The organism is Pseudochrobactrum sp. XF203, from assembly GCF_020341615.1.
Classification (GTDB): domain Bacteria; phylum Pseudomonadota; class Alphaproteobacteria; order Rhizobiales; family Rhizobiaceae; genus Pseudochrobactrum; species Pseudochrobactrum saccharolyticum.
On record NZ_CP084392.1, the window covers coordinates 2,817,501 to 2,932,843 of the forward strand.

The following is a 115,343-nucleotide window of genomic DNA, read 5'->3' on the forward strand; positions in this document are numbered from 1 at the left end:
ATGGTACTGCGCGGCATGAATCAGCAGATCGTGACCAACTCCAGCGACCCCGGAGATGAGCCGCCGCTCATCACGGACGGGCGTCGCGGACCACCGGATCGGCGTGAAGTTTCTGCGCGGTGGCTGGCCGGTACTTTTCTGACCGGCATTACAGCCTCATTACTCATTGGTGTTGCACTCTTTGCAGCACTCGACGGACGTCAGCAATTAGCGACGCCTCCGGAGCTTGTTACAAAAGAAGAAATGCCGGCGAAATCGGATGCTCAGGACAGCACCAAGGGCAACCGCGTTATTGCAACTGTCACCAAACAAAAAAGCCGCGACCGCCGCCGCATGGAAGTTTCAACCATGCAGAAAGTTGGTGAGCGCGAGGTTATCCGTACCAAACCTTTTGAATATGTCCGTATGGCTTTGGCCGCCGATCATCCGGCAAGCCGCCAATATCCGGCATTTGATGCTATGGCTGTTTTCTCTGACGGCGCCAAACAGCAGGTACAGGCTGCGAATACCGGACAAATTTACGGCGCGAAGGTTGAAAGTGAAATCAGTCTGCGTACGATCGATTTTCCGGTAAATGCCGGAAACTATGATTCAGCATCAGATCTTACCAGTGACGAAGTTGAAAAAGTCGTTCGCAGCACCGGTCAGCTGCTGACCGACGGCGATGTGCAGATCGCGTCTCTTCATTATGTCGATCCGCTGCGCTTTGGTAATAGTGGTGACTCCCCTTATACGCTGACACAACCGCTTGGCGTGCGTATCACGCAGGAGAATGTCAGCGTCAGCAACCGCCTTCTCGATGGCGAAACCAATACCGGCTTCTCCGAAGATATTATTCCTTTCCGTTCGGATTCGAAAATCATCGATGCTCTGAATAAGAGCGGTTATGAGGGGGAAGATGCGGATAATATTGCTGAAGCCCTGAGCAAGTTGATGAATTCGCCGCGCCTGAAGGCTGGCAGCGTATTGCGTGTGGGCGTGACCTCTTCTGAAGAAGAAGATCATATTGTCCGTGTTACACTCTATAACGGAACAACCCATATTGTTACGGTCGCTCTCGACGATCAAAACCAGTATGTTCCGTCTGATGAACCGGAAATGACCCCGCTTCTGCAAACTGCATTTGATGATAATGCACCGCCGCCGACAATCCGCGGTGAGCTGCCATCTGTTTATGATGCCGTTTATAAAGCAGCCCTTGCCTATGGCATGACCAATGATATGGCACGGCAGCTGATAAAAATGCTGGCGAATGATGTCGATCTGCAATCCAAGATCACCCGCTCCGATGCGATTGAAGCATTCTTCTCCCTGCCGGAAGATTCCGAAAGTGCGAATGAAGAATCTCAGCTGCTCTATGTCAGCGCCAATATGGGCGGCACGACCAAAAAATTCTACCGCTACCAGTCGCCGGAAGGCGGCGTGGAATTTTATGATGAGAATGGCCGCAGTGCCCAGCAATTCCTGATCCGTAAACCGGTTCCGAACGGTGTCTTCGGTTCGCCATTCGGCGGACGACGCCATCCTATCCTCGGTTATGTCCGTATGCATACAGGTGTTGACTGGCGTGCACCGCGCGGCTCCCCGATTCTCGCTGCCGGTAATGGTGTTGTTGAAAAAGCCGGTTGGGCCAATGGTTACGGCAATCAGACCATTATCCGTCACGGCAACGGCTATCAGACCAGTTACAACCACCAGAACGCGATTGCTTCCGGCATTACACCCGGCGCACGTGTTCGTCAGGGCCAGCTGATCGGTTATGTCGGTTCAACCGGTCTATCGACCGGCCCGCATTTGCACTATGAAGTGATTGTGAATGGCGCGAAAGTTGATCCGATGCGTATCCGTATGCCGCAAAGTCAGTCTCTGGGCGGAAAACAGCTGGAAGTCTTTACGCGTGAACGTAACCGTATTGATCAGCTGCTGGATGGTAAGGGAGATGCCCCTGCCAAGGTTGCCAATACATCTCAGGCAAAAAGCTGATAATTTTATAGAATAAAAAAGCGGCCGTTCAGGCCGCTTTTTTATTTCTTATTCCGTAAACTCCACGGTCACTCCGGGTTTTACAAGCTTGACCAGTTCTTCCGCATCCCAGTTGGCAAGGCGGATACAACCGTGACTGGCTGTTTTACCAATACGGGACGGATCAGGGGTGCCGTGAATACCATAAGTCGGTTTTGACAGTGCAATCCACACAGTACCCACCGGCCCGTTAGGCCCCGGCGGCACAATCAGCACCTTGTCATTATTACCCTGTTTGAAATTAATCTTCGGATTATACGTGTAATTCGGATTGGTCGCGATACGTTCAACCGTCACAATGCCGGACGGCGAAGGATTATCTGCCGAGCCGATTGTCGACGGGTAAGCCACAACCAGTTTGCCGTTTACATCATAGCCGCGCACTTGTTTGCGCGCCTTATCCGCAATAATTTTGGCAATAGGCGCACGCTTCTGCTTGCCCAGATTAGGTACACGGATCACTTCGCCGGGCTGGCGGAAACTGATCCCCGGATTGATTTCCTGAAGATAATTTTCATCAATGTGGAATTTTTCAGCCAGCATTTCACGCGGCGAGACATAGGCCATTTCCGGCAGCTTTGCCTTATCGCTGTAATCATTGGGGACAGAAGCCAGATAAAAACGCCCGATATCCTCATTGGTAATCGTATATTCTGTGAAAGCAGGGCCGCCTGTGGCTTCGAGCTGGGCATTGACCTGCGTTTCATCTGCCGGATTAATGCTCAGACCTGTTACTTCCAGATAGGACGCGGCCGCCTTGTCAACATTGCTGCCTGCTTTGCCGTCGATCACGCCCGGTGATGTACCGGCACGATCCAGCATGATCTGATAGGCTGCAAATTTAGCTTTCGCACCCTGACCTTTCGGCATCACAACTGACGGTGTCTGCGAACCGGACATGCCGGAAGACGTGTTCGGATATTGTCCGTAAGGATCTTCAATCGCAGGTTTGAAATCATTATCATCCGGTGACGGTGCAGCACCGACATCCGGCAATGCAGAACGGTCAACCGCAGCATTATTTACACCCGTATTGCTACGTGGTGCTGCCGGAAAATAATCCGTACCGGCATCATCCGGCACATTGGCAAAGCCGTCATAAGGCACGCCGCCGCCGACCGGTCCGTTCAATGTCCAGTTATCATTAGAATCCGGCTGCTGCGGAGGCTGTTGCGGATAGCCGCCCGGCTGTTCCTGAATACGCAAAATCTTGCCGCTATTATCCATGGTCACCTGACGCCCTGAAGCATCAATATAGACCCGCACTTTGTTATCCTGATAAATAACTTCACCCGGATCATAAAGCTGTGCCATCAACACGGGACGCTCCTCACCGGAAGCAGAACCACCAATATCAAAAGGAGACGCATAAGCGGTCGCCGCTGTCAGACCCGTCAGCGCTGTCACCGACAGTCCGAGATAAGTCTTCCATAGAATTCCCCGCATTTTATGCATACCACACCCTTTAAAGCGCAAATCTTGTTTCTTCAGCCAGTCGCCTGACCTGAAATGCCTTAGTCACAGATCAGGCCATTTTTATGGTTAATAACTTAACTGCATATGAAGAAGACAATCCGCAACAGATATTTTTTATAAAGCATGACGCAGCTCAATGGACTCATTGAGCGTCCGCGAGCATGCGACAATTAAATAAAGCCAAAGCGCCATGAAAAAGCGGCACCACATTCAGTGATGCCGCTTGCCATCTCTTCACTCAATCAGGGTGTATTGTACCCTGAAGCTCAGTGTTTCGGCTTAGGCTGGAAAACCAGCCGGTCTGATCCGGCCGAAATATCCACAACCGAACCATCGAGGATATCGCCGCCAAGAATTTTCTCGGCGAGCGGGTCCTGTACCTGTTTCTGGATCACCCGTTTCAGCGGGCGGGCACCATAAGCAGGATCATAGCCCTTATCGGCCAGCCAGTTACGGGCGTCATCCTCAACATCCAGCGTGATCTTGCGGTCACTCAGCAGGTTCTGCAACCTTGCCAGCTGAATATCGACAATCGCACCCATTTCGGAGCGACGCAGGCGATGGAACAGAATAATCTCATCCACGCGGTTGAGGAATTCCGGACGGAAAGATGCACGGACAACACCCATAACTTCTTCACGTACGCTATCCACATCCTGATCTTCATTCAGTGCAACAAGATATTCCGCACCAAGATTGGAGGTCATGATAATCAGCGTATTGCGGAAATCCACCGTACGTCCCTGACCATCGGTCAGACGACCATCATCCAGCACCTGCAACAACACGTTGAAGACATCCGGATGTGCCTTTTCAATCTCGTCGAACAGGATCACCTGATACGGACGACGACGCACAGCTTCTGTCAGCACACCGCCTTCTTCATAACCGACATAGCCCGGAGGGGCACCGATCAGACGGGCAACCGAGTGTTTCTCCATGAATTCGGACATATCAATCCGCACCATGGCCGTTTCATCGGAAAACAGGAATGTGGCCAAAGCTTTGGTCAATTCTGTTTTACCAACACCGGTCGGTCCTAAGAAGATGAACGAGCCGATCGGACGGTTCGGATCCTGCAGACCGGCACGGGCACGACGCACCGCACGCGAGACCGCCTGCACCGCTTCACCCTGACCGATCACCCGCTTACCGAGTTCATCTTCCATCCGCAGCAGTTTTTCCCGTTCGCCTTCCAGCATCCGGTCAACCGGAATACCTGTCCAGCGGGAAATGATCTGCGCAATATGATCCGGCGACACAGTTTCTTCCAGCATTGTGCCGGTATTTTCCTGTGCTTCCGCATCGCTCAGCTGTTTTTCCAGCTGCGGGATCGTACCATAGGCCAGTTCACCGGCCTTCTGGAATTCACCATTACGCTGGGCAGTCGCCAAAGCATTACGCGCATCTTCAAGCTGCTTTTTCAGATCTGCCGCATGGCCGAGTTTCTGCTTTTCTGCCTGCCATTTGGCAGTCAGCTCAGCGGATTCCTCTTCCAGATCGGTCAGCTCTTTTTCAAGACGCTGCAACCGGTCTTTCGAAGCCGTATCGGTTTCCAGCTTGAGCGCTTCACGCTCAATTTTCAGCTGCATGACACGGCGGTCCATCTCGTCCAGCTCTTCCGGCTTGGAATCCACCTGCATACGCAAACGTGCAGCCGCTTCATCCACAAGGTCAATTGCCTTATCCGGCAGAAAACGATCCGTGATGTAGCGGTTCGATAAGCTTGCGGCTGATACCAGAGCAGAATCTGAGATACGCACTTTGTGGTGCTGCTCGTATTTTTCCTTCAGACCGCGCAGGATCGAGATCGTATCTTCAATGGTTGGCTCATTGACAAATACCGGCTGAAAACGACGGGCAAGCGCCGCATCTTTTTCAACATATTTGCGGTATTCTTCCAATGTGGTTGCGCCAACACAATGCAGCTCACCACGGGCAAGCGCAGGCTTCAGCAGATTGGACGCATCCATCGCGCCGTCCGATTTACCGGCACCGACCAGAGTGTGCATTTCGTCGATGAACAGGATGATTTCACCGGCCGCCGCTTCAACTTCCGTCAGCACAGCTTTCAGACGTTCTTCAAATTCACCGCGATATTTCGCACCGGCAATCAGTGCGCCCATATCCAGCGCCATCAACCGCTTGTCTTTCAGCGATTCAGGTACGTCTCCATTGACGATACGCAGTGCCAAACCTTCAGCAATCGCGGTTTTACCCACGCCCGGTTCACCGATCAGCACCGGATTATTCTTGGTACGACGCGACAGAACCTGAATGGTACGGCGGATTTCTTCATCACGGCCAATCACCGGATCAAGCTTACCGGAACGCGCATCCTCGGTCAGGTCACGGGCATATTTTTTCAGCGCTTCGAAATTGGCTTCGGCAGAAGCACTATCGGCAGTCCGGCCTTTACGCATCTGATTAATCACCTCATTCAAAGCTTTGGCTGTGACACCGGCATGTGTCAGAATTTCATAGGTTTTTGCGCTTTTTTCCAATGTGAAAGCGGTGAGCAGACGCTCAACCGTGACATAGCTGTCACCGGCTTTGGTGGCCAGTTCTTCCGCAGTGGTCAGGATTTTTGCAAGTGCAGGCGACAGATATAGCTGTCCGCTACCGCCGGTTACTTTCGGCAGTGCAGCCAAGGCACTCTGTAATCCGAGCTTAAGATCAGCAAGGCGACCGCCTGCCCTCTCGATCAGGCCGGAAGCCAGACCTTCTTCATCATCCACCAAAACTTTCAGCAGATGTTCAGGGGCAAATTGCTGGTTATCAGAATTCAATGCAAAGCTTTGCGCTGACTGGAGAAAACCCTGTACGCGCTCGCTGTATTTTTCAATATTCATAGTGTCTCCTTTTCGCCCGCCAGCCCTTCAAGGCACTGGCAGATCATGGGTGACGGCTCCCCCTTAAAGGCAGGAACCATTATTCAGCAGATTTAGATAAACGGGACAAAATATTCTGGCAAAAATCAGAACCAGTTTCACTGGAAATGCATGGAATAAATTGCTCCGGCATCCTGTCACAAGGGATATGGGGCGATAGTCCTCTCCCTGCAAGGGCTGAAAGCATGAAGGTGAAAAATTATTATCACAACAGGGGTTAAGCCCCGCCCGCAGTTATGCAAAGCCGCAGTCATGCCCGCCCGCACATAAAAAAACCGGCAGATTTCCCTGCCGGTTTTTATTCTCTCTTATGCAAACAGATTATTCTGTTTCAGCAAAAGCGGTATCCTGATCCTGATTTTCACCATCAGCTTTCGCTGCACGGCTTGTCGTGCGGCGCGGGCGCAGAACACGGCGGGTGCGCGGTGCCGGTGCTTCATCCGCACCGGTTGCTTCAGCAACAACATCCTTCTTCGCTTCAACTGCCGGTGCATCATCACCGTCCTGCATAACAGGCGCAGCGGCACGCGGACGACGACGGGTAACAGGCGCTTCCGCAACTTCAGTCACAACCGGTTCAGCAAAATTTGACGTGACAACCGGCTGTTCAGCAGACTGGTCAAAAGGCACCTGTGCGGCTGCAACCGGCGCTTCCTGTCCTTGATCTGCACCATATTCCGGACGCTGATGACGGCGCGGACGCTGCATGCGACCCTGACGGTCATTGTTGCGGTCGTTACGATCATTGCGATCATTACGGTCGCCGCGATCCTGACGATTATTCTGCTGACGGTTATTACGGTTGGAAGAACGGGAATTTTCTTCGCCATACATCACTTCAGCAGGCGTACCTTCGATCACAGGCTGCGGGCCGCTGCCATCATAGACTTCCTGATGCGATACGGACTGGCCGGAATGACCCTGCTCCATACCTTCTTCATCATCAAAGTCATCATCAAAAGCTTCATCGCGCTGCACCGGCGCAGGATTTTGTGCCTGTGCCGCCAGAATAATGCGATTGTAATGTTCAGCGTGCTGCAAATAATTTTCTGCAATCACCCGGTCGCCGGTCGCCTGCGCATCACGGGCCAAAGTCATATATTTTTCGGCAATATGCTGCGCATTACCCCTGATTTTTACATCAGGTCCGTTACTTTCGTAATTACGGGAAAGAGGATTAGGGCCCTTACGGTTATTATTCCCCCGTCCACGCATGCGCCTGTTCTGCTGTCCTGGCCTCATACTCATCTCTTTTCAGATTAGGGGCGAAGAAATCATTTCAGCTGAAAGGGCTGAGCGACTTCATAACTACAATAACAGAAAGCGCGCCCCGCACTTTCAGCGTATAATTTTAATTTAAGTTTTGTGCTGCCGTGTCAGCAACTCCGCAAAGGAGGTCGGTTGAAAAACCACCGGACAGCTGCTGATCAAAACGTCTGAATCACTCATAATTTCGCGTCGCATGACACGGTTTTATAAAGATATAAATTCAAACATATAATTTCAGGCTGACAACCCTGTCCGACATACCAATGCATAATTCTTTAAATCGCTGCCGGTTTAAAAATGAGATTACGCATTAGTCCGAATTGTTACCGCATCTTTCATCCATCCTACAGGACATGCGATGCAGTAGCGGTGACAGGAAATTAGACGTGTTTGCCGTAAATTCCAAGTCTTTTTTGGGCATATTAAACATTAAAGTCAACGCTGAAATGACAATGCCCGTTTATGACCGGCCAAATCTTCGGCTACGCTTGTCAGACGGAATGAATATTGTGCAAAAATTGCCTCCGTATCATCCGCCTGTCCTGCCCCGATTTCCACAGCAACTATACCATTATCATGTAGGTAGGCGCCACTGTGCCTTGCAAGAGCACGATAAAAATTTAATCCGTCCTCTCCGCCGTCCAGAGCACGGCGCGGATCGTAATCTTTAACTTCCCTGTCCAGTTCAAGCACTGTTTTTGCCGGAATATAGGGCGGATTCGAGACAATCAGGTCATATTTTCCGCGAACGGCACCAAACCAGTCACTTTTCAGAACAGCCAGACGTGATGAAACACCCGCCAATTTTGCATTGATCCGTGCCGCTTGCAGGGCGCCTTCAGCAATATCAACAGCAACACCACGCGCAGTCTTTATTTCATGCAATAAGGTGACCGCAATTGCCCCCGTACCGGTGCCCATATCCAGAAGATCAACGAAGCCCTTTTCCGAGCTTCTCTGTTCGAGAAACGGCAATACCAGCCCGATCAGCGCCTCTGTATCAGGGCGCGGCTCAAGCGTATCGGCATTTAATTTAAAGCTCAGACCATAAAATTCGCGCTCACCGATGATTCGGTGTACCGGCTCACCGGCCAGCCTGCGCTGCACTGCACCCAGCACTTGCTCCGTCACATCCGGCGCGACTTCTGTATCCGAACGGATCACAAAATCTGTCAGCGATGCACCGGTAAAATGCTGCACCAGCAGGCGTGCATCCAGCTCCGCACCGTCAATTTCTGCCTGTCGCAACTCAAGCCGCACATGGGCTAAGAGCTGACCAAGCGTGTTATTTGTAGTTTCCGGTTTAGTCATAACGGCGATCAATTATCACCCAATTCCGCCAGCAATGCGGTCTGGTGATCCGAAATCAATGCATCCACCAGCTCATCAAGCTCGCCCATCATCACGCGGTCAAGCTTATAGAGTGTGAGATTAATCCGGTGATCCGTCACACGACCCTGCGGGAAATTATAGGTACGGATGCGCTCTGAACGATCGCCGGAGCCCACCTGACTACGCCGCGCTTCCGAGCGTTCGCTCTCTGCACGCTGGCGCTCCATGTCATAAAGACGGGCACGCAAGATCTGCATCGCACGCGCACGGTTCTGATGCTGCGATTTTTCTGCCTGCACCACCATAATCCCGGTCGGAATATGGGTGATACGTACGGCCGAGTCCGTGGTATTTACGTGCTGACCACCGGCACCGGACGCGCGCATCGTATCAATACGAATATCTTCATTGCGGATTTCAATATCAATATCTTCCGCTTCCGGCAGTACAGCCACCGTTGCCGCCGAGGTATGAATACGTCCGCTGGCTTCTGTTTCCGGCACGCGCTGCACGCGATGCACGCCGGATTCAAATTTCATCTTGGAAAACACACCCTTACCGGAAATTGTCGCAATGATTTCCTTAAAACCACCGGCATCACCTTCACTGGCAGAGACAACTTCCACACGCCAGCCTTTATCAGCTGCATAACGCTCATACATGCGGAAGAGATCGCCGCCAAACAAGGCCGCCTCGGAACCGCCGGTACCGGCACGAATTTCCAGAATAGCGTTTTTCTCATCCGCCGCATCTTTCGGCAGCAGCAAAATCTGGACTTCGGCTTCCAGCGCCTCGACTTTTTCTTCCGTATCCGGAATTTCCATTTCAGCCAAAGCGCGCATTTCTGCATCGCCTGACATATCATCACGCATGGAAACCAGATCGCTCAGCTCCTGACGGACAGCCTGCAATTCACGGATTTTCAGCGCCACATCTTGCAACTCGGAATATTCCGACGCCAGTTTGACATAGGTTTCCGGCGAAGGATTATTCGCCATCTGCGCTTCAAGCATGACAAAATGCTTTAACAACTGATCCATTCTGTCTTGCGGAAGCGCGACCATGCGATAATCCTGATAATATAATTATATGTCTGAAATTCAGTTTTCAGCTTGATGAGGGCACCCATAAAGCATTTCGCAATCAAACGGAAATGCCTGATTGCGAAATTTTCTGCACAAATGTCAGCGCTTTTTGTGGTCTGTTACAGAGGAATGCCCTGTTCGGTTGCAAAACGAACCAGATGCTCGCGGATTGATCCGTTGGCATCAGGTCTCTGCACGAGGTCGCTCAGAACCGTATTCAGTTGCGCCGCATCAAGCGACAACAGCATATTTTTCACCGGTCCGATTGCCGCCGCAGACATTGAGATCGAGCGGAAGCCCAGCCCCACCAGCATCATCGCAGTTAATGGCTTACCCGCCATTTCACCGCAGAGTGTCACCGGTTTATTGTGGCGCTTGCCCGCCTCGGCAATCTGCTGCAACACCCGCAAAAATGCCGGAGACAACTGGTCAAAACGATCCGCGATCTGCGCATTGCCACGGTCAACAGCCATAATGAACTGGAACAGATCATTCGATCCTACCGAGGCGAAATCCACTTCGCGCATCAGCTCATCCAGCTGCCACAACAGTGACGGCACCTCGATCATCGCCCCGACTTTCAGACTGCTCGGCGGCTGATAATCAAAACGGGTCAGGTAATTAACTTCCCGCTCGATAATCTCGCGGGTCGCTTTCACCTCTGCCACTTCCGTTACCATCGGCAACATAATGCGTAATTCACGACCGCCCGCAGCTTTCAGCAGCGCGCGCAACTGCGTACGCATCAGACCAGGCCGGTCCAGAGCAAGACGGATCGCCCGCCAGCCCATCGCCGGATTTTCTTCATGGGCGTTGGAGCGGAAATAAGGCAGAACCTTATCGCCGCCGATATCCAATGTACGGAAGGTTACCGGCTTATCACCCGCCGCTTCCAGCACTGCGCGATAGAGCTTTTCCTGCTGGCCGGAGCGCGGAAAAGTAGAAGCCACCATAAATTGCAGTTCTGTGCGGAACAGGCCGACACCATCCGCACCGGATTCCTTCAGCTGCGGCAGATCAACAATCAGACCGCCATTCATCAGCAATGCAACCGGCTGACCATCTTTGGTAATCGTCGGCTTATCGCGCAACTCACGATAAAGCGCCTGTCTTTTAGCGCGGAAACGGACTTTCTCCGCATAGGCCGCTTCAACATCAGACTGCGGCCGCAGATGAACACGACCATCCTCGCCGTCAATAATGATCGCATCATTATTTTCAGCCAGCGCAACCACACCTTTGGCCTGCCCGACTACCGGAATACCCATAGCACGCGCGACGATCACAACATGACTTGTCGTTGCGCCGTCTTCCAGCACCAGACCGCGCACACGCTCGCGCGGATAATCCAGCAATTCCGCAGCCCCCATGGAACGGGCAACGATGATTGAATCCTTCGCCATCATTTCCGCAGCAGTTTTCGGGTCATAGCCCATCAGCTGCCGCATCAGACGATTGGCAAGGTCATCAAAATCACTGAGACGCTCACGCATATAAGGATCGCTCAGATGCATCATCCGTGCGCGCGTATCGCTCTGTACCTTTTCAACCGCTGCTTCTGCGGTCAGACCATTGCGGATAGCTTCCTCAAGACGGCGCATCCAGCCACGGTCATGGGCAAACATCCGGTAAGCTTCAAGCACATCACGATGCTCACCCTCTACCGCCACATCACGGCGCGACAACATATCGTCAATCGAGAGACGCAGAGACCCCATCGCCTCATCAAGACGGGTGATCTCATGCTCAATATCTTCATTAAAAAGATTAGTTACGACAATGCGCGGCTCATGCAGCAGCACATGTCCGAGACCAACGCCGTCATTATAAGCATGGCCATTGAAACTGACAGAACGCCCGTTAGTCAGCTCTACACCGGGACGCGCAAGACGGGTGAGATTACCTGCGGCAACCATTTCCGCCAGCACCATGGCGGTTGTTTCCAAAGCTTCCAGCTCATCTTCGCGATAAGCCCGTTTGGTGCGGTTCTGCACAACCAGAACGCCCATCGTCCGGCCTGCGCGCAATACCGGCACACCGAGGAAGGAGTTATAAATTTCTTCGCCGGTTTCTGGCAGATAAGTGAAAGCCGGATGGCTCTGCGCATCAGTCAGATTGAGCGGGCGCGCGGTTGCAGCAATCGTACCAACAAGACCCTGCCCCAGACGCAGTTGCGCCAGATGCACAGCCTGCGGATTCAGACCTTCGGTTGCATAGAGCTCAAGAATTTCATCAGATCGGAGCACATAGAATGAACAGACCTCCGCCACCATATTTTGCGCGATTTCGCGCACGATACGGTCAAGACGTTCCTGCGGTTCGAGCGCTTCCGCCATTAAAGCGCGAAGACGCTTGAGCAAAATCCGGGGTCCGGCTGTCAGCTCACGCATAGGGTCTCAATGCTCCTCCATATGCCTCATGCCAATCTCAAACCACAATACACAGCGTATGTGGTTACTCGTCGGCTTTTACCGCTTTTCCGATCGGCCGGTCAGGCATTGTTTCATCCTGATACTACAAGACCAGTCCGATCACGAATCACACCGCTGTGTGCATAGCTCAGTTTGGTTTGCTTGTGAGCATTTTTCTCACAATCGTCCAGAGTACAATTATCAAATCTTATTATTCATTGTGCTCTTATTGCAGTTTACGTGTCTAAAATGGGGCATAAACCGATTAAAGCCTCTCCATCAACAAAAATGATTTTATTCGTCCCGCTGCCTGCATCTGACCAGAACCGGATCGCTCTGCTCTTATTCTTACTCTCCAGCTATGCAATGGCTGCATAGCTAAACCCTGTATTTCCGTTTACCCCTGAAAAGATAATAGCATGTCGCGGAAAAGTGAGTACCAGTTTTCCGATAGTGACATGCGTAAAAACAAAGAGATAGAGCGAGCGCCATGAATGCGATTAAACGCGACACGGCCTGGCATAATGTTGCCGCCCAACAGAAACGAATAGAATACAGGCAGAAAAAAAGGCAGTGCCGCGAAGCACTGCCTTTCCGAGACTTTATAACTCACGCAGCTGTTAGTGCTTATCCAGCCCGTAAACAGAATGCAGGGTTCGTACCGCCAGCTCTGTATATGCGCTGTCAATCAGGATCGAGATTTTAATCTCGGAGGTCGTGATTGCGCGAATATTGATGCCTTTTTCAGCCAGCGCCTTAAATGCAGTCGCTGCAACACCTGCATGAGAACGCATACCGGTGCCGATCACCGAAATTTTTGCCAGACCGGTTTCCGACTGGATGGAGTCACAGCCGATTTCAGCCTTTACCTTATCCAGCGCATGCACAGCCTTATCCATATCACCGGAAGGAACGGTGAAGGTCATGTCAGTTTTTGAACCGTCTTCGGAAACATTCTGAACAATCATATCAACATTGATATGTTCTTCAGCCAGCGGGACAAAAATCGCCGCAGATACACCCGGGCGGTCGGCCACGCGGCGCAATGAGATCTGAGCTTCATCTCGGGCGAAAGCAATACCAGTTACAACCTGTTGTTCCACGATTTCATCCTCATCGCAAATCAGTGTTCCGGGAGGGTTGAGCGGATCACCCATGCCCGGCGCATGCGGATCTTCAAAGCTTGAACGTACAAATGTACGCACTTTATGCACCATGGCCAGTTCTACGGAGCGAACCTGCAGCACTTTAGCGCCAAGGGATGCCATTTCCAGCATCTCTTCAAAAGAAATCTTGGCCATACGGCGGGCTTTTGGCTCCACGCGCGGATCGGTCGTATAAACACCATCCACATCCGTATAAATATCACAGCGATCAGCCTTAACCGCTGCCGCAACGGCAACAGCCGAAGTATCGGAGCCGCCACGGCCAAGTGTCGAAATACGGTTGTCCGGGCTGATACCCTGGAAACCGGCAATCACCGCAACCTGACCTTCACCAAAGCGCTTAATCAGAAATGAACCGTCAATATCGGTAATACGTGCCGCACCATGGGTCATGTCGGTCTTGATCGGGATCTGCCAGCCTTGCCATGAGCGCGCATTCACGCCCATAGACTGCAGCACAATCGCCAGAAGACCGGCCGTTACCTGCTCGCCCGATGCAACAATCGCATCATATTCACGGGCATCATGCATCGGTGATGCTTCACGCGTCCAGGCAACCAGCTCATTGGTTTTACCGGCCATAGCCGAAACCACAACTGCTACTTCATTGCCGGAATCGACTTCACGTTTAACGTGACGCGCCACATTCCGGATCCGTTCAAGATCGGCCACAGAAGTACCGCCGAATTTCATCACAATGCGCGCCATTATGTCGACATATCCTAAATGAAAATGAGAACCAACGGAACCTGCCATCGTACTGAGAGGTACTCCTGACAGGTAAGTGATGCTGACATACCGAAATTATGACCACTTCGCAAGCGCAACAGGCGAAAAGATACTTGACTTTCATCAATGAACAGACAAGTCCATTGGTAGGAAATGGAGAAAGCTATGTCCGACACGTCCAGACAGACAGATACTGGCTCACAACAGCCACAGGAAGCCGTATCCGGCCGCACCACGATTGATCCCGCTGAAGTTGCGCATTTCTCGCGCATTGCCAGCGAATGGTGGAACCCGCAGGGCAAATTCCGCCCGCTCCACAAATTCAACCCGACCCGTCTGGAATATCTGAAAGAACAGATCTGCAAGCATTTCAACCGTGATCCGCTGGCAGCCAGACCGCTGGAAGGCCTGCGCATTCTGGATATTGGTTGCGGCGGCGGTCTGCTTTGCGAACCGATGGCACGTCTTGGCGCAACAGTTATCGGTGCCGATGCCTCAACCACCAATATTGAAGTCGCCAAAATCCATGCTGCGGAAATGGGCATTGAAATCGATTATCGTGCCACCACAGCAGAAGATCTGGCTGATGCCGGTGAACAATTTGATATCGTGCTGAATATGGAAGTGGTTGAGCATGTCTCCGACGTTGATCTGTTCATGTCGGCGACTGCGAAAATGGTCAAGCCGCAGGGGCTGATGTTTGTTGCCACCATCAACCGCACACTCAAAGCATGGGGTCTGGCGATTATCGGCGCAGAATATGTGCTGCGCTGGCTGCCGAAAGGCACCCATCAATATGAAAAACTGGTGCGCCCCGAAGAGCTGGAAAAACCATTGCAGGCTGCCGGTTTGACTGTGCTGGAAAAAACCGGCGTGAGCTATAATCCGCTTAATGATACATGGAGCCGCTCACGCGATCTCGACGTGAATTATATGGTTCTGGCGCAGAGACGCTGAATTAGACTGGGAGAGAACTGATCCGTATAATGCGGATCAGTTATAGTCTTCGGCCATTGAACCGGCACGGTTCAATTATAATCCTCAGGAAGTACCGGTAACGGCAGAATTTCCACACCATCCTCAACGAGCGATGTGATTTCTTCCTTCGTTGCCTCACCGTAAATGCCGCGTTCTTCCGTTTCACCATGGTGAATTTTACGCGCTTCCTCGGCAAAACGATCGCCGACATAATCGGCATTCTCTTTCACCTTGCGGCTGATCTCACGCATCTCATCCAGCAATTTGCGCTGGGCTTCACCCATGGTCGCAGCAATTTTCTCTTTGGTGCGACCGGTGGTGACGGACGGCGCCATCAGCGCCTTATTCACATTTGGCGAATGACAAACAGGGCACTGCACCAGACCGCGTGCGGTCTGGCTGTCGAAATCCTCATTATTACGAAACCAGCCCTCAAATTCATGGGACTGGTCACAGTGCAGAGAAAACCGCATCATACCTTGATCGTTTCACCTTCCGCGACAATGGTTTCCAGTTTGAATTCCCGCGCATTTTTCAAATTCGGAATTTTATTACGGGCAACAGCGCTGTCCGCCACATCAATATCCGCATAGATCACCGCCGGATTGTCATGATCGGCTTCCGCCAGAACCTTGCCCCATGGAGAAACAATAATTGTATGACCATAGGTCTGGCGATTGCCGTTATGCAGGCCGCCCTGCGCAGCAGAAATCAGAAAGGCACCATTTTCAATGGCACGCGCCCGCTGCAAGATATGCCAATGCGCCTCACCGGTCTGACGGGTGAAAGCAGCAGGCGCGGAGATCACATTGGCACCGGCATTGGCCTGCGCCTGAAACAGCTGCGGGAAGCGTATATCGTAGCAGATTGCCAGTCCGAGTTTCATAAATGGCAGTTCCGCGACCACTGCGCGATCCCCTGCCGAAATCGTATCGGATTCACGCCAGCTCTCACCATTATCCAGATCCACATCAAACATATGGATCTTGTCATAAGTGGTGATTTTGGAGCCATCCGGCGCAAAAACAAATGCGCGGTTGGCGATCAGCCCGCTCTCAAGTTTAATCGGTGTGGAACCGATATGGAGATGAATGCCGTGCCGCCTTGCCAGAACCGAGGCTTCACGCACCACAGGATCATCCTGCTCCGCATGAAGGCTGGCACGGTAAAGCGCACGGTCATTCTGAATAATGCCGGTATTTTCAGGCGTCTGCACATATTGCGCACCTTGGGCGGCGGCCTCTCCGACCATACGGCTAAGGGCTTCAATATTGGCGGACATATCGCCATCTGAGCGCATCTGCACTGCTGCAACTTTAACCATCGACATTATTCTCCCTTTTATGCCTTATAGATTAGTCTGCTTTACCGGTTTCCAGCAGAGTAACCAGCTTGCCTGCACGATCCAGCGCATGAAGATCGTCACAACCGCCGACATGCACATCACCGATAAAAATCTGCGGAAATGTTGTACCGCCGGAGCGGGTCATCATTTCTTCGCGATATTTCGGATCAACACTCGCATTAAATTCCGTGTAGCCAGGCGCGCGTTCATTCAGCAATTGTTTTGCACGTGCGCAGTAACCACAGCCGTCACGGGTATAAATTTCAACATTCATTTCAAGAGTCTCCAGAGTTTCAACTCTATATAACCATGCCTGCACAATCATCCAATCATTTGCTGCCGGTTTGTTGTCGCGGGTATTATTTCTGTATGTCCGGTAAAACCCTGCCGAACGTCAGCACATCCACCTCTGCCGCTCCTGCTTTCAGCAAAGCACGGCAGGCCGCTTTGACTGTCGCACCGGTCGTATAAACATCATCAATCAGCAACACAGTGCGCCCCTGCACACTGCTTCGCCCTGCCTCCGGCACCTGAAATGCACCTGCCACATTGCGCAATCTCTCAGATTGACTGAGCTCTGCCTGCTGACGTGTATCCTTAATGCGCTGCAAGGCTGCAGCCTCATAATTTTTGCCACTGAGCTTCGCCAAAACCCGCGCCAGTTCTGCTGCCTGATTATAACGGCGTTTCCACAGACGTTTGCGATGCAGCGGCACCGGAATAATCACATCACAATCACGGAGCAATTCATGCCCCGCCCGCTGCATCCAGCGTGCCATCCAGGGGGCGAGATCAAGCCGGTCATAATATTTCAGCGAAATACCGGCATGACGGGCTGAACCATCGTGACAGGCGACAGAACGTAAGCGCCGGAAAGGCGGCGGATCGGCAATTGCCTCGGCTGAGAGAAAATGCTCGCCAAAATCATGGGTAAAAGGCGTACCCATCACCGGACACAATGGCGCTTCCAGAAAGCGCATCTCATTCCAGCAATCCCCGCATAAAGTGCCTGCCTGTGAAACGGGGCTGTCGCAACCCTCGCAAAGTGCCGGAAAAATCCTGTCCGGCAGCGTTTTTAAACAGGCCTGCATATTTTGCAGCAAGCGCTGAAAACCTGTCTCTCTCACAACAGTTTCATGAGAAAGCGGCAATTCCCCCATTGCATTCGCCCCCGATTGAACGCATTTACATCACCATGCCAGATGCACCGGTGTAGTCCAGAGAAATCTCTGCTCAGTAAGAGGTGCCTGATATCGGGATACAAAAAATGCCAGCAACAGAAACCACACCAAACACTATTTTCGACAGCGCATTGCTGCAACAGCGCCTGAAACGGGCGATACAGCGCAATGTAAGTGGTGCGGATTTTCTGCTGGAGCGCACGGTGCAGGATCTGGAAGACAGGCTTTCAACGGTTGAGCGTCAGTTTTCCCGCGCTGTAATCGTCAATCCCTATACACCGTCTGCTGCTTTATCTTTGCAACAGTCCGGCAAGGCAGAAGTGATTGAAAGCATTGACTATCAGTCAAAAGACAGCACGGAATATCTGCCGCTGGAACCACAAAGTGCTGATCTGATTATCTCGCTCTTATCCCTGCAATTTACCAATGACACGCCGGGACTGATGATGCAAATCAAACAGGCGCTGAAGCCTGACGGATTGTTTCTCGGTTGTATGGCGGGTGCCGGCACACTCGGAGAGCTGCGTGAATCACTGTTGCAGGCCGAGTCTGAGCTGACCGGCGGCGTCAGCCCGCGTGTGGCACCTTTTGCCGATGTGCGTGATGGTGGCGCCCTGTTGCAGCGTGCCGGTTTTGCACTACCGGTGACGGATATTGAGAATGTCACTGTGCGCTATGACAATATGTTTGCGTTGATGGCCGATATCCGCGCCATGGGTATGGCCAATATTCTCACCAGCCGTTCGCGCAAACCGGTTGGCCGTCGTCTGTTCATGCGGGCTGCGGAGATTTATGCCGAACGCTTCAGCGATCCCGACGGGCGCATCCGCGCAACATTCTCATTCATCTGGATGTCCGGCTGGGCACCCCATGCTTCGCAGCAGCAGCCGTTGAAACCGGGATCGGCCAAGGCTTCACTGGCTGAAGCCCTGCTTGCTACGGAAAAAGAACCGAAAAAGTAACAAGAAAGATCAGCAGTCGCCCTGCTGTGAGCCGTCACGGGCAATCACGCAAACTGCTTCTGGTGAGGATTGCAGCAGGCTTTTGCGCTCAATATAGGCTTTGTCAGTATTGCCGCGCTGAATAGAACCGGTGGACATCATATCCACACCGGCAGGAAACAGCGATTGCGCGGTTTGCTTATTGGCTTTCTGGCTCAGCACCGGCACGATGACCAGCGTCAATGCGAGAATTGCGGAACCGAACAGCAAAATGCAACGGACAAAGCCGCTTTTGGCAACAGGCATAAAGCCCGATTTTGTCTCTTCATCATCTTTAAAAAAGTCTGTCAGAAATTCTGACTGATACTGACTGCGATTGCTGCTCATCGTCATACTCCGGCGCGATGATCCCACCATGCGGCATGTCAGTGAATCATCCCTTAACAAAATCGTAAAAACCCGTCTTACGACTAAAAATAACCGGCAATTATCAAGGATGCGCTGGAGGATTACAGGAGATCCATCAGGAAAGGGATCAGCGGCTCATCGGCAGGCGGCATCGGATAGGAGCGCAGGTCTTTTGGTTTGACCCATTTCAGCGCCTGCCCTTCCATCGAGCGGGCAATGCCCTCATAGCGCCGGCAGATATAAAGCGGCATCAGCAAATGAAATTTATCGTAAGAATAGCTGGCAAAAGTCAGCGGCGCGAGGCAGGCATGTTTGGTGATGATGCCCAGCTCTTCCTGCAATTCGCGGATCAGCGCATCTTCCGGTGTTTCACCGCTTTCAACTTTACCGCCCGGAAACTCCCAAAGACCGGCCAGATTTTTGCCCTCAGGGCGCTGTGCCAGCAAAATACGGCCATCCGTATCAATCAGCGCACAGGCTGCCACCAGCACAATCTTTTTGCCCTCAGTCATCAAATACTACCTATCTGCAATAATAAATATAATCATAGACAGTGGTGAAGCCTAAACCCTGATACAAAGCACGCGCTGCTGCATTCGCGCTTTCCACCTGCAACCAGAAACAATGATCGCCGCGGGATAAGGCCTGCGCCATCTCATTCAGCACCAGTGCTTTTGCAAAACCACGCCGTCTGAACGCCTCACCAATACACAAATCCAGCAGACCGGTATAGCCGTTCTCACTCACACAAAGCAGTGTTGCAGCAGGTTCAGCACCGGAAAATCCGGCAATGACATATTTCTGCGGCTTGATTGAGCGAAGAACTTCCGCCAGTCCCTCCACCTGCTCCTGAGGACGATCGTGAAACGCACCGGAAATCCGGCTATAGCCGATCTCCTGCCCGTCACGAAACTGCACAAGCCGTAACGGCAGACGCGGCTGCGGCGTTTTCAGTAGCGCAATATCACGCAAATCACAGGCCATCACTGATGATGCGCCTGTGGCCGTATAGCCGCGCTTTACCAGATAATCGGCCAATGCGGGCGGTGCCAGCGGTGTCAGCCGGAAAACCGGCTGTTTGCCCTGCGCTGTAAACAGCGCTTCACAGGCCTCCACCCGCTGCACTAGATCCGCATCATCAGCCGGGTTCAGCAGATTGACCGAATTGCCGCGCTTTGACGGATAGTAAGGTGTCAGTTGAACAGCCCAGTCCCCGAAATGCGTGACCTGCAAAGCGGGCCATGCATGAAAACCAAGCTCTTCAAACTGACGGATTTCAGACATCACGACCGGTAATCACCGTTAATCGCCACATATTCCTTGGTCAGATCACAGGTCCAGACCGTGGCTGTTCCTTCGCCCATACCAAGTTCAACCGTAATGAGAATATCCTCACCCTTCATATAGGCTGAAGCCGCAGCTTCCGAATAATCAGGATCGCGTTCACCATCGACCGCCACGCGGATATTCCCGAAACTGATGGCCAGACGATCACGGTCAGCCGGTTCACCCGCTTTACCAACAGCCATCACCACGCGTCCCCAGTTAGCATCTTCACCGGCGGCAGCGGTCTTCACCAGCGGGGAATTGGCAATTGACAGACCAATGCGCTTGGCAGACACATCAGACACCGCACCTTTCACGGTGATTTCCAGCATTTTGCGTGCGCCTTCGCCATCGCGCACAACCTGTAAAGCCAGATTTTTCAGAAGCTTGCGCAAAGCACGGTCAAATTCTGCCAGACGGTCATCATCGGATGATGTTACAGTAACAGCGCCGCGTTCCGCGGCTGTGCCGGTCGCAAACAGCATCAGCGTGTCAGACGTGGAAGTATCGCTGTCCACAGTCACCGCATTGAAGCTGGAATCCACCGCTTTGGACAACAGACCCTGTAAGACATCAGAGGCAATCGGTGCATCTGTCACCACAAAAGACAACATGGTCGCCATATCCGGCGCAATCATACCGGCACCTTTGGCGATGCCGTTAATCGTCACCGGCACACCGCCAAGCAGCACGGTTTCCGTTGCCACTTTTGGATAAGTATCAGTCGTCATGATCGCTTTGGCAGCTTCCAGCCAGCCATTATTATCGGCACGCGCATTCATATCGCCGAAGAGATGCGCGAATTTACCGGCATCCAGCGGCTCGCCGATCACACCGGTTGAAGCGAGAAAGATTTCATGCGCTTCACAGCCCAGCGCCTCACAGGCAGCTTTGGCTGTGGCTGTCGTTGTTTCACGACCTTTTTTACCGGTAAAAGCATTGGCATTGCCGGAATTTACAATCACAGCTTTAGCAGTACCGTGTTTCAGGCTCTCGCGGCAAAAATCCACCGGCGCAGACGGGCATTTGGAGCGGGTGAAAACACCGGCAACTGAAGTAGGCTTATCAAAAACCATCATCAGCACGTCTGTTCGGTTTTTATATTTAATCCCCGCTTCGGCAGTTGCCATTCGCACACCGGTAATCACCGGCATGGCAGGATAATGTTTTGGTGCAAGCGGAGAAACAGAAGAAGACATGCGTGCCTCGAGAATAAAAGCATTACCTGCAAAACTGAAAATCGTTTTGCGTCAGGGTCATGCGGCTAAATACCAATGAATTTTAACCGAAATAAAACAGCTCGTATCCTGAGTGCCTTTCAGATGCTGTCGGCACATCAAATCACCCGCCATTTCACCTCAGGTTGAGGCCAATAAATGACGGATAGGCATAAAATGCAATCACCTGCCCGAAATAATCAGGGCAGGTGATCATTTTTATCAAAATTCGCCTTAAACTTACCAGATTGGCAATCACATCAAAGCAAAATGTAAGCTTATTGAGCGGCTTTCGCAGCTGCATCCTGTGCGTCAGCAGCTTCTTTCATCGCTTTGGCAACAGCTTCGTCTTCATAAGTGATTTTCGAACCGTCACGCAGCTTCTTGACCATTTCGATATATTTTTCACGAATGACGATCGAGCGAACCTGATCTTTCACTTCATCAAATGCAGGTGGCTGCTGCTGGCGCTTATCTTCCAGCTTGATGATGTGATAGCCGAACTGCGACTTCACAGGCTCTTTGGTATAGCTGCCGACTTCCAGTGCAAAGGCAGCTTTTTCGAATTCAGGCACCATCATGCCTTCGCCGAAATAGCCCAGATCACCGCCCTGTGCGGCAGAACCATCGGTTGAGCTTTCTTTTGCCAGATCTTCAAACTTGGCGCCGCCTTCAAGCTTCTTGATGATTGCTTTGGCTTCGTCTTCAGTTTTTACGAGGATATGACGCGCACGAACTTCGTTCTTCGCAGGCATTGCCGCGATTTCCTTGTCGTAACGGGCACGCACATCTGCATCGGAGATCTTGTCTACGATTGCAGTCTGGAAATATTCATTATGCAGCGCGCGGTCTTTCAGAAACTCGATGCGCTGTTTGAAATCTGCACTGTCGTCGAGTTTTTCAGTTTTCGCGGCAGCGGCCAGAACTTTGATATCAACCAGAGCAGCCAGTGCAGCAAGACGACGCTGATCATCCGGCAAACGGGAGAACTGCGGATCCAGATCGCTCGAAGCCTGATCAACTTCGCCCTGTGTCAGCTTAACGCCGTTTACAGTAGCAAGCACTTTGTTCGGATCGGCTTTTTCAGCCGGTTTTGCTGCAGTTTCAGTCTTTGCAGCGGTGCCTTGCGCATAGGCAGAGCCTGCAGCAGTGGTCAAAAGCAGACCGGCTGCAAGCTGAATCAGGACTTTACGGGTACGGGTCATCAGTGATTTCTCCTTCGGGGACGAAGTACCGTCCCAAGAATAAGGCAGAATTTTGCTGCTTCGCTCTCATTCGGATAAAGCAGAATAGTTTTTAGGCGATATGGCAATTTTCTGCACAATATATATATTTCAGCAGTAATAGTCCCTTTTGTTATGCGCATATAATCGCATTGCTCGGGACTATGACTGTTGTCAAATCATTGACATCGCCGCACTCCCCTCTTATCTGTCCATCGGCTTTGCGTCCAGAGAGCTGCCAGAGAGAAATTGCGCGAAATGTCTTTTCGACAGCGTGTTTTCTTGCCATAAGTCTCGCATAAACAAATAAAGCCGATGACAGAGCGCCGCGCAGGCGGCGACACACTTGGCTGAAGATTTAAGAAAGGACCAGCGATGGTCAGCTTTGGCGGTCTCGCCCGTATGATTTTCGGCTCATCCAATGAGCGTCGCATCAAAGGCCTTCGTCCTCGCGCAGCAGAAATTACCGCGCTTGAGAAACAATATGAAGGCTTAAGCGATGCTGAGCTTCAGGCTAAGACCGATGAATTCCGTGCCCAGCTTAGCAGCGGCAAAACACTGGATGACATTCTGCCTCATGCTTTCGCCACGGTGCGTGAAGCGGCGAAACGCACACTTGGTATGCGCCCGTTTGATGTGCAGCTGATCGGCGGCATGGTGCTGCATGACCGCTCCATCGCGGAAATGCGCACCGGTGAAGGTAAAACCCTGATGGCAACGCTGCCGGTTTACCTTAATGCGCTTGAAGGCAAAGGCGTGCATGTCGTGACAGTCAACGACTATCTCGCCACCCGCGATGCGCAGACCATGGGCGTGCTTTACAACTTCCTCGGTCTGACTGTCGGCGTGATTGCTCACGGCCTTGATGACGATCAGCGCCGCGAGGCCTATGCCTGCGATATTACCTACGCAACCAATAACGAACTCGGCTTCGATTATCTGCGTGATAATATGAAATATGAGCGCGCCCAGATGGTGCAGCGCGAACATAACTACGCCATCGTCGACGAAGTTGATTCGATCCTGATCGACGAAGCCCGTACACCGCTGATTATTTCCGGCCCGCTGGAAGACCGCTCAGACTTCTATTCACTGATCGACACTTTCATTCCGCAGCTTGAGGCGGAAGATTACGAAGTTGACGAGAAGCAGAAGACTGCGATCTTCACCGAAGTCGGCACAGAAAAGATCGAAAGACTGCTGGAAGCTGCAGGTCATCTGAAAGGCGAAAGCCTTTACGATGTTGAGAATGTGGCTGTTGTTCACCACCTCAACAACGCCCTGCGTGCCCATAAGCTGTTCCAGCTCGACAAGGACTATATCGTCCGTAATGACGAACTGGTCATCATCGACGAATTTACCGGTCGTATGATGCCGGGCCGCCGTTATTCCGAAGGCCTGCATCAGGCACTGGAAGCCAAAGAAAAAGTAACGATCCAGCCGGAAAACCAGACACTGGCTTCGATCACCTTCCAGAACTATTTCCGTATGTATAAAAAACTGGCCGGTATGACCGGTACAGCAGCAACGGAAGCGGAAGAATTCGGCAATATTTACGGCCTTGATGTTGCAACCATCCCGACCAATCTGCCGGTTGCCCGTATTGATGCCGATGACGAAGTTTACCGTACGGTTGATGAAAAATATAAAGCCATCATCCGCGATATTCGTGAATCCCACGAAAAAGGCCAACCGGTTCTGGTTGGTACAACTTCCATCGAAAAATCCGAAATTCTGGCTGAACGTCTGAAAAAAGACGGAGTGAAGAATATTCAGGTTCTGAATGCCCGTTATCACGAGCAGGAAGCCTATATTGTTGCACAGGCCGGTGTTCCGGGCGCGATCACCATTGCGACCAATATGGCCGGTCGCGGTACCGATATTCAGCTCGGCGGCAATCTGGAAATGCGCGTGAAGGTGGAACTGGCGGATGTACCTGCCGGTCCTGAGCGCGATGCCAAAATTCAGGAAATCAAAGCGGATATCGCTCAGAAGAAAGAACAGGCACTGGCTGCCGGCGGTCTTTATGTTCTGGCGACAGAGCGTCACGAAAGCCGTCGTATCGACAACCAGCTGCGTGGCCGTTCCGGCCGTCAGGGCGATCCGGGCAAGTCGAAATTCTTCCTGTCTCTGCAGGACGATCTGATGCGCATTTTCGGCTCTGACCGTATGGATAGCATGTTGCAGAAGCTGGGTCTCAAAGAAGACGAAGCCATTGTGCATCCATGGATCAACAAAGCGCTGGAAAAGGCTCAGAAAAAGGTCGAAGCCCGCAACTTTGAAATCCGCAAAAACCTGCTCAAATATGATGATGTGATGAATGATCAGCGTAAGGTGATCTTCGAACAGCGTCTGGAAATGATGGATGCAGAAGATCTGACCGAAACGGTCGATGAAATGCGCCATGAAGTGATCGAGGATATGGTGCGTGCCCATATTCCTGAAAATGCCTATGCCGAACAATGGCGTGTGCCGGAGTTGAAGGAAGAGGTACTCAAAGTCCTCAATCTCGACCTGCCGGTGGATGCATGGGCGGCAGAAGAAGGCATTGCCGAAGAGCAGATCGAAGAGCGTATCAAGGAAGCTGCTGATAAGGCTGCTGCTGACCGTGCAGAGCGCTTCGGCCCGCAGATCATGGCCTATGTGCAGAAATCCGTCATCCTGCAGTCTCTGGACAATCTGTGGCGCGAGCATCTGGTCAATCTTGACCATCTGCGTTCCGTTGTCGGTTTCCGCGGCTATGCCCAGCGCGATCCTTTGAACGAATATAAGACCGAAGGTTTTGAACTGTTTCAGGCCATGCTGTCCAACCTGCGTGAAGTTGTGACATCGCAGCTGATGCGCGTGGAAATCATGCGTGAAGAACCGCAGCCGGAACTACCTGAAATGCATGGCCACCATATTGACGGCACCACCGGTGAAGATGATTTCGGCGAAGGTTCTGAAGGCCCGCGTCTGGCAGACAGCGACCGCTTTGTTGATCCGGCAGACCGTGATCCGGCTGATCCGTCGACATGGGGTCGTGTTGCCCGTAACGAAGCCTGCCCTTGCGGCTCCGGTAAGAAGTTCAAACATTGCCACGGCGCTTTTGTTTAAACGATAATATAAATTGATAAAGAACACCGCCTGTCTTCGCAGGCGGTGTTTTCTTTTGTGGTAAGCACATAGACTGACTTTTAAACTATTCTGTGCAACAACAGCTGCATATCAAAGTTTTTCCGAGAGACGCATTGCCTGCAAAATTTCAGATCACATCACTGGCTGAAAGATTCCTGCCTGCAAAACGGGCAGAACAGTTGCGTCCTTTTTTGCTACGGGCAGAGGGCTTGTTCTCCGGTGAGGATGAACAGGCTCAGGCCAAACGCTCTTCGCTGATTGCTTTTGCAATTCGCATTGCCGGTGCGGCTCTGGCACTGCTCAGTCAGGTTGTGCTGGCCCGTCTGATGGGCAGTTTTGAATTCGGTATTTATGTCCTTGTCTGGACGGTTACGCTTATTCTCGGCGACCTCGCCTGTTTCGGGTTCCACACCACTATTATCCGCTATGTTCCGCAATATTTGCAGAAGAAACAAACAGATGATGCACGCGGCATTCTGCGCACCGGCCCCGTTTTCGCGCTCATCAGCGCAAGCATCATTACCCTGATTGCAATTGTTCTTCTCAATAGTCTGAGTGCGCAATTTGCGCCCTATTACTGGCCTGCTTTCCTTATCGGCATTCTTTGTATTCCGGCTATTGCGCTCGGCAATATTTATGACGGCACAGCACGCTCACAGGGCTGGATTCTGGCAGCACTCAGCCCCGGCTATATTCTCCGCCCGCTGATGATGCTGCTGATCTTCATCTTGTTGCTGCTGACAGGATGGCAGCCGCAGGCCACCACAGCACTTATCGCAGCCTTTTCCGGCACTGCGCTGACCGTCATCAGCCAGCAACTATTCCTGCGCAAACGCATTGCAACAGTTCTGCCAAAAGGTGCGGGAACCTATCATTTACGGGAATGGATACGGGTATCCCTGCCAATTTTCCTTATTGAAGGTTTTTTCTTCCTGCTCATCAATATTGATGTGCTGATGGTCGGCCGCATGATGGAGCCGGACAGTGTAGCGCTGTATTTTGCAGTCACCAAAGTGCTGGCACTGGCACATTTCGTTTATTTTGCCGTCAAGTCCAGTGTGGCGCAGCGCTATTCCCAGCTGCTGCATGGCGGCGACAAGCAGGCCTTCAACGATTTCGCCCGCAACTCCGCCCGCTGGACATTCTGGCCGTCTTTATTGCTCGGCATTCTGCTGCTGGCCGCCGGTTGGCCTTTACTGGCATTGTTCGGCCATGAATTCACCAAAGGCTATCCGCTGCTGTTCATTCTGATTTTCGGGGTTATTGCACGTGCCAGTGTCGGCCCTTGCGAAAGCCTGCTCTCCATGTCCGGCAATCAGAATATCTGCGCGCTGCTCTATGCGCTGGCACTGATCGTCAATATCGCGCTGAACATTACCCTGATCCCGCTTCTGGGCTTGAGTGGCGCAGCAATTGCCACGGTCTGCGCTATGGCCACAGAAGCAGTCACCCTCTCCTTTGTGGTTTATAAACGTCTGGGTATCACAATGTTTGTGTTTGCCCCTTCAGCCCGCCATGCCGGAGATTAAATCATGATGCAAATCTTGCAGAAAGCTGAAGCTCTTGAGTATCTGAAAAATTTGCAGATCCCGTCTGTTGCAGAAGCAAATATTTTCAATCATCCGGATTTTTTGCGCCCTGCACTTGAGCATTTCGCATCCGATAATTGCGCAGTGCTCCTTGACGATGATTCTGAAACCGCATTTCTGATGCCCTTTCAGGTTTCCCGTGCCGGACTTGGTTTAAAAAAATCTCTTTGTGGCTGGAGCAATATCTATGCCACGCAAGGCACACCATTAATCGCTGCAGGCAATCCGACACACACTCTGGAAACAGCGCTGGCTGTATTGCAGCAACCGGAGCTCGGGTTGTCGGATACACTCATTCTGCCGGATATCAATCTCAATGCAGCTTTTGCAACTGCGCTCAAAGAACTGGCACAGCGCCAAAATCTGCCGCTTCATATCATGCGGCAGGAAGAGCGTCCGGTTTTGTCTAATGGCAGCGATGCAGAGAGCTATCTGACCAATGCAATCGGCAAAAATCATCGCCGTGAATATCGCCGCCTGTGGCGCAGACTGTCCGAAACAGGCAGTCTGGAGTACCGCATTATTACAGGTAAAACGGCGCTCAAAGATGCATTCAATGACTTTCTGTCACTGGAAGCTGCGGGCTGGAAAGGCACACGCGGCACGGCTTTTCTGAGCAAACAGGCTGATGCGGATTTTGCCCGTGAAACTGTCCGCGGCTTGGCCGAGCGTGATCTGGCGCGCATTCATACCCTGACACTGGATGACAGGCTCATTGCCAGCCTTGTGGTCTTTGTGCAGGGGGATCAGGCATGGACGTGGAAAACCGCCTATGACGAAGCTCTGCGCGCCTACTCCCCCGGTGTGTTGCTGATGATTGAAGTATTGAAAAACCATCTGGAAAATCCGGCATTGCGCATCACCGATTCCTGCGCCATTCCCGATCATCCGGTGATGTCGCGCCTGTTTCATGAGCGCGAGAGTTTCGGCACGATCATTCTTGGCCTGGGCGCCCAAAGCCAGCAAAACGTGTATAAAATAGCCCGTCAACTCGACCGCTATGACCGCCTGCGCTCAGCATTACGCCACATCAAATCCCGCCTGCAAAAACGGCTGAAACGCTAAGCGTCAGATCTTACGCGCCTGTACACGCTGCCCGAGCCAGACGCTGAACAGCACAATCGCCATACCGGTGATTTGCAACAAGTTCAGTTGCTGACCCAGCAGCCCCCAGCCAAGGATCACAGCGGTCAGCGGGCTTAAAAAACCAAGTGAAGCAGCGACAGATGATTCCAGCCGTGCCAATCCGCGAAACCACAAAAGATAGGTGACAGCACCGCCGATCAGACCGAGATAAATCAGTCCGAGCCAGTTTATCAGTGTCAGTACCGGCAAAGCCGGTTCCTGCGAGAAAGCTACCGGCACCAGCAACAAACCACCGGCCGTCAGCTGCCATGCGGTAAATGTGAGCGGAGAGACCGGCGGCTGCCAGTAGCGGCTCAGAACCGTGCCCGCAGCCATCGAAAATGCACCGGCCAGCGCCGCTATGATCCCTGTCTGATCGAGAGCACTGTCAGGCTTCAGCACCAGCAATGCCACACCGACAATCCCTGCCAGAGCAGCAGCAACCGCAACAATGCGCAATCTCGTTCCTAGCACCATTCGCGCCAGAAACACGACAATCAGTGGCTGCACAGCGCCCACTGTGGCTGCAACACCACCGGGCAAGCGATAGGCAGCGACAAATAACATTGCCCAGAAGAATGAAAAATTCAGCGCACCAAGGATAAACACACGCAGCCACCAGATACCCTGCGGCAGTTGCCGGACAAGCAGCAAAAGCAACAATCCCGCAGGAAGAGCACGCAGCATCGCGACTGTCATCGGATAACCGGCAGGCAGCATTTGCGTGGTGACAATATAGGTACTGCCCCAGATCGCCGGTGCCAATGCTGTCAGCAGCAAATCCGTGCGTGTCGATGTCATATATTGTCTCCGTAAGTTCTCATATGCCGGTACAGCGCACCATAATTACAATTATTGGAGATGATAATTTCTTGTTTTACGATTATATTACCAACCAAAAGTTTTGAATATTTTGATTACAGGCAAGATATGGATCAGCTCAGCGCATTACGTCTCTTCCGCAAAACCGCTGAGCTGGGCAGTTTTGCCGAAACTGCACGCGCAAGCGGTCTGACTGCGGCAGCGGTCGGAAAAAGCATCGGTGAGCTTGAAGCCCATCTGAAAGTCCGGCTATTCAACCGCACCACGCGACGCATGAGCCTGACGGAAGCCGGTACGCTCTATTATGATCAGATTGCCCCGATCATCGAACAGCTTGAAGAAGCCGACCGCTCGCTGACACCACATAATAATCAGCCATCCGGGCTATTGCGCGTGACGGCACCGCTGACCATGACAATTGTCAGCCTGTCGCGTTTCATACCGGAGTTTTTAGAGCGCTATCCTGAGATCACACTGGAGTTCAACCTCGATGACCGGCAGATTGATATTGTCAGGGAAGGTTATGATATCGCCGTCAAAGGCAGCGACAGTTTGAAGAATTCCAGCCTCATAAGCAGACGGCTGTCCACACTCCATCATGTGGTTTGCGCTTCGCCTTCTTATTTCGAAAAGCACGGTAAGCCTAAGGAACCAGCGGATCTGCGTCACCACAACTGTATCCGCTACAGCCTGTCCGGACATGTCCATGAATGGGAATTCCGCAAAGGAGAAAGAACAGAGCGCATACCGGTGACCGGACGCTATATTGTTTCATCCAGTTTTGCAGTGCGTGATGCTTTATGCGCCGGTTTCGGCCTCAGCCTGATCCCGCTCAGCTATGTGCAAAATGATCTTGCGGAAGGCAGACTGGTTACAGCACTGGACGACTGGCAGCAGATGGAAACCGGTATTTACGCCTTTTACCCGTCACGCCAATATCTGGCACCCAAGGTGCGGGTATTTCTCGATTTCTTAAGCGAAAAGCTCGAAAGTTGAGAAAATCAGTCACGGGCGCCCGGAACCCGTCCCCAGCGCTTCTTGGTGAAACAATTGATGTAAAGTCCCCATAAACCGGTTTTACCACGGACAAACACTCGCTTCACTTCACGTTTCAGCCTTTGCATTTTGGCCGGCGGGCAATATTGCGAAGACCGCTCAGGACTCAATGTGCTTTCCAGCCCCGCTTGCATGCAAATTGCAGGACTGACCTGATAAACCGTCATTTGCGGGAAGAAACCACAGGATGGCGTAAAGAGGAGATGATCGATCGGCGAGGCCGCATCATTCATACGGCACAGTAATTTTCTCGCGCAATCACGGGAAACAATATAACCGGCAGCAAGAATATGCTGGCTGCGCAATTGTGCCACTGTATAGTGACCGGCAATTGTCACAACCGGCTTATCAGTCAGAACTTTTTTGCCCTGAGTTTCAATTTTAATCAGTTCGGCATTATCCGGAATCCAGTCTGTGGATTCGAAAAACTGTCGCGTATCTTTCGACAGGGTCACATCATCTTCAAAAATCGCTGCGAAACGATCTTCACCCTGCGCTATAAGCTCCAGACATTTCCGGTGGCTCAAAAAACAACCGATTTCTGTTCTTGTCAGAGGCTCTTTCCAGGACGGTATGCGAATGATGGACGCCAATTCCTGATCGCTGAGATTTTTACCATCCACAGCCGCGACACGCTCAAAAGGAACTGACGCTTTGGCAAATTGCTCCTGCATGCGCACCAAGCGTTCAGGACAACGATCCAGATTAATCAAATAGGCTTTCACTGCAATTTCCGCCCTAGAGAATATTCTCTTTCGGTAAAATATGTCCGCATATCTTTCAAGAGATATTAGGTATATTTTACTCAAGTTTACAGTAAAAAAGTGAAAGAAAGTTACGGCGAAATTTTGTCAGGAAAAAAGTGGTGCGGGTGGTCGGAATCGAACCGACACTCCTTTCGGAACCGGATTTTGAGTCCGGCGCGTCTACCAGTTCCACCACACCCGCACATTCGCAGGCACTTCATACTCAAAGCGCTGCACTGGTGCGCCGAAATATAGTGAGAACCACCTTCCCGTCAACTGCAAAACCTGTTTGTTTCAAATTATTTCAACAAAATTCACCCGCGCAGAAAATTCAGCCTTTGCTCACGGATTGTAAAACCATTCATAACGAATTCCGGCACACATTGCCCTGCGAAGTTTTTCGTTTTACACACAGCATCAAAATTCCGCATGGCTTTGGCCTGTACCATCATAATTGCTGAGAACCGACAGAGGCCATCATGCTGCGCAAACTCTACGACTGGACCATTTCCCTTGCAGCGCGTAAATCCGCAGCTGCATGGCTGGCCGTCATCGCTTTTCTCGAAAGCTCGGTCTTTCTGATTCCTGCAGATGTCCTGTTCGTACCGATGGGTATCGCCCGCCCGAAAAAAGTCTGGCATTACGCACTGATTGCCACGGTCATGTCCGTGCTCGGTGGTATTCTTGGCTGGTATATCGGTCATTATGCCTATGAAACCGTCGCCAAGCCGGTTCTGCATTTTTACGGCAAGCTCGATACATTCGAAGCCATGCGCGGCAGCACCAGCGCCGATATGATTCTGCTGTTGCTCATCACTTCCGGCCTGTCTCATCTGCCGCCGATGAAAGTTGTAACCATTCTCTCCGGTGCCGCAGGCGTCAATATCTGGCTGTTTATCCTGTCAGCTATTATTACCCGTGGTGCACGGTTCATATTGCTGGCATGGCTGTTGCAGCGCTTTGGCGAACCGATCCGCAACTTCATTGAAAAGCGTCTCGGATTGATCGCAGCCACGGTTGCTGTCATCCTGATTCTGTTATTTATGGTCGTCAAATATCTTCACGCCTAAAAAGCATCAGGCAGCCATGTTTATGCCATAAGGTCATGGCTGAGCTGAGTTTAAACTGATTTTTGCAACAAGGATTTTCCTGTGTCTTCAACCGGTACTGCTCAGACACCCCGTTCGCAACATACGCTTATTTCAGCATTTCTTGCGGTAAGCATGGCCGGTGTCGTGGGCTCCGCACTGGCGTTTCAATATATTGGCGGTTATCTGCCGTGCAAATTATGCCTTGAAGAGCGCATTCCCTATTATATCGGCGTACCGCTGATGCTTCTCAGTGCATTGCTAGCAGCGCTTGGAAAGTCAGAAAAACTGACCCGTCTTTTCCTGCTGATCGCCGGATTACTGATGACCTATGGCCTCATTCTTTCCGTCTATCACTCCGGTGTGGAATGGAAATTCTGGGCAGGTCCTGCCGATTGCGCTACAGGCGCGGTTTCCATCACCACCAGCGCAGGCAATCTGCTTGGTGATCTCAATGCGGTTAAACCGGCCGCCTGCGATGTTGCCGCCGGACGCTTCCTCGGTATTTCCTTTGCCGGATGGAATGGTGTTGCCTCGCTGATCCTCGCAATCATTGCCTTTTACGGCGCATCGCTCAAAACTCGTAAAGCGTGATCTAAAAAACCGGAGCTGTATCTTTACGGCTCCAGTTCCACATCCCAGTATAAATAATCCATCCAGCTTTCATGCAAATGGTTCGGCGGAAACCGCCTGCCGTTTTTATGCAGATCAAAAACACTCGGCATATAGGGTTTTTGTCGCGGCCACATTTGCGCTTTGGCAGGCATCATGCCTCCCTTGCGCAAATTACACGGAGAACAGGCAGCAACCACATTTTCCCAGGTTGTTTCGCCGCCGCTGCAACGCGGTATAACATGGTCAAATGTCAGTTCATGATGCGCGCCGCAATACTGGCATTCAAAACGATCCCGCAGAAACAGATTGAATCGCGTAAACGCCGGATAGGTCGGCGGGGCAACATAGGTTTTAAGACTGATAACACTTGGCAGCCGCATGGAAAAAGTCGGAGAGCTGACTTCCGCCTCATATTCCGCAACAATATTTACGCGCTCAAGAAAAACAGCTTTGATCGCGTCCTGCCACGACCAGAGTGATAAAGGATAATAGCTGAGCGGACGAAAATCCGCGTTCAGAACCAGTGCCGGCAATTTGCCGGCAAATGCGGCAATGTTCAAGAAACACCTCCTTTGTGCATCTTGCAACACTGCGGTTCATGCGATTGCAAAACGCGGCTTCAAAGAGACAGAGCAAACACGCGGTTTACCCTGCTTGCATTCCATTCCGTCTCTGCCAGCTATATTTTTGAGGCGCTTCACTCTTCAATGTACCTGACAGAATGATACGTGAAAAACGAATGCTTTTACCGGTCATAATATGTAAGCAGGACATGTCAGTATTGTGAAGCCAGACTGTTTATCAGTCAATTTCTATTCATGCTGCCGATGGATAATCCTGTAACAAAATCAGCCCTGCGCTTTCAAAATTCCGTGCTTTGATAAGGAATTCAGTCCCAAAAGCGCAAACAGTGTTTGATTACACGCATTATCGGCTTTGAATATTGTAGACAATTATGTAAACATACATTGACAGCTTTGACAAAACAAAGCCGTAACCGTGCTTGTCCATCGCCGCCCGTTCAGACTAAGCTGCAAAGGACAAGCTGGTTAACATTGAGATCAGACAGGGAGCGAGTGATGAGTGGTCGTATTGAACATGCAGGTCTGCAGGTTGATCAGGAACTGAGCAATTTCCTGACAAGGGAAGTCTTGCCGGAAACCGGCATTGCGGCAGATGCCTTCTGGAGCGGTCTTGCCGGCATGGTCAAAGAACTGGCGCCCCGCAATAAAGCCCTGCTTGCCAAGCGTGACGATATTCAGGCTAAACTCGACGCATGGTATAAAGCCAACCGCAATTACGCGATGGCGGATTATCAGGCTTATTTGCGCGAAATCGGCTATCTCCTGCAGGAAGGTGAGGACTTTCAGGTCACCACCGCCAATGTAGACAGTGAAATTACCAGCCTTGCAGGCCCGCAGCTTGTTGTTCCTGTCATGAATGCCCGTTATGCGCTCAATGCTGCCAATGCGCGCTGGGGTTCGCTCTATGACGCACTTTACGGCACGGATGCTATCAGCGAAGACAATGGCGCGGAAAAAGGCAAAGCCTATAATCCTGTGCGCGGCGCAAAAGTCATTGCATGGGCAAAAGCATTTCTTGATGAAGCCACCCCGCTGAGCGATGGCCGCTGGGATGAGGTCACCGGTTTCTCTGTCGCCAATGGCCAGCTTGTTCTCACACTCGGTAACGGCAAAACTGCATCCCTGAAAAATACCCAAGGCTTTGCAGGCTATCAGGGCGATGCATCTGCCCCTTCCCTCGTGCTTCTGAAGAATAACGGGCTGCATATCGAAATCCGCTGCGATGCCGCTCATGTCATCGGCAAGACCGATCCGGCACATATTGCCGATATCACACTGGAATCGGCTCTCAGCACCATTCAGGACTGTGAGGATTCAGTCGCCGCGGTTGACGCTGCCGATAAGGTTCTGGCCTATCGCAACATTCTCGGCCTGTTCAAAGGCACTTTGTCGGAGAGCTTTGACAAGGGTGGCAAAACCATCACCCGCAAGCTCAATGCCGACCGTAGCTATACCGCACCGGATGGCTCCACCCTCACTTTGCCTGGCCGCTCACTGCTGCTGATCCGCAATGTTGGTCATCTAATGACTAATCCTGCCATTCTCGACAGTGAAGGCAATGAAATTCCGGAAGGCATTCTTGATGCAGCTTTCACCGCAGTGATTGCGCTCCACGATATCGGTACGCAGGACGGCAAACTCAAAGGCACGCATCTCAATTCCCGCACCGGTTCGGTCTATATTGTGAAGCCGAAAATGCACGGGCCGGAAGAAGTGGCCTTTGCCGCAGAAATCTTCGCTCGCGCTGAAGCATTGGCGGGTCTTAAGCCGAATACCCTGAAAATGGGTATCATGGATGAAGAGCGCCGTATGACGGTGAATCTCAAAGAAGCCATCCGTGCTGCCAAAGAACGGGTCTTCTTCATCAATACCGGCTTCCTCGACCGTACCGGCGATGAAATCCATACTTCTATGGAAGCAGGCCCTGTTATCCGCAAAGGCGAGATGAAACAGGCTGCATGGATTGCAGCTTACGAAAACTGGAATGTGGATACCGGCCTTGCCTGCGGACTGACCGGCCATGCACAGATCGGCAAGGGCATGTGGGCGATGCCGGATCTGATGGCGGCGATGCTGGAGCAGAAGATCGCCCATCCGAAAGCCGGTGCCAATACCGCATGGGTGCCGTCCCCGACAGCAGCAACATTGCATGCCACGCATTATCACAAGATTGACGTGGCAGCGGTGCAGAACCAGCTCAAGTCCCGCACAAAAGCCAAGCTTGAAGACATTCTGACCATTCCTGTTGCCCGCGACACCAATTGGGCACCTTCAGATGTGCAGGCAGAAATCGACAATAATGCACAGGGCATTCTTGGTTATGTGGTGCGCTGGATCGATCAGGGCGTTGGCTGTTCCAAAGTGCCGGACATCAACAATGTCGGCCTGATGGAAGACCGTGCAACCTTGCGTATCTCGGCACAGCACATCGCCAACTGGCTGCATCATGGCATTGTCAGCGAAGCACAGGTGATGGAAACCATGAAGCGCATGGCCGCAGTGGTAGATGCGCAGAATGCCGGTGATGAAGCCTATCAGCCGATGGCTGCGGATTTTGATGGCTCTATCGCTTTTCAGGCAGCCTGTGAGCTGGTCTTTAAAGGCCGCGAGCAACCAAACGGCTATACCGAGCCGGTTCTCCATGCCTGCCGTTTGCAGTTCAAAGCTGCCCAAAAATAAATTCTTGACGCTTTTCACAAGCGGCATAAAAGTGGCGGACAAGTTCTTCTTGTCCGCCACTTTTATTTTTGTTTTTGCGCATTACCCTACGCAAAACCGCTTCACACTTTTGCTGGAAATGCTTTGAGGCCGATCATGCTGACCATACGGCACGCTGACACTACCCACCTGCCCGCAATCCTTGATATTTATAATGATGCGATTGCCAATACGACGGCCGTTTTCATCAGCCAGAAGGTCAATTTGCAAAACCGTGCGGAATGGCTGACATCGCGCCAAAACGCGGGTTTTCCGGTACTGGTGCTGACAGAGGGGGACGAATTGCTCGGCTATGCCAGCTACGGCGCTTTCCGTGCTTTTGAATGCTATAAACACACGGCAGAGCTATCCATCTATATTGCCGGTCATGCGCGCGGCAAAGGTGCCGGTGACAGACTAATGCGCGCCTTGCTGGAACATGCAGCGGGCAACAATATCCATGTTCTGCTTGGTGCGATTGAAGCACAGAATACCGCTTCTCTCCGTCTGCATGAGAAACATGGCTTTACACAAACCGGTCTTCTGCCGCAAGTCGGCCGAAAATTCGACCGCTGGCTTGATCTGGTACTGATGCAACGCATTCTCTGAACACGCACTAATCTGGTCAAGCTCTGCAAAAGGAGCTTGATTTTAGAATTATTCCAAACTATTAAATTTAGAACAATTCTAAAAAGGAACTTCCATGTTCTCCTCCCTTTTCTCGCCGTCGCGCCGGTCTTTTGAAAGTCTCTCCGAACAGGAAATGTTGGCACTTGCCATTTCCTCCGAAGAGGATGATGCCCGCATCTATCTCAGCTATGCGGACGGATTGCGTGAGGCTTACCCACAATCCGCCAAAATTTTTGAAGCCATGGCCGAGGAAGAGCACAATCACCGTGCACGTCTGATTGAACTGCATCGCCAGCGCTTCGGCGAAACCATTCCGCTGATCCGCCGCGAGCATGTGCGCGGTTATTATGAACGCAAGCCCGACTGGCTGGTGCGCCCGCTCGGCATCGATAAAGTACGCAATATGGCGGCACAGATGGAGGAGCAGGCTGCACGTTTTTACGAACAGGCAGCCATGCGTGTTTCCGATGCTGCCACGCGTAAATTGCTCGGTGATCTGGCGCTGGAAGAAAAACATCATGAACAGCGCGCCCATCATCTGGAAGAAAAACTGACACCGGATAATGTGCAGGATGAAGAACGTGCCGGTGAGCGCAAACAACTGATCCTGACCTATATCCAGCCAGGCCTCGCAGGTCTGATGGATGGTTCGGTTTCCACGCTGGCACCGATTTTTGCCGCGGCTTTTGCCACGCAGGATACATGGCAGACTTTTCTTGTTGGCTTGTCGGCTTCCGTCGGTGCCGGTATTTCCATGGGCTTCACAGAAGCTGCCCATGATGACGGCAAACTTTCAGGCCGTGGCTCGCCAGTCAAACGTGGCCTTGCCAGCGGTATTATGACCACTGTCGGCGGCCTCGGTCATGCCCTGCCCTATCTGATTACCGACTTCTGGACTGCAACCGGCATTGCGGTATTCGTCGTCTTTGTCGAGCTCTGGGCGATTGCCTATATCCAGAACCGCTTCATGGAAACACCGTTCATGCGCGCCGCTTTTCAGGTCGTACTCGGCGGTGCACTGGTGCTCGCAGCCGGTATTCTTATCGGTAATGCCTGATAAAAATTAGCCTGCCACAACAGCAAGCGTTGCGGCAGGCTTCACTACAGACTGCTCGTCCATAAACGGCTCAATGCAGATATGATTGGGCTTGTTAATAGTCACAAAACTATTGCGCGGCACCGCCATCCAGTTTTCAGCAACACCGTCCAGCGGCTCAGACACAACACATATTCCCGTAGAGGATGCCATTTTGGCGGTGTAAAGCGTTGGTGCATAAGTATCGCTGGCATAGCGCACTGCAAACAGTGAATGACCATCCGAGAATGCTGCTGTCAGCCGGATAAAAGGCGGCACTTTTGCACTTTCCGCAGCCTCATAAATTGTCTCGACAGTGCGCGTCAGAGCACGGAGCGGATCATCATCCAGCCCGAAATGCAGCATCAGCAGGAAGAAGAGTTCTGAATCGGTCGAACCTGACTTGTGGCTGTAAAGCGCATCCGGCAGCAAACTCTCCAGCGGACGGCGCAAACGGTCAAAACTGCCGATCTGACCATTATGCATAAAGCTCCAGCGCTGAAACACGAACGGATGGCAATTTGCACGGCTGGTTTCACCACCGGTGGAAGCACGCACATGCGCCAGAAACAGGCGCGAATTAATCTGGCGCGCAAGACTGCGCAAATTCTGGTCAGACCATGCAGGCAGAAGATCGCGGTATAATCCCGGCTCCTCGCGCGTGCCGTACCACGCCACGCCAAAGCCATCGCCATTGGTCGCGGTTTTCGCCTCAGTCGCATGATGGCTTTGCGCGATCAGCGAATGACAAGGCGAAGTGATAATATCTTCAAGATACAGATCAGATCCGAAATACGCAGCCCAGCGGCACATGAAACACACTCTGACAAGTGAGCGAAAGATAGGAACCTGCCGTTATTTATAGCCGGTTACAACAGTGATCTTCCGCCACTATAGTTAACAATTCACTATTCAGCCGCGCGCTTATGCGTTTTGGCGTAAAGCTTCGCGACAATAGTGCTGGCTGTTTTGTCGAATAAAAATGGCAAAATTGCATGGATCAGAGCTGCAAAAGCAGCTGCAAAAAGCTTGAATGAAAATTTGCCCGCAAAAGCCATATGCTCAAAATAAGTTTCGTTGACGGATGCCGGATGTTCCGTAAACAGACGTGAAATTTTGGTTTGCATGAGTTTCCCCGTTATCAATTTTAAAATCAGCAAGATAGGTTTCTGATTTAAAATACTAACACCGTCAAACGCATATTTTGTCTCAAAAAATCCTTGATAATACAAATCTTTGGGACAATTATCCCTATATGACACATAATATAGACGAAACAGACCGCCGCATCCTTCAGGAATTACAGAAAGATGCCACTCTATCGGTAGACGCGCTTTCCGCCCGTATCCACCTGTCGCGCAATGCATGCTGGCGGCGGCTGAAGCGGCTGGAAGATGACGGCATTCTCAAAGGCCGTGTTGCAATCGTGGATGCCGACAAGCTCGGCCTTGGCCTCACCGTTTTCATGCTGATCAGAACCAGCAATCATGATCCGAAATGGCTGGAACAATTTCGCGCGGCAGTCACATCGCTAACAGAGGTTGTCGGCGTTTATCGCATGAGCGGGGATCTTGATTATATTATCCGTGCCCGCATTGAAGATATGAAAGCCTATGACCGGCTCTATCAGAAACTCATCACCCGTGTGCCGCTGTCAGATGTCTCTGCGTCCTTCGTAATGGAAGAAATTAAGGACAGCACGGAAATCCCGCTTTTCGGTTACACACCATAAGAAAAGAGCCCCTAAAGCGTATCCCGAAAAGTGCGAAGCGGTTTTCGAATAAGATACGCGTAAAACAAAGAGTTAGAGCGGTTCTACCGATGCAATACTAACCGGAACCGCTCTAATTATTTTTGAAAAAAGCATACGGCTCTTTCAAAAAGAGCCTCAATATGTTTAGTGCTCATTTTAAATCATATATTGCTGAAAAGGGTTTATCATGTCTGCCAATTCCCCTTCATCATCCAGCCGCCCGAAGCTCGGAATTGTCCGTCTTGAACATGCTGCAGGCCTTGATCTGCCAGCCTATGAAACATCAGGTTCTGCTGGTGTTGATCTGCGTGCTGCCGTACCGGAAGACCGCCAGATCGTGCTGCTGCCGGGTCGCCGTACACTTGTGCCGACCGGCCTGATTTTTGAACTGGAAGAAGGTTATGAAGCGCAAATCCGTCCGCGCTCCGGTCTGGCTTTCAAACATGGCATCACCTGCCTGAACACTCCGGGCACCATCGACAGCGATTACCGCGGCGAAGTCAAAGTCCTGCTGATCAATCTCGGTGATGATGATTTCCGCATCAAGCGCGGCATGCGCATTGCGCAGGCGGTGATCTCTCCTGTTGTGCAGGTTGAAATTGAAGAACGCTCAGAAGTCGGCGTAACCGAACGCGGTGCCGGTGGTTTTGGCTCAACCGGCCATAAATAAGAGTGCTGTAAAGCTGAAATTAAAAAGCCCCGCATGAAACTCATGCGGGGCTTTTTTATGCTCTTATATCAGTTGAATTTGAAAGGCACCTGAAACGGAATCCGTGCAGCTGCCATTGCCGGTGGCGGTGCCGGAACCGGTGAAGCCGCTTTCACAGCTGTCAAAGCAGCCTGATCCACTTGCGGATTGCCTGATGTCCCCGAAATACGGGCAGACAATACATTACCCCCTGCATCAATCACAAAAGCAATCTGCACAATGCCTTTATCGCCGCGTCCAAGCTTGCGCTGTGCTGTGCGTTTCTTACGCTCAAGATGTGCCTGCACTTTCGACTGCCATTTTGCCGAACTGACACCGGCAGATGCCGAGCTCTGGCGATTGGCATTGGCTGCAACGCGGGAAGAATTCTTCGCATTGATTTGCGGTGCGGAAGCGGCCTGTGTCTGCTCAGCTTTCTGAGTTTTCTTGGCTTTTTCCTTAGGTTTCGGCTTTTCTTTAGGCTTTTCCTGCTTTGGTTCTTTCTTTTCGACCTTAGGTTTTTCAACAACCTTCGGCAGAACCACTTCAGGCTTCGGCGCTTCAATGATTTCCGGAACTTCTTCGTCTACCGGCTCAGCTTCAGCCACTTCCTGAGGCTCTTCAACAGGTTCTTCAGGCGTTACTTCTTCAACCTGTTCAACCGGTTTTTCCGGTTCGATTTCAGCTTCATCGGGATTTTGGGAAGCCTCGGCAGAAGGCGCAATGGAATCTTCTTCCACTTCCGGTGCCTGAGGAACCGGATCAAGCTCCATCATAATCGCTGCAGGCGGCTCACCATCCGGCACCATTTCCGGCACCGATGCATGTAGGGCATAAGCACCGGCTGCATGTGCCATCAACACGGCGGCACCGGCACCCAGCCAGCGCACCATATCTTTCCAGAGACCAGATGACGGTTCAACTGCGGAACCGTTTTTCATACCCCGAACCGGCGGATGATCGATCGGTAATTCCTTCACGTCTCACTCTCCTGCATTCTGGCCCGAAGTCTGACCCGAGCTTTGAGCTTCAGGCTGACCTGCCGGTGATCCCGCTGCAGGCGCACCGGTTGCATCACCCGCACCAAGCGTTTCCAGACCGACCAGCGCGATTTTGAGATAACCGGCCTCACGCAGCAGGTTCATAACATTCATCAGCTCGCCATAGCCGACAGTCTTGTCTGCACGGAGGAAAATACGCGTGTCTTTATTGCCTGCCGCCAGACGATCCAGTGTCGGCGCCAGCAAATCACGATTTACCGCGTCATTACCAAGGCTGAGGCTCAGATCTTCCTTCAGCGTCAGATAAACCGGCTTGTCAGGGCGTGGCTGCGGCGTAGCACTGGCCGCAGGCAGATCAACATTAATATCAACGGTTGCCAGAGGCGCTGCCACCATGAAGATAATCAGAAGCACCAGCATCACGTCGATAAACGGCGTTACGTTGATTTCATGGCTTTCCTGCAGGTCATCACCGGCATCTTCACGCAAACGGCTGCCCATCTTCTTTACTCCGCTGCTTTCGTGGCCGGAACAGTCTGAGCCGCATTCTGACGGACTGCCTGTTTCTGCACAATGTCACGGGCTGCACGCATATCCAGATCACGGCTGACAAGACGCTCAACACCGGCACTCACATCGGCCAGCAGATGGCGATACGCGGTCACCGAACGGGCAAACATATTATAAATAATCACTGCCGGAATAGCGGCGACAAGACCGATCGCCGTTGCCAGAAGCGCCTCGGCAATACCCGGTGCCACAACAGCCAGATTGGTGGTCTGCGCTTCGGAAATACCGATAAAGGAATTCATAATCCCCCATACAGTACCGAACAAACCGACAAATGGTGCAACAGAACCAATTGTTGCGAGAATACCGGTGCCTTTGGCAAGGCGGCGTCCTGCACCGGCTTCAATACGGCTGAGACGGGAAGCAACGCGTTCTTTCAGGCCTTCCCCGCCGACATAAGCCGCAGCAGATGCAGATTGTGTTACTTCTTCCTGTGCCGCACGGACAAGATGTGCACCGGGACCACGGGTTTTATCCAGCGCCTGCACTGCAGAAGCCAGATTGTCCGCATGGGATACTTCCTTCAAGGCGCGACGGGCACGGCTGCGGGCACCGGTAATTTCCAGTGTTTTGGCAAGCCAGACTGTCCATGTGGCCAATGATGCAATCGCCAGACCGATCATAACGGCTTTAACAACCCAGTCAGCAGCCATGAACATGCCCCAAGGGGACAAATCATGCGGAATCTGCAAGCCGTTATCAGCGGTGCGAACCGGTGCGGCAGCCTGAGACTGACCGGCTTCCGGTGCAATACTGACCGGCTGACCGGCAGGTTCTGTTTGCGCAGGCGTTACGGCAGACGGCGCGGACTGAGAGGATTGAGCTGCGGGATTGACCGGAGCCGGATTTGTTGCTGCCGGAGCAGCAGTGCCTGTGGCTGGCTGCGAGGCAGCAGGCTCATTGGCAGGAGAAGATGTGGCCGGAGCGGACGTCGGTACCTGTGCCGCTGGCGCTACAGGCGCTGCAGCAGGAGCAGATGGCGCTGCCTGAGTCGCAGATTGTGTTTCCGGAGAGGTTTGCGGGGCAGTCTGCTGTGGTTGCGCTTCCTGCGCCATAACCGGCGCTGAAAGTGTCAGCACATTACCGCCCGCAAGAAAAGCGGAAAGAATGAAAGCTGACAATCCTGTCTTGAATGATATTGCTGCCTTGGACACTGTCTTAACCACCGCGACGACCTCACTGCATTTCATTATCAGGGACAGCCGGCCTGTATTATTTCCAGCCTGTACAGGATCAACCTGCTCCGCATTTATGCGGATGTGCTGCATCAACCAGCAACTGCCTTTTTCGGGTTATGCAATACAACCATCAAACATGACTTCGCAAGTCATGTTTTAAAAAAACCCGTCATTCTGCTGTTATTTGACCGGAAAGCGGAAGTTATTCACCAAAACAAACGGATGTTTTACGAATTTCATCACTGTCGCAAGGATTTCTCACATCCGCAATGCAGCTCCGGTGAGTCGCAGCTCCAAGTTATGAGGGCACTATAACGGCAAAACCATAATATGACAATTTGAAACAAGTTTGAGCGCAAACCCGATAATCAGGGAAATATTAAGATCCTGACAAGGAACAATCATAAACCTGACGCATTAAAGCCGCATAATGTAGTGCATACCGTTATTGACTGACACCAATATCATCATGCTCCGGAGACAGTAGATGTTGCACAAAGACATGCAAACCATTGAAACTGCCGCCCGTACCGCAATGGCGGGATCTTATGAACCGGAACAACAGGAAAATGCGGTCTTACGTACCGGTTTTTATGTGACAGCCGGTTGTATTTTGATTGCAGCTCTCATTCTTATGATTGCCTGACACTCCTGCACTTTCTATCAGGTTTCCAATACAGGCTATGCCCGGCATATGCCTGTCTGCTTCCGCATGATCTGAATTTGGAAACTGTGGCAATTAACCTTGGCAGCTGAATGTCTTCCGCCCCCGCAACTGCTCTCTGGCGATGAATGCACGGAACCATTACGTTAAAGCCACGTTATATTTCTGAACCCAGACAATATGACTGAGCAGTTTCAAAGAAAATGAAATTGCTCAGTCATTTGAAATTTCAGCTTCCGGAGGCATCCATGGCTCGTGATACCAAAATCGTAAATGACATTCAGGACGACAGCACAGCAGAATTGCAGGCACAGATTGCCCAGCTTAAAGAAGATATTGCATCGATTGCCGCAACACTGACAGAAATGGGCTCACGAAAAATCAATCAGGCCAGACAAGATGCATCCGATGCCTATCAGGATATTTATGAACAGGGTGAAGATGCTCTGAGCTCCCTGAAGGACAGTGCCTGCTCCCTTGAGCAACAGGTCACCGATTATGTTCAGGAACGTCCGGTCACATCGATCGCTCTGGCGGCCGCGTTCGGTTATCTTTTCGCAGCTCTGACACGGCGCTGATATGCTGAAACTGTTCACACCGGTCATTTCAGCCATTATCGGCAGCGAAGTGCAGGCCGCAACGCAGCGTGCCAAACGCAGTGCCATTCTCTATGCGATTATGGCCGTGGCGCTGCTCACAGGTGCGTTCTTTCTACTCCTCGCAGTCTTTTTCATTCTCATGATGAAATACGGTCTGATTATCGCAGCTCTGATGATCACAACTGGCTGTGTGGTGCTGGCGATCCTTGCCTATATCGTCAACCGCGTGATGGATAAGGCCGAGAAACGCCGTCTAGAAGAAAGACGCGCTGCCATTGACACCAATGCAGCGCTCACAGCAGCAGCGGTTGCCGCCGTGCCGACCTTGCTCAAGAAACCGCTTTTAACTTTAGCAGTACCGCTTGCAGGACTGATTGCAGTGACATTGCTGTCGCGGGACAAAAAATCCGGCAATAAAAAGCAGGATCAGGGCGGATAAGTTCCGCCCCCTCTCCCTTCGCAGTTTTAGGGCCGCAGTGTTAGGGCCGCAATGTTCGGGTCAAGGAGTTCAGTCCGCAAAGCCAAACCCTAAGGAGACCATTAATGACCAGTTCAACAAAAGCACAGCTTAATGAGATCCTCGCAGATATGTCCCTCACCAATCTGGATAAATCTGCTGCTATTCTGAAACTTCAGGAAGATGCGCGCGATCTCCAGCGCGCCGCAACAGAAGGCGGCATGGATCCTGATGACGGGCTGAACAAGGACCTGCGGGAAATTGAACTTGCACTGGAAACACTCGGCGTCAGTTCGGATGAGACCGGAGCAGCAACGCTTTAGAGCTTTTCTGCCAGAGCATGTCGCGGAAAAGTGGCACCAGTTTTCCGATAACGACATGCGCGACACAAGGAGACAGAGAGAGCGCAGTGGATACAATTAAACACGTCACGCTCTGATTGCTCCGGCTATAAACAACACCGCACAAAGCGATTTGTGCGGTGTTTTTCATGCGCTCACCAAATTCTGCCCATCAGTTCTCACTCTGCGGCACCAGCACGCGCAATGCCGCCGGATGAATACGGATATCCAGCTCGGCCGGTAATGGCAGTAATTCACCGTCAACAGACATATACTGATGCGCTTTATGATTGAGGATTGTCAGCTGAACTGAACGGGCATGGTCTTCCTCAATTGCCAGATTACTGCGCCACTGTCCGCGCGCAATATCCCAGAACAGCTTAAGCATGCCACTGACAGGCAAAGGTTTTGCCAGATAAAAGCCGAGATGTCCTGTCTGCACATCCGGTGCAACGGGCAGCACGCTGTCTCCGTAAGGATTGTTCGACACGGCAAGGGCAGAATACACCCCTCTAACGGCACGCCCGTCAATATCCGCAATCGCTTTCACGCGCGGTACATGGGTAATCAGCTGCCCCATAGCGCGGAAATTCGCCAGAATTTTCCCCACCCGTGAAGCATAGCTGTATTTTTCACGATATCTGACCAGCATCGGATGCAGGCCGATTGCCACCTGATGCACAAAGGACTGGCCGTTGCAGGTGCCGATATCAACATTTTCAGCACCGGCCTTTGCCAGTGCGTGAATGGCCTCGGTAACATTTTGCGGAATATTCAGTGAGCGGGCGAAGAGGTTCATCGTACCGGCTGGCAACACGCCCAGAATTTTATCATTCTGCCAGGCCAGTGCAGCTGCCGCAGAAATCGTGCCGTCACCGCCACCGGCCAGCAGCACATCATAATCATGATTTTGTGCGGCTTTTTCCAAAGCAGCAAGAATATCATCACCATCCGTCAATACACAGGACAGTTCATGTCCCTCGGCAGCAAAAGCAGCACATGCGTCATCAATAAACGCATCAATATCCATCGTCCGCAAAGTGCCGCTTTGACTGTTGAGAACAGCAATAATCTTCAAATAAATCTCCGCTCCGGATGACAGCTAATCATTCGGTCACACTCTGATGATCGTAAAAACCGTTTAGAAAGAGCGCATCGTCACTTGGGACGACGTATCATCGGGGCCGTAATCGGAATTACCTTTAACATCGAGCAATTCCTGCAGCCGGACACGCGCACGGCTGACACGGCTCTTGATTGTGCCGACAGCACATTCACAGATTTCGGCAGCTTCCTCATAGGAAAAGCCGGAAGCACCGATCAGAATAATGGCTTCACGCTGATCATCCGGCAATTCGTTGAGAGCCTTGCGAAAATCCTGCAAATCCAGCGATCCGTATTGTGACGGATGAACGGCCAGCCGTTCCGTATACAGCCCGTCCGTATCCTGTATCTCACGGCCGCGCTTACGCATCTGGCTGTAAAATTCATTACGCAAAATCGTAAACAACCAGGCTTTGATATTGGTGCCCATTTCGAAACTGTCGCGCTTGCCCCACGCTTTCATAATCGTATCCTGCACCAGATCATCAGCCTTATCCTGCTGACCTGATAAAGATACCGCGAAAGCCCGCAAGCCCGGCAAGGCCGCAAGCATCAGCCGCTTGAATTCGTCTCTCTCCTCCGCCATTCCTGTCAATTCCTTGAATGAGAAGCAGATTTACGTTCAGCCTGATCCAGTTTCTCCAAAAGATCAAGAAAACGGTCAGGAATCGTTTCATCCTGAATACTGGAATAAAGAGCACGCAATTTGGAACCGATCTCGGAATTGGGTCCCAGTTCATCGCCTTTATTCAAACTGCCTGCCTGCGAACTGCCTTGCGCGGAAAAATCGCGCGAAAATGAGGTCATAGCGTTGTCTTGATCCTGAAGCGGTTTCTTAGTGTTGGTCATCTCAGTCGTATTCCGGTTAATGCCACCAGAGCTCAGTTGCGGCTCTGATGTGATCTTGATGCGGCCTTGGTGCGGCCCTGTTTCAAGCACTAAAACCCTGCCCGATTGAGACGCTGTATCCAAGTCATAATGCGGGCGTGAATAATTAGTTCCCAAACACAGGAACAATTTTTATAGTCAGCCGTTAGAACCATAAACAGGCTGTAATCCTATCAGCCCATATAAATGGAGCATTCAATGTCATTGTCCACGCGTATTGCACCACATTTGCCATATCTGCGCCGTTTCTCGCGCGCCGTGACCGGCTCTCAGTCAGCCGGAGATGCATATGTTGCAGCAATTCTCGAAACTCTGATCGATGATATTTCTGTATTTCCTGAGGCCTCATCCGATAAGATAGCGCTCTATCGTCTTTATTCCAGTATTTTCGACCGTACTTCTGTCGAAATTCCGGAAACCGACTCCCAGCATGCATGGGAAAAGCGGGCCGCAAATAATCTAGCAATGCTGACCCCGCGTTCGCGTCAGGCCTTCCTTCTGGTTTCCGTTGAAGGCTTTAATGAACAAGAAGCCGCAGAGATCATGCAGGAAGACGAAGCCGGTTTTTCAGCTCTGCTGACAGAGGCCTCGGAGCAGATTTCCCGCCACGTTGCCACCCGCATTCTGATTATCGAAGATGAGCCGCTGATTGCCATGGATATTGAGCAGATGGTGGAGACTCTGGGGCATGAAGTTGTGGGCATCGCCCGCACCCATCAGGAAGCGCTGACACTTTATAAGGCAGAAAAACCGTCGATGGTTCTGGCGGATATTCAGCTTGCAGACGGCAGTTCAGGCATCGATGCGGTCAATGACATTCTCAAAAGCGATACAATTCCGGTTATCTTCATTACCGCGTTCCCGGAACGTCTTCTGACAGGGGAGCGCTCGGAACCGACCTTCCTCGTCACCAAGCCGTTCAATCCGGATATGGTGAAGGCGCTTATCAGTCAGGCGCTGTTTTTTGAAGAAGGTTCACTGGCAAGAGCATCATAATTGGCAAATTGAACAGGGATTTGTGCTGAAAATGCTTTAACCGGAACCAAAACCCGCAACGGGCGTTATTTTAACATGCAATGACCTTCAAAAATCCGGTCATTCCATAAAGCGGGCAATTCTTTACCTGCCTGCAAGAGGAGGTTGACATGTTATATTATGCTGTTGTTTTTCTGATTATCGCCATTATCGCCGGTGCTTTGGGTTTTGGTGGTATTGCCGGTGCATCAACAGGCATAGCACAAATTTTGTTCTTTATTTTCCTCGGCTTACTGTTGCTGTCACTGATCGCCAGCATCATAAGGAAAGCATAAATGCTGAAAAGCAATCCGATCCGAAAACATCTGAACGGGACGCCCGCGACGCGTCCCGAACCTGTCTTGTGCGGAGCAATCCTGTACCGCAGCTTATGCCGGTTTTAAGCACAGAAAGCGCAGACTATGGCTCCTACTTCGCCCGTTTCAGGATATAGCAGTGCCGCTCAGATCCGGTTGCGCTCTATGTTGCGAGCCATAAGAAACAGCAATGTTTCGGTTTTTTATCAAACCACGGATATGAATTACACTTGGGTGGAAAATCTGCCGGAGTTCTGGCTTTTGCCATGGCGCACAGGCATCAGCGAAAGCGACCTGATGCCTAAAGATGTTGCGGCCAGACTGACAACTGCCAAAAACCAGCTACTTGCGACCGGCGATGCCCAACGTCTGGAAATTTCGTTCCCCGACAAGAAAAATCCCCGCTGGTACGAGTTCTTCATCGATTCCGACAAGGATGAAAGCGGAGAAACTATCGGCATCGTCACGACTGCCGTTGAAATAAGCGAGCTGAAACACCGCGAACAGGTTCTCAAAATATTGTTGCGCGAAGTCAGCCACCGCTCAAAAAACCTGCTGGCCATTATTCAGAGTATCGCCATGCAGACAGCACGGTTCTCCGGCTCGGTGGATCAGTTCTTGCAAAAATTCCGCGGCCGTCTCTATTCCCTGTCCAATTCGCAGGATCTGGTAACGGATTCCAACTGGCATGGCGCAGCCTTTCGGGAATTGCTGCATTCACAGCTGGAAAAATACATCCATCCCAAAGACCCGCGCCTGACGATTACCGGCAAAGATGTTTATCTTTTTCCCGGAGCCGCATTGCATGTCGGCCTTGCTTTCCACGAGCTGATTGTCAATTCCGCCTCCTATGGCGCACTGGCCTGTGAAAATGGCAGCCTGACGATTTCAGCGGAGCTGGAGCCGGACGGTGAAGGCGAGATGGATCTGATTATTCACTGGAAGGAAACAAGTCCTGCAACGGAAAACGATCTGTCCGGCCGTCCGCCGGATATATTAGCTACCGAAAACCACATGCATGATGAAGTGTCAGACCTTAAAGTAAAATCCTATGAAACATCCCGTTTCGGCAGCGCGGTTTTGCTGCGGATCGTTCCTCAGGCCGTCAGCGGCACAGCCTGCTACAGGATTGAGGATAAGAGCGTAGAATATTATCTGCGCATTCCCCACCGGAATTTCGATTTTTAAGCTCGCCGGAAATGCCCGCTGATGAGCCATTGCACAATATTAAATCTGCTGCATCAGAGCGCCTAGAGCATAATTCCTTAAACTTGGATCAGTTGAAGGTAAAATTATGCTCTAATTTTAAAGTGTTAGAGCGGCCTTTGTGTGCCAAGTCTGGCACACGGCGCTCTAGAGCGGTTTACGTCCGGATTGGATCATAGCGCTCGCTCCAGATTATTTATTTGGTCGCATTATCACGGGCGTCAAGTTGATCCAACTTGACTGTAAAATGCTCTAGAGCCCCGTTGGGCGCACAAAGGTCGCTCTACTTTAAATTCTCTTGGATGGCATAAAAAAATAGCGCGCTCCGGAACAACAGCTCCGTGAGCGCGCGGACCGGGGATTAGGGGGCGTGCCCGCGGTCGGTGAAAGGCCGAACTTGTGAGGGGGCGGAAAGTCAGCCTTTCACAAGGTTCATAACGCCCATCCAGGCAATAAGTTTCACACGAAACTGCATTATTTAAAAATAAATTCTGAAACGCGTCGGAATTTATTTCTTCAGCTTGCGGCCATAGAGTTCAAAACGGTGATGGATAATTTCATAACCCAGCGATCGGGCTATCTCTTCCTGTAATTTCTCAATCATTTCCGAATGAAATTCGATCACATCACCGGTTTCCATATCAATGAGATGGTCGTGATGCTGATTGCCTGCCTGCTCGAAACGGGACGGCCCGCCGTCAAAAGCATGACGGTGAATAGCCCCCTGCTCTTCCAGCAATTTCATGGTCCGGTAGACAGTCGATAATGAAATACTGTTATCCACTTCAACAGCACGCTTGAAAATTTCCAGCGCATCCGGATGTCCGTCCGTCTGGGACAAAATATCCAGAATAACCCGTCTGGGGCGCGTGATCCGTACACCCGCATCACGAAGCTGTTTTTCATAATCATTTTTCATTATTAAAATCCCCATAGAACCCGACACTGTGCCTTAAACACAGCGCCAAGCGCAATTGCGGGTGAAACACGCATACTATGTCTGCACCATCAGCGGAACTGAACCGTGACGATTTCAGATGTCACTTTTACAAAACTTGGAACTCTCGTCAAACCAACAGGAATGAAGAATCTCTGATGTGCAACTTATAAATGAATACCGGTCAGGCAAAGCCCTGATCCGGCCAGACTGTTGTTGTGCAATAGTTTATCCCGCACTTATATATGTCCAATATATGCCCAGTGGAAATTTGCAGACAACAAAAAGCTCCGCACCGGTACTGTCCGGTGCGGAGCTGATCTGTCAAAACAGAAATCTATTCGAGATTGCCGAGGCGCATACGTCCGACAAAGCGCGACTGGCGATAGTCATAAATCATGATCTCGGTACCGCCATCCGGCAGCAGGGTCTCAAGCGATACAAGATTACCCGAGAGGCTCTGTGACAGGAGACGTGTCCCCGGAGCCAGTTCCAGCTGGGATTCAACCATTGGCAGCGGCTCGGCAGCTTTGCCTTCTGCATTCTGCGCCTGCGCGTCTGTTTTCGGAGCCTGTCCCGGAATATCCGATTGAGCTGTTTCAGTTTCTGCTGTATCGGGTGCCTTGTTGATTTTATAAACAACCGCAGCCAGCACCGCCATAAGACCTATCACCATAATGGCGATTGATATAATCAGCAGGCGAACCATTTTACGACGCACACGTTCCATAGCCGGATCGAGTTGAGGCTCCTGATACGTCTGAGCAGCATATTGCTGCTGTTCCGGGTGCTCTTGATAATAGTGGTCCTGCATTAAGGTCTCCGATTACTGATATCGCGAGGCGTGATAACGAAGGGAAGAGACGATTGAAAGAGCTAATTGCCGACGCAGATGCCGCAGGGAAGCGGCTGGATCAGTGGCTTGCTTCTCAACTCACGCCTGATCTTTCACGAAATCGCATCCAATCACTCATAAGTGCCGGCCATGTACAGGTAGACAACCGGACTGTGAGTGAGCCTAAGCACAAATTGCGCGAAGGTTCAACGATTGTACTGCACATTCCGGAAGCCGAACCCGCTGAACCACAGCCGGAAGACATTCCGCTTGATCTCCTTTATGAAGATAATGACATAATTGTGGTCAACAAGCCTGCCGGACTGGTTGTACACCCGGGAAATGGCAACTGGACCGGAACTTTGGTTAACGCTTTGATACATCATTGCGGTGACAGCCTCTCCGGTATCGGCGGCGTCAAACGTCCGGGCATTGTTCACCGGCTGGATAAAGACACATCCGGCGTGCTGGTTGTCGCCAAACATGACAAGGCGCATCAGAACTTAAGCGCACAATTTGCCGATCACGGTCGTAACGGCATGCTGGAACGTGCCTATATGGCATTGGTCTGGGGTATGCCTGAGCGCCCTGCCGGTACGATTGATGCCCATCTCGGCCGTTCACATCGTGACCGCACCAAACAGGCGGTGGTACGTGAAGACCGTGAAGATGCCCGCTACGCCATCACCCATTATACAATTGAAGAGCGTTTCGGTGAGAACAGCGATGCCACAGCACTCGCTTCTCTCGTAGAGTGCCGCCTTGAAACCGGACGTACCCATCAGATCCGTGTGCATATGGCGCATATCGGCCATCCGCTGATCGGCGATAGTGAATATGGCGGCGCGTATAAAACCAAGGCTAACCGTCTGACGGATGAACTGAAAACAACCGTACAGAATTTCCATCGTCAGGCACTGCATGCACGGTTGCTGGCTTTTGAACATCCGATGACCGGTGAATTTATGGAATTCACGGCTGACATGCCGGAAGATATGCAGATTCTGCTCGAAGCCTTCCGCCATGGCGGTCTTAAAGCGGATTAAAACCGGTTCGCCATATTAAATAATTGTAACAATCGGGAGCGGCAGCATGTTTGCTCCCGGTTGTTTTTTCCCTACAGACATTTCACCACAATAATATTATTGATTTTCAATATGTTAATTAAAACACGCTTCTAAAATTTAATTCTGTAGTCATTTTGATAAAATTCTCGTGTTTTGTCACTTTGACCGTGTTTTCGCCTAAATTCTTCCTATATACTCACTTTATGCGACGAACTGTCTGAAATGGTTATCATACAGACGCGGGTTCGCCTCAATGGGAACCTGTCACAAAAAGGAGGGTGCTATATGGCCCGTGCAACTTTACCGGCTATCACCGCAGGTGATGGTGGTCTGACACGATATCTCGATGAAATCCGCCGCTTCCCGATGCTTCAGCCTCAGGAAGAATATATGCTTGCAAAACGCTATAGCGAGCATGCTGATCCGGAAGCAGCCCATAAGCTTGTTACCAGTCACCTGCGTCTCGTGGCCAAGATTGCCATGGGGTATCGCGGCTACGGCCTGCCGATCGGTGAAGTGATCTCTGAAGGCAATGTCGGCCTGATGCAGGCTGTCAAACGTTTTGAACCGGAACGCGGCTTCCGCCTCGCGACCTATGCTATGTGGTGGATCAAGGCCTCGATTCAGGAATATGTGCTGCGGTCGTGGAGCCTTGTCAAAATGGGCACCACCGCAAACCAGAAGCGCCTGTTCTTTAACCTGCGTAAGGCTAAGAATAAGATTCAGGCGCTGGATGACGGCGATCTGAACCCTGAACAGGTGAAAGAAATTGCTCACCGCCTGAGCGTTTCTGAGGAAGAAGTCGTATCCATGAACCGCCGCATGAGCGGCGACGCGTCTCTGAATGCGCCGATCCGCGCTTCGGAAGGTGAAAGCGGTGAATGGCAGGACTGGCTGGTGGATGACAGCGCCTCTCAGGAACAGGTTCTGATTGACGAAGACGAGCTCAACAGCCGCCGCACCATGCTTGAATCAGCAATGTCCAAGCTCAATGACCGCGAACGCCGGATTTTTGAAGCCCGTCGTCTGGCAGAAGAACCGGTTACGCTTGAAGATTTGTCGACCGAATTCGGCATCAGCCGTGAGCGTGTCCGTCAGATTGAAGTCCGCGCTTTTGAAAAAGTACAGGAGGCTGTCATGGCCTCTGCTGAAGCTGCATAAAAGCGGATATCCCGTTTAGCATCCGGCATAAATCAAAACCGCCCTGTACAAAGTACAAGGCGGTTTTTTTATTACCACAGAGCATAGCATGTTGAAGCTTCATAACACGCTCTTGCCCTGTTTATTCTTATCAGTTGGCTGCCGGTGCTGTGTTGCCCCAGCTTTTCAGCACTTCATCAAAGACCTTATCACCCGGCACACCTTTTTCGATGCTGATCAGCGCACGGCGACCATTACGATAGGTGATCGGAATATCAATCCATTGCTGACGGCGCATCAGCGACAGGTTCATATCAACAGCCGTACGGGCATCATTCAGCGCCACAAGGAAGAAGTTATCCGCGATCTTCATCGGAATAGCTGCCAGCGGATTACCTGCTGCCTGTTCGGAATCCTTGAAGGTCACGCGCTGCACATTCTCAATCACGCCGCCGTCGAAATCATCCGGCACTGTATAGATCATCTCGATCAGATGGCTTGCAGGAATTGACTGATCCGCATTGCGGCGCAGGGTCATGCGCAGATTGATTTTTCTGTCCGGATAGCTGACATCGGCACGGATTGCCGGTTCATCCGGCACACCTTCGCCCGGTGAATCCTGCACCACCGACCAGACAACATTACCCTTGATTGCAGCCGATGTTTCACCGCCGCGCTGTTCTTCATAGAAGAAAGCCGGCTGTCCGACCGGAATAGTCTGCGCCTGTGTATTCGTGTTCGCCGCAGGCTGACCATTGGTCGCCGGAGCAGTCCCTGTCACCGGTGCATTGGAGGTTCCCTCACCGACTGTCGGCTTATCACCGGAAGTCCCTGCATCCACTTCACTGCCATCCGGCAGCAAACGCTGGGTCAGTTTCTGCTCGCCTTCAGGCTTGGTCTGTGCCGGTGTTGTGTTGCTATCAGCATTACCGCCACTGTCATTATTCGTTGCAGGCGGTGTTGTTTCCGGCGGCGTTGTTGTTCCGGTATCCGGTTCATCACCGCTATCTTCGCCTGCATCTGTGCCCTCACCGCTATCCGTTGAACCGGCTGTGAGCGAAGAAACATAATCCTTGATCTGATCCTGATAGGTCCAGCCTGCATAACCGGCACCGCCAAGCAGCAGAACTGCAATCAGTCCGGCAATCAGCCCTTTGGAGCTGCGGCTGCGCGGCTCTTCATCATAATCATTATAAGAGGAGCGCTCGGCAAAACCGGATGTGTCATCACGGTCATTCTGCCAGTCATCCTGCGTATTGCCATGCAATGTGCTGTCATGCGGATCATCCGGCAAGACAGAAGGTTCCGTATTTTGCTCATCAGCAACACCGGCTTCCTGAACCGCCTTCAGAAAATCTTCCAGCGGATCAGTCGCCTGCTCCGGCTGTGCAGCTTCTTCAGCAGCGCGCTCGGCAGCACGGTAATCGGTTTCAACTTCTTCAATCGCCGCTTCGAGCATCTGGCGCTGACGCTGGGCAACCGCGTCCGGCGCATTTGCAGCCGTAAGCTTCTGCTCGATCGTGGAGCGGGCCTTCGCATAGACACGCTGACGAAGCGCCTGATCAGGATTTTCCTGAGCATCAATTGTCTTTTTCAGTACCGCTGCAAAATCTGCCATACTCTTCCAAATCCGTTACTGGCGACTGAATCTGCCTCTCCAAGCGCTTTTGCACAGCGCCATATCAGCCTATTCATGAGAAAATCAGATGAAATCTGAATGTTTTATTAAACATAAGTCTTAACGAATGCAAAGTTTACTGTGTAATTCAACACCTTACAGACGAACATAAACGATAAAATACCGTTAAAAAGTCCCCTAGCACCCTGAAATCGTCCCCTGATCAACATGGAGCACTCCGCTTGCGCAATCAAGGGGCATAAAAAGCAAAAAAGGCGGGATCGAAATCCCGCCTTTTTCAAATCACTGATTTCAGAAATTTTAGTCCTGAAACGGATCTGTTACCAGAATTGTATCGTCACGCTCAGGGCTGGTGGAGAGCATGGAAACCGGCGTACCGATCAGCTCTTCAATATAGCGAACATATTTCACAGCCTGTGCTGGCAGCTCATTCCATGAGCGGGCACCGGCAGTTGTGTCTTTCCAGCCTTCCAGCGTTTCATAGATCGGCTTGACGCGTGCCTGTGCATCCATCGAGGCTGGCAGATAATCAATGCGCTTGCCATCCAGCTCGTAAGCCACGCAAACTTTGATTTCGTCCAGACCGTCAAGAACGTCCAGCTTGGTCAGTGCAATACCGGTAATACCGGAGGTGCGCACAGTCTGCTTCACCAGAACCGCATCGAACCAGCCGCAACGGCGGGAGCGACCGGTATTTACGCCGACTTCACGGCCAACGGTCGAGAGATGTTCACCGATTGCATCATCCAGCTCACAAGGGAACGGACCTTCACCAACGCGGGTGGTGTAAGCCTTGGTAATACCGAGCACATAACCGATTGCTGTCGGGCCAAGACCCGAACCGGCTGCAGCCTGACCGGCAACAGTATTGGACGAGGTCACAAATGGATAGGTACCGTGGTCGTTATCGAGCAGCGCACCCTGCGCACCTTCAAACAGAATACGGGCACCGGCTTTGCGCTTGTCGTCGAGAATCTTCCAGACCTGATCCACATAAGGCAGTATCTTGTCAGCAACTTCGGTCAGTTCATTATGGATGCTGTCGACGGAAATTTCGGCAAGTCCCATACCGCGACGCAGCGCATTGTGATGGGTCAGCAGGCGTTCGATTTTCGGACGCAGGCTTTCAGGCTCAGCCAGATCAATCACGCGGATGGCACGGCGGCCAACCTTGTCTTCATAAGCAGGGCCGATACCGCGTTTGGTGGTGCCGATTTTCAGACCGGCAGAACCGTCTTCACGGATCGCATCCAGTTCGCGGTGCAGAGACAGGATCAAAGGAGCATTTTCAGCAATGCGCAGAACTTCAGGGGTCACTTCAACGCCCTGTGCACGCAGCTTTTCAACTTCTGTCACGAAATGATGCGGGTCGACGACAACGCCGTTACCAATAACGGAAAGTTTGCCGCGTACGAGGCCGGAAGGAAGCAGTGCCAGCTTGTAGCTTACACCGTCAATCACCAGAGTATGACCGGCATTGTGGCCGCCCTGATAACGCACGATTACATCAGCGCGTTCCGACAACCAGTCAACGATCTTACCTTTACCTTCGTCGCCCCATTGCGAGCCGACGACGATCACATTAGCCATGAAGAAAACTCCTCAGTACAGAATGTACAGCTTGTTTGGAATTTGAATCGAGCCTGTGACACATGCCGCTTTAGGCCCGCTCTTTCTAAAACACGTGCTTATGCAAGCCCGTATTTTTTACAGAACGTGAGCTTCTATACAGCGTCACAACAAAAAGTGCGACTCCCGATTGCCGGAAATCGTACCTCTTCCGGCAAAAACTGGCTTATTTTGCCAGATTGCGCATCATGAAACGGGCATCTTCAGAGTAACTGAGCAGTTTTTCCTGCAAATGCGGCACATCCTGCACGGAGAATCCCTGTTTTTCCCAATAGGGCTGCGATCCGTTCACGGCCACCAGCGACAGTGAGTCGAAACTATGCGCTTCGGCCGTTTCCACGAGCAGTGTCACCAGCTTGCGTGCGGCACCGAATGCACGTGCCTGCGGCAGCAATGCCACATCATGCATATAGAAACTGTCGGCGCCTTCCGGAACCTGATGTAAAAGCGTGTTCAGCGCCGGTGCGGAAAAACGCAACCACGGATGGCTGAAACTATAACCGAGCAATTGTTTGTCGCCCTGCAACACAAAAGCACCGGCAGCAAAGACACTCAGCCGGTCAGCAAAAATCGCCGGATCCTCAGGAAAATCCGGATGCACAATGCAGCTCATATCATGCACTTCCGACAAGTCGGATGGCTGCATCAGCCGCCAGTCAGCAGTCAGCGGCGCTTTATTCTCAGACATAATCATTGCCTTTATTCATATGACGGAATGACTCGTCAATTTCCCGTCAGTTGATAAAGCACATCCCGAAAAGCACAAAACGCTTTCCGGGATGCCTGTTCATTTTAGATAATCAGAGTTCGCTCTCTAATCAATCCGCAGCGATATCAAAGACCAGCGGGCGTGCCTGCACAATGGCTTCATTGGCACGCAACACATCAAGAACCGCATCCGGAATACGCTCATCCAGATAGAGAAGCGCAATCGCATCGCCGCCCATGCGCTCACGACCAAGCGAGAAGTTCGCAATATTCACACCGTGATTACCGCAAACTGTACCCAGCCAGCCGATCATGCCCGGCGTGTCATTATTGGTCGTATAAAGCATGTGCTGACCAACTTCCGCATCCAGATTAATACCTTTGATCTGGATAAAGCGCGGCTTGCCATCGGAGAAGCAGGTGCCGGCAATCGAGCGGGTGCGGGTTGTCGTGCGCACAGTGATCTTGATGTAACCGTCGAACACGCCGGATTTATCGCGCTTCACTTCTGATACGATAATACCGCGTTCTTTCACCATCACCGGTGCCGATACCATGTTGACATCGGAGACCTGCGGACGGATCAGACCGGCAAGCGCAGCACTCATAAGCGCACGGGTATTCATGGCTGCTGTGGAACCGTCAAACAGGATTTCCACTTCCTGAATAGGCTCATCCGTTACCTGACCGATAAAGGCACCCAGTACTTCAGCCAGTTTTACAAACGGTTTGAGGCGCGGTGCTTCTTCCGCAGTGATCGAAGGCATATTGATCGCATTGGTAACAGCGCCCTTGATCAGATAGTCAGCCATCTGCTCGGCAACCTGTAGCGCCACATTTTCCTGCGCTTCAGAGGTGGAAGCACCAAGATGCGGCGTGCAAACCACATTCGGCAGATTGAACAATTCGGATTCTGTTGCCGGTTCTACTTCAAACACGTCAATACCGGCACCGGCGACTTTGCCCGATTTCAGGGCTGCAACCAGATCAGCTTCAACAATCAGACCACCACGGGCACAATTGATAATGCGCACGCCGTCTTTCATCTTGGCGATGTTTTCAGCATTAATGATATTGCGGGTCTTATCGGTCATCGGCGTATGCAGGCTGATGAAATCAGCGCGTGCCAGCAGATCGTCCAGCTCGACCTTCTCAACGCCCAGCTCTTCCGCACGACCTTCCGAGAGGAACGGATCGAAAGCCACCACATGCATTTTGAGGCCAATGGCGCGGGTTGCAACAATCGAACCGATATTACCGCAACCGATGACACCGAGCGTCTTGCCGGTAATTTCCACACCCATGAAGCGGTTCTTTTCCCACTTACCGGCGCGGGTTGACTGGTCAGCTTCCGGCAATTGGCGGGCAACAGCAAACATCAGCGCAATCGCATGTTCCGCAGTGGTGATCGAATTACCAAAAGGCGTATTCATCACGATGATACCGCGGCGCGAGGCAGCAGGAATATCCACATTATCCACACCAATACCGGCGCGGCCAACCACTTTTAGATTCTTTGCTGCTGCAATCAGCTTATCGGTCACTTTGGTAGCGGAACGGATCGCCAGACCATCATATTGGCCGATAACTTCGAGCAGTTTTTCTTTGTCTTTTCCGAGATCCGGCAAATAATCCACTTCAACGCCGCGATCTTTGAAGATCTGCACTGCGGTTGGTGACAATTTATCCGAAACGAGAACGCGAGGTGCCATAACGGCCTCCGTAATTGTGTGATAGCAGAAAATAAGGGTGGTGTGCTGCAACCGTCCCAACACAGTTGCAGCGGGTACTCAGCATGATCCCGAAAAGGGGAAACCGGTTTTCGGATAAGATCATGCGCAATCAAAAGATTAGAGCGGGATAACTATTCAGCTAAAGACATCACGCTCTAACAATGCTCATAGCCTTGCGGCCGTATGAATGATCTTAGGAAAGCTGCGCTTTTTGCGTCTGGAAAGCCCAGTCAAGCCATGGCAGCAATGCCTGCAGGTCTGATGTTTCAACCGTTGCACCGGTCCAGATACGCAGCCCCGACGGTGCATCACGATAAGCACCGATATCAAAGGCAACGCCTTCTTTTTCCAGCAGAGCCACAATCGCTTTGGCAAAAGCAGCCTGAGCATCTGCCGGCAGTGCTGCAACCTGTGCATCTTTGATCGACAGGCAAACAGAGGTATTGGAACGCGTTTCCGGCACAATAGCCAGATTGGCAAGCCAGTCGCTCTTTTCAACAAAGTCATTGAGCACGGCAAAATTCTTATTCGCACGCGCCATCAGACCCTGAAGACCACCGATCGACTGCGCCCATTGCAGCGCATCCAGATAGTCTTCAACGCAGAGCATCGAAGGTGTGTTGATGGTTTCGCCGGTGAAGATACCTTCAATCAGCTTGCCGCCTTTGGTCAAGCGGAAGATTTTCGGCAGCGGCCATTGAGGCTTATAGCTTTCAAGGCGCTCTACTGCGCGCGGGGAAAGGATCAGCATACCATGCGCGCCCTCACCGCCGAGCACTTTCTGCCATGAGAAAGTAACGACATCGAGCTTGCTGTAATCCATATCCTGCGCAAAAGCCGAAGAAGTAGCATCGCAAATGGTCAGGCCTTTACGGTCTGCCGGAATGAAATCTGCATTCGGCACACGAACGCCGGATGTGGTACCGTTCCACGTGAAAACCACATCACGGTCGAAATCCACTTTAGCGAAATCAACGATTTCACCATAAGGCGCATCAAATGTGCGGACATCTTTGAGTTGAAGCTGTTTTACAACATCGGTGACCCAACCGGCACCGAAGCTTTCCCACGCGACCATATCAACGCCGCGCTCACCAAGCAGTGACCACAAAGCCATTTCCATCGCACCGGTATCCGATGCCGGTACAATGCCGATGCGGTAATCTGCTGGAATTGCAAGAATTTCACGGGTCAGGTCAATCGCTGCTTTGAGCTTTGTCTTGCCAAGTTTAGCGCGGTGCGACCGGCCGAGCGGTGCATCTGTGAGCGCTTCCAATGTCCAGCCTGGACGCTTGGTGCAAGGACCTGAAGAAAATTGTGCATTAGCCGGACGGATGTCTGGCTTTGGAAAAGTCGTCATTTTGTATCTACCCTTTCAGATAGCACGCTTCCCGTTGGGGAGAAGTGGCCCACTGACGAAGCTATATAAAAGCTGCATCCTGCGCAAGTGGCTCAGAAACAAAACCGCCACTGAATTTATCATCTGCGACAAAATTACATCATTCGCATTAACTTGACATATAATTAGGCACCATACTATATGTGGCCGCATGGATATTCTAGAAATGAAACATCACGCCCTTTTGGGTGCGGAAACACCGGAAAACAGCCATTATCAGAATATGCGCCTGTGCTTTGAACTGCTCAGTACTGCCAAAATGATTGATCTGAGCTGCGCACAACGCCTCGCCCCTTATCAGCTCTCTGAGAGCCGTTTTGTGATTCTGTTTTTGTTGCAGCAGGAGCCGGAAGGTCTGGCGCCCCATCTTTTGGCGGAACGCGCGGGAATCACCCGCGCCACTTTAACCGGCCTGCTCGACGGGCTGGAACGCGATGGTTTTCTCATTCGCAATCACAGCCAGACAGACCGCCGCTCTATTATCGTGACACTGACGGACAAGGGAAAACAGACCGCAACATCGCTGGTGAGCGATCATTCACAATGGATTGCCTCTCTGATGGCACCGCTGAATGAACAAGAGAAACAAATACTCAGTGCCTTACTGGGTAAAATCTGGACAGCGGCACAGGAGCCGGCAGACCATGACCAAAGCACCCGTTAAATCTATCCGCCGTATGAGCGACATCACACCGGAGCGGCTGGCCGAGCTGAATAGCGGCACAGCTGAAACCACTGTGCTGACGGAATGCCTTGCCATTGATTTTGCACTGCTGATGCAGACTGTTTTTCCGGAAGTACCCGCAGAGCTGCATCAGCAGTTAAGCGGCACTTCGGCTGGTATCACCGCCCGTATGGCACTGGCAGCACAATTACTGCACAGCCACGATATAATCAGTCTGCGTGACCTGAATACACATCAATCAGATACAATTCGCGGCTGGGCCTGTTATTTCATCGCCCAGCAACAGCAGCTTTCCCTGCAAGAGAAACTGGAACTGATCCGCCCGCTTGCCGATGATCATCATTTTGGCGTGCGGGAATGGGCATGGCTGGCACTGCGCAATGATCTGATCGCGCAACCGGAACTGAGTTTCAGCCTGTTGCAGCCTTGGACGAATGATCCGTCCTATAAAATCCGGCGCTATGCCTGCGAGGCCATCCGTCCGCGTGGCGTATGGTGCGCCCATTTTAACCTGCTGAAAACCCAGCCGGAACTGGCACTTCTTATCCTTGAAGCACTGCACAGTGATCCGGAAATTTATGTGCAGGATTCTGTCGCCAACTGGCTCAATGATGCCTCCAAAACCACACCGGATTGGGTACGCTCCCTTTGCGACCGCTGGCTTCAGGAAAGCACTTCACCTTCTACTGCCCGCATCTGCAAACGCGCTTTGCGGACACTCAACAAATAATCCTCCTCGTAAATGAGACTGATATGACCCACTATCTTGCAGAATTATACAGCCTTAAAGCGGCATGGCTTGCCCTGTCACCCGAGCAACGTCAGGCGTTTTTCGCCAGCATTGGCGCAGGCATGGGTAGCCTGTCTGAATTCGGTATTGAGCCACTAGCCTTTGGCCAGACCGATCCGTCTCAACTTCATCCGGCACAGCAGCAGTTTTTCGCCATCTGGAAATTCAGTGACAAAGCGGCCGTTACAGCTTTGCTGGAAGCCATTCATGCAACCGGCTGGCATGATTATTTTGACACCATCAATGCAGCAGGTGAAGCAACCGATATGAACACACATCTGGCGCAACTCGCCGCCTGCTAAACAAAAAAATGCCGCGTTTATGGAAACGCGGCATTTCAATAGTAGCTGAGATTTTAACCTGCTCACCAGGTTGTCATACGCAGACCTGCGCGAATCTGATGCGATTCCAAACCTTTATCCGCAATCGTTAGAGACCCGACATTTGCGGCATCACCGGATGAAATACGTGCATAGCGGTAACCAAGATCAAACTTGATATTCTCGGTTACATCAATTGCAGCACCGGCCATCAGCGCCCATTGCAGACGGGTCGTATCACGGCCATTAATGAAGTCACCAACTGGTCCGTGCACTTTGTAATCGACTTTAGCCATACCAAGACCGGCACCGACATAAGGTGTTACACCTGAGAAATTACCGATATCGTAATAGGCATTTGCCATCACATCCCAGATACCGGCTTCAATCGGCTCACCGCTGATCTTCATCTTGCGATAGCCCAAAGTCACATCACCGCGAATATTATCGGTAAACTGATAACCGACACCACCGCTATAAGCAGCAGTCGCTTTGGTGTCGCCGCGTCCTTCACCCGCCCAATCATAGCCCTTCAGGCGAGATTTAACATTATCGGACGGTACATAGGCAATATCACCGCGCAGATACCAGCCCGATCCGATTTCCACGGGCTTATAAACGTCCTGCTCGACAGGTGTCGCATAAAGAATCTGATCGAGATCGGCGGCCTGCGCCACTCCGCTTGCAGCGGATAGTGCGAAAACTGCAATCACTGCTTTATGTAATGATGTGAATGAAGATTTTTTCATCATCTGCATCCTGTAATTCTGTTTTTCGCCTCACATGAGGCTGAAATACTAAATGGAAATCTGTGCGGACTGTGCTGCACCTTTTAGGGCGCAGCACAAATTCACTTATTTATAAACCGGCGTTGTCACGTCATTATAAGCGACCGGACGGCTGTAACCGCCGAACTGGTAACGCAGACCGACGCGGACATCGTGAATATCAAAGCTGCGATCAAAGCCGCGGCCGATATCTTTTGTTGCACCGAACATTTCGCCACCTTCAATGCGGCGGAAACGATAACCGGCATCGAGCTTCAGGCTCTGGGTCAGATCATAAGAAAGACCGGCCATCAAAGCCCAGGTAAAGCGCCAGCTTGCCGAACCGTAGTGAACTGTGGAACCGGACTGATCAAAGCCAGGATCAATCGTATTGGTCAGATCACCCCATTTGATGCGCGTACCACCGATACCGGCACCGACATAAGGTGTAAAACCGTTGAAATTACCCAGATCAATATAGGCATTGGCCAGAATGGAAAGCGCCGACATTTTTGCTGTGTCGTTAGATACGCAATCGGCATAAGCATTATTGGCTGTGCAGACGCCGCTCGTTGAACCGCTGAACTTCGCGCGGGTCAGATAATCGACGGTCAGATCCGTACGGAAATAATCAGTCACCTGATAACCGACACCACCGCCGAGCAGGAATGAACCTTTCAGCTTACCATCCAGTGAATTTTCACCAAAGCTGGTTCCCGAGCAGGTGCTGCCACATCCCTTGTCAATCGTCGCATAATTGGCACCTTTGAATTTCGCACCGGCATAACCGATGTCGCCACGCAGATACCAGCCGCCGACAGGCGCAGGCGGAACCACAACTTCAGGAATGATTGGTTCAGGGATATCTACGATATCCGCCGCAAAGACCGAGGAAACAGAGCCCGCCATTGTCAGCCCTGCAACACCGGCGATAAGCAAATTCTTTAAGTTCATCATAGCGTGTCCTATCGCATTTCCACGGCCATGTAGCACCGGGACGACTATTCTCAGACACACCATAATTCGGAAAGGTTAAATGCTACTTAACCTTGTTTATTCACGATATTTATTAATAATTGCGCATGTAACCATATAAAAAAGAGGGGCAAAAAATGCCCCTCTTTTTATTGAAAATATTCAGTTTTATACATGAGCAATACAGATTACCGCATATGAAAACAGACACAAATTCTTAAACCGGCCTGTTATTTTGCTGCTGTTCTGATCGATGTGATAATATCATCGACGACAGTTTCAACCAATCTATGGTCGTCACCCTCAGCCATTACACGGATCAGAGGTTCAGTCCCTGAAGGGCGGATCACAACACGGCCGGTGCTGCCAAGAGCATTCTTGCCTTCTTCGATCGCCTGAATAACTGTTTTATTCTCAAGCAATTTTCCGCCGGCAACACGGATGTTTTTAAGAATTTGCGGTACTGGCTGGAATTTACGGCAAACTTCGCTGAGCGGACGTCCCTGCTCCTGCATAACAGCAAGAATTTGCAGCGCAGAGATCAAACCATCGCCGGTCGTACCAAATTCAGACAGCACAATATGGCCGGACTGCTCGCCACCAACATTAAAACCGTTCTCACGCATATGTTCAACAACGTAACGGTCACCGACTTTGGTACGCGCCAGTGTCAGTCCCTGATCGCCGAGGAAACGCTCCAGACCAAGATTGGACATAATGGTCGCAACAATACCGCCGCCAACGAGACGCCCGCTCTTTGACCAGCTTTCCGCAATCACAGCCATCAGCTGATCGCCGTCAATGATGGTACCGTTTTCGTCAACCATCAGCACACGATCCGCATCACCATCAAGGGCAATACCAACATCGGCGCGGGTTTCATGAACTTTACGGATCAGGCCTTCCGGATGTGTAGAACCGCAATCCTCATTAATATTCGTACCATTCGGCGTATTATTAATGGTGATAACTTCAGCACCGAGTTCCCACAAAGCGGCCGGTGCCACTTTATAAGCTGCACCATTGGCGCAATCGACTACAATACGCAGACCATTCAGCGACAAATGACGCGGCATGGTACGTTTGGCAAACTCAATATAACGATAAATATCGCCGTCAACGCGTTTCGCCCGACCAACTTCGCCATGGCTGCTCATATGCGCGCTCATGTCATCATCAATCAGCTTTTCGATCTGCAATTCCAGCGCGTCTGACAATTTGTAACCGTCAGGGCCAAACAGCTTGATGCCATTATCATAATAAGGATTGTGCGAGGCGGAGATCATCACGCCAATATCTGCACGCAATGAACGGCACAGCATGGCAACAGCCGGTGTCGGGATTGGTCCGAGAAGAAACACTTCCATGCCCATGGAGGTAAAACCGGCAACAAGCGCATTTTCCAGCATATAGCCCGAACGGCGGGTATCCTTGCCGATCACCACACGCTGCCCCTGTCCGCCATCGCGGAATGACAAGCCTACAGCCATACCGACCCGCATAGCGATATCCGGCGTCATCGGAAAAGAATTAGCCTTACCGCGAATGCCGTCAGTACCAAAATATTTACGGGACATATTCAAGCCTTTTCTTTGCGCAGTGCCATACCTGCCTTATTCTAAAGAACAGAAAACAGGCTTCTCTTAAAACTAGCAATGCAGCGATTTTATATCTCTTGTCAAATATCCAGACCATGAAACTGATCATCTGGTAAACAGATCCGCTCAGGATATTTAAATTGCTGCCTCCGAATGACACAGCGTGCCCGTTCAGATCAACGAAATAAAAAAACCGGGCTTTAAAAGCCCGGTTCTTATTTAACACAGTCGTTACCGGTACAAGTCTTATGCCTGTGGTTCAGGCTTCATATCCTGTCCGGCTTCCGGCTCAGCATCCGGCTTCTTGCGCGATGCACCGGCTTTAGGAACGCCCGATCCGCGCGATGAGGATGAATCATCGCCTGTATCACGGTACGGTTTCTGACCGGCGATCAGCTGTTTGATCTCTTCACCGCTCAGGGTTTCATATTCCAGCAGGCCTTCAGCAATGGCGACCCATGCATCATGCTTTTCTGTCAGAATACGGCGCGCTTCAACATAGGCATTGTCAATCAGCTCACGAACTTCCGCATCAATCAGCTGGGCTGTTGCTTCAGAAACATTCTGCGTGCGCGATACGGAATGACCCAGGAAAACCTCTTCCTGATTTTCGCCATAGGCAACATAACCGAGCTTTTCAGAAAAGCCCCAGCGGGTCACCATTGCACGGGCAAGCTTGGTTGCCTGTTCAATATCGGACGACGCACCGGATGTGATGTTTTCCTTACCAAATTTCAGCTCTTCGGCAATACGGCCACCCATCATGATTGCAAGGCGCGACACCATCCATTTATAGCTCATGGAATATTTGTCGCCTTCCGGCAGCTGCATCACCATACCCAGCGCACGACCGCGCGGAATGATGGTTGCTTTATGGACCGGATCAGCCACAGGCACATTCATCGCCACAATCGCGTGACCGGATTCGTGATAGGCGGTCAGTTCTTTTTCTGCCTGCGTCATCGCCGAAGAACGGCGTTCCGCACCCATCATGATCTTGTCTTTGGCGTCTTCAAATTCCTGCATAGTCACCAGACGTTTGTTCCGGCGTGCAGTCATCAGTGCAGCTTCATTGACGAGGTTCATCAGATCCGCACCGGAGAAACCAGGCGTACCGCGAGCCAGAACTTTCAGATCCACATTCGGTGCCAGCGGTACATTACGCACATGCACTTTGAGGATCTGTTCACGGCCGCTCACATCCGGATTAGGCACAACAACCTGACGGTCGAAACGGCCCGGACGGAGAAGCGCAGGATCAAGCACGTCAGGACGGTTGGTGGCAGCAATCAGAATAATATTCTCATTGGCTTCGAAACCATCCATCTCAACCAGCAACTGGTTCAGCGTCTGTTCGCGTTCATCATTACCACCGCCTAAGCCCGCACCACGGTGACGACCGACGGCATCGATTTCGTCGATGAAGATAATGCAAGGAGAGTTCTTTTTTGCCTGTTCAAACATATCGCGGACACGGCTTGCACCGACACCAACAAACATTTCAACAAAGTCAGAACCGGAAATTGTAAAGAACGGCACATTGGCTTCACCGGCAACAGAGCGCGCCAGCAAAGTTTTACCGGTTCCCGGAGGGCCTACGAGCAGCACACCGCGCGGAATTTTACCGCCGAGACGCTGGAATTTCTGCGGATCACGCAGGAATTCAACGATTTCTTCCAGATCTTCTTTGGCTTCGTCAACACCGGCAACATCCTGAAAGGTCACACGGCCATGCGCCTCAGTCAGAAGTTTCGCCTTGGATTTACCGAAGCCCATCGCACCGCGTGAACCGCCCTGCATCTGACGCATGAAGAAAATCCACACGCCGAGGATCAGGATCATAGGCAGCCATGACAGAAGAATACCGAACAGCGATCCCGAGCCATCGCTTTCAGGCTTTGCGGTAATCGCAACATTTTTCTCTTCAAGGCGGCCGATCAGGCTGGCATCCGAAGGGGAATAGGTCTGGAATGTCGCATTATTATCAGCATAGGAACCGACGATGCGCGGGCCGGTAATGGTGACGGATTTAACCCGTCCGCCCGATACATCTTCAATAAATTGCGAATAAGGAATCTCACGAGACGACGCGCGCTGCGCCGGACTCTGAAACAGGTTGAATAATGCAACCAGCAGGAGAGCAATGATCGCCCAGAGGGCGAAGTTGCGATAATTTGGATTCATCTCGGGTCCAATCGATTACCAACGTCTTTCCGGCTCATCTGCCGTTTTGGCGCTTTCCGGAAAAATATTCAAACCTAACATAGGTTCGATGCACGGCCTTGCCAAGGCGGTGTACAGCTTCATAAGTGATTCTTCTGCATTCTTTGCAGAATTTACCTGTAATTATGGTTGAAAGGCATGGTTAAAAGCCCTTTTACAACCTGTGCGACCTCAAAATCATGGCCGGAAAGCACCCTGTCAAAACAGGCAAGAGTGCGTTTTATCCAAACTTCAGAACTTTGCGGAACCAGACCGGACAATGCAGGAAAACCGGTCACCACCCCGTCACAAAAGACAGCCGGTGCAGCGAGCAAACTGTTGCGGTCAAAATATCCCTGTTTCCCCTCTCCTGTTCCTATCTCGTGCTGCTGCAAATAAGCAGACAACTGCTTTTCACTCAGCGCAGCAATGACAAGCGGTTCTGCTCCCTTATTGCGGATATGATAACGCCCGTCCCACAAGGCCTCTTCTTCCCTCTGCAATGGAATTACGGGCAAATTACGTCGTTCACGGCGGATAGTGGTTCCATGACGGGATTTTTCAATCACACAGCGATGCAGGGTTTTCCTTTGTTTGGTCGGTATTGAAGGTTTATCAAGCCAGTTGGTAAGCTCAGCACAATCCCGCAGTGCCGGTAAAAAAGCCTGCCCGCCGATAGCAGCCAGCAAATAGCCCAGTGTCAGCGGGATAATATCCCGATCTGATGCGTCCCATCCGGCAGGTAAAAACAAACTGTCACCGGCAAGCAGCCTGATCTGGCTGTTTTCCTGTTTCAACAAATCAGCCACGCGGTGATTATCTGCACGTCTTTGCACTGCTGCGGCATCAACGGCCTGCAACAAAGCTGGCTTATCCAGCATTTTCGCAACCTGTCTCACCCGCGGGCGCTCATAGGCGGGATTCTCATTGCTCGGATCATCCACCCAGCGAATATTTTGTGCTGATAAAAAACCTCTCAGCTCATCCCGCCAGATATCCAGCAACGGGCGGCACAGCAGAACCTTCGTTTGCAACAGAGTTTGCACAGCCATAGCGGCAAGCCCGCGCTCAGCTCCGGCAAGACCAGCTGCCAAGCCTTCTCTTTCCCGACGCATCAGATATGTCTCGACCTGATCGTCAGCCGTATGTCCTGTCAGAATAATAGCGGCCTTATGCTGGCATGCAGCCTGTACCAGCAGATGATAGCGTGCAGAACGGGCAGCAGACGCAAGACCGCTCACAGGCTTTTCGCCGGTCCAGCACAAAATCTGATGCGCAATGCCGATATTCTTACAAAACTCAGCAACACCTGCCGCTTCATCAGCAGATTCCGCGCGTAGTTTGTGATCGACAGTCACCGCTACCAAGCGGCATTCCGGTAATCTTTGTTGTAAATAAAGTCTGGCCACTAGCAGCAAAGCCAGAGAGTCGCTGCCGCCTGAAACCGCAACAATCATCACCGACGGATGCTGCCCCGCCAGCGCATTATCAAAGCCTGCAAAAATTCGCGGCAGAAAATCCGGCATTAGCGTAGCGGTGCCACCGTCTGAAATTGCCGTCTTCGCAGCATTCACATCCGTGCCCTGCATCCGGCGTCAGCCCCCTGTGCCATATTTATGAGCAGCGGTTCAGTTTACGCTCTTCATCCGCACGTTTCAGCACTGCCGGAGCGGCTGAAGGGAAACGACTGCTGATTTTTGCCAGCGTCGCACAGGCAACTTCACGGTCATTCAGCTTGGCCATAGCCATACCGAGTTTCAGCATATTCTCCGCACCGCGTTTGGAATCAGGAAAATCCCGCTGATTGTCGATGAAAACCGTAGCTGATTCCGCAAAACGATCCTGTCCGTACAGCGCTTCACCCAGCCAGTAACGGGCATCTGATGTCATCGGATCGGCCGGATAGCGGTCGATATGCGCACGAAATGCCACTTCTGCCGAGCGGTAATCACCGGCAAGAATAAACTGATAGGCGGCATTATAAAGTTCGTTGGGATTGTCGGTCTGCGGCAGGGAAACCGTCTGCTGTGCCGGTTCGTCACTCAGGCTGCCGCCGATTACATTGCCACTGGAATCAAAGCGGATAGAGCCGAGCGCACGCGGAGCCTGCGATGTGACTGTAACCGGCGTTTGCTGACCAGTAGCAACGGAAGCGGCGGAATTATCTGTATTGGCATCCTGTGCAGGCTGGAAATCAGATGAATCCTGAGCGGTGTTGTCATTATCCGCACTCGCCGAAGCCGTCTGGCGCGCTTCCTTATCTGCTGAAGCACCGTCAGAGGATACAGCGGCAGAATCTGCCGCCGCTGTTTGTGTGGATTGATCAGAACCGGCGTCGGCCTTTTTCTTTTTTTCCAGCTCTTCAAAGCGGAATTCATTATCTTCCTGAATTTTACGCATCTGCTCCTGCATCTGCAAAATCTGGAAGTTCATTTCTTCAAGCTTGCCGGTCAGGTCACGAACCTGCTCCTGCAACTGAATTACCCGCTGATCACTGGCCTGAGCAAAGGCTGTAGTTCCGCCCGTTGCCATAGCCAGCAGCGGCAGCAAACTGACAGCCAGAGCCAGTCTTTTCATCGCTTTCTTCATTCGCAATACCTCATGCGCCCGAATTCTGTTCCAAGGGTCATCATCACATTCTCAGATGGACCGGTTCAATCTTTATAATCTCAGTTGAAATGGTGCAATTGAGTGCGGCCAAATTTTGGCTTTTATGTTCAAACTGAAAAAAGCGACCCTGAGGCCGCTTTTCCCATAAGTCTGTGTCTTTTTTATCGCGCAATTGTTACGAGCAGCGAAAAATGACATTTTAGCTGCAGATTAGCTGCCGGCACCGTTCAGAACGGTTACTGCACGGCGGTTCTGCGACCAGCAGGAAATATTGTCGCAAACTGCAACCGGGCGTTCCTTACCGTAGGAAACGGTGCGCATACGGTTAACCGGCACGCCGCGGGAAGCCAGATAATCACGGGCAGCAGCAGCACGACGCTGGCCAAGTGCCAGGTTGTACTCGCGTGTACCGCGTTCATCCGAGTGACCTTCAACAGTGATCGAATAGTTCGGATAGCGGGCCAGCCACTGAGCCTGACGGGACAATGTCTGCTGTGCGTCAGCGCGGATCACGGAGCTATCGAGATCGAAGAACACGCGGTCACCGACATTCACGGTGAAGTCCTGTGCGGAACCGGCAACAGCACCATTGGCACCCATGCCGTTCAGACCAAGATCACCTGCATTGTTCGGCAGGTTTTTCTTGTTGGCGCAACCGGCTACGGCAAGCGACAGGAAAAGGGCAACAGCAAACGGGCTGCGGGCAATCGACTGGGAACGGCGCATGGCCCGTACTCCTTAAGAATAATGCGTTTACATGATGTATGACTAACCAGATGATTAATCATATTGAGGTTAAAAACCGTTCAAATAACATGGTTAATTGTTACTTAATCAGCATAAAAACTCAAGATTTCTCCGTCAAAAATCCGTTTTTCGGTTCATTCACAGAGACAGTTTCAAGTGGTTCTTCCCTGATTTCAAAGCGAACCATTTATCGGCAACCTAGAAAGCAATGCGGCAAAAACACGGCTTGTTATCACAAAAGCCTGATTTGACTAAAGCATCAGCCCTCAAAAATAAGCTCTGTGTCCTATTCAGCACACAGAGCTTATCTCAAACTTAATTCAGCAATGGCGACCATGCCGGATCAGAAGCCGCATTCGGCGTCTGGATCTGACGTTCATTGCGGCCGGTCAGATCAATCGTGTAGAGACGGGATGAACCGCCGCTTTCACGGAAGAACATCAGAACACGGCCGTTCGGTGCCCATGTCGGACCTTCATTATGGAAGCCGCTTGTCAGCAGGCGCTCACCCGAACCATCGGTTTTCATCACGCCGATCGAGAACTGACCACCGGACTGTTTGGTAAAGGCAATCAGATCGCCGCGCGGTGACCAGACCGGTGTCGAATAGCTGCCGTTACCGAAAGAAACGCGCTGCGGGTTGGAGCCGTCAGCACCCATCACATAAATCTGCTGGCGACCGCCACGATCGGATTCAAATACGATCTTGGAACCATCCGGCGAATAGGATGCCGAGGTATCAATGGCCTGACTGCTGGTCAGACGGGTGGTTGTGCGCGAACGCAGATCCATCGTGTAAATATTGGCGCTACCATCATCCTGCAGCAGGCTCATCACCACTTTCTGACCATCAGGAGAAAAGCGTGGTGCAATCGTCATGCCCGGGAAATTACCGACCAGTTCCTGCTGTCCTGTTTCCAGCTGCAGCAGATAAACGCGCGGACGGTCACCGGCAAAAGACATATATGTGATTTCCTGACGGCTTGGTGAGAAGCGCGGTGTCAGCACCAGATCTTTACCATTCGAAAGATAACGCACATTCGCGCCGTCCTGATCCATGATCGCCAGACGCTTGACGCGTTTCTGCGCACTGCCGGACTCATCAACAAACACGATACGTGTATCGAAATAGCCTTTTTCACCGGTCAGGCGCTCATAAATCGCATCGGCGATAATATGGGCAACGCGACGCTTGTTTTCCGGTGTTGTGAAAAATTGCTGGCCTGCAAGCTGCTGTCCGGCAAAAGTATCCCACAGACGGAACTCAGCTTTCAGACGGCCATCCGGCTGCTTGGTCACGCGGCCGGTAACCAGTGCCTGCGCATTGATGACTTTCCAGTCTTCAAAACGCGGTGCCACATCCGGATTGCTGATTTTTTCAATGAATGCTTTTTTGTCGATCGGCGCAAAAAGGCCGGAACGCTCAAGATCCGCAGCGATGATAGAGGTAATTTCCGCACCCAGCGCATCACCGGACAAGAAGTCGGTCAGAGCAATCGGCAGCGGGTCAACATTACCCTTGTTAATATTTACTTCCACAACGGCGCGTGCAGGCAGCACCGCAGCCGTGCTCACTGCCGCAGCGACAGCGAGAACTGAAAATAAGGTTTTAAACAGTGTTTTCATGATGGCGTGGACCTCGTTTGTCCTGATCATATTTGGTTCTGTGAGACGTCTCACATGCTTTGATATTGAAGAGCTTCACAGAAAGCCCCTGAAACCGGCGCTACGCAGCGCCGGTCCGTATTCCGTTTAGAACATTTCGCTCGGGTCAAAATTCACGATGACCGTCGCCCAGGTTTCATATTTATCCCGTGGCAGATTGTAAGGCGCTGCACGCATTACCGCACGCCGCGCACTGTCTGCTGCCGCACGGCCAACGATAGAATCGCCGCCTGTATAAGTGACTTCCGGCGAGCCGTTAATCGAGCCGTCTTCGTTCAGCTGCATCTTAACGGTAATACGCAAATCAGCGGCATCGGCCACACCCGAAGGGATACTCCATTTGTCGCTGATCTGACCTTTCAGAGCATCCATTTCCGTCTGGCTGAGTTTAGCTCCGCCGGTCGTTTTCTTGGCACCAAAGGCTTCCTTGTCGGTAGAGCGTTTAGCTCCGCCACCTGCAGATTTCTCACGGTTCAAAAGAACGGCAACCTCGTCAGCCTTTGCATCTTTATCTTTCGACGTATTCTGCGCGGTTGAGCTTGGCTTTTCCGGTTTCTTCTCGTCTTTTTTCTTATCCTCAGCCTTGGCCGTTTCCGTTGGTTGCGGTTTCGGTTTGGCTTCCGGCGCCGGAACACGATCCGGCAATTTGACTTCTTCAGCCTGTTCCGGCTGCTGCGCAATTGCTTCCGCAACAGGATCCGGCTTCACCTCAGCCTTTGGTTCCGGCTTCGGCTCCACTTTTGGCTCCGGCGGCTTTACCGGTTCAGGCGGTTTAACCGGCTCCGGTTTTGGTTCCGGCTTGTTTTCCTGTACAGGCTCCGGCTTTTCAGCCGGTTTTTCCGCAGGTTTGGCCGCTTCTGCGGTTTCAACAGGCTTCGGCTTTTCATTCGGCATCGGCGGCGTCTTCAGATCAAGCTCGCTGTCGCCGGCATTTTCCGCCTGCTCAACCGTTTTCGGCTTAGTCGTTGGTTTTGGTGCTGCTTTTTCCGCTTTCGGCGCTTTTTTATCGCCCTGCTGTACCTGTGAAATATCTTCAATCGGTACAATATCGACAGGGAAGGATTCAGTATCAGTCATGTCAAAAGGCTTCGGCGAAGAGAACGAGAATAGTCCCCAGCCGATAATGACCACATGGATGAGTGTTGAGGAAGTCAGACCTGCCTTCATGATGGCGTCAGCTATCCTGCTCCTGGAGGGTCACCAGACCGATATTCTTGAAACCGGCAGCGGAAATACGTGACATCACTTTCATCACAGTACCGTAATCGGCATTTTTATCGCCACGCACAAAAACGCGCTCTTCATAGCCGGTTTTGGCGATAGCTTCGAGTTTCGGCACCACTTCTGCAATGTCGATCTCGGTTTCCTGCAAATAGACCTGCCCCTTGTCATTCACGGATACGGTAATCGGCTGAGTATCGGCATTCAGCGCCTTAGCCTGCGTATCCGGCAGATCAATCGGCACACCGGAGGTGAGCAGCGGTGCGGACACCATGAAGATAATCAGCAGCACCAGCATCACGTCCACGAAAGGTGTGATGTTGATTTCGCTCATCGGAGCCTTCTTGCCGCCGCGTCTGCGACGACCGCCTGCTCCGCCCTGACTTCCTAATGACATACCCATATCTGGAACCTTCCGGCCTTAATCTTTTGACCTGATATCCGGCCTGAATTTAAAACGACTGACGCACACAAACCGGATAATTTATCCGCGCGGCGTCAGCTTCTCATCAATTTGTCGCGACAGTATGGCCGAAAACTCATCGGCAAAACCTTCCATACGTGCGGTAATTTTTGCCGAGTCTGCGGTCAGCTTGTTATAGGCAATAACCGCAGGAATAGCGGCCAGAAGACCAATCGCCGTTGCAAGCAATGCTTCCGCAATACCCGGCGCCACAACGGCAAGGCTGGTATTTTTAGAAGCGGCAATCGCCATAAACGAGGTCATAATACCGACAACGGTACCGAACAGACCGATAAATGGTGCGGATGTACCAATGGTGGCCAGAAAACCGAGGCGTGATTCCAGCTTGTCGTTTTCACGCGCCAAGGCCACATCCATAGCTTTTTCGATACGCATCTGCAACGCAATCGGGGAACGGGCACCTTTTTCGAAAGACTTTTTCCATTCGCGCATCGCTGCCATGAAAATGGCGCTCATGCCGGTGGTACGGCGTTCACCGAGATTGCGGTATAATTCTTCCAGAGACTGGCCGGACCAGAAAACCTGCTCAAAACGCTCAATCGCACTTGTTGCACGGCGATAGGCCAGTGTCTTGTCGACGATAATCGCCCATGTCCAGATTGAGGCAGCCAGCAAGCCCAGCATGACCAGTTTCACAACCCAGTTGGCCTGCATGAACAGTCCCCAGAGACTGACATCAGCTGTATGTGCTGCAATGGGTAGCGTTTCCATTTGTCACCTGTCCTCGAATCCAAACGCCCGGCTCATCACCGGGCGGCAAAAGCAAAACGGTTCACCGCGCAATTTCTGCGCAACCGTTTCGATCTGTTGTTACCTTAAGCGGTCCGGATGCATTGTTTGCCTGCACGGCCCGCCGAATTGCTTTGCGCCGTATCTGCATAGTGCCGGACACAATCTTGTGCATGACCGGCTGTTTTGCTTTTTACGGTTAATTTTGGTGAAAGGAAGGCGACAGGCAGATTCATGCCCTCACCTCTCCGTCTTGGACTAAAGATGAACTATTATGGTTAAAGATAAGTTAGGATTCGCACTATTGCGGGCAATTTTACGTGCGGCGCCTGATTTTCCGGTGCCGGTTTTTGAGCCAGCACCACATTCAGCACTGCCTGCGCGATCACACCCGATTTTTGAAATGCCGCAGGATTATGCCCGTCCAATTGTCCCAGTTTGACGATGAAGGCATTTGCCAAAAGTTAAGCTGTAAACAGCGCTTTCCACTCTTTGGGCATCCGTTTCGGGCGACCCTGCTTATTAATCAATGCCGCTTCGACCTGTGCTTCAATCAGAAGCTCACCATTTTTGCGCTGAATGCGCTGGCGCATTGTCACCCGCGCACCGGAAGCTTCAGTCACGCAAGTCTCAATCACCAGCATATCATCAATGCGGGCAGGCAAACGGAAATCAATCTCCATGCGCCGCACGATCCAGACAATCGGTTCGCCAAGCTGCCCCTCTTCCAGCTGTGTATGATGCACACCTTTGAGGCGCAAAAAATCGGTGCGGCCGCGCTCCAGAAACTCCAGATAACGGGCATGATAAACCACGCCGGAAAAATCCGTATCGGCATAATAGACCCGCGCCAGCAACCGGTGTCCTTCCGATGTCAGCGTGCCATTAATCACTTCAGATTCAGCTGCGCTTAAATCGTCTGGAGCTGTTATATCCGGCATCAGGCTTCGTCCTCAAACAGGGTGATCTGCCGTGCAGCCAGATCTGTCGGTGCCGTCAGTCCCAGATGCTGCCATGCAAGTGCTGTCAACACACGACCGCGCGGTGTGCGTTGCAAAAAACCCTGCTGGATCAGATAGGGTTCAATAATATCTTCAATCGCATCACGCGGTTCAGACAGACCAGCGGCAATCGTCTCAATCCCCACAGGTCCGCCGCCAAAATTGCGTGCAATCATATTGAGATAACGGCGATCCAGCTGATCGAGACCAATATTATCCACCTCGAGGCGGATCAGCGCCTCATCGGCGATCTTCGCATCCACAATGTCTGCTTTTGCTACCAGCGCAAAGTCACGGACACGACGCAGCAAACGCCCTGCAATACGCGGTGTTCCCCGTGCACGACGCGCAATCTCGCGTGCACCATCATCAGAAATATTCAGCTGCATCAGCCGCGCACCACGGCGCACAATATATTCCAGCTCATCAACCGTATAGAAATTCAGCCGTACCGGAATACCGAAACGGTCGCGCAAAGGCGTGGTCAGAAGACCGAGACGGGTTGTCGCTGCCACCAGCGTGAATTTCGCCAGATCAATCTTGACGGAGCGTGCCGCAGGCCCCTCGCCGATAATCAGATCGAGCTGATAATCTTCCATCGCCGGATAGAGAATTTCTTCCACCGCAGGGCTGAGACGATGAATTTCGTCGATAAACAGCACATCGCGGTCTTCAAGATTGGTGAGCAATGCCGCCAGATCACCGGCTTTGGCAATCACCGGCCCTGAAGTAGAGCGGAAATTAACCCCGAGTTCCTTGGACATAATCTGCGCCAATGTGGTTTTGCCCAAGCCGGGAGGGCCGACAAACAACACATGATCCAGAGCCTCACCACGGGTTTTGGCTGCTTCGATAAAAATTTTCAGATTAGCGCGTGCTGCCGCCTGACCGACAAAATCATCAAGGCTTTGCGGGCGCAAAGCCGTGTCCGTATCCTCCCCGCGCTTTTGCGCAGAAATCAGACGATTTTCATCACTCATCAGTTACACCCGCATTCATTTTCTCAGGCGACGTTTTTATCGCGCCAGTTCCTTCAATCCAAGCCGGATCAGCTTGGCAGAATCTGCATCTTCTCCGGCCTCGCGCAAGGCACTGGCCACCGCATTGGCAGCCTGATCGCGTGAATAGCCAAGATTACTCAGCGCGGAAACCGCATCACTTACTGCAGTGGAAGCCACACCCTCACCGATTTCCTGCTTCAGCCCGATATTGGCCGCAGCATCACCGGCAAATGCAGGTGCCTTATTCTTCAGCTCCGTCACAATGCGTTCGGCTACTTTTTTACCGACACCCGGCGCACGGGACACCATAGCAATATCACGCAAAGCAATGGCATTGGCGAGTTCAGACGGCGTTAATGTGCCCAGCACTGCCAGTGCCACTTTGGCACCAACGCCCTGTACATTCTGCAACAGCCGGAACCACTCACGCTCCAATGCCGTGCCGAAACCGTAAAGCCGCAGCACATCTTCACGCACATAGGTCTCAATCAGCAGAATTGCCGCTTCACCCGCTGAAGGCAGATTGCCCAGCGTGCGCGCAGAACAGAAAGCCACATAGCCGACCCCATGCACATCAAGAATGACGTGATCGTCAGCAATTTCATCGACAACACCTTTCAGTTTCCCGATCATGATATGGCTGCAATCCTCCCGCTTTTCTTCAGTTCTGCCAGATTATACAGGCTGTGCCGGTTATGGGCATGACAAATGGCAATCGCCAGCGCATCCGCCGCATCGCTGGTATCAAAGCTCGCACGCGGCATCAGCACTTTGACCATCATATGAATTTGCTGTTTTTCACCGTGGCCGACACCGATAACGGATTTTTTCACCGCATTCGGCGCATATTCAGCCACACGCAGTCCGGCCTGTGCCGGTACCAGCAGCGCAATACCGCGCGCCTGCCCCAGCTTCAGCGTAGCGCCTGCATCTTTATTGACGAATGTATGTTCAACAGCCGCTTCATCCGGCATCATCTGATGCAGAACAGCGCTCAATCCTTCATGCAACTGGCATAAACGCGAGGCAAGATCCATTTTATCGTCAGAGGTGACAGTTCCCGCTGCAATAAAATGCAGGGAATTACCCATGGACTCAATCACGCCCCAGCCGGTGCGGCGCAAGCCCGGATCAATACCAATAATGCGAATCGCCTGTTTCATATGCTGACCTTACCTTGTGTAAGGTGCATTCAACAATCAAAATGTGAACAAAATGGAAACATCGCAATTTTACGACGGGAGAAGATGCCAAAGCGTGTCTGGCTCAAATGGATTCATCCAGCGTCAGCGAACATGCGACAATTAAATGAAACCAGAGCGTGTGTATTTAATCATAGCCACTGCGCCGCTCTGTCTTTTTGTTTTACGCATGTCGTTATCGGAAAACCGGTTCCCACTTTTCCGCGACATGCTCCGGCAGATCAATTACTGCCAAATGCTGTGCGCAACAGAATGATCTGATCCGAAACCGGATTACCCTTGCACTCAACCAGTTCACGGATCGGCTGGTGATAGCTGTCACCATCCATGCAACGCACGCGGTCCTGAAGATGCAGCGAATGCGCAATCATATCGCGGAAAGCCTGCGGCAGTTCTTTCCAGCCTGCGGTATTTTCACCGGCAGAATGAGTTTCCAGACTGACCTTTGCCTTCTCTTTTGCCACCATTTCGCGCGGCATATCGCCGGAACGGCTGGCACGCAGCAGCAAAAGCCAGGAGGCAATATGCATCAGACGCGAGGTCAGACGCATGGATTCAGCGGCATAAAGTGTTGCAGCCTTGTGAGACAGGGAACGCGCAGCGTCTTTCCCCTTACCGTCAAGATAAGCGGCGGCTTCTTCCACCAGCGCCATACCTTCACTGTAAAGCGGTTTGAAACTGTCTGAAAACACCATACGCTCCGACAGACGGATCATATTATCCGGCATTCTGTTTTCGCTGCGATGTGTATGTTCCATCATCTTGTTCTGCTCACTGGCAACTGCAGTTCACTGAAACGCAGTTGTAATTTTTGACAAGCATTCCGACCACATAAGGCACCGTATTTTCTCCGGTTTATAACCGGCCAAACAGGCGAATCCCCTCGTGTCAGGCTGCACTTCACTCGTTTGCATCACAAAGCGTGATCGTAAAAAACCGTTTGGCTATGGCCTATCCAAGCAAAATGCACGCTCATACACGCTCGCGCAATAATATGGTTAAAGAAAGATGAATTGTGATTTTGTGCTTGCCAGAACAAATAATGCTATCCAGACAAATAAAGTCAACCTGTTCAGATAGTTAAGCAGAATCGCCCGTATTCTCCGGCAAGAACAACGCCTGCCCGCTGATTTTCGCGGAAGTGCTTTATCCACAAAGCGGCTCTCACTGCGGATAAACAAAGCAGGTCCGGAAATAAAAAAAGAGCCGCAAAAGCGGCTCTCAGAAGTTTAACAGGGAGGCGTCATACAGAGGGACCAAGTCCACTCGGTAAGAATCCGGCAAAACCGGATAGCCTTATATTCTTTTGTTAACTTTAATATTTGGTTAATGCGGTTTCTATCACTTTCAAGACACAGGAACCGAACGCGGCTTCACAGCTATAGGAGCTGGCTTCCGGCTTTCTGCCACCCGTGCGGATCTTGCGATTTCCGGCACAGGGCTTTTCGAAACTGCTTTGCCTTTCCAGCCGATGCGCGGCAGCCATTCCAGATAATAGACCAGCGCAAATTGAGCCATAATACCGCCCGCAATCAGCAAAGTGTCAAAGGACAGGCTCACCGGATAAACATGACGCAGCGCCTGACCAACCATCGCCAGAATAGTACCGGCTACAAAAACCGGCAGCGAATGTTTACCCAGCAAGGCCAGCGGATGGTTCATATCAAGACGGGCTTTTTCCGACAGCGCAGGAATACCGGCAATCACATAGGCAAGCGCCAGCACATGCAACAAACGGGTTGCCGAGAGATAGGTCTTGTCAAAACCGGTCAGCACCGCAGGCAGGCCAAAGGAAATATCCCAGTTCGGATGCGGGACACGCAGCCACAGCAGGGAGAAAACCAGATAACCGATCGCCGCAATCATCAGCGGACGGTTCTGATCAAAGCGGCCGCCCTGCTTCACATAGGTCATCGCACCAATACCGATGGCGAACAGAAACTGCCACGACAGCGGATTAAGGAACCACACGCCCTGTGTCGGATAATTCACCGGCGCAATATGATAATAGCCGGACAGAAACCAGATCGAACCGGAAATCGTCAGCATCAGCGAAATGCTGATCCGCGACAGATAAAGCATGACCGGCGCAAACAGCATCAGTACCAAATAGAGCGACAGAATATTATTATAGCCGAGCTGGTGGCCAAGCGTGGCCAGACCGACAAAAGCCTGTGCAGGCTGTTCCATCACAGTTTTGATATTGATCATTTCCAGCATTTCCGGCCGTTTCATATAAATTGCCGTAAAACCGAAAATCGCCAGTGTGATGAGCGTTGTCATCATCTGCGCCATATAAAGCGTCATCGACCGGCGTGCCATTTTCAATGACAGCAGCAGGCGATTGCCTTCAACAAATTTGGAACTATAGGCAAGCGCAACAGCCAGACCGGAAATCAGCACAAAAGCTTCCGCAGAATCGGAAAAACCGAATTCGCGATGCGTGAATTTCTCATAAATTGTGCCCGGAACATGGTTGATGAAAATCGTCAGCAATGCCAGCGCCCTGAAAACATCAAGACGCGTATCGCGCATTTTCACCATCTGTCCTGCATTATGTATTGTCATTGCCAGCCTGCCTTTTGCCTGACTTGCCTGAATGTTTTCATCTCTCAAGAAGCGAAAACATGTCCTGCAGACAGTTTTTGTCTGCATACAACAATACGACTCAAATGGGACACGAAAGCGGCTAAGCTACTGCTTACCCCCATCACATTATTTTCCAGAACTAAACAAAACGACAATGTCAATAAGTTGTTAGCATCAAGATCGAAGGGAAATTCGGGGAAAAAGGACAGCGCTCCGATGTTTTTGCACCTGTCTTTAAAAACCGCGTTATCTTTTGGCAAATATGCTCTAAACAGAAGATAATGACCGGTATATTGCATATTTTACACTGTGCAATTCCCGAACTTTGCCATTTTTATGGGCTATTGGCGCCCGCTCAATGAGGCTTTATCTGATGAAATTTCCTGCAAACCGTCCGCGTCTGGTGCTGGTTGTCCCTTCTCCTTCTTCGGAAGAGCATACGGCAGATACGCTGCTTGCCACGCTGGATAAAGCCCTGACTGCAGGCGACATTGCCAGCGTCATTCTCGACAACGGGAAAACCGACGAGGCATCCTTTCAGGCTTTTGCAACATTGGCCGTTGGCAAAATTCAGGCAGCAGGCGCCGCAGCCATTATTCTGAACGACACCCGCACTGCCGGTCGTGTCAGCGCAGACGGCGTGCATATTGAAGGCTCTCTGGCCGATATTGCAGATGCTGTTGAGCGCTATACGCCGAAAATGATCGTCGGCACCGGCAATGTGAAAGAGCGCCACACAGCGCTGGAAGTCGGTGAGTTGCAGCCGGATTATATGTTCTTCGGCAAAATCGGTGCCGATACCAAACCGGAAGCCCATCCGCGCAATCTTTCACTGGCTGAATGGTGGGCGGCAATGGTCGAGATTCCGGCTATTTTGCAGGCTGGTGCAAAACTGGATGATCTCGCGGCTTGTTTTGCCACACATGCAGAATTTATCGCATTGGGTACGGCTGTGTTTTCCGCAGAAGATCCTGCACAGGTTATTGCCGATGCAAACCGCCAGCTCGATGAGATGAGCGCGGCTGAGACTGAAGAGTAACAGAGTTAGACCATGCTGAAAAAATCCGTTTTGTTCAACAGCACCTGTGCTTTCTGGTTGGTTGCCGCAGCGGCATCTATGCCGGCAACCACTGTCATGGCTGCAGAGGCCGCAAAACCGGCACCTGAGAAAACAGTGCCTGAAGCTGACAAACCCAAAACGGACAAAACAGAGACGGATAAGCCGGCAGATCCGACCGGCGCATCTATGGATGTACCGGCGGTTTCAACCGGCTTCACTATTCCGGAACTTGCCGGATCATGGTCGAAAAATCAGACTGAAAAGTCTGATATGCTTCAGCAACCGGCAACAACCGATGCCATGCCCGCTTTTAACGAGAACCGGTTCGGGGACAAAATTGCCGATCCGGCCTTCGGTGCATTTCAACGCGGTCTTTATCTGACAGCCTTCAATCTTGGTATGGAGCGCGCCAAAGCCGGTGATCCGGCAGCGCAAACGCTGGTGGCAGAAATCTATGCCCGTGGCCTTGGTGTCAAATCCGATCAGAAACAAGCAGCGCACTGGTATGGCTTAGCCGCAGAAAAAGGCGAACATGAAGCCCAGTTCCGCTACGCCGCCATGCTGCTTCAGGGCATCTATGTCACCAAGGACGCGAAAAAAGCTGAAGAGCTGATGCAAAAAGCGGCCGAGGCAGGCAATGCCATGGCACAATTCAATTATGCGCAAATGCTGATGATGCGCCGTCCCGGAGCCAAAGGGCTGGATGAAGCCGCACCATGGTTCCAGAAAGCGGCAGATGCCGGACTGGCCGATGGTGAATATGCTGTCAGTCAGCTGCTTGCCAATGGCACCGCAACAATCAAGCGCGATGATGCGCAGGCGCGCGAATATTTATTACGTGCTGCCCGTAAAAATTATGACACAGCACAGCTTGATCTGGGCACATGGCTGGTCGAAGGGCGCGGCGGCGAGCGCAATTATGATGCCGGTTTCCGCTGGATGCTGACAGCAGCGCGCGGCGGCAATATTGCAGCCATGGCGCGTGCGGCACGGCTTTATCGTGACGGCATCGGCACAGACGGTAATTCGGTTGAGGCTGCGGCATGGTATATTCTGGCGCGGCGCTCAAAACTCAATGCCAAAGACCTCGATTCTTTCATGGACGGGCTGACAGATGAAGAAATTCAGCAGGCCATCGCCCGTGCAAACAATCTGCGCTGACCGGTAAAATTGCATTTTTATTAACATAGAGCGCTGTGCGCCCGATCAGGCGCACAGCGCTTTAACACTTTAAATGAGAGCATAATTTTCGCTTAAACTGATTCAAGTCTAAGAAATTATGCTCTAGTGCAGCCCGAAGTCCGGCAAAGCATCGTATCAGACTTGCTAAAATTGCAGATTTATGGTCTTGAAAACCCCGATTGATATGGCTTGAGAGCCCTCTGATACCGCCTGCGGCATTTTTTGCCAAACCGCCACCGGTTTTGCGCGAAGCGACGCAGAATTTCAAAGGGTAAATCAGAGAAAATTTCACACTAATTCCGGATTGAACGAATATGAAGATCAACGGTAACGAAATCCGTCCCGGCAATGTCATTGAGCACAATGGCGGCCTGTGGGCAGCAGTTAAATGCAACGCGGTTAAACCAGGTAAAGGCGGCGCCTATAATCAGGTTGAACTGAAAAACCTTATCGACGGCACCAAGCTGAATGAACGTTTCCGTTCTGCTGAAACTGTTGAACGCATCCGTCTTGAGCAGAAAGACTTCTCTTTCCTCTATGAACAGGGTGAAGCTCTGATTTTCATGGATACCGAAAGCTACGAACAGCTCGAACTGAACAAAGACTTTGTTGGTGAGCGCGCTGCATTCCTGCAGGACGGCATGATGGTCACCGTTGAAATGCACGAAGAACGCCCGATCGGCATTCGTCTGCCAGATCAGGTTACACTGGCAATCACCGAAGCTGATCCGGTTGTTAAAGGCCAGACAGCGGCTTCTTCCTACAAGCCTGCAATTCTGGAAAACGGCATCCGTATTCTCGTGCCGCCTTTCATTGAATCCGGCGAACGCGTTATCGTTGACACCAACGAACTGACCTACGTATCCCGCGCCTGATCCGGCTCAAATACCCCCTGTACTCTTCAGGATTTAAATATTGTTTCATCCGCAAGGCATGCTTTGCGGATGAAAAAGCTGTTAAGCACATTGACATTTGTGAATAGATCCAGAAAACGAAAGCACTTTTCGGAGAATGTGCGCGTGCTCATATTATTGGGCTGCGTCGATCTGATCCGGCCGTGCCGGACTATGCTCTAAACAGTCTCTCGCTTTTAGCTCAGATATTATTTATGCATGATCTTTATGCATATAAAAGATTATCCGGCGAACAGACGCTGCTCACATTTAACGTCTGTGCCAGCCGGTTTCCACACATGAAAACTGCCCCTCGTCTTTGGTGAGGCTTAGCGGTTTTCTCTTTGACACGAACGCATAAATTGTACCGGCCGGCGATGCAGACTTCAGCCAGCACCGGACTTATGCACTGACAGGACGAAAAATATGGCGCGCTCAGCAATTCTCAACGTTATGGTTCAGGCCGCAATCAAGGCCGGACGCTCACTGGCGCGTGATTTTGGTGAAGTACAGAATCTGCAGGTCTCGCTCAAAGGCCCGGGCGATTATGTAAGTCAGGCCGATAAAAAAGCCGAAGATATTATTTTCAGCGAACTGCGCCGTGCGCGTCCTGATTATAGCTTTCTGATGGAAGAGCGCGGTGCGGTTGAAGGTGCTGACAGCCAGCACCGCTGGATCGTTGATCCTCTCGACGGCACCACCAACTTCCTGCACGGTATTCCGACCTTTGCCGTTTCCATCGCTCTTGAGCGTCAGGGACAGGTTGTTGCCGGTGTGATCTACAATCCGGCAACCGACGAACTTTATACCTCTGAGCGTGGTGGCGGTGCATTCCTCAACGACCGCCGCCTGCGCGTTGCAGCCCGCTCCAAGCTTTCCGATGCTGTGATTACCCATGGTATGCCGCATCTGGGTCGCGGCAAGCATGGTCACTACCTCATCGAACTGCGCAATGTTATGGGTGAAGCCGCCGGTATGCGTGCGTTTGGTGCCGCTTCTCTGGAACTTGCTTATGTCGCTGCCGGTCGCGTTGACGGCTACTGGGATGAGCCGCTGTCCCCTTGGGATATGGCAGCCGGTATTCTGATGGTACGTGAAGCCGGTGGCTTTATCTCCGACAAAAACGGCCAGCAGGATATGTATGAGCAGAAAAACATCGTAGCCGGTAATGAGCTTATTCACGGTCAGCTGCTGCGGACAATCAAAAAGCCGGTCTGATAAAACGATCAGGCTGAAATCACCAATCCCCCGTTCATCTCTGATGCGCGGGGGATTTTTTATTGGTTGTTCCTGTTTTTACCGTAATAGCCGGCAACAGTCGGAAATATGACAGGAATAAAAGTTTCAGTTTTGAAAATTTTGCAGTAGCGTCCTGTATCACAAAGCGGTTTCAGACAATGCAGAACAGCATCTGAAGCAAAACACATCAGGCTCAGCGAGAGAATATTATGGCGCAGCGGGATATCAGCATGGGAACAGAATACGACCCGAACCGGCTTTCCAGCCCGCGGCAGGTCATGATGATTATGATTATATTCCTCGCTCTTGTCGCTTTTCTGGCTCTGGTTCTGGTGCGGCAGATCCAGACCTTCTTCGTCACCAATCCCGGCCTCAACGGCTTGATTCTCGGTGTATTGCTGGTTGGCATCATACTGGCTTTCATTCAGGTTCTGCGCCTTGTGCCGGAAATCCGCTGGGTCAATTCCTTCCGCAACGGTGATGACGGCGCGACGGATCCGGTGCTGCTGGCACCGATGCGGGCAATGATCGGCCGCCGCCAGTCTATGGCACTATCCGCCACATCTATGCGCTCGATCCTTGATTCCATTGCCACACGCCTTGATGAAAGCCGCGATATTTCCCGCTATCTGATCGGGTTGCTGGTATTTCTCGGCCTGCTCGGTACATTTTGGGGTTTGCTGGAAACTATCGGCTCCATCGGTCAGACCATTCAGTCGCTTGATCCGAAGTCCAATGATACCGGCACGGTGCTGGATTCGCTCAAGAGCGGATTACAGGCACCACTCAGCGGCATGGGTACGGCTTTCTCGTCCTCCCTGTTCGGTCTGTCCGGCTCGCTGATTCTTGGCTTTCTCGATCTGCAATCCGGTCGCGCCCAGAACCGTTTCTATACGGAACTGGAAAACTGGCTGTCCTCGGTCACCGATCTGAATTCCGACCTGCGAGTTGATGCGGAAAACGGCAATACAACACTGGAAGAAATCCGCCTGTTCTCCGACCGCCTGCAAACAATGCAGGACGGCAACGGCACCAGCCAGCGCACAACCGCTGCTCTGGCTAATCTTGCAGACGGTGTGCAGGCATTGGTGAAAACCATGCGCCATGACCAGCAGAGCATGAGTGACTGGGTTGAACGGCAGGCCGAAGAGCAGAAAGCTCTGCGTCAGGCTGTTGAGAAACTGAACACCATCCTCTCCGCTACCAAGCGCGAACAATAAGGCGGAACCGATGGCCTTATCCCGTAACCGTCGCAGTGAGCGCCATGTTGATTATTGGCCGGGCTTTGTGGACGCGCTGTCCACATTGCTGCTGGCGATCATGTTTCTGCTGTCCGTCTTTGTGCTGATGCAGTTTCTGCTCTCACAAGAGGTCAATAACAAGGATTCCGTGCTGAACCGGCTCAACAGCCAGATCAGCGAACTGACCGAGCTTTTGTCTCTGGAGCGCGGCAAGGGGCAGGATCTGGAGGATACTCTGGCCGGTCTTCAGGCATCACTTACCGCTGCGGAAAATGAAAAATCCCGCCTGCAGAGCCTGCTCGCTTCCGGTGGCTCCGGTGCAGCTGCAGAGCAGCGTGCCGGTGAATTATCTGCAACGCTGGATGCTGAAAAACAGGTCAGCGCCCGAGCCTTGTCGCAAGTCGAATTACTCAATCAGCAGATTGCAGCCCTGCGCCGCCAGATCGGTGCGCTGGAAGACGCACTCAATGCATCCGAAGCCCGCGATCGTGAATCCAATACCAAGATCGCTGATCTCGGTAAAAGGCTGAATGTGGCACTTGCCCAGCGTGTGCAGGAACTCAACCGCTACCGTTCCGACTTCTTCGGACGCTTACGCGAGATTCTCTCCGATCGTGAAAATATCCGCATTGTCGGCGACCGCTTCGTCTTCCAGTCAGAAGTGCTGTTTCCGACCGGCTCAGCAGATATCAATCCGCAAGGCCTGATCGAAATGAAAAAGCTGGCCGATGCGGTGGTAGAGCTGAATAAGGAAATACCGGACGATATCAACTGGGTGCTGCGTGTGGACGGCCATACGGATAATGTGCCGCTATCAGGCACAGGTCGTTATCGCGACAATTGGGAACTATCCTCAGCGCGTGCAACGGCGGTGGTTAAATTTCTGATTGCCAATGGTGTACCGGCGAACCGTCTCGTAGCCGCAGGTTTTGGCGAATATCAGCCACTGGAGGCGGATGACAGTTCCGATGCCCGCAGCCGCAACCGGCGTATCGAGCTGAAACTCACTGAGAGATAATAAAAAGCCCGCGATAATCGCGGGCTTTTTCATTTCAATGCACCTGCTGAAATTGCAGACTTTGTTAGTTTACCGCCTGCTGAAATTGCAGGCTGGCTAAACGGGCATAAATCCCGCCGGACTGGCTCAGGCTTGCATGGGTGCCCTGCTCAACAATGCGCCCCTGATCCATAACCAGAATATGATCGGCCTTCAAAACGGTCGCCAAACGGTGCGCAATTACCAGTGTCGTGCGTCCCTGCATCAGATGTTCCAGCGCTTTCTGCACCAGCATTTCACTCTGCGCATCCAGTGCCGAAGTCGCTTCATCAAGCAACAACACCGGCGCATCCCGCAGCAAAGCGCGGGCAATGGCAATGCGCTGACGCTGACCACCGGAGAGCATGACGCCACGTTCACCGACAGGCGCATCATAGCCACCTTCAAGCGCCATGATAAATTCATGTGCCTGCGCAGCCTTTGCGGCGGCTTCAATATCCGCATTACTGGCATCCGGTCGTCCGAAAGCGATATTTTCACGAATACTGGCAGCAAAAATCGTCACATCCTGCGGCACAAGCGCAATATTTCCGCGCAAATCATCCAGCGACAATTGCCGCAGATCCCTACCATCCAGCAGGATTTTACCCTGCAACGGATCATAATAACGCAGCAGCAAGGCGATCAGGGTTGATTTACCGGCACCGGAAGCACCGACAATCGCAACGGTCTTGCCCGGTTCAATCACAAAGCTCACATCGTGAAGGGCTTGGTGCTCTGGTCGTGTCGGATAAGCAAATTCCACATGGGAAAATTCAACGCGGCCTTCAGCACGAATAAGTCTGACCGGTTGCGCCGGTGAAGCGACAGCTGATTCTTCATTCAGCAATTCCACCAGCCGCTCCGCCGCACCGGCAGCCTGTGCCAGCTCCGCCCAAACCTCCGACAAAGCACCGAGTGAACCTGCCGCCACCACTGCATAGATCAGAAATTGCCCCAATGTGCCCGCAGACATCCGGCCGTTCATCACATCATGGGAGCCGAACCAAAGCACGGCCACAACGCTGGCGAAGATGATGAAGATTGCAAAAGCAGTCAGGATTGAGCGGGAGAGAATCGATTGCTGTGCCGCATCATAAGCGTGATCAACCGCACCGGTATAATGTGCAATCGCCGGTGCTTCATGGGTAAAAGCCTGTACGGTGCGCACTGCGGCAATTTTTTCTCCAGCATAAGCAGTCGCCAGCGCCAGCTCATCCTGCGCGCGGCGTGAACGGCGGCGGACAGAGCGGCCAAAGGCCACCAGCGGCAAAACGATGAGCGGAATAGCAGCCAGCACCAGTGCCGATAATTTAGGACTGGTGACCACCATCATCACCACCGCACCGATCACCAGAATCAGATTACGCAAGGCGATAGAAGCCGTAGCACCGACAGCGGATTTCACCTGTGTTGTATCGGCAGTCAGACGGGAAACGATCTCTCCGGACTGAACTTCATCAAAAAAAGCAGGCGAAAGGCGCGTAACATGGGCAAAAACATCGCGCCGCAGGTCAGCAACGATGCGCTCCCCCAGCGTGATCACGAAATAATAGCGCGCAGCAGAGGCCACAGCCAGCACCGCAGCCAGAACCATTAGAGCAGCAAAAGACGTATCAACCAGACTGCTCGAAGCCGATATCAACCCGTTATCCAGCAGGCTGCGCACAGCCACCGGCAGAACCAAGGTTGCCATTGCGGCAGTGACCAATGCAACCAGCGCACCGGCAACAGAGCGGGGATATTGACGGACGTAAGGAAAGATTCGCGCCAGCGGCTTTAAGGACCGGCGTGGCTTTTTACCGCTCTCGGCCTCAGAAACCGCTTTGTTTTGTAAATTCGTCGCTGTCATTCTGCTTGCTTGCTATATTGCGCCCTTGTTATTAGCTGCTGCCTGATGTATAGGCTCCCCAACCCTTTTGGAAGCCGTAGCCGTATTGTCTGCAGCTTCAATGAGACAAGTGGGCGTATCTGCCGCAGTTCCGGTGATGGCCGGGGCGTGGCTAAATGCCATAAACCTTTCAGGAAGCTGACTATGAAAGCAGACATTCATCCGGATTACCACACCATCAAAGTTGTTATGACTGATGGTACCGAATATTCAACACGCTCCACCTGGGGTAAAGAAGGCGATACGATGAACCTCGATATCGATCCTTTGAGCCATCCGGCATGGACCGGCGGCAACCAGCAGCTGATGGATCGCGGTGGCCGCGTTACCAAGTTCAAGAACCGCTTCGGCAATCTGGGTATCTAATTCCCAGCTTCTTGATGAGAATAAAAAAGCTCCGCAATGCGGAGCTTTTTTTATGACCTGTCTCTTTGTTTTGTGCATTTGCCTCACGCAAAACCGGTTCCCACTTTTGCTGGAAATGCAGCAGGTTTTAATAGGGCCGCACCGGCTCCAGCGGAATATCCACGCCAATTGCGCTGAGCATCTTCCGGAATGTCGCCAGATCATAGCGCTCATCTTCCGTCACCAATGCACGGATTTTCCCCTGCCCCTTAGTGCCCTGCCCGATTCTTGAAACCATATCTTTGGCGGGGTCGAGAAAATGGCATTGCGGGCGGGCATTTTCGAAAAACCGGCGCAACCATGGCAGATGTGTACTGGAAAGGGTCAGCACATCAATCTCCGGATATTTGGCAAAAACCTGCGCCAGAAATGCATCAACCGCTGCCTGTGTTTTCTCCGGTGCAAACAGAAACGCACCTGATTCTACCAGCTCTACCATCGGAGAGGCATTAATCAGCGCCACACGATCACTATAAGCACTGTGTTCAGCCACGAACTCGCCGATCATCGGACTTTCCACCAGCGACTGAACACCCATGATCCCGATTTGTCCGCTATGGGATAAGCCCCATGCCTCCCGCAAAGGCGGATAGACGCCGAAAAGCGGCAGATGAATATCCTGACTGAGCTCCTCCAGCACCATGATCGACGGCGCATTGGAAGCGATCACAATTGCACAAGGATTGAAGCTTGAGAGATAATCAATCGTGCGGCGCATCACCTGAATCAGTTCCGCGCGGTTTTTGCCGCCATAGGGAAAACTGGCACGGTCAGCAAAATATATAATATCCTGATGCGGCAAGCGGTTGCGGATTTCCGCAACAACAGCATAGCTGCCGATACCTGCATCAAAAACAGCAATCGGTCTGTGCATAGATCATTCTCCCGTTTCCGTATTGCGGAACGGTGTCCGCCTCGAGAGCGATTTACGCCCGGATTGAATCACAGCAATCGCTCTCGATTCTTAGAGTCGTCGCATTTCATTGCCATCAAACTATTCAACCTGACGCTGAAATGCTCCGGTCCGTCTCAGATATGCTCTATCAATTTAGTGTCCCGATTTTACCTGCCAAGGTCAACAGGACGATTATATGGCACAAAAAGCAAAACCTCCGGCAACATCAGCTGCCGGAGGTTTTAATATTGAGCAAGGAGACTAAATTATACGCTCAGCTTGGCCAGCACTTCTTCGCTGACTTCAAAATTGGCGTAAACGTTCTGCACATCATCATCATCTTCCAGTGTCGAAATCAGACGCAGAACGGACTGTGCCTTTTCTTCATCAACCGGAGCCGAAGTCTGCGGCTTCCAGACTGCCTTGATGGATTCAGCTTCGCCAAGTGCCGCTTCAAGCGCTTTGGAAACCTCGCCGAGATCTTCAAAAGCACAGATAATGACGTGGCCTTCTTCATCAGACTGCACGTCTTCAGCACCGGCTTCAATCCCTGCTTCCATAACGGTGTCAGCGTCACCGGCAGTAGGCTTATAGACGATCTCGCCAACGCGGGAGAACATGAAGCCCACGGATCCGGTTTCACCCAGCGCACCGCCGGATTTGGTGAAAGCAGCACGCACATTGGATGCGGTACGATTGCGGTTGTCTGTCAGCGCCTCAACGATAACAGCCACACCGCCCGGGCCGTAGCCTTCGTAGCGTACTTCATCATAGTTCTCGGAATCGGCACCGGCAGCTTTTTTGATCGCGCGTTCGATATTGTCCTTTGGCATGGACTGCGCTTTAGCGTTCTGAATTGCCAGACGCAGACGCGCATTCATCGACGGATCAGGCAGCCCCTGCTTGGCTGCAACGGTAATTTCGCGTGCAAGCTTGGAGAACATTTTCGACCGCATGGCATCCTGTCTGCCTTTGCGGTGCATAATATTTTTAAACTGTGAATGGCCGGCCATAGCACCCCTGTTCAGGTTCTAAAATTTGGGCACGGGATTGAATATGCGGCGCAGCAAGAGCGAGGCATCCGCATTCATCCCTGCGGAATGTGCGCTTTATAAGGAAAATGGTGCGCCACGTCCAGCCACACCACACCGCACTTCTTTGCAGGCAGCTATAATATCGTCTTTTTATTGCTGATGATAGTTTTTTACGCCGGTTCCGGGCGCTGCAACTGGACACGGTCTGATATGCACCTTATCAATAATGTGAATATATTATGCCGCATCTCTGGCATTATACTCATTCTCAAACCTTTATTTGCCCGTACCTTTATTTGAATCCCAGAATGCTCTATCCACGGGCAAGCTCTGAAACTGCCCGTTAAACCGGATATAGATTGACGTGACCGAACAGCCAGCCGCACCGCGACAGAAAAACGACACGATAGCCGCACAGATCAGCAAGATTCTGTCGCAGCGTATCATCGCCGGTGAACTGGAACCGGGGGCAAAACTGCGTCAGGATCATATTGCCGATGAATTCGGCACCAGCCATGTGCCTGTACGCGAAGCTTTTCGTCGTCTTGAAGCGCAGGGACTGGCCGTGTCCGAGCCGCGCCGTGGTGTGCGTGTTGCCTCTTTCTCGCTTGCAGAAATCCGCGAAGTTGCGGAAATGCGCGCCGCACTGGAAGTGCTGGCACTGCGCCATGCTGCGCCGCATCTGACCCGTGCCATTCTGGATGAGGCGGAAGAAGCCACCCATGCCGGTGATAATTCCAGTGATGTGCGTTCATGGGAAGCGGCCAACCGCAAGTTTCACCGTCTGCTGATTACACCTTGCGCCATGCCGCGTCTGCTGGCGACGATTGATGATCTGCATGATGCCAGCGCACGCTTTCTGTTTGTCTCATGGCGCGCGGAATGGGAAGCCCGCACCGATCACGACCATCTGGCTATTCTTGCAGCCCTGCGGGACGGCGATGTGGAGCAGGCTGCCAATATTCTCACCCGCCATGTGCAGTGGATTGGCCGCAAGCCGGTAACCAGCCCGTCAGGCAAAGTGCGCGATGCCTTTGCGATTGTCGGATAAAATAAAACCAATTCCGCATAAATTATCTATAAAATATATCAATTCATAAGTCTCAGAGCAGATGCGGGCAGTTTTAAAACCTGCCCTTGCCCGGCTTGCTGCAATCCGCTCTGTTTACGACCCGTCTATAAACAATTTTACGACAATTCTGTCTGGCCAAGTCGCACAAATTGACCTAATGATTTTTACGATAGATGCATATTGCAAACTATCTATAATTTCACCAGAGTGTGTCGCATATCATTTTACCCGCTGCACCCGCTCTCAGTTTTTGTTTATTGCATGATCGTGCCCGTCAAATAAGATCATTTGAATACACATCATGCTATAAGGAGCTTTTCATGTCTCTTGCACATGCAGTTCGCAAACCGGCTTTCAGCCCGCTCAATCTCGACAATCGCAGCGCGGCCATGAAATTATTTGCCGTCATTTCCGGCACCATGATTCTCGCACTGACCTCCCAGATCACAGTGCCTATGCTGCCGGTTCCAATCACCCTGCAGACACTGGTTGTTCCGCTGATCGGCGCACTTTATGGCTGGCGTCTTGGCGCACTGACCGTGCTTGCATGGCTCGGTGAAGCAGCAATGGGCATGCCTGTTCTTGCCGGTGGCAACGGCACTCTGGCCGCTTTTGCAGGCCCGACAGCCGGTTACCTGTTTGCATTCCCTGTTATCGCAGCCCTCACCGGCTATCTGGCTGAACGCGGCTGGAACGGCAGCAGCCTGCCAAAAGCTTTCGCCGCTTTCCTGACCGCCAATATTCTGGCTCTGGTTCTCGGCGCAGCATGGCTGAGCCTGTCAGTCGGTGTTGAAAAAGCTGTACTGGTTGGTGTTACACCATTCCTGATCGGCGCACTGATCAAATCCGCTCTCGGCGCTTCGATCCTGAAAGCTTCTTTCCGTAAAGACGCTTAATCGCTTTTGAGCTTCGGCAAAAATAAAAGCCCCGTTGCAGATCATTGCAACGGGGCTTTTTCATATGCGGATTTTATACTGATTTACTCAGCAGGCTTATTACGGCGACGTGCCAGCATATTGAGGATTTCGACCAGCGCCGAGAAGCCCATCGCAGCATAGATATAGCCTTTCGGCACATGATAACCGAAGCCATCGGCAATCAGGGTCATACCGATCATCAGCAGGAAGCCCAGCGCCAGCATAACGATTGTCGGGTTCTTACCGATAAAGTGCGACAGCGGGTCAGCAGCAAGCAGCATCACTGTTACAGCACCGACAACAGCAATCACCATGATCACGATCTCATCGGTCATACCAACCGCTGTGATGATACTGTCGACAGAGAAGACCAGATCAAGCAACAGGATCTGTGTAATTGCAGCACCCATGCTCAATGTCACAACTTTACCTGCACCGGCTTTGGCACCGTCATGAGGATCAACCGTGTGATGAATTTCCTTGGTCGCTTTCCAGACAAGGAACAGACCACCGGCAATCAGAATAATATCGCGCCATGAGAACTGATTACCGAACAGCTCAATCACCGGATCCTTCATCTGTACGATGATAGAAATTGTGAACAACAGTCCGAGACGCAGGATCAACGCAGCACCAATACCGATTTTTCGGGCTTTTGCCTGCTGATGCAGCGGCAGCTTATTGGTGAGGATCGAGATAAAGATCAGATTATCAATGCCGAGAACAATTTCCATGACCAGCAATGTGACCAAGGCAGCCCATCCCGCAGGGCTGTTCAAAAAACCAAAATACTCAGCGAAAAATTCCATTCAGGCGCCCTTTGCGTCGAAGAATTATTGATAGATCTGTAATGTAAGCATATCCGGCAAATACCATGCGGCCTTGCATCAGATAGTGCGCAAAGCCAAAGAGACAGGTGAGCTGCGTCATTTTACTTATGACAAAACAGTTCAAAACTCAGTCCATGTTCCGGTTATAAACCGCCTATACAGGCAATAAAGACTTGAACACGCACAGATATTTTACAATCTCATGAAATCACGAGACAGGCACATGGGAAAAGAATGCCTGTTTTTCAATAAAACAGAAGCCCAACATTTTATTTCTGTCTGAAATATTTCGCATGTTCAGCCAAACAAAAAACCCGCATATCCGTAAAATATGCGGGTTTTATAATTTTATTCAGCAAAACGATACTTTAGCGCCAGAAAGACGGAATGGTTTCTTCAAGCCGCGGTCCGATGCGCAATGGCGCCGCCTTTTCTGCCAGACCTGTACGATCTGAGATTTCAACCCCGATACCGCTGATAGTTGCAGGGCCGCTGGCAGCCTCAAAGCGCCCCTTCGGCACTTTGGAGAGAAAACGGTTGAGCGGCTCTTCTTTGTCCATACCCAACGATGAATCATAATCACCGCACATACCGGCATCAGACATATAGGCCGTACCATTGGTCAGAATCTGGCAGTCAGCAGTCGGGACATGGGTATGTGTTCCCACAACCAGACTGGCGCGGCCATCAACAAAATGACCGAAACACTGCTTTTCACTGGTCGCTTCCGCGTGGAAATCAAAGATTACCGCATCTGCCTGTTCACCAAGCGGGCAGGCTCCGAGAATTTCCTCACCCGCCTTAAACGGATCATCCAGATCAGGATGCATGAAAACGCGCCCCATAATATTGGCGACCAGCACGCGCGCACCGTTCTTAGCAATATAGAGACCGGAACCTTTACCGGCAGTGCCTTTCGGAAAATTCGCAGGGCGCAAAAAGCGATCTTCGCGGCGGGAGAAATCCAGAGCCTCGCGCTGATCCCAGACATGGTTGCCGGTAGTCATGACATCGGCACCGGCACGGATGGTCTCATGGAAGATTTCTTCCGTCACTCCGAAACCACCGGCAGCATTTTCACCGTTTACAACGACAAAATCCAGTTTCAGATCAGAAATCAGACCCGGTAATTTTTCAAAAACTGCTGTGCGACCGGAGCGGCCAACCATATCACCCAAGAAAAGAAAACGCATAGATCCTTCAAACCTGCTTTTGGATTTTCCGCAAATATCACGCAAATATCACACTGGCGATGCCGCAATAAGTCCGGTTTCAGTCAGAATATAATTCAATGCCACATCATGCGGCTCATGGGCTATGTGATCTACCCGTTGGGCATCAAACGCAACACCTATCAGCAGCGGATGCTTATTTTTATGGTGTAAAGCTGCAATTGCACGGTCATAATAGCCCGCACCATAGCCGATCCGGTTGCCTGCACGGTCAAATGCCGCCAGCGGAATCAGCATAATATCGGGATCAACAACCGGCGCATCGGCCGGTGGCCCCATTGTACCAAAGCCCGTCTCAACCAGTGCATCGCCAAAAGACAAGGTGCGGAATTCAATAGTCTGCTTATCCAAAATCGCCGGCACACAAAGTGTCATACCGCGCGCTTCAAGCACCCGCATTAATGGTCGCGGATCAATTTCCGAGCGGATCGGCCAGAAGCCGGAGACACAGGCCTTCTCAGGCAGCGTTATGCCATTCAGAAAATTCTGAACAATGGTCTCAGAAGCAGTGTTACGGAAAATTTCAGGGAGAGCATTGCGCGCCTGCAGAACGGATTTTCGCAAATCGGCCTTCTGCATTTTCAGATCACCATCCGCCATGCTCTTTTTCCTTTACTTCACTCACCTAAACGCCTCTTCCCGATTAAAACAGAAAGACGCGAAAAAAGGCAAATATGAAAAAGGAAAGAGCGGCGAACCACAGCGACCGATGAAGCGATTGATCCCGGGAACCTACAACGTAGGTGGGCACCATATGAAGAAGCCCTCGAGCCTCCTCAGGGACAGTTCCCTTAGAGATCAATAAGGCCCCGGGGATGTTAAACCTTCTGTCGTGAAGAGCAGTACGCCTGTATTTATTATAGGGATTCTGATGCCCCTGTACCAGAGGGCATTCTCGCGGATACAGATTTTTTTATTCAACTCATCACAATAAATCAGAACTGCCCGATCAATTGCCGCGTGGTGCAATTTTTTTAGCCAGACCTTCAATCTGATGGGCAGCACGTGCCACTGCCTGTGTCAAAGCGCTGTCGCTTTTATCGGCACGGGACAAGGCATCATCACGGGAGCGGCGCAACGTTTCCGCTTCATTTTCCAGCCCCTGCAAGCGTTTTTGCAATTCGGCCAGCTCGTCCATCACCATAATACCGGCCATAACGGTCAGGCGCAGATCGCCGATTTCACCGAAAGAGCCTTTGAGATGCATGACATATTGGTCAAAACGGTCAGCCAGACCGGAGAGATGCTCTTCCTGACCCTCGTCACAGGCCATACGATAGGCTTTGCCATCGATTGTCACTGTTACTGTAGCCATGGGACCTCCGTTCTGCCGTTTTTTATTATTTTTCCGTGCAAGCTATAGAACATAAATAGCTGCTAAATTTTGTCCGGCAAGAGCCTCAACGATCGAGAACCGTGCGGATTGTTTCCATAGCCGTTACCAGCCGCCGCGAGACTTCACGATTGGCTGTCTCCAGCCGCTCGGCACGAGCCTCAGACAAATCAAGTTCCTGTGCCAGTTTGGAGCGGTCAGCATTCATGCGCTGTACTTCTTCTTCCGCTTCCACAAAGTCCCCCTCTTTTTCAAGCCGTAATTCAACAGCCTGCTCAAGAGTTGTCATTGCTTTTTCCAGTTGTTCAATCGCCTGTCTGAGCGTAATTTCTGAAGCCATATTCTTTCCCTTTGCCGATAACGGCTTTTCAAAATAAGGCCGAATCGTCATGCCGGAAGCGGCAGATTTTCCATCACTTTAATAAGCACAATGCTGTGAAGCAACAAATGTCACACAAAGGCGTTAACTCATACACCATATTTACAACGGGGTTTGACAAGCGCTGTTGTAACTTCAACCGTTTTAAGCGCGCACACTGTGTCGCATGCAGGCCTGAAATCCCCTGTTATACGTGCAGAATGCCAGCGCTTTGTTGACTCTCTTCATGCAAATGTTATGTGTCGCCAACCCTTGCAGCAGAGCTCTTTTTATCTTTTTACTGCAAGTTATGTCCTAATGCTCACAAATCTGCCGATGTCTGAGGCTAACAGCTCTTTACACATTCTGCAGGCACCACAGGAAAGACAGCCGAAACCATGAGTAATTCCGATAAACAGAACCAGATGGCCAACGCAATCCGCTTCCTGTCTGTGGACGCAGTAGAAAAAGCCAATTCGGGCCATCCGGGCCTGCCGATGGGCGCAGCTGATATTGCGACCACGCTTTACACCCGTTTCATGTCCCATGATCCGCAGAACACCACATGGCCTGACCGTGACCGTTTTGTCCTGTCCGCAGGTCACGGTTCGATGCTGCTATACTCCCTGATGTATCTGACCGGCTATGAAGACATCACGCTCGACGAAATCAAAAATTTCCGTCAGCTCGGTCACCGCACCGCAGGTCATCCGGAATTCGGCCATGCTGCCGGTATTGAAACCACAACCGGCCCGCTCGGTCAGGGTATTGCCAACGGCGTTGGTATGGCACTGGCAGAACGTATTCTGAACGCAGAATTCGGTGATGCACTTGTCAACCACCACACATATGTTCTGGTTGGCGACGGCTGTCTGATGGAAGGTATCAGCCAGGAAGCGATTTCGCTGGCCGGTCACCTCAAGCTCAACCGTCTGATCGTTCTTTGGGATGACAACAATATCTCCATCGACGGTCCGATCTCCCTGTCCGACTCCACCAATCAGTGCGCCCGCTTTGAAGCTTCCGGCTGGAACACGCTGAAAGTTGACGGTCACGATCAGGATGCAATTGCCAAGGCTATTGAATTCGCCAAAGCATCTGACAAGCCAACCATGATCGCCTGCAAAACCACCATCGGTTTTGGTTCGCCGCACAAAGCAGGTACCAGCAAGGTTCACGGTTCGCCGCTCGGCGCAGAAGAAATTGCAGCCACCCGCAAGGCACTCGGCTGGGAATATGAGCCATTTGTTGTCCCGCAGGATGTGCTTGATGCATGGCGTCTGGCCGGCCTGAACTCCGCGAAGAAGCGTATCGAATGGGAAAAGCGCTTTGCTGCCGCTGACGCATCGGTTCGTGCAGAATTTGAACGCCGTATGCGCGGCGATCTGCCAAGCGCCTTCGATCAGGCGATCATCGACTATAAGAAAAAGCTCTCGGAAGATAAGCCGAAGGTTGCCACCCGTAAATCTTCGGAAATGGCTCTCGAAGTTATCAACGGCGTTGTACCGGAAACCATCGGCGGCTCCGCTGACCTTACCGGCTCCAACAACACGCTGACCTCGCAGACCAAGCCGATTACACCGGATAATTACCATGGCCGTTTCGTCCATTACGGTATCCGTGAGCTCGGCATGTCCGCTGCAATGAACGGTATGGCGCTGCATGGCGGTGTTATCCCTTATTCCGGCACCTTCCTCTGCTTCTCCGACTATGCACGTCCGGCCATGCGCCTGTCCTCACTGATGGGCATCCGTGTTGCTTATGTCATGACCCATGACTCCATCGGTCTTGGTGAAGACGGCCCGACACACCAGCCGGTTGAACATCTGGCTGCATTGCGCGCTATTCCGAACCATTTCGTATTCCGTCCGGCTGATGCGGTTGAAACTGCAGAATGCTGGCAGATTGCGCTGAACTCAACCAAAACACCGTCGACACTGGCTCTGACCCGTCAGAACCTGCCGACCGTGCGCACCCAGCACGATGATGACAATCTCTGTGCCTATGGTGCCTATGAACTGGCAACCGCTTCGGATGATGCAAAAGTCACCATTTTCGCCACCGGTTCCGAAGTTGAAATCGCGCTCAATGCCCGCACACAGCTGGAAGCCAAAGGCATTCCGACCCGCGTAGTTTCCGTTCCTTGCTTTGAGCTGTTTGAAAACCAGACAGCAGCCTATCAGAAAGCACTGATCGGTACTGCACCGGTACGTATTGCGGTTGAAGCTGCAATTTCCATGGGCTGGGAACGCTTCATCGGCGAAAACGGCACATTCATCGGCATGAAGGGCTTCGGCGCTTCCGGCCCGATCAATGATCTCTACAAGCATTTCGGCATCACTGCGGAAGCTGTGGTTGCCGCAGCAGAAGCCAAGCTGGGCTAATTTATCAGGAGTAATCAGGTCACCTGATTACTCCTTTTTCTCTCTCAGCCTGCAAAAGCAGACTGAAAAACATCGAACAGTTTCGGGAGTCATAATATGGCAGTTCGCGTCGCTATTAACGGTTTTGGTCGTATCGGCCGTAACGTCCTGCGCGCCATCATCGAATCGGGTCGTACCGATATCGAAGTTGTAGCAATCAACGATCTGGGTCCGGTTGAAACCAATGCGCATCTTCTGCGCTATGACAGCGTTCACGGCCGTTTTCCGGCAGAAGTGACTGTCAAAGGCGACACCATCAATGTTGGCCGCGGCGCGATGAAAGTTCACGCTGTGCGCAATCCTGCCGAACTGCCATGGGCAGCTGAAGGCGTGGACATTGCTCTGGAATGCACCGGTATTTTTGCTACCCGCGATAAAGCTGCTGCCCATCTGGAAGCCGGTGCCAAGCGCGTTATCGTTTCCGCGCCTGCAGACAATGCTGACCTGACTGTTGTTTACGGCGTCAACCATGACAAGCTGAGCAAAGATCATCTGGTCATTTCCAACGCTTCCTGCACCACCAACTGCCTTGCACCGGTGGCTCAGGTTCTCAATGACGCAATCGGCATTGAAAAAGGCTTCATGACCACGATCCACTCCTATACCGGTGACCAGCCAACGCTGGATACCATGCATAAGGATCTGTATCGTGCCCGCGCCGCTGCCCTGTCGATGATCCCGACCTCAACCGGTGCGGCTAAAGCTGTTGGTCTGGTTCTGCCGGAACTCAAAGGCAAGCTCGACGGCGTTGCAATCCGCGTACCAACCCCGAATGTTTCCGTTGTTGACCTGACATTTGAAGCAAAGCGCTCCACAACTGTTGAAGAAATCAACAATGCAATCCGCGAAGCTGCCAATGGCCGCCTCAAAGGCATTCTCGGCTTTACTGATGAGCCGCTGGTTTCCATCGACTTCAACCACAACCCGCATTCATCCGTATTCCATATGGATCAGACCAAAGTTATGGACGGCACCATGGTGCGCATCCTGACCTGGTACGACAATGAATGGGGCTTCTCAAACCGCATGAGCGATACTGCGGTTGCGCTTGGCAAGCTGATCTAAGCATCTGCTCGGACCAAATATGCCGAAGCCGCGTGACCTCACTGGACGCGCGGCTTTTTTATTCCGCAAAAACCGGAGACCTCTTATGAATTTCCGCACTCTTAAAGACGCAGATGTTGCTTCAAAACGCGTGCTTGTCCGCGTTGACCTGAACGTACCGATGCAGGACGGCAAAGTCTCAGATACCACCCGTATCGACCGCATTATTCCGACCATCAATGCTTTGCGTGAACGTGGCGCCAAAGTCATTCTGCTTGCGCATTTCGGTCGCCCGAAAGGCGAAGTGAAGGCTGAATTCTCGCTGGAACAGATCGTGCCTGCTTTGGCACATGCCGTTAAGCATCATGTTGCTTTCGCCAAAGACTGTATCGGCGATGCAGCTGCTGCAGCCGTTAACGCCATGAAGGACGGCGATGTTCTGCTCCTTGAAAACACCCGTTTTCACAAAGGCGAAGAAAAGAACGATGCCGATTTCGTCAAGGCACTCGCTGCCAATGGCGATATCTATGTCAATGATGCTTTCTCGGCTGCGCACCGCGCCCATGCCTCGACAGAAGGTCTGGCGCATGTTCTGCCTGCTTTTGCCGGTCTGACCATGGAAGCCGAACTGACAGCACTGGAAAAAGGTCTCGGCCAGCCAGCCCGTCCGGTGATCGCGATTGTCGGCGGCGCCAAAGTCTCCACCAAGATCGACCTGCTTTCCAACCTTGTTGAAAAGGTTGATGCTCTGGTGATCGGCGGCGGTATGGCCAATACTTTCCTTGCAGCACAAGGCCACAATGTCGGTAAATCGCTCTGTGAACATGATCTGGCCGATACAGCCCGTGCGATCATGGCAAAAGCGGATAGCGCCAATTGCGCGATTATTTTGCCGGTTGATGCTGTGGTTGCATGGCACTTTGCAGCGGATGCCCCGCACCAGAATTATGGTGTGGATGCAATCCCGCATGACGGCATGATGCTGGATGTGGGCCCGCTCTCGGTTGACCGCATCAATGCGGCAATCAGCGATGCCTCCACTCTGGTCTGGAACGGCCCGCTCGGTGCTTTTGAACTGCATCCTTTTGATGCGGCAACCGTATCCGCAGCCAAACATGCAGCAGAACGCACCAAACAGGGCAAGCTGGTTTCTGTTGCCGGCGGCGGTGATACTGTTGCAGCGCTGAACCACGCCAAAGTCAGCGATGACTTCTCCTATGTCTCTACCGCAGGCGGTGCTTTCCTTGAATGGATGGAAGGCAAACCGCTTCCGGGCGTAGACGTGCTGAAAGCCAAATAAGACATATCCGAAAATCAAAAAAGCCCGCTGATTTCAGCGGGCTTTTTTTAATGTTCACTCATTTCGGTGTGAGGCGTAGTAACCGCCCCGGAATATCATCTTCGATCACATAGACGGAACCGTCTTTGGCAATCGCCACATCGCGGATACGGTTTTCCATATCATAGCGCTCCGCTTCATCAGCACTGCCATCCTCTTTGAACTCAACCCGTATCAAAGCCATGGAAGCAAGGCCGCCGATCAACGCCGAGCCTTTCCAGTTTTTGAACAATGCGCCTTCATAAAAAGCCAGTCCGGCAGGTGCTATCACCGGTGTCCAATAGACAACCGGCGGTTCAAATTCCGGTCTTGTCTCATGATGTGGGATCGGCTCACCGCTATATTGCGTGCCATTCGACACCACCGGCCAGCCGTAATTCAAGCCCTGTTTAATCAGGTTCAGCTCATCCCCGCCTTTGGGGCCCATTTCATGCAGCCATAATTTGCCATCAGGCGCAAAAGCCAGTCCGTAAGGATTGCGATGGCCGGTTGTCCATGTCAGCGCCCGTGCATTATCCTCATCCTGCCCTGCCAGATCGGCACGCGGATTATCCTGCGGCACAGAACCGTCGCGGTTAAAACGCAGCACTTTACCCAGAGCCAGTTTCGGATCTTGCGCGGTTTTCGGATTCATCCGGTCACCGGAGCTTAAATACAGATATTTTCCGTCCGGTGAGAAAGCGATAATGCCGCCCGGTTGCCCCCATTTGCTTTTCGGCAACTGCCGCCACATCACAGTCAGGTCATCGAGCGAAGCTTTGCCATCCTTTTCGTTCAATTTTGCCCGTGCCAGCACCAGCGAACTGACAATATCTTTCCCGCTGCGTTCCGGTTCGGCATAGGTGAAATAGACCAGCCGATCAGAGTCAAAATCCGGTGAAACAGCAATATCCAGCAGGCCGTTCTGCCCTTCAAAAGACACGGCAGGCACATTGCTGACTTCGGTCTTTTTACCGGCCCGATCCGTCAGAAAAATATGTCCGGCTTTTTCCGTTACCAGCAGACGCTGATCCGGTAAAAAAGCAATCGCCCAAGGCGTATTAAATTCGGCAATTTCCTGCACTTTAAACGGATTTTCAGCAACCGCTGCGCGGCCACCGGCATTAACAGATTGGGATGCAAAAACCGGCGGACTGAACAGGCTGGCAGCTATTGCAGAGGCCAGAAAATAACGAATGCCTGCATGTTTCAGACCTGTAATCTTGACGCGTCCGTTCAGCACGCTCTCCCCCTTGACCGGTTGATTATGACTGGCTGTATCAAACGCAATCCGGCGGCTGTTGACAAGTCTGTTGTGCAGATAAACTTATCCGGTAATTTTAACCAGTTTTAAGAAAACTTGTCCGAACTTAATCGGTTAAAATTAATTCAATCGGTTCAAGTGCTTGGCACAGTATTTGTTTTATCCGGCACATCTGCTATCGGCTGGGTACCAATTTCCAACGCCCTTCTTAACACGGAGTTTTTTATGAGCGAACGTCTCGAAGATATTGCAGTTGCCATGGTAGCAAAAGGCAAAGGCATTCTTGCCGCCGATGAAAGCTCCGGTACAATTAAGAAGCGCTTTGACAGCATCAATCTGACTTCGACAGAAGATGCGCGCCGCGATTACCGCGAAATGCTGTTCCGCGCAGATGATGCGATGAAGAACTACATCTCCGGCGTTATTCTTTATGATGAAACCCTGCGTCAGAGCGCCCGTGACGGCACTCGTCTTGCAGACCTCATCAAAGCAGCCGGCTCTATCCCAGGTATCAAGGTTGATGCCGGTGCCAAGTCTCTGGCCGGTTTTGCTGACGAAACCATCACCGAAGGTCTTGATGGCCTGCGTGAACGCCTGAACGAATATTACGAACTCGGCGCACGTTTTGCCAAATGGCGCGGCGTTATTGCAATCTCCGATACTCTGCCAACATGGGGCGCAGTTCGTCAGAATGCACAGGCACTGGCTCGCTATGCAGCTCTGTGTCAGGAAGCCGGTATCGTGCCGATCGTTGAGCCGGAAATTCTGATGGACGGCGTACCGGGCGACCATTCGATTGAGCGTTGCTACGAAGTGACCGATCTGGTTCTGAAAACCGTTTTCAACGAACTCTATGATGCCCGCGTTAAGCTCGAAGGTATGATCCTCAAGCCAAACATGGTTATCGACGGTAAGAACGCCCGTAAGGCTTCTGTTGAACAGGTTGCGGAACTCACCGTTCGCGTACTGAAAGCCAATGTTCCTTCCGCCGTTCCTGGTATTGCATTCCTCTCCGGCGGTCAGTCGGATGTTGAAGCAACTGCACATCTCTCCGCAATGAATGCCGGTTATGATATGCCTTGGAACCTGACCTTCTCCTATGGCCGCGCTCTGCAGGCTGCTGCCATCAAGGCATGGGGCGGTAAAGACGAAAACGTTCCTGCAGCACAGGCTGCCTTCACCCACCGCGCCCGCATGAACGGCCTTGCCGCAACCGGTGCATGGACTGAAGCACAGGAAAAGAATGCTTAATCAGCAATTCTGATGCATTGAAAAAGCCCGCGTTAAACGCGGGCTTTTTTATATCTGACCTTTAATAACCGGTATGAGCCTGCAGCAGGACTGTAATCATCATCACGGCAATGGCCGCAACGGCGATTTTCCAAAAATCACTGCGCCGCTTCAGTCCCGGCAGTCCCAATGGCTTCAGCAAATGCAATCCCATCAGGATCAGCAATAAAACCGGTGCAATCTTTGCCATTGCGCATCCTCTGAATATTATTGCGGCCTGACTTGTATCTTGCCCCCTCTTTAGTCGAATGGACGTCACTTTAACAGTGTGGATTAATATCGGCTGAGGAGAATGGCGTAGTTTATATTTTTCAAAACCGCACAAAGATCCGGTGAAAGTTATTCTGCGCCTGAGAGGTGCAAGCACAGCTTGCATTGCAATGGGAGGAATACATGACTTCGGCTTATCCCGAAATTTATCAGGCATGGAAAAATGACCCCCAAACTTTCTGGGGCAAGGCATCTGCACTCATTGACTGGTATAAACCAGCGACAAAAATCTTTGACCCTGAACAAGGCCCTTACGGACGGTGGTTTGCAGGCGCTGAATGCAACACCTGCTACAACATGCTCGACCGTCATATCGAGGCCGGTCGTGGTGATGTTCCTGCCATTCTCTATGACAGTCCTGTCAGCGGCCAGAAGGCTCGTTTCACCTATAGCGAGACTCTGGAACAGGTGATGCGGCTCAGCGCCGTGATGCAGGATTTCGGCATTCAAAAAGGCGATCGGGTACTGATTTATATGCCGATGGTGCCGCAGGCATTATTTGCCATGATGGCCTGCGCCCGCCTTGGTGCAATTCATTCTGTAGTCTTTGGCGGTTTCTCAGCCGATGAACTGGCAGCACGTATTGATGATGCCACCCCTGCCCTGATTATTGCCAGTTCCTGCGGGCTGGAAGCCAATAAGACAGTCAGCTACAAACCGCTGCTCGACAAAGCCATTGCCAGCGCCAAACATCAGGTAAAGCATTGCCTGATCCATCAGCGCGAACAATGTCGCTGCGAGCTCATCACAGGCCGCGATCACGACTTTACAGAGCTTTGTGAGCAGGCAGCAGGACGTGATGTGCCTTGCACATCCGTTGCCGCCACTGACCCGCTTTATATTCTCTACACTTCCGGCACCACTGGTAAGCCCAAGGGTGTGGTGCGCGACAATGGCGGCTATATGGTTGCGCTCGCCTGGTCGATGGGCGCGCTTTATGACATTCATGCCGGTGATATTTTCTGGACAGCATCAGATATCGGCTGGGTGGTCGGCCATTCCTATATTGTCTATGCCCCGCTGCTGATCGGCGCCACAACAGTGCTGTTTGAAGGCAAACCGGTCGGCACGCCCGATGCCGGTACATTCTGGCGCGTCGTTGCCGAGCACAAGGTGAAAGTGCTGTTCACTGCACCAACCGCTCTGCGCGCGATTAAGCGAGAAGACCCTGAAGGCAAGCTGCTGCATCAATATGATCTCTCCAGCCTTGAAGCACTGTATCTTGCCGGAGAACGCGCTGATCCCAATACGCTGGAATGGGCAGAGCAGATGCTCAACCGCCCTGTGATTGACCACTGGTGGCAAACGGAAACCGGCTGGCCGATTGCCGGCAATCCGCGCGGCCTTGGCATATTGCCAGTCAAACACGGCTCCACCTGTGTACCGATGCCCGGTTATGATGTGCAGGTGCTGGATGATGCAGGCCATCCGTCGAAAACCGGTGAGCTCGGCAATATTGTTATCAAACTGCCAATGCCGCCCGGTTGTTTGCCGACTTTATGGCAGGCCGACCAGCGCTTCCATGAAGCCTATCTTGATGAATTCAAAGGCTATTATAAATCCGCTGATGCCGGTTACATGGATGAAGACGGCTATATTTTCATCATGAGCCGCACTGATGACATTATCAATGTTGCGGGACATCGCCTATCCACTGGCTCGATGGAAGAGGTGATTGCCGGTCATCCACAGGTCGCAGAATGTGCGGTAATCGGCATTGCCGATAAGCTCAAAGGACAAATCCCTTGCGGCTTTATCGTACTCAAGGCCGGTGTGACGCAAGCCCATAGTGAGATTGAAGCAGAATGTGTGGAACGGGTACGCGATCAGATCGGGCCTGTTGCCGCGCTGCGCACAGTTCTGACAGTCAATAAATTACCCAAAACCCGCTCCGGCAAAATTCTGCGCTCCACCATGCAGAAAATCGCCGATCACGAGCCATGGAAAATGCCTGCCACGATTGAAGATCCGCAGACACTGGATGATATCCGTGACTGCCTTCATCAACGTGGCATCGGCACCTGCTCCGAAGCAACAAAACCTGCAGCCTGACAATTATCAGATACAAAAAAGCCGCCGGAGATAATCCGGCGGCTTTTTAAAACTACAAATATAAAGAGATCTTACAGATCGTCTTCTTCGTCTTCCGGTGCGCTCTTCATCGAAGAAAGCTTGGCGAAGACTTTATCCGCATCCAGCTCTTCCGATTCGTCATTGCGGCTGTAATCCAGATTTTCTGTTGCCGATGCCGGCAGCAATGTATCACCGGATTCCGGCTCAATCGGACGATTGCGGGCTGCGCGGTCAACTTCGATATCCAGATCAATCTGCGAGCAAAGACCCAGTGTTACCGGATCCATCGGCTGAAGATTGGCCGAGTTCCAGTGAGTACGGTCACGAATCTGTTCGATGGTCGATTTGGTAGTGCCGATCAGACGGGAAATCTGGGCATCTTTCAGTTCCGGATGGTTACGCACCAGCCAGAGAATCGCATTCGGACGATCCTGACGCTTGGACAAAGGCGTATAACGCGGGCCTTTACGTTTGGCTTCCGGTACACGCACTTTTGGTTCGGACAGTTTCAGACGGTAATTAATGTCTTTTTCAGCCCGTGCGATTTCTTCACGGGAAAGCTGGCCGGTGATGACCGGATCAAGACCCTTGATACCCTGTGCAGCTTCACCATCCGCAATCGCTTTCACTTCAAGCACATGCAGTTTGCAGAAAGTTGCAATCTGGTCAAAAGACAGAGCAGTATTATCGACAAGCCATACGGCTGTTGCCTTAGGCATAAGAAGCTGAGTGGCCATAAGATATAATCCTCTCGTTCGCCCGCTCCGGTAGCGCGGGACGTGGGGTAAACCACAATTTCCGGGAATTCGTTCCCTCTATAACCAAATTTTACACAATGAGCAAGAAAACCCTGCAGAGGAATTCAGCGCATTTGTAACTCACTCCCCCTGTTTGCAGGGAGATTTCGGTTATGGCGTGCCGAAAATGATGTTTTTTGAGAACCGGAGCGGAGTGTAGCATTGAGCATTTCCAGCAAAAGTGCATAGCGGTTTTGCGTAGGACAATGCGACAAAACAAAAAACAAAGCGGTTCGACCGATTCCTTTTAAACCGGAACCGCTCCAGTACATGAGCACCGGACTCACAGAAAACACCATTTGCAGGCCGCCAGAGGCGAAATATCAACCGACGTCGAGGACGATTTTACCGATATGATTACCCTCTTCCATACGTTCATGGGCACGCCATGCATCTTTTAGCGGATAAATCATATCCATCACCGGAGAAATCGTGCGGCTGGCGAGCAACGGCCAGACCTTTGATTCCAGTTCCGCTGCAATCTGCGCTTTGAAAGCCACATCACGCGCACGCAGGGTCGAACCGGTATGGGTCAGACGCTTGGTCATCAGCTTGGCAAAATTGGCTTTCGCCTTGGCACCGCCGAGAAAAGCGATCTGTACAATGCGCCCTTCAACCGCCGCCGCATCATAATTACGGTCAACATAATCACCGCCAACCATATCAAGAATAACATCTGCACCCTTGTTATTGGTGGTAGCTTTCACCTGCTCGACAAAGTCCTGCTCACGATAATTAATCGCAACATCCGCCCCGATCTTCAGACAGGCGGAGCATTTTTCCGCAGAACCGGCCGTCACAATCACTTTGGCACCCAGCGCTTTGCCAAGCTGAATTGCCGTTGTGCCGATACCGGAACTGCCGCCGTGAATCAGCAATGTCTCACCGGCCTGCAACTGTCCGCGCTGCACCACATTGTGCCAGACGGTGAAAAGTGTTTCCGGCAAAGCCGCCGCTTCCACATAACCATAACCGGATGGCAGCGGCAGTGCATTGCCTTCACAAACCACGGCATATTCAGCATAACCGCCGCCTGCCAAAAGGGCAGTCACCGCATCGCCGACCTTATAACGCTGCACATCTGTGCCAATAGCCACCACATCACCGGCCACTTCCAGCCCCGGCAAATCTGAAGCACCGGCTGGCGGCGGATAATGCCCCTGTCGTTGCAGCACATCAGGACGGTTCACACCGGCAGCTTTCACACGGATCAGAATTTCGCCTTTACCCGGATGCGGCACGGCACGTTTGACTGGTTTCAGTACCGATGGCGCACCGGCCTGTTCAATCGCAATTGCCATCATCTGGGAAGCAAGTTCCGTTGTCATATCCGCTCCTTAAATTCTCTGGTCCGCCCAAAGCGCTTTCCCTGATCTAGTGGTCAGATTACGACATTTGCGCCCGTTCGTGACAGGCGCAGAGCAAATGTCGCAATCAAAAAGACCACTAGCCATATTATGCTGAAAAAATGCAATCTATAAAAATCATATCGCTAATGATGCAGGTTTATGAGATGCTGAAAACTTATGTGGCCTGCCCGCCCTGCATTTAAAGGCAAACAGGTCACGAATATTGCGAACCATATTGAAAGCTGCCGTGGACAAGCTGCAGCAGGAAGTGAGGAAAACGCCATGTTCTTTGATGATAATGCGCAGGAGACAACAATCTATAATCACCATATCGGTGAGGATGTGACCCTGCTTTCAGCGGCTGAAATCGACAATCGTATTGCCTTGCTTAAAGCGGAGATCCGCCGGTTGGAAACCGATCGCAATGACAGAAACCGCAGCCGCGCGGCCGCAGAGGCACTGTTTCGCCTGTAAGCCTTTGCTATTTCCGGATACACCACAGTTTCAGAACCTCTGCTCTCAAACAGGCGGGGGTTCTTTTTATTTTACCTGACACAATATCTCATCAATACAAAGCCTTGCACTCTTCCAAGTGATAGGTCAGCATAGTTACACTCAATCTGTCCGAAGCGGCAATTTCACCTTGCAGTTTCAGGCGAACAGGTTTCAAGATCAGAAAACTGTAAAACAGCCTGCAATAGAATAAAGGATTCTGCGTGTTCCGTTCCTATGTCCAGATTTTCGCACTGCTTTGCGGCACCGCTTTTCTGCTGATCGGTTCAGGTCTGCACGGTCTTTTATTGCCACTGCGCGGAAATGTGGAAGGCTTCTCGGTTACGGCTCTGGGTCTGATCGGTACAACATGGGCAGGCGGATTCGTTGCAGGCTGTATTTTTGCACCGCGTCTGGTGCGCCGTGCCGGACATGTGCGTGCTTTCGGCTTCTTCGCATCCACTGCGGCAATTGTGGTTTTGCTGACCGGCCTGATGGTTGACGCTTCAATCTGGGTGGTTCTGCGCGCCATTACCGGTTTTGCCATGGCCGGTATTTTCATGGTGATTGAGAGCTGGCTGAATGAAAAAGCCACCAATGAAACACGCGGTAAAATTTTCGGCCTCTATATGATGGTCAACTACGGTGCCGTCATGACCGGCCAGATGCTGGTGATTACCGGCGATGTCGAAGGCAGTTCGCTGTTTATGATTGCCGCGATCTTCTTCTGCCTTGCGCTGCTGCCAACCGCAGCTTCCAAAGCATCTTCGCCGCGCCCGCTGACCGAAGTGCAGCTTGATCTGAAAAAGCTTTATGCCAATTCACCGGTTGCCTTTGTCAGCGTGATCCTGATCGGCATTGCCAATGGTGCATGGGGTACACTCGGTGCGGTTTTCGGCTCGCTCAGCGGTATTGATAAAACCACAATCGCGCTGATGGTCAGCTTCACCATTGCTGCCGGTGCATTAATGCAAATCCCTGTCGGACGCTTTTCTGACCGTATCGACCGCCGCTATGTCATGGCCAGCGTTGCCGGTTCCGCCGCTCTTATCGGCTTTCTGATTTTCGCCATCGCACCAACCAACGGCACACTCATTCTGGTCATGACCGCACTTTACGGTTCGCTTGCTTATGCGATTTATCCGGTTGCGGTTGCCCACGCCAATGACCACGCAACACCTGAGACTTTCGTCAAGGTTTCCGGCGGTCTGCTACTGCTTTATGGTTTCGGCACCATGCTCGGGCCGCTGATTGCTGCGGAAGCGATGAATAATTTATGGCCTTCCGGCCTGTTTCTGGTGACAGCGGTCTCGCATATTGCCATTGCCGGTTATGCTATTCTGCGTTCGCGTAAACGCGCCTCGCCGCTACCTTCCGAAAAAGAGCAGTTCCAGAGCATGGCTGCGGAACGCCCTGCCACACAGGAAAGTGTGCTGCTTGATCCGCGCTCTGAGGCGGCACAGGAAGAGAAATCCGCCCCTGTACCGGAACCGGCAAAATCAGAGAACTGACACACGGGTAGTTAGCTCTTTTATCCAATATAGCTATTTACGGGCATGAAGTGCTGCCTGCATCAGCCTGCGGAATTTCGGACATTCCGTATGGGTTTCTGCAGGACATTCAGCCACATGCCGCAAGGCCTTGCTGAGTGTTGTCAGCTGACGGACCTGCAAATCCAGCTGGTCTGCCCGCTGATGCAGCGCCTGTCGTGGCAAATCAGCCGAGCCGTCTTTGCCGAACATGCCTTTCATCTCAGACAGTGGAAAACCCGCTATCTTCCCCAGCGAAATCAAAGCCAGCTGCTGCAGCACTTCCGGTGCATATTGACGGCGCAAACCATGGCGGCTGAAGGATTCGATCAGACCGATCTCCTCATAATAACGGAGTGCGGAAGGTGACACTCCGCTCTTCTCCGCCAGCACACCTATATCCAGAAGTTTCATACTTGATCTCAAGTTGACTTGAAGTGGCAATGTAACAGCGACTCAAACAAGCCACAAGAGGAACAGCTGTGCGTTTCGCCCTCTCTGATACTTCTCCTCGCCTAGCAATCCTTGCTCTTTCAGGTTCCATGCTGCTGGCCTCCATCGCCGTAAGCATCACCGCTGTCGCATTACCGGCGCTCAGCAGAGCACTGGACGCTCCTGTATCTGCAGTTCAATGGATTGTGCTGATTTACCTGTTGTCCGTCACAATAGTGATTGTGCTGGCGGGGCGCTGTGCCGACCTGTTCGGCCATCGTTTTATCCTGCTGACCGGCCTGATAATCTTTACACTCAGTTCGCTGCTTTGCGCTGCAGCACCAAATCTCACACTGCTCATTGCAGCCAGAGCGATACAGGGCATAGGCGGCGCCATTCTCATGGCATTACCGGTCTCAATCATAAGAGGCATGGTTTCCGGTGAACAGACAGGCGCCGCCATGGGGCTTCTCGGTTCCATGTCAGCAATCGGAACCGCGCTTGGCCCTGCACTCGGAGGCATCCTGATTGCTGTCTTTGGCTGGCGTTCCGCGTTTATCCTGCTGGCAATATCCGGTTTTGTCTTACTGGTTCCTGCTATCAAAGCGATACCGGCATCACCGCCAAATCATAAAATCAACCGCTCGCTGGATCTGTCAGGCGCGACCCTACTGGCTATTGTGCTGTTTCTCTATGCAGTGATAACGACCGGAAATAAAAACGGGCTGAGCTGGGATATGGCTGTCACCATTCCGGCGGTTCTGGTTGCCCTGATAATTTTTGTGGGTGTTGAAAGCCGGTCTTCTTCGCCGCTGGTGCCTCTGTCACTCTTGCGCAATCCTGTTATCAGCGCCTCGCTGATAACCAACCTGCTCATCAGCTCAGTGATGATGGCGATGCTGGTGGTCGGGCCATTCTTCTTGTCATTCGGCCTGCTGCTGAGGGAAGCGACAACAGGACTGGTTGTCGCTGTTGGTCCTGTTGTTGCGGCGCTGGCCGGTATTCCTGCAGGACGTATCACGGACCGGTTCGGAATAAGACGCGCGCTGGTTTACGGGCTGGCTGTCATGAGCATTGCGCTCATCTGCATGGCTTTACTGCCTGTCAGATTCGGAACTACAGGATATATTTTATCTCTGATAATGCTGACACCGTGTTTTCAGCTGTTTCTGGCCGCCAATAATACAGCCATCATGCTTACAGCACCCGAAGACCAGCGCGGTATCTTGTCCGGATTACTGGGCCTGTCACGCAATCTGGGACTGATGACCGGCGCGTCTGTCATGACCACAATATTTATTACAGCACTCGGACAGGAAGAACTCGTTCATGCAACAGTAAAATCCGTCGGATTTGCCTTTACTGTCACCTTGCTGACGGCAGCAGGACTTGCACTGCTTTCGCTGATAATCACGCTCATCAGCATAAGGAAATAAATCCGGTGCGGGCCTGATATCCGGCCTGCACCTCATCTTTCAGAGCCTGCCCATCCGGCGGTTCTGTCTGAAACTGTGCTTTACAGTTTAGCGTAATTAATGTCGGGTGACTTGTGTCCTAAGCTTTTCTATCTGTTCCTTCAGATACAGCTTTTTGCGTTTAAGATCGGCGATCGTCAGCGTATCAGTAGCTGGCAATGCTGCGGCGTCGGAAATTTCCTTTTCCAGTGCATCATGCTTCTTTTCCAGTGAGGCAAGATGGGATTCAAGTGCCATTATTGCTTCTCCTTTATATTTACGCGTCACTCTCATTTTGTCAGCGGATCAGGCTCCAAGACCCGTTCGGTCTGCAGGAACCTGCTTGTGACAGTTCCCAGCCTCGAACCAGACTATGACAAAACAATGACAGTCTTGCATGAGATTTGATTAATGTCGAATTCATATTTGGCACATTTCAACTTTGCCAAATTTGTGCTACGGCAAAGCTGAAAAAGGGCGGATTATACTGACCTGCGGTGCTTCTGTGAAAATCGTAACCCATATTGGTGCGCGATAAATGCAGATGTCTGCGGTTCTGTTCTCGCTGTGAAGACAAGATCAGATGGAATATGCCATGGCCGATCAGGAACAAGCCGAAATTCGCCTCTCCGTTGCACGGTTGCGCCAGGAACACACGGATTTTGATCTTGCCATTAATGCGATGATGCAGACCGGCTGTAACCAGCTCAGCATTCAGCGCATGAAAAAGAAAAAACTCGCGATCAAGGATCAGCTGAGCAAGCTGGAAGATAAAATCATTCCGGATATTATTGCCTGAACTTGGGCATGAATTCAGATCTGAATCTGACCCGATCAATTCACATTCTCACCGCAGATAAAAGACCGGCAGACTTTTACGAAGCCTGACCGATTTTTTATTTTTTAAATCCAGCACCTGACAGGACATTTCATGGCAGATAACACTCCAACTTCCCCGAAAGTCGCCATCATTATGGGTAGCCAGTCCGACTGGCCAACCATGCGCAATGCAGCGCAGGCACTGGATACGCTGGGGGTTGCTTATGATGCCCGTATTATTTCTGCGCACCGCACACCAGATCGCATGGTTGAATTTGCCAAAACGGCACGCGATCAGGGCTTTCATGTGATTATCGCCGGTGCAGGCGGTGCCGCTCATTTGCCGGGTATGGTTGCATCCATGACACCGCTGCCGGTTTTTGGTGTGCCGGTACAGTCCAAAGCGCTGTCGGGTCAGGACTCGTTGCTTTCAATCGTCCAGATGCCTGCGGGTATTCCTGTCGGCACAGTAGCTATCGGCAATGCCGGTGCCACCAATGCCGCACTGCTTGCCGCTGCAGTTCTGGCACTGCATGACAAACCGCTGGCAGACCGTCTGGATGCCTATCGCAAA

The 115,343-nt window shown here is 51.8% G+C and carries 111 protein-coding genes, 1 tRNA gene and 1 other RNA gene (1 of these 113 only partly in view); 45 read left to right on the top strand and 68 right to left on the bottom strand.

The features are described 5' to 3' along the window. Positions 1–15: 15 nt before the first annotated feature. Positions 16–1,983 (top strand): M23 family metallopeptidase, encoded by a 1,968-nt coding sequence (locus LDL70_RS12815; protein WP_225685227.1) that lies wholly within the window; start codon positions 16–18, stop codon positions 1,981–1,983. A 48-nt stretch (positions 1,984–2,031) separates the two neighbouring features. Here LDL70_RS12815 and LDL70_RS12820 read toward each other — a convergent pair whose 3' ends face one another. From LDL70_RS12820 to LDL70_RS12850, 7 genes are all read right to left on the bottom strand, one after another. Then, positions 2,032–3,468 carry a L,D-transpeptidase gene (locus LDL70_RS12820; protein WP_225685228.1) on the bottom strand — a complete coding sequence of 479 codons (1,437 nt, stop codon included), beginning with the start codon at positions 3,466–3,468 and terminating at the stop codon, positions 2,032–2,034. A 296-nt stretch (positions 3,469–3,764) separates the two neighbouring features. Beyond that, positions 3,765–6,350 carry an ATP-dependent chaperone ClpB gene (gene clpB / locus LDL70_RS12825; protein ID WP_022711252.1) on the bottom strand — a complete coding sequence of 862 codons (2,586 nt, stop codon included), beginning with the start codon at positions 6,348–6,350 and terminating at the stop codon, positions 3,765–3,767. Between the two features lie 360 nt (positions 6,351–6,710). Next, positions 6,711–7,637, bottom strand: coding sequence for a DUF4167 domain-containing protein (locus tag LDL70_RS12830; protein WP_370637682.1), 927 nt, complete (start codon positions 7,635–7,637; stop codon positions 6,711–6,713). Positions 7,638–8,093: 456 nt separating this feature from the next. After that, positions 8,094–8,969: a peptide chain release factor N(5)-glutamine methyltransferase gene (prmC, locus tag LDL70_RS12835; RefSeq protein WP_225685230.1), complete on the bottom strand. Its 876-nt coding sequence runs from the start codon at positions 8,967–8,969 to the stop codon at positions 8,094–8,096. Positions 8,970–8,977: 8 nt separating this feature from the next. Further along, positions 8,978–10,054: a peptide chain release factor 1 gene (prfA, locus tag LDL70_RS12840; RefSeq protein WP_225685231.1), complete on the bottom strand. Its 1,077-nt coding sequence runs from the start codon at positions 10,052–10,054 to the stop codon at positions 8,978–8,980. Between the two features lie 140 nt (positions 10,055–10,194). Beyond that, the gene (gene ptsP, locus LDL70_RS12845; protein WP_225685232.1) at positions 10,195–12,465 is read right to left on the bottom strand and encodes a phosphoenolpyruvate--protein phosphotransferase; all 2,271 of its coding nucleotides are present in this window, start codon (positions 12,463–12,465) and stop codon (positions 10,195–10,197) included. Positions 12,466–13,106: 641 nt separating this feature from the next. After that, on the bottom strand, positions 13,107–14,360 hold the full coding sequence (locus LDL70_RS12850) for an aspartate kinase (RefSeq protein ID WP_022711258.1): 1,254 nt from the start codon (positions 14,358–14,360) through the stop codon (positions 13,107–13,109). 186 nt (positions 14,361–14,546) lie between these two features. Between LDL70_RS12850 and ubiG the strand changes: the two genes are divergently transcribed. Beyond that, positions 14,547–15,338: a bifunctional 2-polyprenyl-6-hydroxyphenol methylase/3-demethylubiquinol 3-O-methyltransferase UbiG gene (gene ubiG, locus LDL70_RS12855; RefSeq protein WP_083647263.1), complete on the top strand. Its 792-nt coding sequence runs from the start codon at positions 14,547–14,549 to the stop codon at positions 15,336–15,338. 71 nt (positions 15,339–15,409) lie between these two features. Here the strand turns inward: ubiG and LDL70_RS12860 are convergent, their stop codons facing one another. The 4 genes from LDL70_RS12860 to LDL70_RS12875 all read right to left on the bottom strand — a co-directional run bounded on the left by LDL70_RS12860 (position 15,410) and on the right by LDL70_RS12875 (position 17,795). Then, the gene (locus tag LDL70_RS12860; RefSeq protein WP_116089004.1) at positions 15,410–15,835 is read right to left on the bottom strand and encodes a DUF1178 family protein; all 426 of its coding nucleotides are present in this window, start codon (positions 15,833–15,835) and stop codon (positions 15,410–15,412) included. Continuing rightward, complete coding sequence (locus LDL70_RS12865) at positions 15,832–16,689, bottom strand: carbon-nitrogen hydrolase family protein (RefSeq protein WP_225685233.1); 858 nt, start codon at positions 16,687–16,689, stop codon at positions 15,832–15,834. The genes LDL70_RS12860 and LDL70_RS12865 overlap by 4 nt, the downstream gene beginning before the upstream one ends. A 25-nt stretch (positions 16,690–16,714) precedes the next feature. Further along, positions 16,715–16,978, bottom strand: a complete 264-nt coding sequence (gene grxC, locus LDL70_RS12870; RefSeq protein ID WP_033316077.1) for a glutaredoxin 3 — start codon at positions 16,976–16,978, stop codon at positions 16,715–16,717. 85 nt (positions 16,979–17,063) lie between these two features. After that, entirely contained in the window at positions 17,064–17,795 is a 732-nt protein-coding gene (locus tag LDL70_RS12875; protein ID WP_225688561.1) for a ComF family protein, read from the bottom strand. Between the two features lie 176 nt (positions 17,796–17,971). Here LDL70_RS12875 and LDL70_RS12880 point away from each other — a divergent pair, with 176 nt between their 5' ends. After that, positions 17,972–18,847 (top strand): methyltransferase domain-containing protein, encoded by an 876-nt coding sequence (locus LDL70_RS12880; protein ID WP_225685234.1) that lies wholly within the window; start codon positions 17,972–17,974, stop codon positions 18,845–18,847. Between the two features lie 9 nt (positions 18,848–18,856). On the opposite strand, the gene LDL70_RS12885 is transcribed toward LDL70_RS12880, so the two are convergent. The 5 genes from LDL70_RS12885 to LDL70_RS12905 all read right to left on the bottom strand — a co-directional run bounded on the left by LDL70_RS12885 (position 18,857) and on the right by LDL70_RS12905 (position 22,982). After that, on the bottom strand, positions 18,857–19,213 hold the full coding sequence (locus tag LDL70_RS12885; RefSeq protein WP_022711265.1) for a hypothetical protein: 357 nt from the start codon (positions 19,211–19,213) through the stop codon (positions 18,857–18,859). A 122-nt stretch (positions 19,214–19,335) separates the two neighbouring features. Further along, complete coding sequence (gene mutT, locus LDL70_RS12890) at positions 19,336–19,746, bottom strand: 8-oxo-dGTP diphosphatase MutT (RefSeq protein WP_075657337.1); 411 nt, start codon at positions 19,744–19,746, stop codon at positions 19,336–19,338. 10 nt (positions 19,747–19,756) lie between these two features. Next, positions 19,757–20,518 (bottom strand): GNAT family N-acetyltransferase, encoded by a 762-nt coding sequence (locus LDL70_RS12895; RefSeq protein ID WP_225685235.1) that lies wholly within the window; start codon positions 20,516–20,518, stop codon positions 19,757–19,759. Further along, complete coding sequence (gene argJ / locus LDL70_RS12900) at positions 20,518–21,759, bottom strand: bifunctional glutamate N-acetyltransferase/amino-acid acetyltransferase ArgJ (protein ID WP_225685236.1); 1,242 nt, start codon at positions 21,757–21,759, stop codon at positions 20,518–20,520. Before argJ ends, LDL70_RS12895 begins: the two co-directional genes overlap by 1 nt. 296 nt (positions 21,760–22,055) lie before the next feature. Then, on the bottom strand, positions 22,056–22,982 hold the full coding sequence (locus tag LDL70_RS12905) for a peptidylprolyl isomerase (RefSeq protein WP_075657333.1): 927 nt from the start codon (positions 22,980–22,982) through the stop codon (positions 22,056–22,058). Between the two features lie 393 nt (positions 22,983–23,375). Here LDL70_RS12905 and secA point away from each other — a divergent pair, with 393 nt between their 5' ends. From secA to LDL70_RS12920, 3 genes are all read left to right on the top strand, one after another. Then, positions 23,376–26,096 carry a preprotein translocase subunit SecA gene (gene secA / locus LDL70_RS12910; RefSeq protein ID WP_022711270.1) on the top strand — a complete coding sequence of 907 codons (2,721 nt, stop codon included), beginning with the start codon at positions 23,376–23,378 and terminating at the stop codon, positions 26,094–26,096. Positions 26,097–26,413: 317 nt separating this feature from the next. Continuing rightward, entirely contained in the window at positions 26,414–27,646 is a 1,233-nt protein-coding gene (locus LDL70_RS12915; protein WP_370637834.1) for a lipopolysaccharide biosynthesis protein, read from the top strand. Positions 27,647–27,649: 3 nt separating this feature from the next. After that, positions 27,650–28,771, top strand: a complete 1,122-nt coding sequence (locus LDL70_RS12920; RefSeq protein ID WP_225685238.1) for a GNAT family N-acetyltransferase — start codon at positions 27,650–27,652, stop codon at positions 28,769–28,771. A 3-nt stretch (positions 28,772–28,774) separates the two neighbouring features. Here the strand turns inward: LDL70_RS12920 and LDL70_RS12925 are convergent, their stop codons facing one another. Then, positions 28,775–29,632 (bottom strand): EamA family transporter, encoded by an 858-nt coding sequence (locus tag LDL70_RS12925; RefSeq protein WP_225685239.1) that lies wholly within the window; start codon positions 29,630–29,632, stop codon positions 28,775–28,777. Between the two features lie 129 nt (positions 29,633–29,761). Here LDL70_RS12925 and LDL70_RS12930 point away from each other — a divergent pair, with 129 nt between their 5' ends. Then, a complete protein-coding gene (locus LDL70_RS12930) occupies positions 29,762–30,649 on the top strand; it encodes a LysR family transcriptional regulator (protein ID WP_225685240.1) in 888 nt (295 codons plus the stop codon). A 5-nt stretch (positions 30,650–30,654) separates the two neighbouring features. Here LDL70_RS12930 and LDL70_RS12935 read toward each other — a convergent pair whose 3' ends face one another. Further along, a complete protein-coding gene (locus LDL70_RS12935; protein ID WP_225685241.1) occupies positions 30,655–31,434 on the bottom strand; it encodes a glycosyltransferase family 25 protein in 780 nt (259 codons plus the stop codon). A 138-nt stretch (positions 31,435–31,572) separates the two neighbouring features. Beyond that, positions 31,573–31,657: transfer RNA gene (locus LDL70_RS12940), tRNA-Leu, on the bottom strand. A 277-nt stretch (positions 31,658–31,934) separates the two neighbouring features. Here LDL70_RS12940 and LDL70_RS12945 point away from each other — a divergent pair. Together LDL70_RS12945 and LDL70_RS12950 are read left to right on the top strand one after the other, a co-directional pair. Beyond that, the gene (locus tag LDL70_RS12945; protein ID WP_022711277.1) at positions 31,935–32,525 is read left to right on the top strand and encodes a YqaA family protein; all 591 of its coding nucleotides are present in this window, start codon (positions 31,935–31,937) and stop codon (positions 32,523–32,525) included. Between the two features lie 81 nt (positions 32,526–32,606). Beyond that, positions 32,607–33,137: a disulfide bond formation protein B gene (locus LDL70_RS12950; protein ID WP_225685242.1), complete on the top strand. Its 531-nt coding sequence runs from the start codon at positions 32,607–32,609 to the stop codon at positions 33,135–33,137. A gap of 23 nt (positions 33,138–33,160) precedes the next feature. On the opposite strand, the gene LDL70_RS12955 is transcribed toward LDL70_RS12950, so the two are convergent. Next, complete coding sequence (locus LDL70_RS12955; protein ID WP_225685243.1) at positions 33,161–33,718, bottom strand: HNH endonuclease; 558 nt, start codon at positions 33,716–33,718, stop codon at positions 33,161–33,163. Positions 33,719–34,237: 519 nt separating this feature from the next. Between LDL70_RS12955 and LDL70_RS12960 the strand changes: the two genes are divergently transcribed. From LDL70_RS12960 to mbfA, 3 genes are all read left to right on the top strand, one after another. Beyond that, complete coding sequence (locus LDL70_RS12960) at positions 34,238–36,421, top strand: malate synthase G (RefSeq protein WP_225685244.1); 2,184 nt, start codon at positions 34,238–34,240, stop codon at positions 36,419–36,421. Between the two features lie 135 nt (positions 36,422–36,556). Further along, positions 36,557–37,048, top strand: coding sequence for an N-acetyltransferase family protein (locus tag LDL70_RS12965; protein WP_370637684.1), 492 nt, complete (start codon positions 36,557–36,559; stop codon positions 37,046–37,048). 94 nt (positions 37,049–37,142) lie between these two features. Continuing rightward, positions 37,143–38,126 (top strand): iron exporter MbfA, encoded by a 984-nt coding sequence (mbfA, locus tag LDL70_RS12970; protein WP_022711282.1) that lies wholly within the window; start codon positions 37,143–37,145, stop codon positions 38,124–38,126. Positions 38,127–38,132: 6 nt separating this feature from the next. On the opposite strand, the gene LDL70_RS12975 is transcribed toward mbfA, so the two are convergent. Then, entirely contained in the window at positions 38,133–38,957 is an 825-nt protein-coding gene (locus LDL70_RS12975; RefSeq protein WP_116089021.1) for a class II glutamine amidotransferase, read from the bottom strand. 95 nt (positions 38,958–39,052) lie between these two features. Continuing rightward, positions 39,053–39,271, bottom strand: coding sequence for a DUF6356 family protein (locus LDL70_RS12980; RefSeq protein ID WP_022711284.1), 219 nt, complete (start codon positions 39,269–39,271; stop codon positions 39,053–39,055). A 128-nt stretch (positions 39,272–39,399) separates the two neighbouring features. Here LDL70_RS12980 and LDL70_RS12985 point away from each other — a divergent pair, with 128 nt between their 5' ends. Continuing rightward, positions 39,400–39,876, top strand: a complete 477-nt coding sequence (locus tag LDL70_RS12985) for an Lrp/AsnC family transcriptional regulator (RefSeq protein ID WP_220160292.1) — start codon at positions 39,400–39,402, stop codon at positions 39,874–39,876. Positions 39,877–40,084: 208 nt separating this feature from the next. Then, on the top strand, positions 40,085–40,567 hold the full coding sequence (dut, locus tag LDL70_RS12990; RefSeq protein WP_225685245.1) for a dUTP diphosphatase: 483 nt from the start codon (positions 40,085–40,087) through the stop codon (positions 40,565–40,567). Between the two features lie 68 nt (positions 40,568–40,635). On the opposite strand, the gene LDL70_RS12995 is transcribed toward dut, so the two are convergent. The 3 genes from LDL70_RS12995 to exbB are packed head-to-tail and all read right to left on the bottom strand — an operon-like array spanning position 40,636 to position 43,346. Beyond that, a complete protein-coding gene (locus LDL70_RS12995) occupies positions 40,636–41,526 on the bottom strand; it encodes a TonB family protein (protein WP_370637835.1) in 891 nt (296 codons plus the stop codon). 42 nt (positions 41,527–41,568) lie between these two features. Then, positions 41,569–42,087 carry a TonB system transport protein ExbD gene (exbD, locus tag LDL70_RS13000; protein ID WP_151160231.1) on the bottom strand — a complete coding sequence of 173 codons (519 nt, stop codon included), beginning with the start codon at positions 42,085–42,087 and terminating at the stop codon, positions 41,569–41,571. Positions 42,088–42,092: 5 nt separating this feature from the next. Beyond that, positions 42,093–43,346 carry a tonB-system energizer ExbB gene (exbB, locus tag LDL70_RS13005; protein WP_225685247.1) on the bottom strand — a complete coding sequence of 418 codons (1,254 nt, stop codon included), beginning with the start codon at positions 43,344–43,346 and terminating at the stop codon, positions 42,093–42,095. 475 nt (positions 43,347–43,821) lie between these two features. Between exbB and LDL70_RS13010 the strand changes: the two genes are divergently transcribed. From LDL70_RS13010 to LDL70_RS13025, 4 genes are all read left to right on the top strand, one after another. After that, positions 43,822–43,980 (top strand): hypothetical protein, encoded by a 159-nt coding sequence (locus LDL70_RS13010; RefSeq protein WP_022711290.1) that lies wholly within the window; start codon positions 43,822–43,824, stop codon positions 43,978–43,980. A 266-nt stretch (positions 43,981–44,246) separates the two neighbouring features. Further along, a complete protein-coding gene (locus tag LDL70_RS13015) occupies positions 44,247–44,576 on the top strand; it encodes a YqjD family protein (protein ID WP_028233720.1) in 330 nt (109 codons plus the stop codon). Between the two features lies 1 nt (position 44,577). Continuing rightward, positions 44,578–45,036 (top strand): hypothetical protein, encoded by a 459-nt coding sequence (locus tag LDL70_RS13020; protein ID WP_116089025.1) that lies wholly within the window; start codon positions 44,578–44,580, stop codon positions 45,034–45,036. A gap of 104 nt (positions 45,037–45,140) precedes the next feature. Continuing rightward, on the top strand, positions 45,141–45,377 hold the full coding sequence (locus LDL70_RS13025) for a hypothetical protein (protein WP_022711293.1): 237 nt from the start codon (positions 45,141–45,143) through the stop codon (positions 45,375–45,377). 190 nt (positions 45,378–45,567) lie between these two features. Here LDL70_RS13025 and LDL70_RS13030 read toward each other — a convergent pair whose 3' ends face one another. From LDL70_RS13030 to LDL70_RS13040, 3 genes are all read right to left on the bottom strand, one after another. Then, a complete protein-coding gene (locus LDL70_RS13030) occupies positions 45,568–46,473 on the bottom strand; it encodes a diacylglycerol kinase family protein (protein WP_225685248.1) in 906 nt (301 codons plus the stop codon). A gap of 63 nt (positions 46,474–46,536) precedes the next feature. Further along, positions 46,537–47,085, bottom strand: a complete 549-nt coding sequence (locus LDL70_RS13035; protein ID WP_022711295.1) for an RNA polymerase sigma factor — start codon at positions 47,083–47,085, stop codon at positions 46,537–46,539. Positions 47,086–47,090: 5 nt separating this feature from the next. Continuing rightward, positions 47,091–47,306 carry a NepR family anti-sigma factor gene (locus LDL70_RS13040; protein ID WP_033316082.1) on the bottom strand — a complete coding sequence of 72 codons (216 nt, stop codon included), beginning with the start codon at positions 47,304–47,306 and terminating at the stop codon, positions 47,091–47,093. A 279-nt stretch (positions 47,307–47,585) separates the two neighbouring features. Here LDL70_RS13040 and LDL70_RS13045 point away from each other — a divergent pair, with 279 nt between their 5' ends. The 3 genes from LDL70_RS13045 to LDL70_RS13055 all read left to right on the top strand — a co-directional run bounded on the left by LDL70_RS13045 (position 47,586) and on the right by LDL70_RS13055 (position 49,906). Continuing rightward, a complete protein-coding gene (locus LDL70_RS13045; protein ID WP_225685249.1) occupies positions 47,586–48,383 on the top strand; it encodes a response regulator in 798 nt (265 codons plus the stop codon). 149 nt (positions 48,384–48,532) lie between these two features. After that, positions 48,533–48,697 (top strand): DUF1328 domain-containing protein, encoded by a 165-nt coding sequence (locus tag LDL70_RS13050; protein ID WP_022711298.1) that lies wholly within the window; start codon positions 48,533–48,535, stop codon positions 48,695–48,697. A 186-nt stretch (positions 48,698–48,883) separates the two neighbouring features. After that, on the top strand, positions 48,884–49,906 hold the full coding sequence (locus LDL70_RS13055) for a sensor histidine kinase (RefSeq protein ID WP_225685250.1): 1,023 nt from the start codon (positions 48,884–48,886) through the stop codon (positions 49,904–49,906). 526 nt (positions 49,907–50,432) lie between these two features. Here LDL70_RS13055 and LDL70_RS13060 read toward each other — a convergent pair. Together LDL70_RS13060 and LDL70_RS13065 are read right to left on the bottom strand one after the other, a co-directional pair. Then, a complete protein-coding gene (locus LDL70_RS13060; RefSeq protein ID WP_028233722.1) occupies positions 50,433–50,858 on the bottom strand; it encodes a Fur family transcriptional regulator in 426 nt (141 codons plus the stop codon). Positions 50,859–51,198: 340 nt separating this feature from the next. Beyond that, positions 51,199–51,675, bottom strand: a complete 477-nt coding sequence (locus tag LDL70_RS13065) for a hypothetical protein (RefSeq protein WP_075657321.1) — start codon at positions 51,673–51,675, stop codon at positions 51,199–51,201. Between the two features lie 53 nt (positions 51,676–51,728). Between LDL70_RS13065 and LDL70_RS13070 the strand changes: the two genes are divergently transcribed. Continuing rightward, positions 51,729–52,742, top strand: a complete 1,014-nt coding sequence (locus tag LDL70_RS13070) for an RluA family pseudouridine synthase (protein ID WP_116089028.1) — start codon at positions 51,729–51,731, stop codon at positions 52,740–52,742. Between the two features lie 306 nt (positions 52,743–53,048). Next, positions 53,049–53,924, top strand: a complete 876-nt coding sequence (rpoH, locus tag LDL70_RS13075; protein WP_022710551.1) for an RNA polymerase sigma factor RpoH — start codon at positions 53,049–53,051, stop codon at positions 53,922–53,924. Between the two features lie 130 nt (positions 53,925–54,054). Here the strand turns inward: rpoH and LDL70_RS13080 are convergent, their stop codons facing one another. The 5 genes from LDL70_RS13080 to LDL70_RS13100 form a co-directional block, all read right to left on the bottom strand. Then, positions 54,055–55,521, bottom strand: coding sequence for a transcriptional regulator (locus LDL70_RS13080; RefSeq protein ID WP_225685251.1), 1,467 nt, complete (start codon positions 55,519–55,521; stop codon positions 54,055–54,057). 321 nt (positions 55,522–55,842) lie between these two features. Continuing rightward, complete coding sequence (locus tag LDL70_RS13085; RefSeq protein ID WP_022710549.1) at positions 55,843–57,132, bottom strand: adenylosuccinate synthase; 1,290 nt, start codon at positions 57,130–57,132, stop codon at positions 55,843–55,845. Between the two features lie 205 nt (positions 57,133–57,337). Further along, positions 57,338–57,859, bottom strand: a complete 522-nt coding sequence (locus LDL70_RS13090; RefSeq protein WP_225685252.1) for a GNAT family N-acetyltransferase — start codon at positions 57,857–57,859, stop codon at positions 57,338–57,340. 130 nt (positions 57,860–57,989) lie between these two features. Then, positions 57,990–59,591 (bottom strand): phosphoglycerate dehydrogenase, encoded by a 1,602-nt coding sequence (gene serA, locus LDL70_RS13095; RefSeq protein ID WP_022710547.1) that lies wholly within the window; start codon positions 59,589–59,591, stop codon positions 57,990–57,992. Between the two features lie 214 nt (positions 59,592–59,805). After that, positions 59,806–60,972, bottom strand: coding sequence for a phosphoserine transaminase (locus LDL70_RS13100; RefSeq protein ID WP_225685253.1), 1,167 nt, complete (start codon positions 60,970–60,972; stop codon positions 59,806–59,808). A 205-nt stretch (positions 60,973–61,177) separates the two neighbouring features. Here LDL70_RS13100 and LDL70_RS13105 point away from each other — a divergent pair, with 205 nt between their 5' ends. From LDL70_RS13105 to LDL70_RS13115, 3 genes are read left to right on the top strand one after another with little or no spacing between them, the layout of a single operon-like run. Beyond that, positions 61,178–61,675 (top strand): MarR family winged helix-turn-helix transcriptional regulator, encoded by a 498-nt coding sequence (locus LDL70_RS13105; protein WP_225685254.1) that lies wholly within the window; start codon positions 61,178–61,180, stop codon positions 61,673–61,675. Next, positions 61,656–62,426, top strand: coding sequence for a DNA alkylation repair protein (locus LDL70_RS13110; RefSeq protein WP_225685255.1), 771 nt, complete (start codon positions 61,656–61,658; stop codon positions 62,424–62,426). Before LDL70_RS13105 ends, LDL70_RS13110 begins: the two co-directional genes overlap by 20 nt. Before the next feature lie 23 nt (positions 62,427–62,449). Then, entirely contained in the window at positions 62,450–62,788 is a 339-nt protein-coding gene (locus tag LDL70_RS13115; protein WP_225685256.1) for a DUF6616 family protein, read from the top strand. 62 nt (positions 62,789–62,850) lie between these two features. Here the strand turns inward: LDL70_RS13115 and LDL70_RS13120 are convergent, their stop codons facing one another. From LDL70_RS13120 to LDL70_RS13205, 18 genes are all read right to left on the bottom strand, one after another. Next, positions 62,851–63,558 carry an outer membrane protein gene (locus tag LDL70_RS13120; RefSeq protein ID WP_225685257.1) on the bottom strand — a complete coding sequence of 236 codons (708 nt, stop codon included), beginning with the start codon at positions 63,556–63,558 and terminating at the stop codon, positions 62,851–62,853. Between the two features lie 102 nt (positions 63,559–63,660). Then, positions 63,661–64,527 carry an outer membrane protein gene (locus tag LDL70_RS13125; protein WP_370627107.1) on the bottom strand — a complete coding sequence of 289 codons (867 nt, stop codon included), beginning with the start codon at positions 64,525–64,527 and terminating at the stop codon, positions 63,661–63,663. Positions 64,528–64,778: 251 nt separating this feature from the next. After that, positions 64,779–66,125 carry a phosphoglucosamine mutase gene (glmM, locus tag LDL70_RS13130; protein ID WP_225685258.1) on the bottom strand — a complete coding sequence of 449 codons (1,347 nt, stop codon included), beginning with the start codon at positions 66,123–66,125 and terminating at the stop codon, positions 64,779–64,781. A gap of 267 nt (positions 66,126–66,392) precedes the next feature. Then, positions 66,393–68,330: an ATP-dependent zinc metalloprotease FtsH gene (ftsH, locus tag LDL70_RS13135; RefSeq protein ID WP_225685259.1), complete on the bottom strand. Its 1,938-nt coding sequence runs from the start codon at positions 68,328–68,330 to the stop codon at positions 66,393–66,395. 152 nt (positions 68,331–68,482) lie between these two features. Continuing rightward, the gene (gene tilS / locus LDL70_RS13140) at positions 68,483–69,937 is read right to left on the bottom strand and encodes a tRNA lysidine(34) synthetase TilS (RefSeq protein ID WP_225685260.1); all 1,455 of its coding nucleotides are present in this window, start codon (positions 69,935–69,937) and stop codon (positions 68,483–68,485) included. Between the two features lie 25 nt (positions 69,938–69,962). After that, the gene (ybgF, locus tag LDL70_RS13145) at positions 69,963–70,937 is read right to left on the bottom strand and encodes a tol-pal system protein YbgF (RefSeq protein WP_225685261.1); all 975 of its coding nucleotides are present in this window, start codon (positions 70,935–70,937) and stop codon (positions 69,963–69,965) included. Between the two features lie 231 nt (positions 70,938–71,168). After that, entirely contained in the window at positions 71,169–71,684 is a 516-nt protein-coding gene (pal, locus tag LDL70_RS13150) for a peptidoglycan-associated lipoprotein Pal (protein WP_022710535.1), read from the bottom strand. Between the two features lie 336 nt (positions 71,685–72,020). Next, a complete protein-coding gene (gene tolB, locus LDL70_RS13155; protein WP_225685262.1) occupies positions 72,021–73,331 on the bottom strand; it encodes a Tol-Pal system beta propeller repeat protein TolB in 1,311 nt (436 codons plus the stop codon). Between the two features lie 126 nt (positions 73,332–73,457). Further along, positions 73,458–74,537, bottom strand: coding sequence for a hypothetical protein (locus tag LDL70_RS13160; protein WP_225685263.1), 1,080 nt, complete (start codon positions 74,535–74,537; stop codon positions 73,458–73,460). A gap of 7 nt (positions 74,538–74,544) precedes the next feature. Continuing rightward, positions 74,545–74,994, bottom strand: a complete 450-nt coding sequence (tolR, locus tag LDL70_RS13165) for a protein TolR (RefSeq protein ID WP_022710532.1) — start codon at positions 74,992–74,994, stop codon at positions 74,545–74,547. 81 nt (positions 74,995–75,075) lie between these two features. Then, positions 75,076–75,786, bottom strand: coding sequence for a protein TolQ (gene tolQ, locus LDL70_RS13170; protein ID WP_022710531.1), 711 nt, complete (start codon positions 75,784–75,786; stop codon positions 75,076–75,078). Between the two features lie 296 nt (positions 75,787–76,082). Then, positions 76,083–76,265, bottom strand: a complete 183-nt coding sequence (locus tag LDL70_RS13175) for a hypothetical protein (RefSeq protein ID WP_225685264.1) — start codon at positions 76,263–76,265, stop codon at positions 76,083–76,085. A gap of 3 nt (positions 76,266–76,268) precedes the next feature. Further along, the gene (gene ybgC / locus LDL70_RS13180) at positions 76,269–76,745 is read right to left on the bottom strand and encodes a tol-pal system-associated acyl-CoA thioesterase (protein ID WP_225685265.1); all 477 of its coding nucleotides are present in this window, start codon (positions 76,743–76,745) and stop codon (positions 76,269–76,271) included. Continuing rightward, positions 76,745–77,785: a Holliday junction branch migration DNA helicase RuvB gene (ruvB, locus tag LDL70_RS13185; protein WP_225685266.1), complete on the bottom strand. Its 1,041-nt coding sequence runs from the start codon at positions 77,783–77,785 to the stop codon at positions 76,745–76,747. The genes ybgC and ruvB overlap by 1 nt, the downstream gene beginning before the upstream one ends. 36 nt (positions 77,786–77,821) lie before the next feature. Further along, positions 77,822–78,439 (bottom strand): Holliday junction branch migration protein RuvA, encoded by a 618-nt coding sequence (gene ruvA, locus LDL70_RS13190; RefSeq protein WP_121994086.1) that lies wholly within the window; start codon positions 78,437–78,439, stop codon positions 77,822–77,824. Then, the gene (ruvC, locus tag LDL70_RS13195) at positions 78,436–78,969 is read right to left on the bottom strand and encodes a crossover junction endodeoxyribonuclease RuvC (RefSeq protein ID WP_022710526.1); all 534 of its coding nucleotides are present in this window, start codon (positions 78,967–78,969) and stop codon (positions 78,436–78,438) included. Before ruvC ends, ruvA begins: the two co-directional genes overlap by 4 nt. 260 nt (positions 78,970–79,229) lie before the next feature. Then, on the bottom strand, positions 79,230–79,736 hold the full coding sequence (locus LDL70_RS13200) for a DUF1465 family protein (RefSeq protein WP_225688562.1): 507 nt from the start codon (positions 79,734–79,736) through the stop codon (positions 79,230–79,232). A 619-nt stretch (positions 79,737–80,355) separates the two neighbouring features. Then, positions 80,356–81,576: an OpgC family protein gene (locus LDL70_RS13205; protein ID WP_370637687.1), complete on the bottom strand. Its 1,221-nt coding sequence runs from the start codon at positions 81,574–81,576 to the stop codon at positions 80,356–80,358. A gap of 394 nt (positions 81,577–81,970) precedes the next feature. Here LDL70_RS13205 and LDL70_RS13210 point away from each other — a divergent pair, with 394 nt between their 5' ends. From LDL70_RS13210 to LDL70_RS13235, 6 genes are all read left to right on the top strand, one after another. Then, entirely contained in the window at positions 81,971–82,636 is a 666-nt protein-coding gene (locus LDL70_RS13210) for a thiamine phosphate synthase (protein WP_022710523.1), read from the top strand. Between the two features lie 12 nt (positions 82,637–82,648). After that, positions 82,649–83,818 carry a tetratricopeptide repeat protein gene (locus LDL70_RS13215; RefSeq protein ID WP_370637688.1) on the top strand — a complete coding sequence of 390 codons (1,170 nt, stop codon included), beginning with the start codon at positions 82,649–82,651 and terminating at the stop codon, positions 83,816–83,818. Between the two features lie 335 nt (positions 83,819–84,153). Continuing rightward, positions 84,154–84,714 (top strand): elongation factor P, encoded by a 561-nt coding sequence (gene efp / locus LDL70_RS13220; RefSeq protein WP_022710520.1) that lies wholly within the window; start codon positions 84,154–84,156, stop codon positions 84,712–84,714. A 444-nt stretch (positions 84,715–85,158) separates the two neighbouring features. Next, positions 85,159–85,950: an inositol monophosphatase family protein gene (locus LDL70_RS13225; RefSeq protein WP_022710518.1), complete on the top strand. Its 792-nt coding sequence runs from the start codon at positions 85,159–85,161 to the stop codon at positions 85,948–85,950. 230 nt (positions 85,951–86,180) lie between these two features. Continuing rightward, on the top strand, positions 86,181–87,191 hold the full coding sequence (locus LDL70_RS13230; protein ID WP_075657304.1) for a MotA/TolQ/ExbB proton channel family protein: 1,011 nt from the start codon (positions 86,181–86,183) through the stop codon (positions 87,189–87,191). A 10-nt stretch (positions 87,192–87,201) separates the two neighbouring features. After that, positions 87,202–88,230: a peptidoglycan -binding protein gene (locus tag LDL70_RS13235; protein WP_116089049.1), complete on the top strand. Its 1,029-nt coding sequence runs from the start codon at positions 87,202–87,204 to the stop codon at positions 88,228–88,230. A gap of 64 nt (positions 88,231–88,294) precedes the next feature. Here LDL70_RS13235 and LDL70_RS13240 read toward each other — a convergent pair whose 3' ends face one another. After that, positions 88,295–90,100 (bottom strand): ABC transporter transmembrane domain-containing protein, encoded by a 1,806-nt coding sequence (locus LDL70_RS13240; protein ID WP_225685267.1) that lies wholly within the window; start codon positions 90,098–90,100, stop codon positions 88,295–88,297. Positions 90,101–90,283: 183 nt separating this feature from the next. Here LDL70_RS13240 and rpmE point away from each other — a divergent pair, with 183 nt between their 5' ends. Then, the gene (gene rpmE, locus LDL70_RS13245; RefSeq protein WP_075657301.1) at positions 90,284–90,505 is read left to right on the top strand and encodes a 50S ribosomal protein L31; all 222 of its coding nucleotides are present in this window, start codon (positions 90,284–90,286) and stop codon (positions 90,503–90,505) included. Between the two features lie 127 nt (positions 90,506–90,632). On the opposite strand, the gene LDL70_RS13250 is transcribed toward rpmE, so the two are convergent. After that, positions 90,633–91,418 (bottom strand): glutamate racemase, encoded by a 786-nt coding sequence (locus tag LDL70_RS13250; RefSeq protein WP_225685268.1) that lies wholly within the window; start codon positions 91,416–91,418, stop codon positions 90,633–90,635. 287 nt (positions 91,419–91,705) lie between these two features. Then, a complete protein-coding gene (locus LDL70_RS13255; protein ID WP_022710828.1) occupies positions 91,706–92,452 on the bottom strand; it encodes a YebC/PmpR family DNA-binding transcriptional regulator in 747 nt (248 codons plus the stop codon). A gap of 385 nt (positions 92,453–92,837) precedes the next feature. Here LDL70_RS13255 and LDL70_RS13260 point away from each other — a divergent pair, with 385 nt between their 5' ends. Both LDL70_RS13260 and LDL70_RS13265 read left to right on the top strand, forming a co-directional pair. Next, positions 92,838–93,524 (top strand): GntR family transcriptional regulator, encoded by a 687-nt coding sequence (locus tag LDL70_RS13260; RefSeq protein WP_075657299.1) that lies wholly within the window; start codon positions 92,838–92,840, stop codon positions 93,522–93,524. A gap of 341 nt (positions 93,525–93,865) precedes the next feature. Next, positions 93,866–94,441, top strand: coding sequence for a biotin transporter BioY (locus LDL70_RS13265; protein WP_225685269.1), 576 nt, complete (start codon positions 93,866–93,868; stop codon positions 94,439–94,441). Positions 94,442–94,524: 83 nt separating this feature from the next. Here LDL70_RS13265 and LDL70_RS13270 read toward each other — a convergent pair whose 3' ends face one another. From LDL70_RS13270 to LDL70_RS13295, 6 genes are all read right to left on the bottom strand, one after another. Next, positions 94,525–95,271 (bottom strand): TerC family protein, encoded by a 747-nt coding sequence (locus LDL70_RS13270; RefSeq protein WP_075657297.1) that lies wholly within the window; start codon positions 95,269–95,271, stop codon positions 94,525–94,527. 389 nt (positions 95,272–95,660) lie between these two features. Next, positions 95,661–96,485, bottom strand: coding sequence for a TIGR00282 family metallophosphoesterase (locus LDL70_RS13275; protein WP_075657296.1), 825 nt, complete (start codon positions 96,483–96,485; stop codon positions 95,661–95,663). A 48-nt stretch (positions 96,486–96,533) separates the two neighbouring features. Then, positions 96,534–97,124 (bottom strand): 5-formyltetrahydrofolate cyclo-ligase, encoded by a 591-nt coding sequence (locus LDL70_RS13280; RefSeq protein ID WP_225685270.1) that lies wholly within the window; start codon positions 97,122–97,124, stop codon positions 96,534–96,536. Between the two features lie 90 nt (positions 97,125–97,214). Next, a non-coding RNA gene (ssrS, locus tag LDL70_RS13285) (6S RNA) lies at positions 97,215–97,373 on the bottom strand. 100 nt (positions 97,374–97,473) lie between these two features. Next, entirely contained in the window at positions 97,474–97,839 is a 366-nt protein-coding gene (locus tag LDL70_RS13290; protein WP_116089052.1) for a cell division protein ZapA, read from the bottom strand. A gap of 85 nt (positions 97,840–97,924) precedes the next feature. Beyond that, complete coding sequence (locus LDL70_RS13295; protein ID WP_028233611.1) at positions 97,925–98,197, bottom strand: DUF4164 domain-containing protein; 273 nt, start codon at positions 98,195–98,197, stop codon at positions 97,925–97,927. A gap of 416 nt (positions 98,198–98,613) precedes the next feature. Between LDL70_RS13295 and tkt the strand changes: the two genes are divergently transcribed. From tkt to pgk, 3 genes are all read left to right on the top strand, one after another. After that, entirely contained in the window at positions 98,614–100,599 is a 1,986-nt protein-coding gene (gene tkt, locus LDL70_RS13300; protein ID WP_225685271.1) for a transketolase, read from the top strand. Between the two features lie 96 nt (positions 100,600–100,695). Further along, complete coding sequence (gene gap, locus LDL70_RS13305; RefSeq protein WP_075657293.1) at positions 100,696–101,703, top strand: type I glyceraldehyde-3-phosphate dehydrogenase; 1,008 nt, start codon at positions 100,696–100,698, stop codon at positions 101,701–101,703. A gap of 85 nt (positions 101,704–101,788) precedes the next feature. Then, on the top strand, positions 101,789–102,982 hold the full coding sequence (pgk, locus tag LDL70_RS13310) for a phosphoglycerate kinase (protein ID WP_075657292.1): 1,194 nt from the start codon (positions 101,789–101,791) through the stop codon (positions 102,980–102,982). Between the two features lie 58 nt (positions 102,983–103,040). Here the strand turns inward: pgk and LDL70_RS13315 are convergent, their stop codons facing one another. Further along, positions 103,041–104,243: a PQQ-dependent sugar dehydrogenase gene (locus tag LDL70_RS13315; RefSeq protein ID WP_370637689.1), complete on the bottom strand. Its 1,203-nt coding sequence runs from the start codon at positions 104,241–104,243 to the stop codon at positions 103,041–103,043. 246 nt (positions 104,244–104,489) lie between these two features. On the opposite strand from LDL70_RS13315, the gene LDL70_RS13320 reads away from it, so the two are divergent. After that, positions 104,490–105,515 (top strand): class I fructose-bisphosphate aldolase, encoded by a 1,026-nt coding sequence (locus LDL70_RS13320; RefSeq protein WP_225685272.1) that lies wholly within the window; start codon positions 104,490–104,492, stop codon positions 105,513–105,515. A gap of 61 nt (positions 105,516–105,576) precedes the next feature. Here the strand turns inward: LDL70_RS13320 and LDL70_RS13325 are convergent, their stop codons facing one another. Further along, positions 105,577–105,744 carry a hypothetical protein gene (locus LDL70_RS13325; RefSeq protein ID WP_022711757.1) on the bottom strand — a complete coding sequence of 56 codons (168 nt, stop codon included), beginning with the start codon at positions 105,742–105,744 and terminating at the stop codon, positions 105,577–105,579. A 203-nt stretch (positions 105,745–105,947) separates the two neighbouring features. Between LDL70_RS13325 and LDL70_RS13330 the strand changes: the two genes are divergently transcribed. Then, on the top strand, positions 105,948–107,876 hold the full coding sequence (locus LDL70_RS13330) for a propionyl-CoA synthetase (protein ID WP_225685273.1): 1,929 nt from the start codon (positions 105,948–105,950) through the stop codon (positions 107,874–107,876). Between the two features lie 71 nt (positions 107,877–107,947). On the opposite strand, the gene LDL70_RS13335 is transcribed toward LDL70_RS13330, so the two are convergent. Beyond that, positions 107,948–108,634, bottom strand: coding sequence for a DUF1013 domain-containing protein (locus tag LDL70_RS13335; protein WP_151160256.1), 687 nt, complete (start codon positions 108,632–108,634; stop codon positions 107,948–107,950). 383 nt (positions 108,635–109,017) lie between these two features. Beyond that, positions 109,018–110,022 (bottom strand): NAD(P)H-quinone oxidoreductase, encoded by a 1,005-nt coding sequence (locus LDL70_RS13340; protein ID WP_225685274.1) that lies wholly within the window; start codon positions 110,020–110,022, stop codon positions 109,018–109,020. Between the two features lie 303 nt (positions 110,023–110,325). On the opposite strand from LDL70_RS13340, the gene LDL70_RS13345 reads away from it, so the two are divergent. Then, entirely contained in the window at positions 110,326–110,517 is a 192-nt protein-coding gene (locus LDL70_RS13345) for a DUF1192 domain-containing protein (RefSeq protein WP_225688564.1), read from the top strand. Between the two features lie 242 nt (positions 110,518–110,759). Beyond that, on the top strand, positions 110,760–112,046 hold the full coding sequence (locus LDL70_RS13350) for an MFS transporter (RefSeq protein ID WP_220160319.1): 1,287 nt from the start codon (positions 110,760–110,762) through the stop codon (positions 112,044–112,046). 33 nt (positions 112,047–112,079) lie between these two features. Here LDL70_RS13350 and LDL70_RS13355 read toward each other — a convergent pair whose 3' ends face one another. Beyond that, positions 112,080–112,478 (bottom strand): helix-turn-helix domain-containing protein, encoded by a 399-nt coding sequence (locus tag LDL70_RS13355; RefSeq protein WP_116089059.1) that lies wholly within the window; start codon positions 112,476–112,478, stop codon positions 112,080–112,082. A 68-nt stretch (positions 112,479–112,546) separates the two neighbouring features. On the opposite strand from LDL70_RS13355, the gene LDL70_RS13360 reads away from it, so the two are divergent. Then, complete coding sequence (locus LDL70_RS13360; protein ID WP_225685275.1) at positions 112,547–113,932, top strand: MFS transporter; 1,386 nt, start codon at positions 112,547–112,549, stop codon at positions 113,930–113,932. Positions 113,933–114,028: 96 nt separating this feature from the next. Here the strand turns inward: LDL70_RS13360 and LDL70_RS13365 are convergent, their stop codons facing one another. Further along, positions 114,029–114,211 carry a YdcH family protein gene (locus LDL70_RS13365; RefSeq protein WP_028233180.1) on the bottom strand — a complete coding sequence of 61 codons (183 nt, stop codon included), beginning with the start codon at positions 114,209–114,211 and terminating at the stop codon, positions 114,029–114,031. 334 nt (positions 114,212–114,545) lie between these two features. On the opposite strand from LDL70_RS13365, the gene LDL70_RS13370 reads away from it, so the two are divergent. Both LDL70_RS13370 and purE read left to right on the top strand, forming a co-directional pair. Then, positions 114,546–114,749 carry a YdcH family protein gene (locus tag LDL70_RS13370; protein ID WP_033315775.1) on the top strand — a complete coding sequence of 68 codons (204 nt, stop codon included), beginning with the start codon at positions 114,546–114,548 and terminating at the stop codon, positions 114,747–114,749. A 132-nt stretch (positions 114,750–114,881) separates the two neighbouring features. After that, positions 114,882–115,343, top strand: partial view of a 5-(carboxyamino)imidazole ribonucleotide mutase gene (purE, locus tag LDL70_RS13375; protein ID WP_075657284.1) — the 5' portion only. 45 nt of this gene lie beyond the right edge of the window; the window shows 462 of its 507 coding nt (coding positions 1–462); the start codon lies at positions 114,882–114,884; its stop codon lies off the right edge, out of view.

Bases quoted from the DNA above. Each gene is read 5' to 3' on its own strand.
- LDL70_RS13015 (WP_028233720.1), top strand. From the start codon at position 44,247: ATGGCTCGTGATACCAAAATCGTAAATGACATTCAGGACGACAGCACA.
- ptsP (WP_225685232.1), bottom strand. From the start codon at position 12,465: ATGCGTGAGCTGACAGCCGGACCCCGGATTTTGCTCAAGCGTCTTCGC.
- LDL70_RS13255 (WP_022710828.1), bottom strand. From the start codon at position 92,452: ATGGCCGGCCATTCACAGTTTAAAAATATTATGCACCGCAAAGGCAGA.
- argJ (WP_225685236.1), bottom strand. From the start codon at position 21,759: ATGTCTTCTTCTGTTTCTCCGCTTGCACCAAAACATTATCCTGCCATG.
- grxC (WP_033316077.1), bottom strand. From the start codon at position 16,978: ATGAATGTTGAAATTTATACCCGTGACGGCTGTGGTTACTGCGCACGT.
- ftsH (WP_225685259.1), bottom strand. From the start codon at position 68,330: ATGAATCCAAATTATCGCAACTTCGCCCTCTGGGCGATCATTGCTCTC.
- ruvC (WP_022710526.1), bottom strand. From the start codon at position 78,969: ATGAAACAGGCGATTCGCATTATTGGTATTGATCCGGGCTTGCGCCGC.
- LDL70_RS13290 (WP_116089052.1), bottom strand. From the start codon at position 97,839: ATGGCTACAGTAACAGTGACAATCGATGGCAAAGCCTATCGTATGGCC.
- LDL70_RS13160 (WP_225685263.1), bottom strand. From the start codon at position 74,537: ATGAAGGCAGGTCTGACTTCCTCAACACTCATCCATGTGGTCATTATC.
- LDL70_RS12980 (WP_022711284.1), bottom strand. From the start codon at position 39,271: ATGCAAACCAAAATTTCACGTCTGTTTACGGAACATCCGGCATCCGTC.
- LDL70_RS13120 (WP_225685257.1), bottom strand. From the start codon at position 63,558: ATGATGAAAAAATCTTCATTCACATCATTACATAAAGCAGTGATTGCA.
- mutT (WP_075657337.1), bottom strand. From the start codon at position 19,746: ATGACTGAGGGCAAAAAGATTGTGCTGGTGGCAGCCTGTGCGCTGATT.
- LDL70_RS13275 (WP_075657296.1), bottom strand. From the start codon at position 96,485: ATGCGTTTTCTTTTCTTGGGTGATATGGTTGGCCGCTCCGGTCGCACA.
- LDL70_RS13105 (WP_225685254.1), top strand. From the start codon at position 61,178: ATGAAACATCACGCCCTTTTGGGTGCGGAAACACCGGAAAACAGCCAT.
- LDL70_RS13010 (WP_022711290.1), top strand. From the start codon at position 43,822: ATGTTGCACAAAGACATGCAAACCATTGAAACTGCCGCCCGTACCGCA.
- secA (WP_022711270.1), top strand. From the start codon at position 23,376: ATGGTCAGCTTTGGCGGTCTCGCCCGTATGATTTTCGGCTCATCCAAT.
- LDL70_RS13200 (WP_225688562.1), bottom strand. From the start codon at position 79,736: ATGCCGGATAATATGATCCGTCTGTCGGAGCGTATGGTGTTTTCAGAC.
- ruvB (WP_225685266.1), bottom strand. From the start codon at position 77,785: ATGAGTGATGAAAATCGTCTGATTTCTGCGCAAAAGCGCGGGGAGGAT.
- LDL70_RS13085 (WP_022710549.1), bottom strand. From the start codon at position 57,132: ATGGCTAATGTGATCGTCGTCGGCTCGCAATGGGGCGACGAAGGTAAA.
- serA (WP_022710547.1), bottom strand. From the start codon at position 59,591: ATGGCACCTCGCGTTCTCGTTTCGGATAAATTGTCACCAACCGCAGTG.
- tilS (WP_225685260.1), bottom strand. From the start codon at position 69,937: ATGCAGGGCACGGATGTGAATGCTGCGAAGACGGCAATTTCAGACGGT.
- tolQ (WP_022710531.1), bottom strand. From the start codon at position 75,786: ATGGAAACGCTACCCATTGCAGCACATACAGCTGATGTCAGTCTCTGG.
- LDL70_RS13230 (WP_075657304.1), top strand. From the start codon at position 86,181: ATGGCGCAGCGGGATATCAGCATGGGAACAGAATACGACCCGAACCGG.
- ybgF (WP_225685261.1), bottom strand. From the start codon at position 70,937: ATGAAGAAAGCGATGAAAAGACTGGCTCTGGCTGTCAGTTTGCTGCCG.
- LDL70_RS12885 (WP_022711265.1), bottom strand. From the start codon at position 19,213: ATGAGCAGCAATCGCAGTCAGTATCAGTCAGAATTTCTGACAGACTTT.
- prmC (WP_225685230.1), bottom strand. From the start codon at position 8,969: ATGACTAAACCGGAAACTACAAATAACACGCTTGGTCAGCTCTTAGCC.
- LDL70_RS13055 (WP_225685250.1), top strand. From the start codon at position 48,884: ATGTTGCGAGCCATAAGAAACAGCAATGTTTCGGTTTTTTATCAAACC.
- tkt (WP_225685271.1), top strand. From the start codon at position 98,614: ATGAGTAATTCCGATAAACAGAACCAGATGGCCAACGCAATCCGCTTC.
- tolR (WP_022710532.1), bottom strand. From the start codon at position 74,994: ATGGGTATGTCATTAGGAAGTCAGGGCGGAGCAGGCGGTCGTCGCAGA.
- LDL70_RS13100 (WP_225685253.1), bottom strand. From the start codon at position 60,972: ATGACGACTTTTCCAAAGCCAGACATCCGTCCGGCTAATGCACAATTT.
- LDL70_RS13020 (WP_116089025.1), top strand. From the start codon at position 44,578: ATGCTGAAACTGTTCACACCGGTCATTTCAGCCATTATCGGCAGCGAA.
- LDL70_RS12905 (WP_075657333.1), bottom strand. From the start codon at position 22,982: ATGACCCGTACCCGTAAAGTCCTGATTCAGCTTGCAGCCGGTCTGCTT.
- LDL70_RS12965 (WP_370637684.1), top strand. From the start codon at position 36,557: ATGCTGACCATACGGCACGCTGACACTACCCACCTGCCCGCAATCCTT.
- LDL70_RS13330 (WP_225685273.1), top strand. From the start codon at position 105,948: ATGACTTCGGCTTATCCCGAAATTTATCAGGCATGGAAAAATGACCCC.
- LDL70_RS13355 (WP_116089059.1), bottom strand. From the start codon at position 112,478: ATGAAACTTCTGGATATAGGTGTGCTGGCGGAGAAGAGCGGAGTGTCA.
- LDL70_RS13320 (WP_225685272.1), top strand. From the start codon at position 104,490: ATGAGCGAACGTCTCGAAGATATTGCAGTTGCCATGGTAGCAAAAGGC.
- LDL70_RS12960 (WP_225685244.1), top strand. From the start codon at position 34,238: ATGAGTGGTCGTATTGAACATGCAGGTCTGCAGGTTGATCAGGAACTG.
- LDL70_RS13090 (WP_225685252.1), bottom strand. From the start codon at position 57,859: ATGTCTGAGAATAAAGCGCCGCTGACTGCTGACTGGCGGCTGATGCAG.
- LDL70_RS13205 (WP_370637687.1), bottom strand. From the start codon at position 81,576: ATGACAATACATAATGCAGGACAGATGGTGAAAATGCGCGATACGCGT.
- LDL70_RS12920 (WP_225685238.1), top strand. From the start codon at position 27,650: ATGATGCAAATCTTGCAGAAAGCTGAAGCTCTTGAGTATCTGAAAAAT.
- rpmE (WP_075657301.1), top strand. From the start codon at position 90,284: ATGAAAGCAGACATTCATCCGGATTACCACACCATCAAAGTTGTTATG.
- LDL70_RS13325 (WP_022711757.1), bottom strand. From the start codon at position 105,744: ATGGCAAAGATTGCACCGGTTTTATTGCTGATCCTGATGGGATTGCAT.
- LDL70_RS13240 (WP_225685267.1), bottom strand. From the start codon at position 90,100: ATGACAGCGACGAATTTACAAAACAAAGCGGTTTCTGAGGCCGAGAGC.
- LDL70_RS13340 (WP_225685274.1), bottom strand. From the start codon at position 110,022: ATGACAACGGAACTTGCTTCCCAGATGATGGCAATTGCGATTGAACAG.
- clpB (WP_022711252.1), bottom strand. From the start codon at position 6,350: ATGAATATTGAAAAATACAGCGAGCGCGTACAGGGTTTTCTCCAGTCA.
- glmM (WP_225685258.1), bottom strand. From the start codon at position 66,125: ATGTCCCGTAAATATTTTGGTACTGACGGCATTCGCGGTAAGGCTAAT.
- LDL70_RS12895 (WP_225685235.1), bottom strand. From the start codon at position 20,518: ATGTCTGAAATCCGTCAGTTTGAAGAGCTTGGTTTTCATGCATGGCCC.
- LDL70_RS13060 (WP_028233722.1), bottom strand. From the start codon at position 50,858: ATGGGGATTTTAATAATGAAAAATGATTATGAAAAACAGCTTCGTGAT.
- LDL70_RS12820 (WP_225685228.1), bottom strand. From the start codon at position 3,468: ATGCGGGGAATTCTATGGAAGACTTATCTCGGACTGTCGGTGACAGCG.
- LDL70_RS12985 (WP_220160292.1), top strand. From the start codon at position 39,400: ATGACACATAATATAGACGAAACAGACCGCCGCATCCTTCAGGAATTA.
- LDL70_RS13065 (WP_075657321.1), bottom strand. From the start codon at position 51,675: ATGCAGGACCACTATTATCAAGAGCACCCGGAACAGCAGCAATATGCT.
- LDL70_RS13040 (WP_033316082.1), bottom strand. From the start codon at position 47,306: ATGACCTCATTTTCGCGCGATTTTTCCGCGCAAGGCAGTTCGCAGGCA.
- LDL70_RS12830 (WP_370637682.1), bottom strand. From the start codon at position 7,637: ATGAGTATGAGGCCAGGACAGCAGAACAGGCGCATGCGTGGACGGGGG.
- exbB (WP_225685247.1), bottom strand. From the start codon at position 43,346: ATGAAATGCAGTGAGGTCGTCGCGGTGGTTAAGACAGTGTCCAAGGCA.
- dut (WP_225685245.1), top strand. From the start codon at position 40,085: ATGTCTGCCAATTCCCCTTCATCATCCAGCCGCCCGAAGCTCGGAATT.
- pal (WP_022710535.1), bottom strand. From the start codon at position 71,684: ATGCGCCGTTCCCAGTCGATTGCCCGCAGCCCGTTTGCTGTTGCCCTT.
- LDL70_RS13265 (WP_225685269.1), top strand. From the start codon at position 93,866: ATGTCTCTTGCACATGCAGTTCGCAAACCGGCTTTCAGCCCGCTCAAT.
- pgk (WP_075657292.1), top strand. From the start codon at position 101,789: ATGAATTTCCGCACTCTTAAAGACGCAGATGTTGCTTCAAAACGCGTG.
- efp (WP_022710520.1), top strand. From the start codon at position 84,154: ATGAAGATCAACGGTAACGAAATCCGTCCCGGCAATGTCATTGAGCAC.
- LDL70_RS13225 (WP_022710518.1), top strand. From the start codon at position 85,159: ATGGCGCGCTCAGCAATTCTCAACGTTATGGTTCAGGCCGCAATCAAG.
- LDL70_RS12875 (WP_225688561.1), bottom strand. From the start codon at position 17,795: ATGCAGGCCTGTTTAAAAACGCTGCCGGACAGGATTTTTCCGGCACTT.
- ybgC (WP_225685265.1), bottom strand. From the start codon at position 76,745: ATGCCGGATATAACAGCTCCAGACGATTTAAGCGCAGCTGAATCTGAA.
- LDL70_RS13115 (WP_225685256.1), top strand. From the start codon at position 62,450: ATGACCCACTATCTTGCAGAATTATACAGCCTTAAAGCGGCATGGCTT.
- LDL70_RS13080 (WP_225685251.1), bottom strand. From the start codon at position 55,521: ATGGCAGATTTTGCAGCGGTACTGAAAAAGACAATTGATGCTCAGGAA.
- mbfA (WP_022711282.1), top strand. From the start codon at position 37,143: ATGTTCTCCTCCCTTTTCTCGCCGTCGCGCCGGTCTTTTGAAAGTCTC.
- LDL70_RS13035 (WP_022711295.1), bottom strand. From the start codon at position 47,085: ATGGCGGAGGAGAGAGACGAATTCAAGCGGCTGATGCTTGCGGCCTTG.
- LDL70_RS12850 (WP_022711258.1), bottom strand. From the start codon at position 14,360: ATGGCGCGCATTGTGATGAAATTCGGCGGTACTTCTGTGGCCGATCTT.
- LDL70_RS12930 (WP_225685240.1), top strand. From the start codon at position 29,762: ATGGATCAGCTCAGCGCATTACGTCTCTTCCGCAAAACCGCTGAGCTG.
- LDL70_RS13295 (WP_028233611.1), bottom strand. From the start codon at position 98,197: ATGGCTTCAGAAATTACGCTCAGACAGGCGATTGAACAACTGGAAAAA.
- LDL70_RS12925 (WP_225685239.1), bottom strand. From the start codon at position 29,632: ATGACATCGACACGCACGGATTTGCTGCTGACAGCATTGGCACCGGCG.
- ubiG (WP_083647263.1), top strand. From the start codon at position 14,547: ATGTCCGACACGTCCAGACAGACAGATACTGGCTCACAACAGCCACAG.
- LDL70_RS13125 (WP_370627107.1), bottom strand. From the start codon at position 64,527: ATGAACTTAAAGAATTTGCTTATCGCCGGTGTTGCAGGGCTGACAATG.
- LDL70_RS13280 (WP_225685270.1), bottom strand. From the start codon at position 97,124: ATGGCGGATGGTGATCTGAAAATGCAGAAGGCCGATTTGCGAAAATCC.
- LDL70_RS12995 (WP_370637835.1), bottom strand. From the start codon at position 41,526: ATGAAAAACGGTTCCGCAGTTGAACCGTCATCTGGTCTCTGGAAAGAT.
- LDL70_RS12865 (WP_225685233.1), bottom strand. From the start codon at position 16,689: ATGTCGATGGTTAAAGTTGCAGCAGTGCAGATGCGCTCAGATGGCGAT.
- ruvA (WP_121994086.1), bottom strand. From the start codon at position 78,439: ATGATCGGGAAACTGAAAGGTGTTGTCGATGAAATTGCTGACGATCAC.
- LDL70_RS13045 (WP_225685249.1), top strand. From the start codon at position 47,586: ATGTCATTGTCCACGCGTATTGCACCACATTTGCCATATCTGCGCCGT.
- LDL70_RS13250 (WP_225685268.1), bottom strand. From the start codon at position 91,418: ATGCACAGACCGATTGCTGTTTTTGATGCAGGTATCGGCAGCTATGCT.
- LDL70_RS13345 (WP_225688564.1), top strand. From the start codon at position 110,326: ATGTTCTTTGATGATAATGCGCAGGAGACAACAATCTATAATCACCAT.
- LDL70_RS12880 (WP_225685234.1), top strand. From the start codon at position 17,972: ATGCCAGCAACAGAAACCACACCAAACACTATTTTCGACAGCGCATTG.
- prfA (WP_225685231.1), bottom strand. From the start codon at position 10,054: ATGGTCGCGCTTCCGCAAGACAGAATGGATCAGTTGTTAAAGCATTTT.
- LDL70_RS12945 (WP_022711277.1), top strand. From the start codon at position 31,935: ATGCTGCGCAAACTCTACGACTGGACCATTTCCCTTGCAGCGCGTAAA.
- LDL70_RS13370 (WP_033315775.1), top strand. From the start codon at position 114,546: ATGGCCGATCAGGAACAAGCCGAAATTCGCCTCTCCGTTGCACGGTTG.
- LDL70_RS13235 (WP_116089049.1), top strand. From the start codon at position 87,202: ATGGCCTTATCCCGTAACCGTCGCAGTGAGCGCCATGTTGATTATTGG.
- LDL70_RS12815 (WP_225685227.1), top strand. From the start codon at position 16: ATGAATCAGCAGATCGTGACCAACTCCAGCGACCCCGGAGATGAGCCG.
- LDL70_RS13110 (WP_225685255.1), top strand. From the start codon at position 61,656: ATGACCAAAGCACCCGTTAAATCTATCCGCCGTATGAGCGACATCACA.
- tolB (WP_225685262.1), bottom strand. From the start codon at position 73,331: ATGAAAACACTGTTTAAAACCTTATTTTCAGTTCTCGCTGTCGCTGCG.
- gap (WP_075657293.1), top strand. From the start codon at position 100,696: ATGGCAGTTCGCGTCGCTATTAACGGTTTTGGTCGTATCGGCCGTAAC.
- LDL70_RS12860 (WP_116089004.1), bottom strand. From the start codon at position 15,835: ATGATGCGGTTTTCTCTGCACTGTGACCAGTCCCATGAATTTGAGGGC.
- LDL70_RS13335 (WP_151160256.1), bottom strand. From the start codon at position 108,634: ATGGCCACTCAGCTTCTTATGCCTAAGGCAACAGCCGTATGGCTTGTC.
- exbD (WP_151160231.1), bottom strand. From the start codon at position 42,087: ATGGGCAGCCGTTTGCGTGAAGATGCCGGTGATGACCTGCAGGAAAGC.
- rpoH (WP_022710551.1), top strand. From the start codon at position 53,049: ATGGCCCGTGCAACTTTACCGGCTATCACCGCAGGTGATGGTGGTCTG.
- LDL70_RS13025 (WP_022711293.1), top strand. From the start codon at position 45,141: ATGACCAGTTCAACAAAAGCACAGCTTAATGAGATCCTCGCAGATATG.
- LDL70_RS13215 (WP_370637688.1), top strand. From the start codon at position 82,649: ATGCTGAAAAAATCCGTTTTGTTCAACAGCACCTGTGCTTTCTGGTTG.
- LDL70_RS13050 (WP_022711298.1), top strand. From the start codon at position 48,533: ATGTTATATTATGCTGTTGTTTTTCTGATTATCGCCATTATCGCCGGT.
- LDL70_RS13210 (WP_022710523.1), top strand. From the start codon at position 81,971: ATGAAATTTCCTGCAAACCGTCCGCGTCTGGTGCTGGTTGTCCCTTCT.
- LDL70_RS12975 (WP_116089021.1), bottom strand. From the start codon at position 38,957: ATGTGCCGCTGGGCTGCGTATTTCGGATCTGATCTGTATCTTGAAGAT.
- LDL70_RS13270 (WP_075657297.1), bottom strand. From the start codon at position 95,271: ATGGAATTTTTCGCTGAGTATTTTGGTTTTTTGAACAGCCCTGCGGGA.